Raw genomic sequence first — 115,343 nt, 5'->3', positions numbered from 1 at the left:
CGCGGGCCAGCTCTTCATCGTCAATGATCAGTGCGGTGATTGCCATTCGTTCTGCCAGATCTAAGTATAGGGCTTAGCTGGAGAGGTCAGCAGGGCGAGCTTTGAATGCGCGGGCCGGAGATGGAAGCGACAAATATCGCTTCCATCTCCCCGCCGCTTAGCTGAATATTTCCTTGACCTTGGCAAAGAGGCTGCGCGAGGTTGGGGTGTTCTCCACCGAGAGGCTTTCGCCCAGCTGGCGGAAGAGCTCCTTCTGCACCTTCGAGAGCCGGGTGGGGGTCTGGACCGCCGCCTGGACGATCATGTCGCCGCGCCCGTGGCTGTTGAGATACGGCACACCCTTGCCGCGGAGCCGAAACTCCTTGCCGCTCTGCGTGCCCTCCGGAATCTTCAGGCGCGTCTCGCCCTCAAGCGTGGGAATCGTGATCTCATCGCCCAGTGCCGCCTGGGAAATCGAGATGGGAACGACGCAGTGAAGGTCGTTGCCGTCCCGCTCGAAGAACTCGTGCGGCTTGACCGTGAGCACGATGTAGAGGTCGCCGGAAGGGCCGCCGAAACGGCCTGCATCGCCCTCACTCTGGTAGCGGATGCGCGTGCCTTCCTCAACCCCTGCAGGAATGCTGACCGCGATCGTGTGCTCCCGCTCCTGGCGTCCGTCGCCACGGCAGGTGGTGCACGGGTCGGAGATCACGCTGCCGGTGCCGCCGCAGGCATTGCAGGCGCGGGCCACGGAGAAGAAGCCCTGCTGGTAGCGGACCTGTCCCCTGCCCTGACACTGGGGGCACGTCGCGGGGCCACGGCCGTTTGAGGTGCCGGTGCCGCGGCAGTCGACGCAGGCCTCCATGCGGCGCACGTTAACCTCGATCTCCTTGCCGAAGACCGCATCGGCGAACTCGATCGTCTGGTCGTAGCGCACGTCGCGGCCACGCTGTGCGCGCGAGCCGCGGCGGCCTGCTCCGCCGCCCATGTTGAACATCTCGCCGAAGAAATCGCCGAAGATGTCGCCAAGGTCCTGCATGTTCGAGAACGGGCTGCCGTCCCCGCCGTTGGCCGCGCCGACTCCGGCGTGACCGTAGCGGTCATAGGCGGCGCGCTTCTGCGGGTCGCTGAGAACCTGGTACGCCTCACTGCACTGTTTGAACCGCTCCTCGGCTTCGGCATCGCCGGGGTTGCGGTCGGGATGGAACTTGAGCGCGAGCTTGCGATAAGCGGTCTTCAGCTCCGTGTCGGAGGCTTCGCGGGTAACTTCGAGCACTTCATAATAGTCGGTTTTGCTCACGTTGGCTGTTCTGCTCATGCTTCCTTTTGCTGCGGGTTGCTGGCGACGCGGACAAGCGCCGGGCGCAACATGCGCTCCTTGATGCGGTAGCCGCGACGCACCTCTTCAAACACCTGGTGATCGGGCAGATCCGGCCGCTCGCTCATCTCCAGCGCCTCATGTACGCGCGGATCGAAGGTCACGCCAACCGTCTCAATCGGCTGCACATTCAGAGACCGCAGGGCTTCCTCCATCTGCTTGACGATCAGCTCCACGCCCGTGCGCAGCTGCTCCGCTGAGCCGGTGGACTTGAGCGCCAGCTGGAAATTATCGAGGACCGGCAGAAACTGCTCAATCGCTCCGGCCACGGCGTAATCCCGGAACTCCGAGCGCTCCCGCGATTCACGCTTGCGGGCATTGTCAAACTCGGCCTGCAGGCGCGCCAGCCGGTCAAAGAGGCTGTCCCGCTCCGCCTTGATCCGCTCGTAGTCTTCCTGCGGAATAGATGAGCGAGAGCCGGCAATGGGTTCAGAGGTCGCCGCTGCGCCCTCGACCCCAGTGGTGATGGAGTCGGCAGGGTCAGAAACAGGGTCAGTACCCTGAGCGACTTCCACGTTTGCTTCGGTAGGTGGGTTATCTTCCAAGGTTTTATTGCTCATAAAAATCCGTTTGAAACCTTTCATGATTTATCCGGCACGTGCTTGCGTCCGGCGCAAGTGCGCTGCTATTGCGGCGTCTGGAGGATGCGATCCGAGAGGAGCGCGACGTAGGCGACTGCGTTCATCGTCTCCTGATACTGGATGCGCGTAGGGCCGAGCACGGCAACGGTACCGAAATTTTGTCCGCCGAGGCGGGTGGATGCGCCGATCAGCACCAGATCCCCCATCGCCGGAATTGTGTCTTCCAGTCCAACCACCACACGCACATTCTGCTGGCGCGAATCGACATAGGCATTCAGCAGCTCGATGATGCGCTGCTTCGCCTCAAGCGCTGTAAGCATCTGGCGCAGGCGCTCGCGGTCGAGTTCGGTGGAAAGCAAATTGGCGAAGCCCTCGATAAAGATCGTCTGGCCCGGCGCATCGCTGGCCAGCGCGCCCTTGCGGCAAAGCTCATGCAGGGACAGCATCATGCGGTCGCATTCACTGCGTTCCTGCTCGATGCGGCGGCCAAGCTCGGCGCGAATCCGCTCAACTGACCAGTTGTAGAAGTTCTCGTTGAGAAAGCGCGCAGCCGTCTCGAGTTCAACCGGCGAGAGGTCCTTATCGAGCACCAGCACGCGGTCGAGAACGACCCCGGCCCGCGTGACCAGCACCGCCAGAACGCGTCCGACGCTGAGGCGCGAGAAATGAATATGTTCGAGCAGGTGGGTCTCGGCGATGGAAGCAAAGGCCACCCCGACGCCGCTTGAGATCGACGCCAGCACGTGCGAGGTCCGTTCCAGAAACTGCTGGCTGCTGCTGACGCCGGCAAAGCTCTCTTCAATCTGTTCGCGCCGCTCGGCGCTGAGCTGGCTCAGGCGGGCGGGCGCGCTTAACTGCTCTACATAAAAGCGAAAAGCCAGCGGAGTAGGAATGCGTCCCGCCGAGGTATGCGGCTGATCGAGCAGTCCCGCATCGGCAAGCGATGCCATGATGTTACGGATCGTAGCCGGCCCCATGCCCTCTTTATTGCCCAGGGCCTTCGCGATGGCCTGGGAAGCCACGGGCTCGCCGGTGGCGATGTAATTCTCGAGGATAGTGGTCAGCACCAGTCTTTCGCGGGCGCTGATACGCAGATCGGCTACCATGGGTTTCCCTGCAAGTGCCTGCACCTTGCTCCGACAGCTTCAATTGTGCAGAGCCTTCCTCTTTAATTCTAGGGACGGGATGAGGGTGGGTCAAGAAAGGATGTTCCTCCGCCCGGACCAGTCAAATGTCGCGGCAGGCGCATCGTAGCCTGCATCGTAGCTTGATATGAGCAACACTCTCGCGACTCGCCCTTATGACGCCAGGATAGGCAGGCAGCAGCACCACTATCCTGAAACAGAAAAGCTGCCCGCTTAAAACCCGGCAGCTAGAGACGAACCTCGTGCCGCTACTTTTTCTGCGCCACCGACTTCTGCGCCACTGAGGATGGTGAAACAACAGAGGACGGATTGACCGCAGCCGCCGCGGGCGGCAGGTCATAGACCTCTATCGAGCCTTCGTTGAGAATGGCGAAGCGATTGCCATCCGGAGAGAGCGCGAAGTTCTGCCCTGCGCTGAGAATCGGATTAGCCTTTTTAACCATCTTGAGCTGACCGGTCGCCGTATCGAAAACGCCCACCATCTGGCTGGCGATATCGCTCTCGTTGACCGGATCAAGCGTGCCGATGTCATGGGTGGTCAGCAGCGACCCATAGGCGAACCTGCTGCCGTTCTCCGCCATCGCAAACGTGGGCCAGATGTAATGAGACGACCATGTCTGCTGCCAGAGAAGCTTTCCCTCCATGGAGACGGCGCTCACGACATGGTCTCCCGTCGTGCCGACGCAGCCGCTCACCAGCGTCACATCTACACTCAGCGGCGTCTGGGTAGGCTGGCAGGTGGAAGGCACATTGGTGAGTTGCTTAGGCGTTCCCTCGACCGGCACATATTGGATCAGCCACTGATTGTTCTGCCTTGCCGAGAGCGCCTCCATGTAGCCGTTATCCACAATGGGCATGTCGATCGGCTCGTGCGTGACAGAGGTTGCAATCACCTTCTGTGTAGCAGCGCGGACAAGGTAGATACGTGTAGGGCGAGTGCCGATTTCAGGGACAGGGTCAGCCGCCGTCGGCCCGGGACGGCGCTCGGAGAGTGGCTGCTTGACCTCCACCAGCAGAAGCTTTCCATCGGGGGAAAACTTCAGGGCCTCAATCGGATCAGTGAGACGCAGATAGGGCTTGAGGGCCAGCGTCCTGTCCGTGGTGTAGAGCGTGTCTCGCTGCCGGATCAGGAACCGGCCTCCGCCCATCGGCCACAGATACTGGCCGCGGTCATGCATCCGCCAGTCAACCTGCGTAACAACCTTGCCGGTTGAGATCTGAAGCACCACCGCGCGGATGGTCTGATCTTCGTCGCCGTCCGTGTCCCCGGGCAGCCGCCGCATGAGCGTGTTGAGGTGAAAGGTGAACAGCAGATGGTCACTGTCGATGAAGTTCAGGCTCCCCGAAGAGAGCCGATAGATGAGATAGAAGGTGCTGGGAGGAGCGTAGCCAAGAGGCTCCACCGCAAGGCGAACCGTCGGCTGCGGCCCCGGATCAGTCTTCGCCGGTGCCGCGGCAAAGCCATGGAAGGCCTGCGCACAGACAAGAGCGGCCACCCCGATCCCCATGAATTTCGCCATTCCCCTCATGTCCCTATATTGCTACAAGCCCCGCATAGTTGTTGACAATTGATTGGCTTCCCAGTTTGATAGCTTTCATCCTGCCCGTTTTACTGCTGGAAAATGTACGCATGCCTGAGGCCGAATGAACAAGAAGAAAGCCGCTCTGCCCCTCACCCTGGGTTTAAGCCTGGCGGGGCTCCTGCTCCCGCTCAGCGTCTCTGCACAAACCTCCGCCGCAAAGAATCTGAAGGCCATGGATCCCGCCCTGATGAATACCAGTGTCGACCCATGCGTCGATTTCTACCAGTACTCCTGCGGAGGCTGGCTCAAGAGCAATCCCATTCCCGCCGACGAATCCTCCTATGGACGCGGCACGGAGCTTGAAGAGCAGAACCGGCTGGTGTTGAAATCGATCCTCGACCGGGCCGCTGCAGACAATCCCGGACGCTCCCCCAACGACCAGAAGATCGGCGACTATTACGCCACCTGCATGAATGTGGATGCGATCAATGCCGCCGGGTTGAAGCCCATCGAAGCGGTGCTGGCCCAGATCGACGGGCTCAGATCAAAGGAGGAACTGCCCGGCCTGCTGGCGAAGATGACGCTGAACGGCGAAAACCCTCTCTTCAACTTCGAATCAGACCAGGACTTCAAAGATGCGACGCAGGAGATCGCAGTCTTCGATCAGGCCGACCTCGGACTGCCGGAGAAAGGCTACTACCTCCGCACCGACGCGCAATCCGTCAAGCTGCGGCAGCAGTATCAGGATCACGTAGAGAAGACCTTCGAACTGATCGGCGAATCGAAGGAGCAGGCGGCCAGGGATGCCGCGACCGTCCTCTCCCTCGAAACCGCACTGGCCAAGGCGTCGCTCGACAATGTACAGCGCCGGGACCCGGCCAATCTCTATCACAAGACATCGGTCTCGCAGTTCCAGAGCTCCGTGCCGGGCTTCTCGTTCGCGCGCTACCTGCGCGACGTTGGCTCTCCTGACGTAGCCTCGGCCAACGTGGCGACCCCGGCATTCTTTACCGGTTTGAACCAGACCCTCGGCAGCACTGACATTGATTCCATCAAAACCTATCTGCGCTGGGCCGCCGTGCGGGGAATTCCCTCCACCGCTCTGCCCAGCGCGCTCGATCAGGAGTCCTTTAATTTCTACGGCAGAATCCTGGTCGGTCAGCCCGAGCAGCAGGCGCGGTGGAAGCGCTGCGTGCGTTCCGTAGACGGCGCATTGGGCGAGGCTCTCGGCAAGGCTTATGTGGCGGAGCGCTTCAGCCCGTCGGACAAGGCCCGCACCCTGGCGCTGACGAAGGACATCGAAACCGCGATGGACCACGACATCGACCAGCTCACCTGGATGAGCGCCACGACCAAAGCCAAAGCCAAGGAGAAGCTGCACGGCGTGGCCAACAAAATCGGCTACCCGGATAAGTGGCGCGACTACTCCACGCTCACCGTGGTGCGCGGCGATGCCCTGGGCAACGCGCAGCGCGCCACCGTCTTTGAGGCGAAGCGCGAGATTGCGAAGATAGGCAAGCCCGTCGATCGCGGCGAGTGGGGCATGACTCCACCCACGGTGAACGCCTACTACAACCCGCAGATGAATGACATCAACTTCCCTGCCGGCATCCTCCAGCCGCCCTACTTCGACCCGCGCCAGGACGATGCAGTCAACTACGGCGATGCGGGTGGCGTGATCGGCCATGAGCTGACCCATGGCTTCGATGACGAAGGACGGCAGTTTGACGCGAAAGGCAACTTCGAGGACTGGTGGACACCCGCAGACACGAAGCAGTTCAACGAGCGAGCCGACTGCGTGGTGAAGGAGTATGACAGCTTCGTCGCCGTCGACGGGCTGCACGTAAACGGCAAGCTCACCCTCGGCGAAAACATTGCTGACCTGGGCGGGTTGAAGCTGGCGTTCCTGGCCTACGTGGACCGCGCACAGCGCGCCGGCATCAACCTTGCAACCAAGGGTAGCGCCGAGTACGGCAACCTCACTCCGGAGCAGCAGTTCTTCGTCGCATACGGACAGGGCTGGTGTCAGAACAACCGTCCCCAGGAGCTCAAGCTGCGGGTGCAGGTCGATCCCCACTCGCCGGAAGAAGACCGCGTGAACGGCGTCGTGGTCAATCTGCCGGAGTTCCAGAAGGCCTTCAACTGCAAGACCGGCCAGCCCATGGCGCCGGCCAGGCGGTGCGCTATCTGGTAGAGGAAGAGCATCTGCGTTTAAATCAACGGGGGCTGCTTGCAACTGAAATTGGTTGCGAGTAGCCCCGTTGCCGTTAGGCTGCGAAGAATGTCAAGACACGACAAGCCATCTCCGTCTTTGTCATAGAAGCTCGCTCGTCGTGTGCGAGAGTATTGTTTATGGCTTCGACAGAGATAATCCCGGTGAAACCACCCGCCAATCAGGGGCTGGGGTACGGCGCCTGCGCGCTGGCCGGATGCCTGTGGAGCACTGGATTCTACTTCGGCAAGATCGCCCTCGGCGAGATGTCCGTGGGCCACATGGTGCTTTACCGCTTTCTCTTTGCCACCGCGGCGCTCCTGCCGGTGCTGCGCAAGCCGCGCTTTTCCCGCCACGAGTGGGGATTATTGCTGGTGGCCGCCTTTCTCGGCGTCCCGGTGCAGTTCCTGGTGCAGTTCTATGGGCTGTCTCTGACGACCGTCAGTCAGGCTGCGCTCATGGTCGGAACCATGCCGGTGATCCTTGCCATTGGCGCCACCATCTTCGCCCATGAAAAACTGGACAGGCTGGGCTGGATTGCCCTCTGCGGCTCAACCGCCGGCGTAGGGCTCATTGTCTTCAGCGGGCGCTCGGCGGATGCAGGGCCCCGGCTCACAGGCGACCTTCTGGTGGTCGCGTCGCTGGTGCTCTCGCTTGGCTGGATCCTGCTCAACAAGCGGCTGATGCTGGGCAACTCCCCGCTGAGCGTAACCGCCTGGGGAGTCCTCCTGGGCACGGCGATGCTCACGGTGTGGGTGCTGCTGGTCAACGGGGCGCCACCCGTCCACGGCATCAGCCTGCGGGCCTGGCTGGCGCTCGCCGCCAGCGGCGTGCTGTGCACCGCCTCCACCACGCTGCTCTGGAACTGGGGCATTCACCACGTTCCCGCCTCGCGTGCGGGCGTCTTCCTGAACATCGAGCCGGCCATGGGTTCGGTGCTGGGCATCAAGCTCATGGGCGACCACCTCGGCCCCGGAACCCTCGCCGGGGGAGCGCTGATCCTGGCCGCCGCCGTAACGCTGACCACCAGCGGACGGGCCGAGCCCGAGGGGATGTTGGAGTAAGCGAAGCCCTCTGCCAGAGAAAAACCATCGGAGGCATGCTGCGAACCGTTCAGGCGCTTCTTTTTCCCATTGGCTGGAAGGCTTTGCCGCTTTCCCTGCCGCTCTAGTAGCATCAAAATACACGCCTACGGGCTGATGCAGCCCGGGCCGAAGCGCCTGACTTCCGCCAGCCGGACCACCCTCGCACCTTCCCTCCGAACAGGAAGCAGCCCGGGAGCAATCCGGGAGACTACAAAAGCGGCAGGCAAATCGCAATCGCCACCATGGAGGAACCTCCTTTGTCCGAACCAAGCCGTTTCCTGTTTACCTCGGAGTCAGTTACCGAGGGGCACCCAGATAAAATCGCCGACCAGATCTCCGACGCCATCCTCGACGCCTGCCTGGAGCAGGATCCCTACAGCCGCGTGGCCTGCGAGACCCTGACAGCGACGGGCCTGGTCGTCATCGCTGGCGAAATCACCACCCGTGCCTATGTCGATTTTCAGTCGCTGGTCCGCGGCGTCGTTGCCGCCATCGGATATGACAACGCGCTTTACGGCTTCGATTCCAACACCTGCGCTGTGATCTCGACCATCAACAAGCAGTCCGGCGACATCGCCATGGGCGTGGATACAGGCGGCGCCGGCGATCAGGGCATGATGTTCGGCTACGCCACCAACGAGACTGAAGAGCTGATGCCGATGCCAATCTCGCTCGCCCACAAGCTGACGCGGAGACTGAGCGAGGTTCGCAAGTCGGGCAAGCTGCCCTACCTGCGCCCCGACGGCAAGAGTCAGGTCACCGTCGAGTATGACGCCAACGGCAAGCCAGTCCGCATTGATGCCGTCGTCATCTCCACCCAGCACGCTGAGAACGTCTCGAATGAGCAGCTTCGCAGCGAGATCCTCAAGCACGTCATCCAGGCGGTCCTGCCTGCAGCGCTGCTCGATGAGGACACCAAGTACCACATCAACCCGACCGGGCGTTTCGTCATCGGTGGCCCCATGGGCGACAGCGGCCTGACCGGGCGCAAGATCATCGTCGACACCTACGGCGGCATGGGCCGTCACGGCGGCGGCGCTTTCAGCGGCAAGGACCCGACAAAGGTTGACCGTTCGGCTGCCTACATGGCCCGCTACATCGCGAAGAACATCGTCGCGGCCGGTCTGGCCGAGCGCTGCGAAGTGCAGCTCGCCTACGCCATCGGCGTGGCGGAGCCGGTCAGCGTGCTGGTGGAGACCTTCGGCACCGGCAAGGTCTCGCACGAGAAGCTCGTCGAAGCCATCCGGGCCAACTTCCAGCTGACGCCCAAGGGCATCATCGAAAGCCTCAACCTCCGCCGCCCCATCTACTCGAAGACGGCTGCCTACGGCCACTTCGGCCGGGACGACAAGGACTTCACCTGGGAGGCCACCGACAAGGCTGCAGCGCTTGCGGAGCAGGCCGGGCACAAAGTCGCCGTCACCCGGTAACTCGCAACACTGGTTCCAATCCCAAGCCCCGCTCCGGTTCACCCGGACGGGGCTTTTCTACTTGCGGCGAAAGCGCGCGAGCAGCTGCGCAGGCAACTGTGACCCGGTGAGGCGCAGTGCAATGCCCGCCACGGCGAGCCAGACCAGGGTCGCGAGCAGCAGCAGCAGCAGCTCGCGGATGCGGCCATGCGCGGGAAACACATAAGCCAGCCCGCGGAGCGCGGCAAAGCTGACCACAGCCGCCAGCAGGGCGCGCAGCAGCTCACCATATTCGAGCTCGGCCACGCTGACCATACGGCGTCGATGCAGCAGCACTGCAAGTGTCAGCGTCTGGATCAGGATTCCGATATCGGATGCAGCCGCCAGCCCCACCGGGCCATGCGCGCGATAGAGCGACCAGTAGACTGGCAGCGAGAGTACCGTAACAATGGTGCCCGCGATCATCGGCGTCAGCGTATTGCCGGCCGCATAGAACGCCCGCGCATACAGCGCCTGCGCCGACCATAGGCACAGCGAGATCGAGAAGACCGCGAAGTACACAGCCATGGTGCTGGCGTCTTCGCGATGAAAGACTCCACCCCGGAACACCACGTCCACCGCCGGCTGCGCCATGGCAATCATCCACGCGGAGAGCAGCACCGAAAAGGCGAGGATGCGTGAGACCGAGGAGTCCACGGCACGGCTGAAAGCCGCCACATCGCGGCCCTTGTCTGTGCTGCCATCCTTGCCATAGAGCGAGGCGAGAAACGGCAGCGAAGCAGCCCCCGCTGCCTGCCCCAGCGCGACCGGCGCGGTAAAGAGATTCTTCGCATAGGTCAGCAGAGAGATGGCGCCGCCATTGTGCGAGGCGAAATAGTTGATGATCCAGTTGTCGGCAGTCACCAGGGAGACGCCAAGCATCAGCGGGATCGACATCTTCACCCACTCGTGGAGCCCCGCATTGCCCAGGTCAAGCTTGGGGCGAAACTTCATGCCGAGCCGGTGCGCACCGATAGCGTTGAGCAGAAACGGACCGCAGAACGCGCCCACGACGGTTCCGATGGCGAGCGAGGAGACGCCAATGCTCTTTGCGAGAACCACTCCGCCCAGGATCGTACCCAGGTTATAGATGAGCGGCGAAACCGCCTGCACAGTGAACTGCTTGCGCACCAGCAGCACCGCGCCGAAGACGCCTCCTGAAAAGAAGAACAGCGGAGCCAGCAGCAGGATACGGGTGAGATGAACGCACAGTTCAAGCTTGGCCGGGTCCTTGTCAAAGCCGCTGAGCAGCGCTCGCACATAGACCGGCGCAAAGAACTCCGCCAGCAGAATCGCCCCGCCGAGTACGCAGAGCATCGTCGTCAGAATGACCGACATGGCCTCGCGTCCCTCTTCTTCGCGGCCTGAGTCGCGATAGCGCGTGAGCATCGTCACAAAGGTGATCGATGCCGCTCCGCCGACCAGGAAGTAGGAGATCATGTCCGGAAGCTGGAAGGCCGCGTTGAAGGCATCCGCAGCCGCTCCGCGCCCGAAGAGGTAAGCGATGTACTTCACGCGTACCAGTCCGATCACGCGCGACAGCGTAACGGAAGCCATGAGCAGCAGCGTGGCCGTAAAAGCCGTGTGGCTGCGCGAGGGGCTCAGCAGGTTCATCGCCCTGCGCCACGCTGGCGCGGGAGAGGCGAGCTGTCCGGTTGGGATGGTTTCCGGCATGATGGTATGCAGTGATTCTAATCGGCAGGAGCAAAGGAACAGCCTCGCAATGGAAAACTACCGCCTCAAGGTCTTCCGCACGGTAGCCACGGAGTTGAACTTCCGCAAGGCAGCCGAGTCGCTCCATGTGAGCCAGCCCGCGGTGAGCCAGCACGTACAGGCGCTTGAGGAAGAGCTGGGGCTGCGGCTCTTCGACCGCTCCGGCCAGCGCATTGCCCTTACCCCGGCAGGCAAAACTCTCTTGAAGTTTGCGACCCGCGTCGCGCGCATTCTCGACGAAGCCCGCGTCGCCCTCGCCGCTCTTGAAGGTGAGACTGGCGGCGAGCTCAAGCTGGCCGCCTCCACCACCGTGGCCCAATACATTCTCCCCCGCATCCTGGGAGCCTTCCTCAAGGATCATCCCCGGGTCGCACTCTCCGTCATCAGCGGCAACACCGAGCGCGTTGTCGAGCTGGTGAGCGAAGGCACGGCGCAGCTCGGCCTCATCGAGGGCCCCGCGCGCAGCAAAGAGGTCCACGTTGAAAAATTCCTCTCCGACCGCCTGGTGCTCATCGCGCCGCGCAGCCATGAGTGGAGCGGCGCAGCCAGCATCCCTCTGGCGGCGCTGGCAGGCGCGCCCCTGCTGCTGCGCGAGCAGGGTTCAGGCTCGCGGCGCGTCGTCGAGCAGGCGCTGCACCGGCATGGGCTGCCGCAGGCAAAGCTGAAAGTGGTCATGGATCTGGATTCGACCGAGGCCATCGTCTCCGGCGTCGAAGCAGGCCTCGGCTGCGGCTTTGTCTCCGAGTGGGCCATAGGCAAGGAGCTCCGCCTCGGCACGGTCGCCCTCGTGCCCGTCGATGGCCTGGAGATCGAGCGCGATTTCTCTCTCGTGCGCAGGCTCGGTCCCGAGCCGGGCGGCGCGACCGCGGCTTTCATCCGCTTTGCCAAGGCGCAGCAGCGGTCATAAGCCTGCACGATTCGCAATAAGAAGAGAGTCTTGGACGCGGCGAATCAGCGATGAAAAGCTGATCCTGTCATGCACAAGAATCTCTTCTTTATCGGAATCATCCTGGCAGCGGCGGGCCTGCTTTCCCCACCGCTGGCCCTGGCTGCCGGGCTTGCTTACGGCCTGCTCGTCACCCACCCTTACCACCTGGACAGCAAACGGCTGGCGAAGTTTCTGCTGCAGGCGGCGGTGGTCTGCCTCGGCTTCGGCATGAACCTCAGCGAAGTCATCAAGGTAGGCAGGTCGGGCTTCCTCTACACCGCCATCGGCATCAGCTTCGCCCTGCTCCTCGGCACCCTGCTGGGCAAGCTGCTGCGCGTGCAGCAGACGCAGTCCTTCCTCATCTCTGCGGGCACGGCCATCTGCGGAGGCAGCGCCATCGCCGCACTCGGCCCCGTCACCAATGCTAATGAGGAGGAGATGGCGGTTTCCCTCGGCACCGTCTTCGTGCTGAACTCTGTTGCGCTCTTCCTCTTTCCCTTCATCGGCGCGCGCATGCATCTCTCGCAGACGCAGTTCGGGCTATGGTCTGCGCTCGCAATTCACGACACCAGCTCCGTAGTCGGCGCAGCCGCCAAGTATGGCGCGCTCGCACTCACCATCGGAACAACCGTCAAACTGGCCCGCGCCCTGTGGATTGTGCCGGTTGCGGTGGTTGCCTCGGCGGTAAAGAAGAGCAAGTCCGCGATCCAGCTCCCGTGGTTCATCCTCTTCTTCTGCCTCGCGGCCGTTGCCAACAGCTACTTCCCTGTTCTGCATCCCGCCTATGCCGCAGCCTATCGGCTGGGCAAGCTGGGCCTGGCCGTCACGCTGTTTTTGATCGGCACCGGCATCTCCCGCACGACCCTCAAGGAGGTAGGCGCGCGGCCCATGATCCAGGGCCTCATCCTCTGGATCGTCGTCGCCGGAATCTCCCTCTTCGCCATCGCCCGGGGAATCATTCACCTCTAAGCTCCGCTGTCGCGCAAAAAGCAGAAAGGCCCACACCTCGGCAGGTGTGGGCCTTCGTTTCAGTTGTGAGTATTTACTGGCGCGGTGCTGCGCCGCCCTGCAGCTTCTGGGTAGCGATCTGACCGGCGGCGCCGGTCTTATCCTGGTCCTTGATCTCGGCGTAGAGACGCTTGGCCTCCGCAGGATTGGTGCCCTCGTAGAGCGCTGCCAGCTGCAGCTTCGCGGCTGAGGCAGGCACGGTCACGGCAGGATTCGCAATCAGCTGCTTGTACTCGTCGATCGCCTGCTGCGTGCGGCCCGTCTGCTGATAGAGTCCCGCAAGCGCCATCTTGGCCAGCGCGGCCAGACCGGAATCATGCGCATCGGCAGCCTTCTTCAGCTCGGTTTCCGCCTGCGAATTCTCTCCCATGGTCATGTAAGTCAGTCCGGCAAAGTAGCGGGCATTCGCCCCCTCTTTGAACCAGCTGTAGTTGTCCGCCACCTGCACAAAGATAGGATTGGCGGCGCGAGCACGTTCGGCAGCCGAGGCGTAGGTCTTCTCCCCGGGCTGGGCAGGCTCGTCGGGCTGTGCCAGCGGAGTCTGGTAGATGGACATCGCCTCTCCGAAGGCGGCCTGCGCCTTGGTCTGGCGGTTATTCCATGTAATTAGGCCGGCGAAAAAGAGGCCGACAATGACGACGATGACGATCGATCCGCGAATCACAGCGGTGCGATTCTCTTCCAGCCATCCAATGCCGGAGGTCGTAGCGTTTACAAAATTGTCCTGCTTGAGTGCGTGACGGGTCTGAGTGTCCACTTCGGCTGCCTTCTTAAGAGTGCGTCCTTCCAGGCGGGAACGGATGCGGGCAAGGAATAAGAGAACTTCTGCCTTGAATAAGGCAAGTTTAGCACAGGCCAGCCAGCTCCGCGGCCGGTCCGGCGCGGGCTGCGCTGATCAGATAAAGAGCAGGGGCTGCCTCATGAGCAGCCCCTGCTCCAGTAAGAAAATCCCGGCTATGCAGCTCTCACCGGGTCTTCGATCAGTCCATTCTCGATCTTCTCCTGGCAGGAGATGCAGTAAGGAGTCCACGGCAGCGCCTCGAGCCGCTTCTCGCCGATGGGCTTGCCGCATTGCAGACATTCGCCAAAGCTGCCCTCCTCCATCCGTTCCAGCGCCAGACGCACCAGCGAGAGCTGACTGTGCCCGCTGGTGCCCTGGCTGAAGAGCAGCTCCTTCTGATAAGACGACACCGCCTGATCGGCTACGTCCTGGATATCGTCGATGCCAACATTGCGGCCCTGCTCGACGGCCGTGAGCATGGAACGTTCGAGCGTCTTCTGCTGCTCAATTAGCCGTTCCTGAAAAGCACGAAGTTCTTTGGAGGTATAAGGCACTTGCTAACTCCTTTACACAGTAAGAAAACGAATGTACTGATTCGCAAACATTCATTGGACGCATCCTGGCCCAAAAGATTTGTTTATTTTTTCCACATTCTGTCGAACTCGCCGCCGCCCGCGCAGCGGACTTGATGCGCAGCGCTGCTAACCGTTAGGCTAGGGAGAGCCATGTATGAGGACTTTCGCATAACCGACCGCTGGACCGGCGAAGAGCTGCACTGTCGCTGGAGAGCCAACATCGTTGCTATTGCCACCCGTCACGCCGATGCGGTGGATGTGCGATTCTCCGTCAACGACACGCCGCTCTGGATCGCCATGCCCTGCATGGCCTGGGTCGAGCAGAAGAAGCGCACCGGCCACGTCATCACCGACCAGCTCGCTGCGCAGATCGCTGGCAGATACCTCAAGCAGGCCATCGAAAGCGGCTACGACAACGGTCGCGAGATGTATACGATGAGCGTCGAAGAGGTACTGAGCCATCTCGACGCGGTCCTTAAAGAGGTCGGCCACACCAGCAAACTCCCTCCCCTGGTCCCCAGCAGCGACGCTCAACCCGTCGCCTGACGCCTTGAGCCAGGACCGGACGCAGGCTCGACTTTTCAGAGAGTCGGCAGAGCCCTTTTGCTTTTACTCCCCGCGGGTGGGAGAATATCAGGTTTGCTTCACCCGAGGAGACTCTGCATGGGAGCTGCCACCGCAGCCACTTACTTCCGTATTCTCACGGAAGGCCCGCACGTTCACCGCAATCTTTCCACTCCACAACTAGTCGAGGCTGCTCTCGCCCGCGGCGAAGCCAGTCTCGCCGCCAATGGCGCGCTCGTGGCCTACACCGGCTCCCGCACCGGGCGCTCTCCCCGCGACAAGTTCATCGTCGAGGATGAAGAAACCCGCACCCGCGTAGACTGGGGCAAGGTCAATCAGCCCTTTCCGCCGGAGAAGTTCGAGGCGCTGCTCGAGCGCGTGGTTCGCCACATGGCTGAGCGCGACCTCTACGTCATGGACCTCTTCGCTGGCGCCGATCCCACCTATCGCCTGCCCGTCACGCTGGTCGCCGAATACGCCTGGCACGCCCTGTTTGTGAAGCAGCTCTTTATCCGTCCCGAGATGAGCGAACTCGCCAGCCATGCAGCCGAGTTCACCATCATCGCCGCGCCCGAGTTTGAGGCCGTGCCGGAGCGTGACGGAACCCTGTCGAGCACCTTCATCCTCTCCGACTTCACCCGCAAGATCATCCTGATCGGCGGCACCAAATACGCCGGCGAGATGAAGAAGTCCATCTTCGGCGTCATGAATTACCTGCTCCCCGAGCGCGACGTCTTTCCCATGCACTGCTCGGCCAACATCGGCCCCGAGGGCGATACCGCGCTCTTCTTCGGCCTCTCCGGCACCGGCAAAACCACCCTTTCCGCCGATCCCCTCCGCATGCTCATCGGAGACGACGAGCACGGCTGGGGACCGAAAGGCGTCTTCAACTTCGAGGGCGGCTGCTATGCCAAGTGCGTCGATCTCTCCGAGGAAAAGGAGCCGCAGATCTTCCATGCCATCCGCTTCGGCTCCGTGCTCGAAAATGTAGTCATCAACGCGCGTACCGGCGAGCCGGACTACTCCGACATCCGCCACACCGAAAACACCCGCGCCGCCTATCCCATTGAGTTCATCGAAAACGCCGTTATCCCCGGCATCGGAGGGCACCCGAAGAATGTGCTCTTCCTCGCCGCCGATGCCTTCGGCGTGCTGCCGCCCATCGCCCGCCTCACCCCGGAGCAGGCGATGTATCACTTTCTCTCCGGCTACACCGCCAAGCTGGCCGGCACTGAGGCCGGTCTGGGCAGCGAGCCGGTGCCGGAGTTCTCCACCTGCTTCGCCTCTCCCTTTCTGCCCCTCGCGCCCAGGGTCTACGCCGAGATGCTCGGCGAGCGCCTGCGCCAGCACGGTGCAGACTGCTGGCTGGTCAACACCGGCTGGACCGGAGGAGCCTTCGGCGCCGGCAGGCGGATGAGCCTCAAACACACCCGCGCCATGGTCCACGCCGCCATCGACGGCCGCCTCGCCCAGGCCGAGTTTGTCACCGAACCCGCCTTCGGCCTCTCCATCCCGACCTCCTGTCCTGACGTACCCGCGGAGCTGCTCAACCCGCGCAACGCCTGGCCCGACAAGCACGCCTACGATGCGCAGGCGCGCCTGCTGGCGAAAAAGTTCGAAGCCAACTTCGCCAAATTCGACGCCCTTGAGTCGATTCGCGCCGCTGGCCCCAGGGTCTCACGCTAGCCATGTTTGCGCGGCGGCTCAGCATTCAGCGCATCGACGCCACGGGTGCGGCTCACCCCTGCCCCATCGCGCAGATCGACAACTTCGCCATGCGCAACTTCACCAACGATGCCATCTTCGATGACACCCTTCCCTTGGCCGACGGCGCCCTCGAAGCAGGCTTCCGGGTGCCCCTCGACCGTTTGCATTCGGCGATGGAGGACTGGTTCCGTCGCAAAGGCTATCTGCGGCCGGAGGAGCGGCTGCAGGTAGCCGAAGTAGCCGAGCAAAGCTGACGCGGCGCCTGCAGATACTGGAGCGCAATCGGCCCGCGCTTGTTACACTCTTCCTCTGATGACAGACGGACGACGCCCGGTACGCTACGATGCAGCTCAGGCCTGCGCCGAACTCGCCGCAGCCGACCCGAAACTGGGCGCGCTGATCGAGCGGGCCGGCCCCTTCACCCTGCGGCTCAAGAGCCAGCACTCGCCCTTTGAGGCGCTGCTCGAATCCATCATCTACCAGCAGCTGCACGGCAAGGCTGCAGCCGCCATCCTCAAGCGCCTGCTCACCCTCTTCGGCGAGCTGCACCCCAGCCCCGAACACCTCGCCGAAGCCAGCGACGAGATGCTCCGCTCCGTCGGCCTCTCCGGCAGCAAGGCGCGCGCGCTCCGCGATCTCGCCGCCAGAACCCTCGACGGCACCGTGCCCACCCTCACCGAGATTCGCCGCATGCCCGATGACGAGATCGTGAGCCGCCTCACCGAGGTGCGCGGCATCGGGCCATGGACCGTCGAGATGCTCCTCATCTTCCGGCTCGGCCGCCCCAATGTATTTCCCGTGAGCGATTACGGAGTCCGCAAAGGCTTCGCCCTCACCTTTAACCGCCTGCCCAAACTGAAACCCTTCGACGCCACCATGCTGGCCAAGCCCGACGAGATGAACCGCCGCGCCCGCCGCTGGGAACCCTGGCGGTCCGTGGCCACCTGGTATCTGTGGCGCGCCTGCGATCTGGCGGGTAAACCCTCGCCACCTCCCGAATAGAGCTCTCCCACCCCCGAATAGACCCGAAAGGAAGCTAACTCATTCCTTCCATTCGGCTTAAGCACCACATCCAGGCAAATTTTCCGGGGAGCGCCCCGAAGGCAGCTGTCTCTTTTTCGGAATTTGATAGAAAGTCACTCATGTTTTATGCATCCATCGTGCTACAGTATTCATCAGAAGTACCAAAGGCTGGAGTTCCAGCCACACTTCTTAAGTATTCCGCTGGAGGAAATCAAAATGACCATCACTCGTTGGGATCCGTTCCGGGATGTAATTGCGCTGCAGAACCGCATGAACTCGCTCTTTCAGGACTACACCCGTGGCCAGGGCGAAACGGAAGGAGTCGCCGCGACGGCCTTCGTGCCGCCCGTCGACATCTATGAGGATGAGCACAAGATCGTGCTCAAGCTGGAAGTGCCGGGCATGAAGCAGGAAGACCTCGATATCCGCCTCGAAAACAACACCCTGACCATCCGCGGTGAGCGCAAGTTCGAGAAGGAAGAGAAGGAAGAGAACTTCCATCGCATCGAGCGGCGCTATGGCAGCTTCTACCGCGCCTTTACCGTTCCCAATACGGTGAATACCGAAGGCGTGCAGGCGGCGTATGATGCGGGCGTGCTGAGGATTGAGCTCGCCAAGCGCGCTGAGGCCAAGCCGAAGCAGATCAAGATTGCTGTGAATGGCAGCAAGGAGATCGAATCCAAGCCGGCGGCCTGACCCGCAAGCAGACACACAGACTTTGCGGGAGCCGAGACAATGTATGACTCGGCTCCCGCTTTCTCCATCTGACAACAAACATCTAACCACTCAGGGCAAACAATATGGCGATTCGTTGGGACAAATTTACGGTCAAGTCGCAGGAGGCAGTGCAGAACGCGAGCACGCTGGCGTCAGAGAACGGCAGCCCGGAGCTGTTGCCTCTGCATATGCTCGCTGCGCTGGTTGAGGACAAAGACGGCATCATCGTGCCTGTCCTTGAAAAAGTCGGCGTTCCCTCCTCCCAGCTGCGCGCCAAGGTGACGGAGGCGCTCGGCAAGCTGCCCAAGGTGAGCGGCGCCGGAGCACAGCCCGCCATGTCGCAGGCCATGCAGCGGGTGCTCGACCAGGCCACAAAGGAAGCGCAGGACTTTAAGGACGAGTACATCTCCACCGAACACCTGCTCCTGGCCCTGACCCGCGAAAAGAACGACGGCGCCCAGTTGCTGCTGGCCTCCTTCGGAGCCACCCACGACGCCATCCTCAAAGGTCTGACGGCAATCCGCGGCTCCCAGCGCGTGACGGATCAGAACCCTGAGGCAAAGTATCAGGCGCTTGAAAAATATGCGAAGGACCTGACCGAGCTGGCGCGGCGCGGCAAGCTCGACCCCGTGATTGGCCGCGATGAGGAGATTCGCCGCGTCGTGCAGGTGCTCTCCCGCCGTACCAAGAACAACCCCGTGTTGATCGGCGAACCCGGCGTAGGCAAGACGGCCATCGTCGAGGGGCTGGCGCGGCGCATCGTCCATGGCGATGTTCCTGAGGTGTTGCGCGACAAGCGCGTCATCTCGCTCGACCTCGGCTCCATGCTCGCCGGCGCGAAGTATCGCGGCGAGTTTGAAGATCGTCTGAAGGCGATCCTCAAGGAGATTGAGGAGTCGAACGGGCAGATCATCCTCTTCATCGACGAGCTGCATACGCTGGTCGGAGCCGGTGCGGCCGAGGGCGCCATCGATGCCTCCAACATGCTCAAGCCGGCGCTCGCCCGCGGTGAGCTGCGCGCCATCGGGGCCACCACCCTCAACGAATATCGCAAGTACATTGAGAAGGACGCAGCCCTCGAGCGGCGCTTCCAGATCGTCTATGTGGGCGAGCCGAATGTCGAGGACACGATCGCTATCCTGCGCGGGCTCAAGGAGCGTTATGAGGCGCACCACAACGTGCGCATCAAGGATGCGGCCATCGTCGCTGCAGCAACCCTCTCGCACCGCTATATTTCTGATCGCTTTCTGCCGGACAAGGCAATCGATCTCGTTGACGAGGCAGCGGCATCGCTCGCCATCCAGATCGGTTCAGTCCCGACGGAGATCGATCAGCTCGAGCGCGAAGCCACTTCGCTTGAGATTGAAAAGGCGGCCCTGAAGCGCGAGAGCGACCCCAACTCCAGGGAGCGCCTCCAGATCGTAGAGCGCGAGCTGGCCACGCTGCGCGAAAAGTCCACTGGCCTGCGCGCACGCTGGCAGAAGGAGCGCGAGGCAATTACCCGGCTCGCCGAGTTGAAGAAGCAGGTTGAGTCTCTGCGCTTCGAGGCAGAGGAGCAGACCCGGCTCGGCAACCTGGAGCGTGCAGCGCAAATCCAGTATGGCGATCTGCCGCGCCTTGAGAGTGAACTGAAGCAATTGAACGCCGTGCAGGACGGCGCTGCCGCCGGTCCGCGTATGTTGAAGGAAGAGGTAGACGAGGAAGACATCGCCGGCATCGTGAGCAAGTGGACCGGCATCCCGGTGTCAAAGATGCTCGAGGGCGAGGTGCAGAAGCTCGTCGCCATGGAGCAGCGCCTGCGCGAGCGCGTCATCGGGCAGGATGACGCACTCACCACGGTTGCGAATGCCATCCGCCGTTCGCGTGCAGGCCTGAGCGACCCCAAGCGTCCCATTGGCTCCTTCATCTTTCTCGGCCCCACAGGCGTGGGCAAAACGGAGACAGCCCGAGCGCTCGCGGAGTTTCTCTTTGACGATGAACAGGCGATGGTGCGCATCGACATGTCTGAGTACATGGAGAAGCACGCCGTTTCGCGGCTCATCGGCGCGCCCCCGGGCTACATCGGCTTTGACGAGGGGGGCCAGTTGACCGAGGCCGTACGGCGTCGGCCTTACGCCGTAATTCTCTTCGACGAAATCGAGAAGGCGCACCCGGATGTCTTTAACGTACTGCTGCAGGTGCTCGACGACGGCCGTCTGACAGATTCGAAGGGACGCACCGTCGACTTCAAGAACACGGTGCTCATCATGACTTCCAACCTGGGCGCGCATGCGCTGCAGGGCGAAGCGCTCGACAGTGAGGCGGCCTTCGACCGCGCACGCGAGCAGGTGATGGAGATTCTTAAGCAGAGTTTCCGCCCCGAGTTCCTCAACCGCGTGGACGATATCGTGATCTTCCGTCCGCTTGGCGAGGAGCAACTGTCGCACATCATCGATCTGCGGCTGGAGGATATGCGCAGGCTGCTTGCCGACCGCAAGATCACCTTCGAGTTGACGGATGGCGCACGCCATCAGCTGCTGCTGACCGGCTACGACCGTGCGTACGGAGCGAGACCGCTGAAGCGCGCACTGCAGAAACTCATTCAGGATCCGCTGGCTATCAAGATCCTGGACGGCGAGGTCCTGCACGGCGACCATCTGCTGATCGACGCAGACCCACTCAACAACCGCCTGAAGTTCGAGGTGGCAACGCGGGCAGTAGAGGCGTAAGGAAAGAGCGCTGCTCAGCCTTTAAAGCTGAGCAGCGCCGATCCTGCGCGTTATACCCACTCTCCCTTGCGCATCAATGGCTCAGCCGTTCCGCTGGCCGTCACACCATCAATGTCGATCTTGTCCGAACCGATCATCCAGTCCACATGGATGAGGCTATCGTTCGCGCCGCGCGCCGCCAATTCCTCGGGAGAGAGTTTGTCTCCGTTCTTCACGCAGCTGCTGTAGGCCTGTCCGAGTGCGATGTGGCTCGCCGCGTTTTCGTCGAAGAGAGTGTTGAGAAAGAGCAGCCCGCTGTGCGCGATCGGCGAGGAGTGCGGCACCAGCGCAACCTCACCCAGCCGGCGTGCGCCCTCATCGGTGGCGATGAGCTTCTCAAAAACCTCCAGCCCCTTGGTGGCGTGCGCTTCCACGATGCGCCCCTTTTCAAAGCGCACCGAGATGTTCTCGATCATCGTACCCTGATGCGAGAGCGGCTTGGTGCTGGTCACGGTGCCGTCCACGCGGTCTTTATGCGGCGTTGAGAAGACTTCCTCGGTCGGCATGTTGGGGATACAGTAGAGGCCGTTGCCTGCCGTCGTGCCGCCGCCCATCCACAGATGATCGTCGGCCAGGCCAAGGGTCAGATCGGTGCCGGGGCCGCGATATCGCAACGCTGAATAGCGCTTTTCGTTCAGCATCGCGGCGCGTGCGTGCAGGTTGCCATCGTGCGTCTTCCATGCCGCGACCGGGTCCTCAGCCTCAACCCGTGAAGCGGCAAAGATGGCATCCCACAGCTTCGCCAGTGCAGCGCCGGGCTCATCGCCGGGAAACATCTCCGCTGCCCAGGCCGGTGTGGCGCTGGCGACGATCGTCCAGTTGATTTCATGGCGCGTAATGAACTCCAGCGCCGGGCGATAAGCGCGGGAAACAGCGCGGCTCGCGCGCGATACCTTTTCCGGATCTTCCTTCGACAGCAGCGACGGGTTTGCGCCGGTCACCGCCAGACGTGCCGCACCGCTCTTGAACGCTGCAGCAATACCGTCGTAGAACCATCCGGCCGCGCGGTCAAAGCTGTCGCCCGAGGCGTATCGATAGCGAAGCAGCGTCGATTCGTCGTCGGTGAGAAAGGTCGTCACCAGCGGCGAGCCTGCCCGGTAAGCGTGCTCCGTGATGCGCCGCACCAGCGGCAGAGCGTCGAGCGGCGCCGTCATCATTAGTTCCTGGCCGGGAGCCAGACCAAGCCCGACGCGGATCGCGACTTCGGCCAGCCGGTCAAGCTTCTGTTCATGGGTAAGTTGCGCAGCGGTAGCTATCGAATTCATCGGCATCAATTGTCCCCCTCACATGTTAGACGCTTTTGCGGGCAGGCAACAGTAAGGGCAAAAGCTGCTTCCGATGGCTTGGCAGGTCATTCTCCCCGGACGTCTTATCTTTTGCCAGCAAGAAGGAAAGAACGATGAAAAGCAGGTTCTATACGGGTTTGACGCTATGCCTCCTCTGCCTGGGTGTAGTGGCGTGTGGCAGCAGGCCGCAGCCGGCAACTCATGCCGCCGCAGCTCCGCCTGCGCCTAAGACCAAGGTCGCACCGTCCACTCCGCTCGACAAGAAGGCGGCCGAACTTGGCGGCATCACCTGGGACAAGCAGTGGGACCCGATGATTGAAAAGGCGCTCCCCGCCGAGATGCTCTCGCGAAGAGTGCCTCGCGATGTCCGCCGCTTCTGTCCGCGCTTTTATCAGATGACCAATGTGGACAAGCGCGCCTACTGGGCCTATTTCTTTCAGGCGCTCGCAGCCGCTGAGGCAGGCCTCAACCCCACCACCAACGTGCGTCACGACGAGCCCGCCATCCACAAGATCGACTCCGTGACCGGCGAATACATCCACAGCGAGGGACTGCTGCAGCTCACCTATGAAGATGCGAAGCGCTACGGCTGCGACTTCAACTGGAGCGCCGATCGCAAACTCCCGCCGCATGATCCGCAGCGCACCATCCTGCAGGCAAAAAACAATCTGCTCTGCGGCATCAGGATTCTCTCCAATCAGATCTTGACGCAGCGCAAGCCCATCTACTCACCCACCAGTTACTGGTCGACCCTGCAGCCGGGCACAGAGAGTTTTCGCATCTTCGAGAAGCAGATGACCAACCCGCCACAGGCCTGCGGGCTACACATCAAGGCTGTGCCCGCCAGGACTGCGCAGCCGCAGCCTCTTGAGGCCTCACGCTGACCGGCGCGCGCACGCCACCCGCGGAATACCCTGCAGATCGGGCACAAAGCTCACTTCGCTCCACTCGCGCAACAGCGCCGCGATGGCTGCCTGCTGTCCGTGGCCGATCTCGAGCAGCAGCCAGCCGCCCGGCTTCAGAGCAGCAGCAGCCTGCGGAATAAGCCGCTCGTAAATCTCGAGTCCGGTCTGTCCCGCAAAGAGTGCCGTGTGCGGCTCCCACTCGCTGACCTGCGCCTCCAGCACCTCGCTGTCGGCGATATAGGGAGGATTGGAAACAATGGCGTCGAAGCTCTCCCCCTCCACCGCGGCAAGCAGATCAGACTGTAGAAACCTCATGCGGCCCGCGACGGAATGCGCCTCTGCATTACGCTTTGCAATTTGTAACGCCTGCGGATACAAATCGAGCGCGGTGATTTCTGCCAGCGGCAGCAGATGCGCGAGCGCGACTGCAATAGCACCGGAACCCGTTCCCACGTCGGCAATTTTCAGGGGCAGATCATGCGCTACATGCGCGAGCAGCGCTTCGACCAGGTGCTCCGTCTCCGGGCGCGGAATCAGAACATCGGGCGTCACTTCCATGCGCAGCCCGTAGAACTCCTGCTCGCCCAGGATGTACTGCATCGGCTCGTGGGCAGCGCGGCGCCTCAGGGCAGCATCCAAAGCTTCCTTCTGCGCTGTATCCAGCTTCGCGTCGGGATGCGTCAGCAGGAAGACGCGATCGCAGCCCATCACATGCATCAGCAGCAGCTCGGCATCGCGTCGCGGCTGCTGGCTGCTGCTGCTGAGCTGCTCCGCGCCGTCATCGAGCGCGGAGCGCAGCGTCTCAGGCAACGGATTCCGTCTCGGCCTTCATGCGCTCTGAGTTGAAGTGGGTGACAAGCGCGTCGATCGTCGGCTGCAGCTTGCCTTCCATCACTTCGGCCAGCTGATGATTGGTGAGGCCGATCCGATGGTCTGTCAGCCGGTTCTGCGGAAAGTTGTAGGTGCGGATCTTTTCGCTGCGATCGCCCGACCCTACCTGCTGCTTGCGTTCCTTGGCCTGCAGCTCGTGCTGGCGCTCCATCTCCACCTCGTACAGGCGCGAGCGCAGCACGCGCATCGCCTTCTCACGATTCTTGATCTGCGACTTCTCGTCCTGGCAGCTCACGACCGTGTTGGTCGGCAGATGCGTAATGCGAATCGCGGAGTAGGTCGTGTTGACGGACTGGCCGCCCGGCCCTGACGAGCAGAAGGTGTCGATGCGAAGGTCCTTCGCCTCGATCTTCACGTCCACCTCTTCAGCCTCCGGCAGCACTGCCACGGTGATCGCCGAGGTATGCACGCGGCCCTGCGTCTCGGTCGCCGGCACGCGCTGCACGCGGTGCACGCCGCTCTCATATTTCATCTGCGAAAAGACCCGGTCGCCTTCGATGATGGCGATCACTTCTTTCAATCCGCCCACCGACGACTCAGAGGAAGAGAGCACTTCCACCTTCCAGCGATGCTGCTCGGCAAATCGCGTATACATGCGAAACACTTCGGCGACAAAGAGCGAAGCCTCATCCCCGCCCGTGCCCGCGCGCAGCTCGATGACGACGTTCTTCTCGTCGTTAGGATCCTTCGGCAGCAGCAGCAGCTTCAGGCTGTCTTCAATGGCGGGCAGACGCTCTTCGAGCGTGGCCAGCTCCTCCGCCGCCATGGCGCGAATCTCCGCGTCCGTCTCGTTCATCATGGCCTTCGCATCGGCAATGCCCGTGGTCACCTCGCGATATTCGCGGAACTTGTGGACGACGGCTTCCAGATCGCGATGCTGCTTCGCGGCCTTCTGATACTTCTGCTGGTCTGAGATAATCTCCGGCTGCGCGAGCTGCTGACCCAGCTCTTCGTAGCGTGCTTCGATTTGTTCGAGGCGTTCAAACATTGGTCCTGCTCCCGGCGTTACTCTGCCTAGTTGGTGGGTTCAACCTGAAAAAATGGATGTGCTATGGGCGGCGGGAGCCGCTAGAGAAGAGCGCCAAGAGTGAATAGGCTTTGCACATAATCAGTATACCAAGCTGGCCGCATCTATAGTTGCGTGAGCATGAGCTTCGATGAGTTTGCCCAGGTCTGCGAGCGGCTGGCGGAGACCGGCAAAAAACTGGAGAAACGAGCCTTGATGGCGGAGCTGCTTGCCCGGCTCAACACGGCCGACGCAGCCCTGGCGGCAATCTACCTGGCGGGGCAGCCCTTTGCGGAGACCGATCGCCGCGCGCTCAACGTGGGCGGAGCCCTGCTGACGAAGGCCGTTGCCCAGCTCTCGGGCGCGAGCGACGCAGCTCTGCACGCAGCCTATCGCCGCCATGGCGACCTGGGCTCAGCGGCCTTTGACCTGCTCGCCGCGAAGACAGGCGGCAGCCTCACCCTGGCCGGCGTCGAGGAGTCCTTCAGCGCTCTGGCCACTGCGCGTGGCCCTGCCGCCAAACTGCGCCTGCTGCTCGACCTGCTGCAGCGGGCAACTCCCCTCGCCGCCAAGTACCTCATCAAGCTGATCCTCGGCGACATGCGCACCGGCGTAAAGCAGAGCCTCGTCGAGGAGGCGATTGCCGTCGCCAGCCACGCTGAGGTCGCCGCCGTAAGAAGGGCTCTGATGGTCAACGGCAGCCTGCCCGAGGTGGTGGTCATGGCTCGCGCAGGCACGCTTGCCGATGCCCGGATGCGGCTCTTTCACCCGCTGGGCTTTATGCTGGCCAGTCCCGTAGACAGCGTGGAAGAGGCGCTCGCGCGCTTCAGCGAAGCCATCGCCGAACCGCCGGAGCAGGAGGCGACGCTACGCCACGCGCAGGTCGAGGACAAGTATGACGGCATGCGCGCCCAGCTGCACTGCGGCGATGCCTCGCAACCCGGCCGGGTGGAGATCTTTTCGCGCAACCGTGAGGATATCGGCAGCAGCTTTCCTGAGCTGATTGAGGCTTTCTCCGAGGCCTTCGCCGGGATCGACGAAGCAGTCATCCTCGATGGCGAAATCCTGGCCTGGAGCCCCCGGCAGCAGGCGCTTCCCTTCTCCGCACTGCAGCAGCGCCTCGGTCGCAAGCGTGTCAGCGCGGAGCTGCGCCGCCAGGTCCCCGTCGTCTTCATGGCCTTCGATCTGCTCTACGCCGGGGATGCGCTGCTGCTCGATCAGCCCCTGCATGCGCGGCGGCAGCGTCTTGCCCACATCGTCGCCCGCGCCGCCGCCTCCACCGGCAAACCATCTCCACGCGCACAAGGCATGCTCTTCGCCTCTGCCGAGGAGCCCCACTTCCCGCGCCTGCTTCTCGCGCCCGCTACCCGGCTCGAGAGCAAAGAGCAGCTCGACCGCGCCTATCACGAGGCCCGCGCCCGCGGCAACGAGGGCGTCATGCTCAAGGCGGCCGATAGCCTCTACCAGCCGGGCCGCCGTGGTCTGGCATGGCTCAAACTCAAGCGCCAGCTCGCGACCCTCGATGTCGTGGTCACTGGGGTTGAGTTCGGCCACGGCAGGCGCGCCGGCGTGCTCAGCGACTACACTTTTGCCGTGCGCGACGGCGATGAGTTGAAGAATGTGGGCAAGGCATATTCAGGGCTGACCGACGCGGAGATCAATGACCTGACCCTCTTTTTCAAGCAGCACACGCTCGAGGAGTTTGGCGGCTTCCGCACCGTCGAGCCGCTGCTGGTTCTCGAAGTCGCCTTCAACAACGTCATGCGCTCCAGCCGCCACGCAAGCGGCTTTGCCCTGCGTTTTCCCCGCATCCTGCGCCTTCGGCAGGACAAGCCGGTCAGCGAAATCGACACCCTCGCGCGGGTCGAGGAGATCTACGCCTCCCAGCCCGACAAACCCCAGGAAGAGGCTACTGCGGGGTGATAATGCCGCCTACCGGCGAGCGTGAGGGCAGCTGCCGTTCCAGCTCCGGGGCGGGCGCGGCAAACACGGCGCCGCACCGGGCGCAGGCCGTGGCGCGGATGCTGCTGACAGGCTGGTGGCACCGGGAACAGACGAGAAAGGCGGACGTTTCCATGAAAAGGAGGTTACTCCCCTGCCGATAGAGATGGGAATAAGGACTGCGCCTTGTAAACTGGAAGAACATGATTTCCCAGGCCGATCAGGCTAAGAACCACAAACCAGTCCGGATGATTGCCATCGACATTGATGGCACCTTGCTGCCCTCTAAAGGAACAGCCATCAGTCAACGCAACCGGCAGGCCCTGTTGCAGGCCAAAGCAGCAGGGATCGAGGTGGTGATCGCCACCGGAAGAAGACACGCTTACGCGATGCCCCTGCTGTCACCGCTCGGACTCACCCCTGAGACCGTGCTCATCACATCGAACGGCACCGTCACCCGCACCCTCGAAGGCACCCACATGGATCGCCACTTCCTGCCGCTCCAGGTCGCCCGCGAGCTGTGCGGCGATCTGCGCCAGTTCGGCGGCACCGCGGTCTTCACCTTCGACAAGCTGGGCAAAGGGGAGCTGGTAATTGAGTCGCTCACCCGCCTCAACGAGCGCATTGATCCATGGATCCAGGCGAATATCGCCTTCATTGAAGAGATTGACCCCATCGAGCGCGCCTTCGACGCCGGCGAACCTCCCGTCCAGGGCATGGTCTGCGGCACCGTTCCCGAGATGTACCGCGCCAAGCAGTGGCTTGCCACCAGCAGGCATGCTGGCGCCATTGAGCTCAACCAGACCGCCTATCCCGTGCGCGACCTCTCCATCCTCGACATTCTGCCCCCCGGCTGCTCCAAGGGAGTGGCGCTGGGCAAGCTGGCAGCCGAGCGCGGCATTGCCCGCGAAGAGGTGATGGCCATCGGCGACAACTTCAACGACGTTGAGATGCTGAAGTACGCAGGCCAGCCCGTGCTGATGGCCAATGCCGTTCCGGAGCTGCTATCCATGGGCCGCAGCCGCGGCTGGCAGGTAGCCCTCTCCAATGACGACGATGGCGTGGCCGCGACCATCGAAGCGGTCCTCGATCGCACTTTCGATCGCGCCATGGCGGAGCTGCGCTGATGCGGATCCGCTGCCTCTCCGTCAGCTGTGCCGTGCTCGCCCTGGCAGCGCTCACCGCGCATGCTGCCGAGCGCGTCACCCTGAGGAACGGCTATGACCTGGTCTGCGATCACCGGGCCGCGGACGGCAACAAGGTGCGCCTCTTCCTCGATAGCGGAGATGCAAACTTCATTGAAGTAGACCCATCCGACATCGCGTCCACGCAAGCCTTTCAGCCGCCTGCTCCGCAGACGCCGCTCCAGTCGCCTACACAGACGCCTACACAGACGCCCATACAAACAAAGACCGCTACGCTCAGGCAGCAGGACCTGCGCCAGCTCCTCGCACGCGCCGGCAGCGAACACGACCTTGACGTCGATCTGCTGGCCAGCGTCGTGCGCGCCGAGAGCGGCGGCAATCCCCACGCCGTCAGCCGCACCGGCGCTCGCGGGCTGATGCAGCTCATGCCCGGGACCGCTGCCCGGCTGGGCGTCCGCGACAGCTTCGCCGCAGACCAGAACATCGGCGGCGGCGCCGCCTATCTTGACGCCATGCTCAAGCGTTACCATGACAATCTGGCGCTCGCCCTTGCCGCCTACAATGCAGGACCGGCCGCCGTTGACCGCTGGCACGGCGTCCCTCCTTACCGGGAGACGCGGACCTATGTCGCGCGCGTCATTCATGAATTCAATAAGCGATATGCAGCCCGGCAGCGTGCCGGCACAGCCGCGACGCAGATCGCCAGCACCCGCTGATGCACCTCAGAACTACGGAGACAACTTTCTTGAAGAGCAAACGCTGGATTCTATGGCTTCTGGTGATCGTGGCGCTGGCTGCCCTGGCGTTCTATGCGCACAAGCGGGTCCACTTCGACTGGGCCGTCTTCGCCGACCAGCTCAAGTACATTGACTGGCGCCGTATCGGCGTCGGTGTAGCCATGATCTGGCTCGCCTATGGCCTCCGCGCCGTTCGCTGGGCCGTCTTCCTCAAGCCGACGAAGCGTGTTTCCCCCTTCAGCATCATCGGCACGCAGGTCATCGGCTTCACTGCAGTGGCGCTCTTCGGCCGCCTCGCCGACCTCGTGCGCCCCTATCTGGTCGCGCGTCGCACCAGGATTCCCCTCAGCGCCCAGATAGCCGTCTACACCGTCGAGCGTATGTTCGATGCTGGCACCATGGCCGTCATCTTCGCCAGCGTGCTGCTCTTTGCCCCTGACCGCAATCTGCTGCCCCGCCCGGAACTCATCAGCAAGATCGCCCTCACCGGGCTGCTCGGCGCTCTCGCCCTCGGCCTCTTCGCCGTCTTCGTCCGCGCCTCCGGCAGGATGATCGCCCGCGTCGTCGGTGGCGCGCTCGACTCCGTTTCTCCCCGGCTCGGCGAGCAGGCGCGGGAAAAGATCCTCGCCTTCCGCGACGGCCTCAACACCATCGCCTCTGTCGGCGACCTCCTCATCGCCGTACTGCTCTCGCTGCTCATGTGGGCCATGATCGCCTTCGCTTATCTTGAGACCACCCGCGCCTTCACCGCTGACCCCGTGCTCGGCCGCATGCATCTCGCGCAGTGCATGCTGCTCATGGCGGCGAGCATGCTCAGCTCCGCCATCACCCTTCCCGTCATCGGATGGTTCACCCAGATCGGGCTCACCACCGCAGCCATGCAGGCCTTCTTCCACGTTGCGCCGGAGCCGGCACTGGGCTGCGGCGCGATGCTGCTGCTCGTCACCTTCCTCAGCGTCATTCCCCTGGGGCTGGTCTGGGCGCGCTTCGAACATGTCTCGCTCAAGCGCGTCACCGAAGAGAGCGAACACGCCGGCGAGGCCAGCGAATCGCAGCGCGCAGTCTCCGAGGGCTGATTTCGCTTCGCCCCTTCTCCTGCAGGGATGTAGATTGCAGCCATCGACTTCCTTGCCGCCCCGCACTTCGCCCCTGCGCTGAAGAAGGCGCAGAACGTTGTACAGTGAAGGGCGTGGTGAAAACGATGAACCTGTCCCTCCTCTTTCTCACTCTGTCGATCCTCGCGCCATCGGCGCTGGCTGCAACCGCTCCTTTCGAAGGCGCCGTAAAGGCGACCATGGAAGTGCGCGGGCAGGAGATTCCCGTCCAGTACACCATCAAGGGCCACCGCGTGCGCATCGATATGCGGTTCATGCAGCAAACCAGTACCGTGATCGCCGACGTCGATACCCAGACGCAGACGGTCCTCATCCCCCGGCTGCAGGCTTATGCCATCCACCACGGCGCAGCGCCTTCTAATATGCAGCCGAACGAGACCCCGGCGATTACCGACATGAACAAGACCGAGACCATCGCCGGTCACGTCTGCGAAGACTACGCCATCGACAGCGCGAAATATTCGGGAACCCTCTGCGTCGCCAAAGATATCGGCGGCGACGCGCTGGGCGCGGAGATGAACGGCCCTCTCGGCAGCGCCATGAAGGGCCTCAAGGGAATCAAGGATCCCGGCATGCCACTGCGTCTGGCAATCAAGGCAAAGACCTCCGATGCCGCCGGACAGGATATGACCATGCTCGTCACCCAGGTCTCACCAGGACCGGTCAGCGATACGCAGTTTTCCGTCCCGCCCGGATGGCGGGAAATGCCGTCGATCATGCCCACCCCACGCTAGCCTGGGTGGGGAAATTCAAAAGAGAGCGAGTCCGACAGGATGAACAGATACACCTCCCTGATCATGCTTCTTTGTTTATGTACATGGCCGGCATATGGCCATCAGTCCCCTGGTGCAGCTAAGACCATAGGCTGCGGCTCGGGAAATGTGAAGTTTGATGTGGCCCTGAAACACACCAATGGAACACTCAATGCCGATAGCAACGCCGTCGTGTATGTCATACAGGATGTCCCGAATCTCATCACAGATAGATTTGCGCCCTCAACAAGCAAGATCGGGCTGGATGGCAAATGGGTAGGAGCCAACAAGCGGCGCTCCCACTTCGGATTTGTTGTTACGCCGGGCGAGCATCATTTGTGCATCTCGGGACAATGGAGCGCGATGCAAGAACCCCCATCGACCGTGCTGGACAGCTTTGCTGCGCAGCCAGGCCATTCCTACTATTTCCGTGTTCGCCTTTTAGGCTCATTTCCTGGCCCCCACACCTTCGTTCTCGATCTGCAGCCGGTAGATGCAGACGAAGGTGAATTTCTCCTGAATACTTCGATGACGAGCGAGCCTCACCCGAGATAAACTCATGTCGCGAAAACCAGACCAGGAAACGGTGAAAGTGCGCTTAAAGTTTTTCGGCGGTGGATGTGAACCTCGTTCAATGAAGGAAGCGTTGAGACCGAGTCGCATTGGACGGCAAACAAGCGAGAAAGAGCAGCGGAACGATTGTGCACACTCAATTACAGCCCCCACTCAGGCAAAAACCCTTGAGTGGAACACCCGCCTTCAGATCGCCTACCGCTCCGTGAACGGCACAACCTATTTCGAGCACAAGAACTGGCTGGGAACCGAGCGTCTGCGGACGGACTACACGGGCGCGACCGCGGCTACCTATCAATCGCTTTCTTTTGGCGATGGATATACTCCCAACATTCTTCAGTCAGCCGCCGATCAGGATAACAATCATTTCGCCACTCTTGATCACGACAGCGAAACTGCCACAGAGCATGCTCAGTTCCGCCAATACGCTTCCGCTCAGGGCCTCTGGATGTCCCCAGACCCCTACATGGGCTCCTATGACCTCACCAATCCGCAGAGCTTCAATCGCTATAGCTATGTCGGCAACATGCCTATGGCTTTCACAGACCTACTGGGACTCGATTACGGGTTTGACTGTGGACCCGATTGTGTTGGGGTTGTAGGTACGGGGGGAAGCGGTGGTGGGCTGGTAGGAGGAACTCCCGGAGGGCCAGCCCCTATTTTGTCTGGAACAGAAAGATCTTTCGGGGGATACTGGTTCCCGGCCCCAAATAACCAAAACCGCCTCCACTGTGCCGCCCAATTTGCCAATCAGTTCAGCATCGCCGGGATAACAGGTCTCGACAACTATCATGGTTTTGGTTCCACATTCCTGAATGCAGCGCTTGGTAATACATTTTCGGGATTCGTAGACGCATTCGATGCCGGCACTGGCCAAAACGGCAAGAGCGGGTTCGACCTTTACCCGATGGGAGTTGCCGGTGGTCCACTATTAGGGATTCCCTTACCGGACAGTGCATCGCCAGGCCTCCAGGGTCCACTTAATACGGCACTTGCTCCTGCCATTAATGCGGCAACCACTACCTCTGTGACTACACTGGCAGGTGAAACCGCAATCGGGGACAGCATGGCGTTCCCGCTGGCTGCCGCGAAGTTCGCCTTAGACGGTCTTACGTTTGCAGCGGGGTATATCGGATGTCACCCGTAAATGTGAGCGTGCGCAACGCGTTGGAACTTGTGCACGACGGGTGGTTCTTGCTCATCTGCCTGTGCATTGTTTGTGGCTTGCTGTCGGCGCTCGCTGTGAAGACTCGCGAGAATGGTCAGTGGGAGGCATTAGTCGTGTCTCGGGCATTCCTGTTTCTGTTTGCTGCGTTCTGGATGATCGTTTGCATCCAAGGCTGGAACGATATTCGGAATGCGAGTGCGGTGAATGCTATGTTCTGGCTGAGCCCCTTCGTCCCGATCCTAGTTGCACTGCTGATTGCAGGAGCCACATTCTTTATCAGGCCCTCAACGGATGAGGATGATGAAAGCACCTGAAGCATCGCCCCAAATAACGGTATCAATACGAAGCATCTAGCGTGTGCTGCTGATGCAGCGCATATTCGCTCATCAAGACTATGAACTTCAACGATGCCGGAAGAATGCAAGCCTTCACAAGGCTGAACTCTCTCACCGGTGGAAGTTGGAATAACGCTCGAACAGCGATCAATGAGTTGGAAGGGGCAGCTTCTACAGCTGGAACAGTCGCAAATCTCCTCAATACGGCTTCTGCCGCTTACGACATCTACCAGTGCTACCAGACAAAATGAGAAAACTGATCCGATATTACGCATTCTGGTATGGGTGTTTGGGAACGCTTCTCTCCCTCGCTTGGTATGTTGCGGCCCTCTATAACCGAGCCACAATTCCAAACGATGTTTGGATCGTCGAGACCGTGTTTGCGTTTCACGCAACCGCTGCAATCGCTACGTTCCAAAGAGGGGCGGGTCCGAGGGCTTGGTTACCCATGATCCTTGTGACGCCAGCGAGACTCAAATTAGCAAGGGCTGTGTTCAGCATATCTCTCCTAAACTTCATCTGTTGTTTGGGAGTTTTCATCGTAGGAGTTGGTCTGGGGAATCAACCGCTTGTCGAGAGAATGGTTTCTTTGATTCTGACGAGCTTCTTGCTAATGAACACCATCTACATCTTCATCCACTGGGCTTTTCGACCGCAGAACCTCTTCTCTGGTTCATTCATCCGAGCCATTTCTGATCCGCTTGGGATACTTTCCCATCGTACTGATGACCGATGAAAGCCGTGTTGGGGTGTGAATATTCCTACGACGTCACTCCTCTTCTTGTGGGGGGCGCGAATTGCGTTGCCCCAAATAACCCAAGTGTTTTGAAATGTGCCTCAGATTTTGCCGACCGTACAAGTATTGCTGGAGGTTTGCACGCACTCGGGATAGGTAATAACGGCGGGGTAGGAGGTTTTCTTACAAATGCTCTGGGAGGTAATGCTGTCAGTGGATTGGTGAACTTATTTACAGGTCAAGGATCGACGGCAGATGTTGCTTTCGGGGGAACTCGGGGAGGTTTGCCTGGAGCCGGAGAAGGGCCGGCGGGACGACTCAGCAATGGAATTGCAGGCGTTGTGCAAGATTCGATTGCTATTGGAGCGAACGGTATCCTCAATGCTGGTGGCGAAATCACAACACTTGCAGGGACTGCCACAACGGCAGGTCTTACCGGAGCAGAATACGCAACAGGCGTGGGATGGATAAAGTTTGGATATGACGCTGCATCATATGCGGCGGGGCTTGCAGGTTGTGCTGCTGGCTTAATCAACTAGGTTGGGAGACAAATGGGGCGTAGCGGAGCTTTGACTCTTTGGCAGCAAATCATGCTAGATGTATTCGCGCCGCCGATTATTACGGCCATCTGGTGGCTGTTTTCAGCGGGATGGAGTGGGCTGCTCGGTACATCGGAAAGTGACGTCGTAAAAAGCTGGCGAAGACCCGCAATGTGGACGGTATTGGCGGTCTGCTACATTTTGATGTTTGGCATCACCGCTTATGCATATTTCTTCCGGCACCGTTGATGCCCCAAATAAACCGAGTGTTCTCAATTGTGCTTCTGGCTTCGCGCAGAGGACAAGCCTAGCCGGAGGGTTGAACAACCTCGGAATAGGAAATAACGGCGGTGTAGGCGGATTTCTCACGAACGCTCTCGCTGGAAGCGCTCATGGACTCAATCACCTTCCACCGCTGAAACCGGCGCTCCTCTAAACTATCCCTGACATGAAAAAGTCCCTTCTCAGCGCCCTCGCCCTCTGCCTTGCAACCGTCCTCCATGCGCAGGCCGTTCCGCCCTTGCAGCATGCCTCACTCGGCGACCTGAAGCTCCAGAGTGGCCAGACCATTCACGACTGCACCCTCGCCTACCGCGCTTTCGGCAAGCTCAACGCCGCGAAGAGCAACGTCGTCCTCTATCCCATGTGGTTCACCGGACGCAGTGGCGACGCCAGCGGCAACATCGGCGCCGGCCGTCTCGTCGACGACTCGAAATACTACATCCTCGTCCTTGATCCCCTCGGCGACGGCTTCTCCTGCTCGCCCTCGAACAGCACCACCCAGCATGGCGTCGGCTTCCCCCACTTCACCATCCGCGATATGGTCGATGCCGAACACCGCTTCGTCACGGAGTCCCTTCACCTCACCCACGTCCATGCCGTCATGGGCATCTCCATGGGCGGCATGCAGACCTTTCAGTGGATGGTCAGCTACCCGACCTTCATGGACGCAGCCGTGCCCATCGTCGGCACTCCGCAGCTGACCTCCTATGACGAAATGCTCTGGAACTCCGAGAAGCTCGCGCTCAAATTCGACCCAGCCTGGCAGGGCGGCCGCTACACCACGCAGCCCAAACTCCCCATCGTCGCCCTCATCCATGACATGAACCTGACCACTCCCGAGTTCCGCGTCGATCACACCACCCGCGAAATGTTCCCCGGCTACTTTGAGCGGCTGACCACCGAGGGCCGTCCCTTTGACGCCAACGACTACCTCTACCAGCTCAACGCCATGCTCACCCAGGACATCACCGCCGGCGGCTCGATCTACGACGCAGCGGCCAAGGTCAAGGCCCGTACCCTCATCATCAACGCCAGCCAGGACCACATGGTCAACCCCATCCCGGCCCTTGCCTTCGCGAAGCTCATCCACGCCCAGACCGTCGTCCTCGACTCCGACTGCGGCCACTCCTCGCCGGGCTGCGATATGGGCAAACTCAGCCCCATCATCGACAGCTTTCTCGCCGCAAAATAACCCGCAAAACCACGACCGGGCGATAATGATTATCAGGTGATAGTAATTATCGCTCGGGGGTGTCTTTGGCATGCAACGTGCGCAAAATCGCCTCATTTGCGCGCCGTAAATCATCTTCCGTATCCACGCCGATCGTCTCGAAATTCGTAGGGGAAACGTAGATATCGATGCCGTTTTCGAGAAACCGCAACTGCTCCAGCTTCTCGATTTCTTCAAGACGGCTCGCCGCTAAATCAGGAAAGCGCAGCAGCATTTCACGCCGGTACGCATAGAGCCCGAGATGTTTGCGATAGCCCGCAAACCCGCTCCGGTCGCGGTCATGAGGGATCGTGGCCCGTGAAAAATAGAGCGCTCTTCCATCCCTCGCCGTCACCACTTTCACCGCGTTAGGATTGTCCACATCCACCGCCGCGCATGGTGTGGAGAGCGTAGTTACGCCCACCTCCGCGCGGCTGAAGGGAGCCAGCAGCGCCTCAATATGCTCCGGCCGCAACAGCGGCTCATCCCCCTGAATATTGACGTAAATCCCCGCAAAAACTGACTGCGCGACCACATGCAGACGATCGGTCCCACTCGCGCAGTCCACTGGCGTGAGCATCGCAGCGAAGCCCCGTGACTGCGCAAACTCCATCACGTCCGCAGAGTCGGTTGCGATCAATACATCATCCAGCAGGGGGCATTGCTGCGCCGCGCGATACACCCACGCCAGCATGGGCTCGCCCGCGATCTCGCGCAATACCTTGCGCGGCAGCCGCGAAGACGCAAGCCGCGCCGGAATCACTGCAATCACGCGCTGCGAAGAAGGAGCAGAATCGGTGGACATAAGCACCCAGTCTATCTTGTACGCTAAGCGCAAAAGACCAAAAAAAGGGCCCCTCGAGTGAGGGGCCAATCTGCCTTGGTTCTCTCGTTGTGTGAGAGCTTGGTAGGGATACTTATCTCGTTATTGTTGTATCCACTAAATTTTTATTGCCTCGAACCGCTGGTTGCGACGCAGCACCCTGGGGGGAGGGCTGCTGGGGGAGACTGCTGCGTCGCGCCAATCGGCGAACCGCCATTCAATAGATGACTAGTTCAAGGCCGCTAAACTGTTTTGCATCATCACTACACGGACCACGCTGCCCGATTTGGATGACACGCCGGTTGAATCTGAGAGTGGTGCGTTGCCCATCGCGACCTGATGAATGCGATAGACGGGAACCTGGTGCTGCTCGACAAGGTAGCGAACTACCGAATCGGCCATGTGCTGCGAGTTCTGAATGCCAGCCTGACCGCGACTGTGGGAATATCCCTCGATCTCTACGACATAGCCTTTCTGCCCTTTCAGCTGCGTTGCGAGCTGATCGAGTGCGTCCTTCGCCTTGGTGTTCAACACGGTCTGGCCTGGACGAAACGCGATTTCGGTTTCATTCACTTTTTGGTACTGATCGAGGTTCGAGACTGTTGAGCTCAGCTTGCTTGTCTGTGCAGTTGCCTGCTGCGCCGTCTGCTGCGCCTGAGAAGCAGTGCCGCTCGCGGTGGTAGCAAGCTGGTTTGCCTGATCGGCTGCGGACTGCGCCTTATTGATTCCTGCCTGAGCGCGTGAATCTACATCCTTAATGTCGTTGGCATTCTTCGCCTGAAGCTCATCAAGTTCGTTCAGGCGGCCCTTGACGGGATCCAACTGACGATTGACCCACTTCTTGCGAGCCAGCGGATTCATGTGGCCCCAGAAGCCTTCCTTGGACTTCGTCTCAAGTGGCTTGCCAGTCGCAGTTGTAGAATCGGTCTGGGAATTCTGGGAAGCGCTTGCGCTGCTCGCTCCATTCGCAGAAGCGCCCGTTTGCACCTGTGCAGAGCCCGATTGCGCATAAGCCTGTACTCCAAGGCTCGCTGCCAAAAGCAGCGCAGTTACCGCTCCAGGGATCAAGTGAGTTTTCTTTGCCGTTTTCATCTTCCTTATCCTTCTTCCTTGGCTTGGAACACACACCGGCGGCTGCGCAGCTACCTGTATGCACTGTGATAGAGCACATGGGTGGCCAAAGTGTGTCCCAGACTCTTGGGATTGGTTCATCGCCTTCAAACCAATAGCTTTAGATGCTAAATCCCAGGAGCGCGCAGTCTTATTTCTTTGCTCGGTAATAGGCCGGGCCGAGAAGTTTTCACTCGCCCTGCAGGAAAAAAGTGCGCTGTGAGTAGTTTCTGCGCGGCACGGCTGCGGACTGACCAGCTACTGCACAATGAGCGTGACAGCGGCATCGCGCCTGATGCCGGGCAGGGCCCCGCTGAGGGTGAGCGTGTAAGTCCCGGAGGTGGTCGAGCCAGCGGCGCTGCCCGGCGGGGGGACGGATGAACCTCCCGAGGAGCTCACTCCGCAGGCCGTGGGCAGGAGCGTCAGCACGGCTGCGGCCACTGCGATCAGTCCCAGGCGGCGGCGACGCGGCAGAAGCCCCAGGGGCAGCAGGCAAGCGAGCGCGAGCGCGGTCCTTGCGCGGGACCACGGCGTAGACCAAGGGCCTGCAGGTTCAGGAGCTGCCGCGACGGCTGCAGTTGTGACGGTCATGGTCACCGTGCCCGTGACTCCACTTTGCAGGGTGAGGCTGGTGGGATTAACGGTGCAGAGAGTATTGGCAGGCGCGCCCGAGCAGGTGAAGTTGACAGTTCCGCTGGAGCCGGGTTGGGGAGAAAGCCGAAACTGCCAGCTGGCCGTCTGGCCGCTTGTGATGACGATGGTGGGGTTGCCAAGGAAGTTGAGGTTGAAGTCCGCTCCCGCTCCGCTTAGCTGTGCCGTAAGCGGGGCCGACAGGTTGCCACCGCTGACGATCAGGGCGCCAGTCTGGGGACCGGTCTGGGCGGGATCGAATACGAGACCGATGCTGCAGGTTGCGCCGACAGCGAGGCTGCTTCCGCAGGCATTCGCGGCACTCTGCAGGGAAAAGCTACCCGAGACGGCATAAGCGAGGCTGGTGAGTGGAACCGCTCCATTGTTGACCAGCGTCACTACCTGAGGAGCACTGACGGAACCGACTCCCTGGCTGCCGAAGCTGACCTGTTGCGGGGAGGCAGAGACCACACCGAGCGGGGCAACGCCGACGCCGCTGAGCGCGATGGTCTGCTGATGAAGAATGTCAGTGATCGTAAGGGTTCCCGCGGCCGCTCCGATGCTGCGCGGTATGTAGCTCACGGTGACGGCGCAGGTGAGCCCGGCAGACAGGATCGGGCCGCAGTTGTTCACCGCCGAGAAGTCGCCTGTAGTGCGGACAGCGATCTCGGTAAGCGCCGTGCCGCCGCTGTTGGTGATTGTCACCGACTGAGGCGCACTCACAGCGCCCACGGTCAGGGGCGCGAAGACAAGCGCCTGTGTCGAGAGCGTGTCCGTAGCTGGCGACAGGCCTGTGCCGGAGAGCTGCGCCGTCTGGGTGCCTGCTCCGTCAGTGACAGAGAGAACGCCGCTGCGGGCGCCGGAGACCGACGGGGTGAAAGTAATGCCGACGGTGCAGCCGTAGTTCGGCTGGAGCGAGGCGCCACAGGTGTTCGCGCTGAGAGCGAAATCGCCGGTGATCTTCGGCGTCTGCAGCGTGGCGGTCGCTCCTCCGGTGTTCGAGATGGTCATGTACTGGACAGGCGAGGTGACTCCGTTGAGGACGCTGCCGAAGTTAAGCGCGGACGGAGTGAGCACAATGGCAGGCGCGGCGGCGCCCGTGCCGGTGAGCGACGCCGTGAGCTGGCCTCCGGGGATATTTGCAAAGACAGTGAGGGTGCCGGTACGCGAACCCAGAGCAGACGGCGTGAAGGTGACCTGAATGGCGCAGCTGCCGCCCGGCGCGATTGCGCTCCCGGTGCAGTTGTCCTGCTCGGCAAAGTCGCCGCTGACGGCGATCTGGCTGATGCTGAGCGGAACCTGCCCGGTGTCGCTGAGGGTGAGCGTCTGCGGTGGGCTGGAGCTCTGGAGCGGCTGGCCGCTGAAGGTCAGCGTCTGAGCTCCGCTGAACGCAGCTGTTGACTGCTGCTGACCGGCGGTGAGCAGGGGAATCTGCCAGAGGCCGCGGCCATAAGTGGCTGCCTGGAGCAGCGAGGAATTGCCTTGCTGGAAGACACGAAGAGCGGTCACCGGCGATTTGGGGAGCGACGTGCCGAAGGGCGTCCAGCAGTTGAGGGTTGGATCAGAACAGGAACTGACATTGCGGGTGACGTAGACGCCCGTATCGAGCGCGACGTAAACCGTGCCTGCGTCGTTGGGATCGACGACGACGCTGTTAGCCGGAGCGTTGGGCAGGTCGCCGCCGTTGATGCTGAGCCAGTGCGCGCCTCCGTCAATGGAGCGATAGATGGCCGGGCCGCCGCGGCCGTTGTTGTCAAAGCCCTCGACGGTGACGTAGACCGTCTGCCCGGTGGGATCATGCGGATCGACAGCAATGCTTGAAATATCAAATCCGCCGGGGTTAAAGAGTCCTGCGCCACCAGCCAGGTTAGTTACGGGATGACGGTAGAGATCGGACCAGTTGACAGGAAGGTGCATCTGGCCGGTGAGCGGGGCGACGTAGATGTGGCCCGGCGCGCCACCACCCGCGCCATTGAACGGGGCACCGCCATCAAGCGCACCGGCCATGCCCACATAGACGAGCTCGGGTACGCCGGGAGCATCGGAAGGGGTGCCGCTGGCCGCCAGCGACCTGATCTGCGCGTTGCCGTTGCAGTAAGGCTGCTGGTCGCCGTCGAGCATTGGACTAAGCGAGTCCAGGGATGCTCCGCCAGTGCCGGGACCGCGCCAGACGCGGCATGTGCCCACGATGACGTTGGCGGGGTTCTGCGGGTCGAGCATCCACGTGGCGGGCAACAGTAGCTGATCGCCGTCACTACCGACCTGCGTGCTCTGAATGAGGGGCGTGCTGAAGTTCTGGGCTGTGCAGGCGGCTCCGTCGACGCAGAGGTTGATGGCGACGCCCGGGCCGGAGCTGGCATACCAGTTCTGCGAACTCGCCGGATCTACGGCAGTGTGAGCCCCCTCCCCGTCGAGCACCTGTGTCCACGCTGGCTGGCCAGAGGCGGAGCTGGCGGTGCCCAGCGCGCCGAGTGCCACCAGCAGGGTTCCGGCATCGGTGGGGTCGCCGGAGAAGCTGCTCACCTCCGCCAGCGAGCCGAGGTTGGCATTGAGATTCTGATAGTGGGCCGCATCATCGGAGGAGCACGCAGGCTGGGTCTGGTTCACGTCATCGGTGGTGCGCCAGAGACCGCCGTCGTTGCCGAAGTAGATCAGCCCGATGGGGCCGAAGGTGCCATCGATGGCGTGGTTGGACGGTGCGACATAAGCGGCGGCACAGGTGTTGACGTTGGTCGTGTTGCGCCAGGTGAAGCTGTTCGCCATGCTGGCGCGGTAGACGTCTCCGGTTCCGGCAAAGAGCAGCGTGTCCTGCTGCGAAGGCACGGCGGCGAGCGTCAGGTTGTAGTCTCCCTGCGGAATGGTGATGTCGCCATTGCCTGCCTCAAGGGCCACCGAGTCGATCTTCTGCTGGAAGCGGACGGCGGGCGACGAGCAGGCGCTGCCGACCGCCGTGCAGACATCGCGATAAAGGCCCTGATCCTGGTTGTTGAGGTCGACCGTCCAGGTGAAAAGATCACCCGTAACCGGCTGCACGGCGATAGAGCCGCGGTAGATCGGGCAGGAGGTCGAGGCGGGCAGGCGAGGATTCGTGGGGCAGAGTTGCTGCGTAAGGGTGGGGCCGGGCTGATTTGCCAGTCGCGTCCAGGTAATGCCGTCGGGCGAATCGTAATAGCCGTGGAAGCGGACGGCGGCGTAGAAGCGCTTGCGGACGGGGTTCCAGACGACCGAGGTTGCCGGGTTGCCGCCGCTGAAGAGCTCATAGTCAGGCGATTGGATGATCTGGCCGTTGGCGTCCTCAATGGTGGCCATGTACCAGGTCTGCCCGGAATCCGTGGAGTAGTAGAGGCCGGTGGTACTGTAGCCGTCGACCGGCGCGTTGACGACGGCGCCTTCGATGGCGTCGGAGACAGCAGCGACTACGGTGCCGGGACTGGTCGTGCTCCACGCAAAGCCGGAGAAGGCTAGCCCAAGGAAGGAGCTGTTGCGGTAGCCGCCGTTGAAAGCGTCGCTGGTACTGGAGATCAGATCCCAGGTGTTGCCGCCGTTATCAGAGCGAAGAATCCCGCCGCCATAGTAGGAATCGAGCGCGTCGTTAGGGTCTCCGGTTCCGGCAAGAACCACGCCCGTCCCTCCGGGCTGCACGGTGAGCGCGCCCACGCTCAGCGAGAGGGTGCTGACGGTGGTGTACGCAGGAATGGCGTCGGTGAGCGGCGAGAAGCTGACTGAGCCGGGAGCGGCGGCGGCGTTGGTCGACTTCCACACGCCGCCGCCGGTCGTGCCTACGTAAACAGTGTTGCCGGTGGCGTCATGAGGATCGACGGCAATGCTGGTGACGCGGCCGGTAACAAGCCCGTAGGCGGCGGTGAGAACCTGCTGCGGACCGATGGGCGTCCACGGTGCGGCGGCAGCATCCGCCTGTTGGCGAGGTTGCTGCGTGCCCTGCCGCCGGTTGCCGGAAGCGGCCGCGGCATGCGGATCGATGCGACGCCGGGAGACGGCCCGCGCGGCTCGGGGAATACGATGGAGCGCGGTCTGCTGCGCCTTCATGGGGGATAAGCAGGATGTGCAGGCGAGTACTGCCGCGACTGCGGTCATTTTTCGCATACCTGCGATCACGCGTGACCCCAAAGCTGCCAGAACAAGGCAGAACTCCAGCTCAATAACGCACAGTCACGCGCGCAAAAGAGGAAGGACAGGTGGATTTGTGAGCTAAGTATGAAGGAGAGGGGTGGATCGACCAATATTACTTTTGTTTGGCGATTACCAGATGGGCGGACTCGACAGCGGCGGCAAGGGTGGCGGCGGAGGAACCTCAAGTGCAACGGGAGGCGCGTCGTTGGGAGGATCGAGTCTGCGGCCCAGCTCCAGATAGCGAGGCGCGTAGAAGTAAAGGGCGTAGGACTGCTTGAAGACTCCGATGACTCCGTAGACAGAGACAGCGGCACAGAGGTAAACGCCGAGCACGAGCAGCGGAAGCACGACTGCGGCCGCCATGAAAACAGCCCGTGCGACGATGCCGTGGGTCCAGAGCAGATGGAAGAGCAGAACCCCCAGCAGGCCGCAGGCCACGGCCAACAACCCCACCACGACAGCAGCTGCAAGCATCAGCACGGCGCTCAGGCCGATGCCCAGCACCAGACGCAGCAGGAGATAGAGAAGAGTCTGGCCAGGATACGCGGCGAAGAGATTTTTGAAGCGGCCAAAAGCACCCTCGATCGGTGCGTCCTCAAGGGCGATCGGTGGCAGCAGGAAATCCTGCGCAATCGCATCGAAGATCGAATAGAGCAGGCTGAGCGCGAACAACACGACAAAGATCGGCAGCAGCGCTCCCAGCAGCGCGAAGGGGTTTGCACTCCCCCCATGGCGGGCGAGAACGACAGAGGTGTGCGCCAGGTGGAGAAAGGCTGGGCCGGCGAAGACGGCTGCCAGCAGAAGAAACACCATCATCCCCAGGAAGAGGACGCCAAAGTAGCGCCAGGCCTGACGGCGATACTTACGCCACGGCACGCCTACCGCTCCCTCGCGGTAGAGCACCAGGTCAAAAAGGACGAAGCGGAAACGGCAAAATAAATAAGTAGCGCTCACCCAGAGGACGAGCATGATGAGGGCGATGACGGCAAAGATAGCGAGGCCCGCAACCGCCAGTCCGCTGCCGCCGCTGAACTGCTGCACGGCATGGCGGTGCTGCATGGCATTGTTCAGCGCCAGTTGTGCGCCCTGCAGCGGATAAGTAAAGACAGCGGAAAAAAATGCAGGCTGGGTAAGCGCGGCAACCAGAGCCAGCTTCAAAAAGATGCCCGTGCGCCCGGGCCCTATCAGGATCGAACGGGTACGGGCAAAGGCTGGCCCTATGGCGTCTGTTGCCGAAAGAAGCTCCATTGATCGTGAAGCTTACGGCAAGATCCGCCAGCGGGCAACAGGAAACTTAGCGCAGGCGCGCAGCAGCGAGCAGGCTGGCGTGGACTCTCCGGTGACGCGAGGAACGATGGACTCTATGGATGGACGCACGCACGACGCGGGGCCGTGCAGCCGGAGCCTGGGGAGCGCTGGCTACCTCCACGGGAGGCCGCGACATCAGGGGCATCGGCGCATAGCTGTCATAAACCGTGATGTGAAAGCAGGCCTGGTGGAACTCCTCTTCCACGTCGATCTTGCCCGCACTCTGCAGGGGAAGCAGATAGGCGCGCATCCAGGCAATCTCAGACATGGTGAGACCGTGCTTGCCTATGTCAATGGTTGCGCCGGTAAGGTGGGGTGAAGCGACATCGCCATCAGCCGGCGCGGCGTTGCCGTTGATCGCCATAAGGCGACGCTGGTACTGCACCGTACGCACCGCCGAGTTGACCTGCAGTGAGCGATGAAAACGCTCATAGTGAACGCGGCCAAGATCGGCAAGAAACCGGGCCGTCCAGGGACGGCAGTAGCGGCGATTCTGCGGCATCTCCGGGTTCACATGGAGGCCGTCTGTGACGGGCAGTGAGACCAGCAGCTTCTCTTCGCGAAGCTGATCCAGCTGCTCATCGTTTTCGATACGCTGAAGGCCCTCAGCCTGATTACGTTCGTTCTGGCGTACCAGCGACTCATAGGTGCCCTTGAGCGGCGGCAGGCTGGCAACGTGGCGCAGCGGAACGTCCGGGATAGTGGCATGAGCCGTAGTGCGGCCCGTCTGCATATGGCGGGCAACGCGGCGCATGTGCGCAACGGTGTGGTGATGACGGCGATGAACCGCCGCCTGCGAGGGCATGACCGAGGCGAGCAAAACCGCAGCGAGCAGAAGGGGTGATGCCGAGGCAGGCACAAAGCGCGATAACGATGAAAGATGCATGAAAAAGGAGCCGCGGAGACCAGTGAGCCTTTTCAGGCTATCGCGAACTAGGGTCTGGAACAAGTGCTGACCGTGGTTCCGATTTCTGTTGCGTCCCGAATCGGGCGCGGTACAATCGCGGCGTGCTGCGAACCCTTTTTTTTATGTGAGGCCTGCCATGTCCGACCTGAGCCCTGCTTTGAACGCTGAACCGCTCTCCCAAGTAGAACGCGTGGTGGATACATTCACTGCCCCCTCGAAGACCTTCCACGACATTCTGCGCAATGCAAGCTGGTGGCTTCCCTTTCTGATCAGCGTATTGGTTGCGCTGATCTTCTGCGGCACGATCCAGAAGAAGGTCGGCTGGGAGCGAGTCTATGAGAACATCCTGAATCAGAGTCCCAAGGCGCAGCAGCGCTTCGAGGGCATGGCTCCGCAGCAGGCGGCACAGGCCAAGGCGATAGCATCGAAGTTCACCGCCGTCTCCTCCTACATGTATCCGGTCTTCGGTCTGATCGCGGCCGCGCTCGCGGCTGCTGTGCTCATGGCCACGCTCAATTTTGGTCTTGGCGGCCATGCAAAGTTCAGCCAGCTCTTTGCTGTGTGGATGTACGCCTATCTGCCCGCGGCGTTGAAAGCACTGCTGGCAGTGCTCGCCCTTTTTGCGGGCGTCGGCGCGGATTCCTTCCTGATCCAGAATCCGCTGGGCAGCAACATTGGCTATTACCTTGGGAGCGATGTTCCGCTCTGGCTGCGAAGCCTGGGAACATCGATTGATCTTTTCACTATCTGGACGCTGGCCCTGCTGATTCTCGGCTGCTCGATTGTGGCGCGGGTCAAGCGAGGCTCAGCGGCTGCTGCCGTGATCGGCTGGTGGTTGATCATCACAATTGTCGGGGTAGGGTATGCGGCGATCGCCGCATGAAGCACAGTCACCAGTTCAGGCTGCGGGCTTGAACTGGTGACTCAAACTACTCCCAGCGCTTGAAGATGAGGGACCCATTGGTGCCGCCGAAGCCAAAGGAGTTGGACAGGGCAATATTGACTGTCGCCGCCTGCGGCTTGTTCGGAATGTAGTTGAGCCGGCAGTCTACATCCGGCTCCACGAGATTCGTCGTCGGAGGAACCAGCTGGTTCTGCAGCGCCATGATGGTGATGCCTGCTTCGAGTCCGCCAGCGCCCCCCAGGAGATGGCCGGTCATGGACTTGGTCGAGCTGACCAGCAGCTTGTGGCTGGTGGCGTGCTCGCCGAAGAGCTTGGTCATCGCTGCCGTCTCAGCCGCATCGCCAAGCGGAGTCGAGGTGGCGTGTGCATTGACGTACTCGATCTGCTCCGGACGAAGATGCGCGCTGTCGAGCGCATTCTTCATGGCACGGAAACAGCCCTCACCCTCCGGCGCCATGCCGGTCATATGGTAGGCATCCGCGCTCATACCGTAGCCGATAATCTCGGCCATGATATTTGCGCCTCGCGCCTTGGCGAACTCCAGATCCTCAAGGATCAGGATTCCGGCGCCCTCGCCGACCACGAATCCGTCGCGGTCCTTATCAAAAGGACGGCAGGCGTGCTCGGGGTCGTCATTGCGGGTGGAAAGCGCCCGCATGGCAGCGAAGCCGCCAACGCCCATGGGGGTAATGGCCGCCTCTGCGCCGCCAGCAATCATCACATCCGCGTCGCCGCGCTGGATGGTGCGATAAGCGTCGCCGATGGCGTGCGCACTGGTGGTGCAGGCGGTCGCGGTAGCCTCGTTCGGACCCTTGGCGCCGTAGCGGATGCTGACCTGACCGGCGGCCAGGTTAACGATCGCTGCGGGAATGAAAAAGGGCGAAATCTTACGCGGGCCCCCGGCGAGCATGGCCGAGTGCTCGCGCTCGATCACATCGAAGCCGCCAATCCCTGAACCGATATGGACACCGACGCGCGTCTCGTTCTCAGGAGTGATCTTGAGCCCGGAGGACTGCATCGCCTCGGCCGAGGCAGCCAGCGCGAAGTGAATGAAGCGCCCCATTTTGCGCGCTTCCTTCTTATCGATGAACTTGAGCGGGTCGAAGTTCTTCACCTCAGCCGCAAAGGTGACGGAGAAGCCCGTCGGATCGAAGCCTGTGATCGGCGACATGCCGCTTCGGCCTTCCAGCAGCCCCTGCCAGACCTCGGGCGCGGTGTGGCCCACACCACAGATGAGCCCGATCCCCGTGACTACGACTCGCCGCTGCAAGGTTACTTGCCGCCTTTCGCGTTTTTCTCGATGTACTCGGTGGCATCCTTTACGGTCTTGATCTTCTCGGCGTCTTCATCGGGAATCTCAATGTCGAAGGCCTCTTCAAACTGCATGACCAGCTCAACAACGTCGAGCGAGTCGGCACCCAGGTCTTCCTGGAACGATGCGCTGGGGGTGACCTCAGCTTCATCCACCTGAAGCTGCTCGACAATAATCTGCTTTACCTTCTCTTCCACTGCTGCGGCCATGCTCATCTCCTAAAGATTCTTTAACTGAAGTTTTTGATTCGGAAACTGCTCCGGCGGCGAGCGCACAACAGGCACAGATATGCCCGTGTCCACCTCCGCTCCGAAATTCCAAGTCTACTGAGCGCCCCGCACCATGTAAAGGAGCGATGCGCCGGATTCGCATTCGGGCTGCTCCGGTGGCAGTATAACGTTAATGCTCTCGATCCTTGTTGTCGCTATTTTCGCCCTGGCCGCGGGCCTTGCGCTCGGCTTTCTTCTCACCCGCGGGCGCGCGGCCGAAGCAGCTCGCGAGCTGGACAGCCTGCGGGCCCGGGAGTCGGCCGCCGCGGCGCAGCTGGCGGCCAGCCAGGCATCCGCGCAGGCGGAACAGCGGCGGGCGGCCGAGATCCAGGCGGCGCTCGACCAGGCGGCTGCGCGGCAGATGCAGCTCCAGGGAGAGGTGACGGCGCTGAGCGGGCAACTGGCCGAGGCCACGGCTAAACTGGCAGGCGAGCGGGAGAAATCCGCCGAAAAGCTGGCCCTGCTCGCCGATGCCCGTGAGCAGTTGTCAAACCAGTTCAAGGCGCTGGCCAGCGACATCCTGGAGGAAAAATCCAAGCGCTTCACGGAGCAGAACCAGGCGAACCTGGGCGCGCTGCTGACGCCGCTCAAGGAAAAATTCGGAGAGTTCCAGCAGAAGGTGGAGTCGCTTGAAAAAGACAGCATCACCGGCCGCTCCGAGCTGCGCGTGCAGATCGACCAGCTCAAAACCCTGAACCAGCAGCTTTCACAGGATGCCTCGAACCTGGTGAGCGCGCTGAAGGGCTCGTCAAAGACGCAGGGCGACTGGGGCGAGTTCATCCTGGAGCAACTACTCGAGAAGGCTGGCCTGCGCAAGGACCACGAGTACACCGTGCAGGAGACGGTGACGCGCGAGGACCGCAGCCGGGCGCGGCTGGACGTGCTGCTGCGGCTGCCGGGCAACCGGCACATCATCATCGACTCCAAGGTCTCGCTGAACGCCTATAGCGACTGCTGCAGCGCGGACGAAGAGTCGCTGCGCGAGACGGCGTTGACGCGGCATATCCAGTCGATGCGCGGACACATCCGCGAGCTGTCGCAGCGGAACTACCAGACGCTCTACAATCTGCCGTCACTCGACTTCGTGGTGATGTTTGTACCGATCGAGCCGGCCTTCATGCTGGCGATCGCGCGCGACGGCGCGCTGTGGCAGGAGGCCTGGGACAAGAGCGTGCTGCTGGTGAGCCCCAGCACCCTGCTCTTTGTCGTGCGCACCGTGGCGCAACTCTGGCGTCAGGAGCAGCAAACCAGGAACGTGCAGGATATCGTCAAGCGCGGCGGCGAACTCTATGACAAGCTGGCCGCCTTTGCGAAGGACCTGATCGAAGTGGGCCGCGACCTGGACTCAGCCAAGCAGAGCTATGACGATGCGATCAAGAAACTCTCTACGGGCCGCGGCAATGCAATTCGCCAGGCGGAGATGCTGCGCTCGCTCGGAGTAAAGCCGACCAAGCCGCTGCCAACTGAACTGCTGACAAGCGCAGAAGAAGAAAGCGAGCCATTAAGTATCGCGGCCAGCGCGGCGGAGCAGGATAACTTCTGAAGTAGCTGCAACCAGGATTTGTAACTACCAGCCACGCTAACTTAACCGGCAGAGCAGCCAGTTAAGGCGTATGATCTAAGAAGAAGTAATGTTTTTCTTCTCGCCTTCAGCTGCAGTTCACTCGCTCCAGACGACCACCCTCCAAAGTAACGGAACCACGGGAGCTAGTATGAGCCTGATCAAGAAGCACGATCTTAAGAGCTATTTCTCCGCACAGAAAAATAGAAATCGCCATGCAGCAACGCCAGCTACCCAGCCCGACGCAACGGGAGATTCCAGTGCGGCAACTATCGAAAACACACCGAGCACACACAAGCCGCTGGGAGCTGTAATCGCGACAACACCGCAGGTCTAAGCTCTCGCCAGTCACTACGTGAACTCACCGGGAGAGGCATTCCCTATGCCTCTCTTATGTCTGGCGAATCCTGCAATTTCCCTTCCCCCTCAAGCGAGCAGGACTTGCAATAATCAATTGCGTGGAACCAGCCAAAGCAACCAGCTAACTACTAAACAGTAGTTGAGCAATACAGCTCAGCTAGAGAGCGTGTAGCTATGCGAGGCTAAACGGGTAGAGCCCGTCTAGGCTCCTGTGATGGCCATCACATTCTGTAACTTAGCGGACGTAGTACTATCTGTATGTCTTATCTGTGACATAGCGTCTGACTGGCGCTGTGAGCTATACGCGGTCAGCATCTACAGCTTCACAAAACCACATATTAGCTACCGGAACATTAAGGACTCGTCATGTTAAAAATAGCCCGGACGATACCACTTCTCTTAGTTCTCCTTGTTGCCGGAGATGCCTATGCAGTTCCTAGCTTCGCGCGTCAGACTGGACTCTCCTGTAATGTATGCCACAGTAATCCTCCGGAGTTGACAGCCTTCGGACGAAACTTCAAACTGCATGGCTATGTACTTACAGACATGACGCCGAGAGACAAGGTCGGTAACTCCAAAGATTTGCTGCTCACAAGGTATATTCCGCTGTCGGCGATGATACTTGTCTCCGATAGTGTCGATCAGGCGACCCAGCCGAGTTCGCAGAACGGAAGCGCCGGGTTTCCTCAGCAGTTGAGTATCTTTCTGGCGGGAGCCTTTGCTCCTCACTTCGGAGGAATGGCGCAGGTCACCTACACGCACTCCGACGATCACTTCGGCATGGATAATACCGATCTGCGTTATGCCAATCAGACAAAGCTGGGGAATCACGACCTGCTCTATGGGATCACGCTGAATAACAATCCAACCGTGGAAGATGTATGGAACAGCACGCCAGCGTGGGGCTTTCCGTGGATCTCCTCCAGCTCTGCAGTTGGTCCGATCGCCTCACCTGTCATCAGCGGCGGCCTGGCGCAGGACGTTGCAGGCCTCGGCGCTTACAGCCTGTACGCCAATCATCTCTACACAGACGTTACCCTTTATCGCTCAGAGCATGGCGGCGCCAGCACACCTGTGACAGGCACCGGCTACCAGTACAACATCAGCGGAGCGGCGCCTTACTGGCGAGCTGCATGGCAGCAGACCTGGGGCAGCAACTATCTTGAAGTTGGCACCTACGGCATCTACATGAACTCCTTTCCGGGCGCAGTTACAGGTCCCGAAGACAGATATGTAGATCCATCCTTCGACTTCCAATATGAACGGCCCTTCGGCGCGAACCTGCTGGACGCGCACGGAACGTATATCCACGAAAAATCAGACCTTGGTGCGACCTTCGCTGCAGGTGGAGCGAGCACAAAGTCTAACTACCTGAACACCTTCAAGCTTGACAGCACCTACCACTGGACGAATAAATACAGTGCAACAGGCGCGCTGTTCTCAACTACCGGAAATGCCGATGCACTGCTCTACGCGCAGGCTCCATTAACCGGGAGCAATAATGGACATCCCAACACGAGCGGCTTTATCGCACAGTTCGGTTACTGGCCCGTGCAAAACATTGATCTAAGTGCGGCCTACACCGGATATTTCAAGTTCAACGGCGCCAGCAATAACTACGATGGTGCAAATCGCAATGCTTCCGACAATAATTCGCTGTACTTAGCCTTATGGGTGAACTTCTAGGAGACCGCATGGAACCTGTCAGCAGTGGGAATGAAAAAGAAAGTAGTAAAGACGTAATAGTTATTAACCGGCGGTCTTTTTTTGGAACACTCCTGGGCATCGGCACAGCAGGGATGGGCGCCCTGCTGGCCGTGCCTGTGCTTCGCTATGTACTTTATCCGCTCTATGCCAAGTCTCAGCAGAGTGGATGGTCAGTAGTTGCCCCGGTGGAGGAGCTAGCCAATCTATCGCAGCCGGTGATGAAGACGATTGAGTTCCGACAGCTGGATGGATGGCGCGAAGTAGTCTCATCGCAGTCGGTCTATGTCAGCCGGAATGCAGATGGGCAGTTGAAGGTACTGTCTGCGATCTGCCCTCATCTGGGCTGCAGCGTCTCCTGGCAGAAGGCCCAGAATGAATTTGTGTGCCCATGTCACGGCGGCCGGTTCGCGCCTAGTGGAAGGCACGTCTTCGGGCCGCCCCCACGCGCAATGGATGCGCTTCCCCACAAGGTTGAAAACGGAAAACTGATGGTTCATTTCGAGTACTTCCGATCGAATGTACCGAACCAGGAAATATTGAGCTAGGTGCGATAGTGGGAGATCCAGTGAAGGAAGATAAACCGCAAGAGAAAAAGACTCCAGGCCGTCTCTATGGCTGGCTCGATAAGCGCACCGGCTTGACCGGTTTGATGCATGCTTCACTGGACGAACCAATTCCGGGGGGTGCCCGCCTTGCTTATGTATTTGGCTCGGGGCTGCTCTTTATTTTCATCTCCCAGATCATCACCGGGCTGTGCCTGGCGCTCTACTATGTCCCTTCGGCAGAGACAGCGCACACCAGCGTCGCCTACATCACCAAGCAGGTTGCGGCGGGCGCGTTCCTGCGCAGCCTGCACTATTACGGCTCGAGCGCGATGATCATCGTGCTGGCACTCCACTTTCTGCAGACCTTCCTCTACGGCTCATTCAAAGGGCGCAGAGAGCTGCTCTGGATGTCGGGCGCGTTGCTCTCTCTCCTTGTGCTGGCCATGGGATTCACCGGCTATCTGCTGCCGTGGGACCAGAAGGCCTACTTCGCGACCGCGGTAGGAACGAACATTGTCGGCGAGGTGCCCTTCATCGGAGAGTGGCTGACCAAGCTGCTGCGCGGCGGGGACACACTTGGAACCCTCACCTTGTCGCGCTTCTATCTGGCGCATGTCTTCCTGATTCCGGGCGCGATCTTTCTCTTTATCGGCGCACACATTGTGCTCTTCAGAAAAGCAGGTCCAGCCGGGCCGATCAACGAAGACCCCGTCAATCCAAAGCTTCCGCCCGAGGGCTTCTATCCCCGCCAGGTGCTCATGGACATGGCCTTCGCGCTGCTCCTGATGATCGGGCTCGGAGTGCTGGCCTACTTCCATCCTGTGGAACTGGGACCAGTTGCCAATCCTGCGGATACGCAGTTCCTGCCTCGGCCCGAGTGGTACTACCTGCCGATGTTCGAGTGGCTCAAGTTCTGGGAAGGGCCCAAGGTAGTCTTTGCCATCGTTGTCGTGCCGGGCATCCTCGCGCTGCTGTTCTTTCTGTTGCCGTTTCTCGATCGCAAGCTGGAACGCAGACCCTGGCGCAGGCCCATTCCACTGCTCGGAGTTGCCATCGTGCTGGTAGGCGCAGTCTTCCTCGGCATGAAGAGCCATCTTGACGATGCCCACGATCCCACGATCGCGGCACAGATCGCGCTGCAGGATCAGCAGGCAAAGGAATACAGCAAGGCCCCCTTTCAACCCTATGTCGAGTCTCCGGGAGGAAGCGTGGCCGGACTCGCCAGTTCCGGTCCGGTCAATCCGCTGATCTCCCAGGGCAAGGGAGTTTTTGAGGCAAATGGATGCTCCGGCTGCCATGGAGCAAATGGCACAGGAACTCCGGCCGCTCCGAGCCTGGTAGGTATCACCAGCAAGTTTCCTGCAGCGCAGCTCACGGCTCTGCTGCACAATCCCAACGCAAAGATGCGCGCCGGAAACATGCCTGCGGTAGACCTCTCCGCAAGCGACATGTCAGCGCTGCTCAGCTACCTCGGCGCGCTTGGCACAAGCGCTGCCAACGTGCCCGCGACACACAAAGTGGCCCAACTGGGACCGGTTCCGCCGACAAAAGAGTCGGCTGTGATGGGCGGCGGCACTTCGCATGAAGCGGAAGCAGGCGGAGGAGCGGCATCGGCAGAGGTTGCCGCCGGACAACAGATGTTTCAGGCGCATGCCTGCTTCGCCTGTCATGGGCAGGCGGGCGCAGGAACAGCGCGCGTGCCGCCGATGGGAGGCCTGATCGCAAAAGCCTCTGATCAGCAACTGGTTGCCCTGCTTCACAACCCGAACGCAAAAATGCGTGCCGGTGGCATGTCTCCGCTGGCAGCAACGCCCCAGGAGGTCAGCTCGCTGATCGCGTATCTGCGCACTTTGGGCACGGCATCGGCTGCTCCGAAGCAGAACGAGCCAGCCACCGCGGCGACGCCCGAGCAGAGCACAACGGACGAGTCGAATGCCACCGCCGCGGCAGCCCCACCCGCTGCAGCGCCTTCGAGCGCTCCTGCCGCTGCTGCAATGCAAAGCCACGCGGCGGCAAACACGCCCGCATCCGGGGGCCGCGCGATCTTCGTGGCCAATGGCTGCGCGGCGTGCCACGGCGTGAATGCGCAAGGCACACACTTTGCGCCCAGCCTGATCGGGATATCGCAGAAGTTTCCGCCAGCTCAGCTCACGGCCCTGCTGCGCCATCCCACCAAGAAGATGCGTGACGGCGGCATGCCTACAGTCGCAATCAACGATGCGCAGATGCAGCAACTGATCGCCTATCTCTCCAGCCTGGGCACTGCCGCTCCTGCAGCCTCGGCGCAGGCAGCGTCCTCCAGTCATGGCGCGCCGTCGACTGCCGCCGGTGCTGCGCCTGCGGCTAAGGCAGCGCGGCCGATAAGTGCGGCGCCCCTCTCGGCAGACGCACTGCGTGGCAAGACGCTCTTTCAGCATTACTCCTGTGAGAGCTGCCACGGAGTAGGCGGCTTGCAGGGAACGGTAGCCGCTCCCGGACTGGCTGGAACGGCGTCGATTCTTCCCGCACCCATGCTTGAGAACCTGCTGCGGCATCACAGCAAGCAAATGCAAAAGGGCGGCATGCCCCTCACGAACCTGAACGCGCAGGACATGAAGGCAATCGTGGCCTACATTCGGTCAATGCCCAGCACCGGCGCAGAACAGTAGAGAGGAAGAGCGCGGCTCGCGCAGGCAGGAGCCGAAGGCGTGATAGGAAGCCGGCGACGATGGCGCAACGTGCAAAGACGTTGCGCCATCGTCTCGCAGACCTATCTTGCGGACGCATTGAAAAATGCTGGAAGAGAGCTAAACCGTCACGGCTACGCTTTTCGTAGCATTGCGAGTGTTAGGATCTTGGATCAACGTCTGCAGTTTTTGCCCAGTTATCAGAATGAAGAGATGTCGGTAGCGGACTTGTGTCGCGCGTATGGCCGCCTCGACTTCTTTGCTCGTGATGACTCGCTTCGCAACACCGCCCTGATTTGTGATTCCGGCCAGCAGATATCCTCGACGCCGGAGCTCCCGCAGGCGGTCTGCAACTCCATCGAACAGCCGAACCCGATCGGCCCGAGGGTAAATGGTCGCATACGTATCGCGAAGCGTCCCGTCCAAATCGAAAAGTGCAATTGGTCTTTTGATTGCCCATTTCATGTCTTGAGGTTCTGGTTCTGAATGGGTGGCGTGTGAGCGTCTTCAGCAATCAGCCAGAAACAGCTTTCTCCAGAGTCGAAGAGAATAGGTGAACCGTATGCGTTCAAGTACCAGATGCTGCAGACATCAAGGTCGCTTCTCTTGTCCATCACAATATCGGGATTGTCATCGAAAATCTTGAACCAGACGGGCTCGTTCTCTCCAGCAAATCCGTTTTCCAGGTGGACCCTGGGTTCGAAGGCAAACCGCCGCAGGAGCCTGCCCATGGCGTCCCATCCGCGTTCCGCCACCCGGTCGCGACTGCCATCCGTCGGCGGACCATACAAAAGTGGAAAGCAAAGAACTCTTTCCACTTTCCCATGCCGCCTACTACTGCGAGGGGCAGATATCTACCTCTCCCGCCGCGCTACACTAACAATCTCGTCGGTTCAAATTACCGGGCAGGCCACTCCGATTATTGAACTGACGCGGGCAACCAACCTACATTGTCTGGTCCCCATGTGATCCCTTGCACATACCATACGCCGCCACTCACGCCTGGATGCCCGCGACATTTCAGAACTGTCGCGGACCAGTGGGCTATGGTCAGGTATGCAGTAGCGAAATACCATACTGACTCGATGGAAAGGAAGTTGAATTATGAAAATTAGCGTGCTCGCAATACTTCTCACTTGCAGTGCGACACTCTGGTCTCAAGCAGCTTCGTCTATTCCATCGTTTACGATAGATGCGAGCGTAAGTCGCACCAGCGATGGAACTGTATCCGTTACTGCCAATAATATCCGCCCACTATGGCAGACCCTTGCAAGCGTGAGAAGGCAATATGGTTGGACTGTTGACTACGAAGACCCTTTGTACCCATCTGGCTCTGACCAGATTACCTCAGATGCAGTTCATGGCCTCTATCTAAAGGGCGGCAAATTTGTGTCACATTTCAGCGAACCCAAGAATAGCTCATCTGCTGAGGAAAACCGTGTCTTGCAAGCAATCGTAGACCAGTACAACGCTCAATTTCTAACCAAGTATCGTGTATTGAAAGTATCGGATTATCGCTTTGATGTTGCGCCAGCTCAATCTCTTCTCGACCGTCCTGTCAAAATCGACAGTGATACGAGGTCGCTTCGTGCGGAAGTCGATCAAATCATGGTGTCTCTGGCAAACGCTACTGGGGTCAGGGCAGAACAGGGCGGATTGATCGATAACGTTATGGAGCAAACCCAAGTCGCACTCAGGCATACAGGTGCCGTTCCTGCCCGCCAGCTTCTTAATGAAGTTCTCGATCATGCTCCAGTCCAGAAGGTGTGGGTATTTACCTTTAATCCTAATGGCGGGAGCTGCGCTATCGGTATTCAAACAACGCAACAATGGATACCGAATGCAAACGGTAAGGTCTCGGTGAAGACTCTATCGAATCCACATTTTGCCCTTGCACAAAAGAAGTGATGCTTTTCTATGCAAGAAAAAATCTAAAGGTTTCGCTTTTCCTCCCATCATGCCCCGCCATAATTGGCGGGGTTTCGGCGTCTTGGGTGGCAGGCCCAGCATGGCGCAACCGCCCACAGGTCGACGAAGCGAATGCTTGGAGGTGGAGGAGCTGCTTGACCTGCCCCTCAAGACGAAATAGCCACTCTCCGGGCCGGGGCATGATGGGGAATTTCTACAATCTCATGGACGCGGCCCTGCCGCTCCAAACCCTGGATGGCTTCGCGCATCTCGTCCCCGCGCAATCTGTTCGACCACCTGTTTCAGCTCCGGGCTTTTCTGGCGGACAACCTCTTCGAGCTTCACCGCTTTCATGCCCGCGTCCTGAAGCTGCGGGAAGGACGTCCCGCTTCGACCGCTTCATATTGCCGCCGATCGCCAACCAGCAACACGCGGTCATTGGGATGCAGACGACTCACAAACTCGTGCATCTGTCGGGTGGACGCAAGTGAGGATTCATCGAGCACGTACAGGCGGCGCTCTCCGGTGTCCGGCTTGGCCCCAAGTGCAAGATGCTTTTGCAGTGTGGATGTTTCCATACCAGCATCGGTCAGCTTTTGCGCCGCGCGGGACGTGGGTGCGAAACCTTCATTAGTAACCAGATGGAGGCAGCCGGAAGTTGCGTCGAATGGCACTTGCACAATGAATGCCGTGCCTGCATAGCGAAGTGAATCAGTGTCGCGGCTAACGAAGCCCACGCTCTTGATTATCTCGTCGGCAATTCTCATCTACTCAAGCATAGGCGTTCTGAACGTGCAGGACTGAAGGATTCGAAATGAACACTCTGGAAAGCACCATCGCAGCGATTCCTTCAGAGCTGGAAAACACCACAAAAGAAATGTACGCATGAAGAGACCAACAGCCATCAGAACAGCCACCAAACAATTTTGACCTCTCGCTTTCGAGAGGTCAATTTCGCATAACCCTCTTATTAATTTGGTGCCCGGAGGGGGACTTGAACCCCCACGGCCTTGCGGCCTGCGGATTTTAAGTCCGCTGCGTCTGCCGATTTCGCCATCCGGGCCTGGCGGCTTTGCGCTTCCCTTATCGTAAATGACGCGCGGCCTTTTGCTTCAGCGCAACTGCACGCGATGCGTGCCACTCATCCATCTGCTGCTGTTCGCGCCTTGCCTGTTCCAGTTCGCGCGCCTGCCGCTGCGCTTGCAAAACCGTTTCTACCTGGCGGCGCTCGCGGCGCTTTTCGAGGTAAGCCTGCTCCGCCGCGTCAACCCGCTGACGCTGACGCTCGAGCAGCGGCTTTAGCTGCTTGACCTGCCAGCGGCCGATCTCGCCCGTTGCCTCCGCCATCAGCCAGGGAGGTGTCTCCGCTGCGAGCAGTGCGTCAAATCCAGCAACCCGCGCGGCGGCGATGCCTGTCTCATGGCTTTGCAGCGCGGTTTCGATCTGCCGCGCCCTGCTCGCCTCGCTTTGCAGGGTTGCCCTGCTGACATCTTCAAGCAACGAACGCAGGCGCAGCAGCCGGGCGAGCGACGACATGCTAAATCTCCGCTGCCAAATGCGCGAGCTGGTCGATGGAATGACGGAATGTGACCTCTTCCTCTGCATCCTGCTCCAGAAAGGAGCGGATCGCCGCCCGGGAGCGCAGCGCACGATCGAGTTCGGCATCAGAACCCGGCTTGTAGGCGCCGATGCGCACCAGATCCTCCGAGCGCGCGTAGACGGAGAGCATCTTGCGTAGAAGAGCCGCATTGGTGCGATGCTCCTTCTCCGTGACCGCAGGCATAAGACGGCTGATGGAGTCCAGCACCTGGATGGGTGGATACCAGCCCTCCGCCGCCAGACTGCGCGACAGAACAATATGGCCATCGAGCAGTGAGCGGACTGCATCGACCAGCACATCCTGCTGATCATCGCCCTCCATCAGGACCGTATAGAAGGCCGTGATGCTGCCGTTGGGATATTGCCCGGCTCGCTCCACCAGCTTCGCCAGCCGGTGGAAGACGGAAGGGGTGTAGCCTTTGGCGGTGGGCGGCTCGCCGGCTGCGAGGCCAACCTCCCGCGCGGCCATCGCGAAGCGAGTGAGCGAGTCCAGCACGAGCAGCACGTGCTTGCCTTGCGCAGCGAAATATTCTGCTACGGAGGTGGCCGAGAGCGCCGCGCGCATCCGCATCAGCGGCGACTGGTCTGAGGTGGAGACCAGCACCACCGACCGCTTGCGACCCTCCGGGCCCAGGCTGTCCTCTAGAAACTCCCCCACCTCGCGTCCGCGCTCGCCCACAAGGCCTACGACAATCACATCGGCTTCGCTGTTGCGAGTCATCATGCCGATCAGCGTGCTCTTGCCGACGCCGGAGCCACCGAAGATGCCGAGGCGCTGGCCACGACCGGCCGTGAGCAGGGCGTCAATGGCGCGAATGCCTGTGCCGAGAGAGGTTTTGATGGGCACGCGCTCGAGCGGATGCGGCACTCTGCCGTCAAGCGGAACAATGTGTTGCAGCGAGGGCCGGCGCGCGTCGTCGAGCGGGTTGCCGAGCGCGTCGAAGACCCGGCCAATCAGCGCGTCGCCAACCTCAAGATGCGGCATGACGCCGAGGCCCGACACCTTATCGCCATAGCGGATTCCGTCCGGGCTCTCGAGCGGCATCGATAGAACATGATTGCCGCGAAATCCTATAACCTCGCCGAGGTGTCGTTGCCCTTCGCTGTCGATGATCTCGCAGCACTCCCCCACCGAACAGAGCGGGCCGGCCGATTCGATGGTCTGGCCGATGGCCTCAAGTACGTGACCCTGCCAGCGCCACGAGGGACGCTGCCGCAGGCGCGAGAAGTAGGTGCCGAGCAGGCTCATGCTTCCGGCCCGGCGCCGGCACGCTTCTTGCCCGTCAGCTGCTGCCTCCGGTCGAGCAGGTCAAAGAAGCCTCTCTCGATCTCCCCGAGCTGCGCTTTCACTCCAAGGTCGATTGAGCCCATCTTCGTCTCGATCTCGCATTCGCCCGTCTCGAGAGAGCCGTCGGCGACCAGTTGCGGATGGAGAGGCAGATTGGGAATGTGCCGCAGCATCTCCGTCCAGAGACTCAGATCAGCGGCCGGCACGCGCAGCGTAACGTCGGTCGATTCAGAAAGCTGCCCGAGGGCAACCCGCACGGCGCCGGAGAGCAACAGCGGATCGATCTGCGACTCGCGGTGGAGCACCCGCGAAGCGATGCTCAGGGCGAGCCTTACTACTTCATGCTCCACCTGCGCGAAGTAGCTCTCGCACTGAGCCTCGAAGCGCTGGACCGCGCCAGTAACCTGGTTGGCGATGCGGGTCTGCAGTGCGTGAGTCTCGCTCTGCTGTGCCTCTTGTGCCTGGCGCAGCGCGGTGGTCTTCGCCTCCGCGATCTGGCGTGCGGCCAGCTCCTCGCGCTCAGCCAGCTGCCTTTCGAGTTCGCGGATACGCTCATTGATGCGCTCGACCGAAAGCTCATTGACCGGGTCGCGCGGACGCTCTGCCACGAGGCCTTCCTGCGGCGGCGGCAGAGGGATGGCGCCCTCTTCAGTGGTCTGCCAGGGGGCGTACTGCAACGGCTCAATCTTGTAGTTCGGAGTGGCTGGCATTGTGTCCTCACACCATCAGGTCGTCGCCCTGCTCGATCTTGAGGATGACCTTGCCATCCGCTTCGAGCTTGCGCGCCAGGAGCAAAATCTCATTCTGCGCTGCGGCAACTTCACGGGTGCGGACCGGCCCCAGCACCTCCATGTCTTCCTTCAGCATCTCAACTGCGCGTGAAGACATGGCGCGGAAGACACTCACGCGCAGGTCTTCCCGCGCGCCCTTGAGCGCCAGCGCCAGCTGCCGCTTGTCCGTCTCCGCCACGATCTCGCGCATGCTCGCAGGGGGAATGGTCACCAGATCTTCAAAGGTGAACATCAGATTCCGGATATTCAGCGCCACCTCGGGATCTCCCTCCTCGACTTCTTCGAGGATCTTCTTCGCCTTGTCCGCATCGATACGGTTGAGCAGATCAGCCACCGCTTTGAAGCCGGAGTAGGACTGCCGGCTCGTATCTCCACCAACCGTCTCCAGGCGGCGATGCAGGATCACGGCCACCTTCTGCGCCATCTCAGGCGAGAACTGGCGCATCTCCGCAAGCCGCCGGACGGCTGCGACTTTCTGGGTCTCGCCGAGATTTTCAAGCACCTGAGAGGCGCGCTTGGGATCAAGGTGCGCGAGCACCAACGCTGCCGTCTGCGGATGTTCGCTGTCGAGGAATTTGCCGAGCTGTTGCGGATCAACCTTCTGCAGCATGGCCAGATTGCCCTGGCTCTCCTCCTGCGCCCGCTTGACCAGCGCCAGCAGATCCTCCGCGCGCTGCTTGCCAAAGGTCTCAACCAGCAGCTTGGTTGCGTAGTCGATGCCGCCGTGCATCATGTACTGCTGCGTGGCGAGCATCTCGTGAAATTCTTCGAGCACCTCAACTGAAAGCGCGGGGGGAATGTTCTTCAATTCAGAAAGCTCGGTCGTGAGCCTCTGCAGGTCTCCCTCCGGCAGATGCTGCAGAATCTTCTTGCCCAGCTCATCGCCCATGGCGACGACCAGGATCGCGGCCTTGCGGATGCCCGACAGTTTGCGGTCGGAGCTCCTGCGCTCCGGCGCAGGCATCAGGGAAACCGGGGCGCTCTCGGGGATTGCGGGTTGCGTGGCCATGGTGCTCTCCGTTACTCGGTGTGGATCCAGCTCTGCAGCAGCCGGGTGGTCTGCTGCGGTTCCTTCCGCAGCTGCTCGGCAACCGTGTCAAAGACAAGCTGCGCGTGCTGCTTCTGCCTTGCGAACTCGGTCTGCTCAGAAGTTGGGGCATTCTCCTGCGTCGCCTCCGGCAACAGAGACTCGTCCGCTGTCGCGGAGAACTGCGGCTGGGGCGCGGCAGTCACGCTGCGCGCCAGCGGCCGCAGTACCAGGAGCACCAGTGCGAGCATGCCGATCAGGATAGAGAGGTATTTGAGCGGCACCTGCCAGTCGTTCGCCGTGCGTCTCACCCGCTCCGCAAAGCCCTCCTGCAGCTTCCCGGCATCACTGTCAAAGCCGATATTCTCGACACTCACCTGGTCGCCGCGCGCCTGGTCATAGCCGACGGCGGCCTCGGCCAGCTCCGAAAGCTGCTTCATCTCAGCCGGCGTGCGCTGCTGCCAGCCGATCTTCCTGCCATTCACCGTCATGCGGTCATTGATCAACACGGCAGCAGTGATGCGGCGAATCTTGCCCGAACCCTGGGTCATGTGCCGCGTACGCTTGGATGCGCCGTAGTTGCTGCTCTCCTGCTTGGCGCTCTGCTGTCCGCTGTTCTGCGTGGGAAAGAGCGGCGGCTTCACATTGGGCGCGTTGCTCGCGGTGCCGGGAACGCCTGCGGCGACCGGCTGCGTGCCCGAGGTCTGCTCGCTGCGCTGCATGGCCAGAGTTACAACACTGTTCGGGTCATAGGTCTCATCGACTTCATCGGCAGTCGAGGTGTCGTACTCTACATTGACCGAAGCGCGCACATTCCCCGCACCTGCTACCGGCTCCAGTGTCTCGATCAGTTTGTCGGCGAGCAGCTGTTCATGCGCCGCGGTCTCCGCATCGCCGGACTTCTTGCCCAGCGAGCGACCTTCGGAGTCAACCAGGGCAACGTTCTCCGGCTTCAGGTCATCGACGGCGCTCGCCACCAGGTTGCGGATGGAATCCGCTTCATCATTGCTTAGGGAGCTGTGCCGCAGCCGCAGGACAACCGAGGCCTTCGAATCGCGCTGCTGATCGGTGAAGAGCGAGTCGTGCGGCATCACCACATGCACCCGCGCCGACTCAACTGCAGAGAGCGTGTCGATGGTGTGCTCGAGTTCACCCTCCAGTGCGCGCTGATAGTTCACCTTCTCGTCAAAATCGGAGCCGATCCAGTTCGGCTTGTCGAAGAGTTCAAAGCCCATCCGCCCACTCTTCGGGCCGCCCTTGGCCGTGGTGGCCAGGCGCGCCTTATCGAGGTTGGGCTCGGGCACACGCAGGGTCGCGCCATCCGGCGAGACATCGAAAGGAATGTTCGCGGCCGTCAACTCGGCAGCAATCTCCCTCGCGTCGCTCGATTCGAGCCCGGCATAGAGCACGCGCCAGTCGGTCCGCGTCGCATACCACGTAAGCGCGGCCAGGCAGGCCAGGGCGCAGCCCATCGCCGCGTATAGCCGCCGGCGCTGCTCCGGGGCCATCTGCTCCAGGCGGCCGGCGAGGGTGGTCCAGAAGGAACGCACCTGGTCCAGCCCCTTCTTTCCCTCCGCTCCAACCACCGCGGGCCCTCGCTGCTGCGGATTTTCTTCTAGTGCCATTGCTCTCTGCCGTCTTTCGAATAAGGAAGCGTTTTAACGAACAGCTAGAACTGCATGTTCATCATCGCCTGGTAGGCCGAAACAGCTTTGCTGCGCACCGAGAGCGCCAGCTCAAAGGCCATGTCAGACTTCTCGGTCGCGATCATGGCTGTATGGACATCGACGCCTGATCCGCTCAACAGCCCCTCGACCGTGGACGAGGCCTTGGACTCAAGCTGCTGGACATTGTTGACCGCCTCCCGGAAGAGGCCGGAAAAGGGCTGCTGGCTCGATGCCGGCTGACTGGCGAAGGCTCCGGCAACGGAGGAGGCGGCGAGTGGGTTGATCTGCATTGCTTCCTGTCCTTTCGGGCAAAAGATGAACTACTTCAGAATGTCGAGCGACGAGGTAATCATGCTCTTCGTCGCCTGGATCGCCGAACTGTTCAATCCATAGGCGCGGGTCGCGCCCATCAGGTCGACCATCTCGGTCAGCGGATTGATGTCCGGATAATTGACATAGCCATTCTTGTCAGCGTCGGGATGCTGCGGGTCATAGCGGCGCAGAGGCGGCCCCTGATCGGCAACCACCGCGGACACCTCAACCCCGCCCACTGCGCCTCCATCTGCAACATTGGCCGAGCCGGGCCCCATGAGCTCCGGGCTAAGCGAACCAACCGGACCGAGCATGTGGCTGGCAAAGCCTGGCTGGGCTGCGGCCTCCGCCTGAAAGACCACATGCTGACGCCGGTAAGGTGTACCGTCGGCAGTGCGCGTGGTTTCGGCGTTTGCCATGTTGGCGGCCACGACTTCTGCGCGGATGCGCTCCGCCTTGAGCGCCGAGCCGCTTACTTCAAGTACTCCAAAGAGGTTCATCGATCTCTCCCTTCTTTCAGGCCCTTGGTTGCCTGCTGCTGTTCCGGGCTGTGGCTGCTAATTTGCGCGGATTGCATTCAGTTTGCGTGGATGGCATCCATGACCCGCGTGTTTTCGCGCCTGAGCAACTCGATCCCTGTCCTGAACTGCAGCTGCGCCTCCGCCATGTTCAATCCCTCGCGGTCCATCGACACGTTGTTGCCATCCGGCCGCTCAAGAAGTCCATCTACCTGGCCGATAGGAACTTCAGACGCGGCAAGCGTGCTGCCGCTGCGAGCGCCGAGCGCATCGCTCATCGCATGCTTCATGGCGTCGGTGAAGTCGAACCCTACCGTGCGATAGCCGGGGGTGTCGATGTTCGCCATGTTCTGCCCTGTCAGCTTCAGCTGGGTGCTCGACAGGTCGAGATACTTCGTCAGCTCGTCGCTTATCGGCGTCGTGACATTCATCGTGCTCTATCTCCTTTTGCCCGAAAGGGGCAGTTCCGCTTACCTTCGGTAATCAGCAGCAGGCCGGCCACTCACCAGCAGACAAGATTAGAAAGCTCTAATGCGCGTGGGCGCTTTCGCCGAACTCGACATCTCCCGCATCGATCTGGCTACGCTCTTCAGCGAGGATCCACGCACGTTCGAGCGTATGTTCCAGTTCGCGGACGTTCCCCGGCCACGCATGCTCCTTGAGCCGCTGCATGGCGCTGCCGGAGATCGACTTTGCCGGGCTACCGCTTGCCATCCGCTCCATGAAGTGCTCGACCATCTGGGGAATGTCCTCAGGATGCTCGGAGAGCGGAGGCGTGCGGATGAGAAAGACGGCCAGCCTGTAGTAGAGATCGGCGCGGAACGCTGAGCGTGCTGCCAGCTCATGCAGACGCCGGTGGGTGGCGGCCACGATGCGCACATCCACGCGCACCGGTTCATTTTCGCCCACCCGCTGCAGCTCGCCCGACTCCAGAAAGCGCAGCATCTTTGCCTGCAGCGGCAGCGGCATCTCCCCGATCTCGTCCAGAAACAGCGTGCCGCCATCGGCCGCCTCGATGCGTCCAACTCTGCCCTGAACCGCGCCGGTGAAGGCGCCGCGCGTGTGACCGAAGAGCTCCGCCTCAAGGAGGGCTTCAGGAATCGCCGCACAGTTAAGCGCTACGAAGGACCGCCCGGCCCTGGGACTCAGCCGATGCAGGGCACGCGCCACCAGCTCTTTGCCTGTGCCGGTCGGCCCCTCGATCAGGACCGCCGTCGAGCGCGCCGCCACGAGCCGCACGCGGCGACTCACCTCGAGCATCGCCGGGTTGGCCCCGATGAGCTCCGGCAGCCGCAGGGAGGGCTGCGCTGTCTTCTGCGGCGTGCGCACCTTCGCCTTGCCTGCCTCGCTCAGCAGCGGAGCCGTGTTCCAGATCGCCCCATCGGTTGCAGCGGGCTTCTCTGCCTCACGTGCGCTGCTGATGGGCTCGAAGTCCCATAGCGGCCCGTCTGCATCCTGCACCCGCCGCAGCGCATAAAGAATCTCGTTGCGTCGCGGGCTGCGCGCGGGAGTATTCGATACGGAAACGCCGTCGGCAGATACCAGGTCTACCCCCGGATGCAGCCGCTCGAACTCGGTGATGAATTCACGTATCTCAAGATCAGGCAGCCAGGAATCGAGGATCACCGTCTCTGCCGGCGAGGCATCGAGGCAGGCAAGGGCTTCAGCTCCGCCTGCTGCTTCCCGCACCTGCCAGCGCAGTCCGGTGAGCGCCTCGCGAACACGCTCGCGGAACGAGGCGTCGGCGCTGGCGAGAATTGCGGTCCTTGCACCGATCGCGTGAAGCGGCCGGACGCTGGACATTGGAGTGGGTGTTGGTGTGGGTGTCGCCATCTTCAATCATTCCTTTTTTCAAGAGTTTGGTACCGCTGTTTGGTAGTCTTCAGGCCTCTGCCGGAGCAGCGCCGATACGATAGCCCTGCCCGCGCACTGTCTGAATGAACTGGCCCTGACCATCGCCTGGGCCATGATCATCAAGCTTGCGGCGAAGATAGTTGATGTAGACATCAACCACATTTGTCCCCGCCGAGGTGCCCATGCTCCACACCTGCTCAAGCAGCGAGGCGCGCGACACGCACCGCCCGCGATTGAGCATCAGCCGCTCGAGCAGAGCAAACTCCTTGTTCGTCAGCATCACGGGAATTCCTGCCCGCAAGACAGATCGCTCCACGCGATTCATTTCCACGTTGCCGTAGCGCAGCGTCAGCAGCGCCTCGCGTCTGCGCCGCAACAGGGCACGGCAGCGCGCGCGCAGCTCCTGCAGCGAAAACGGCTTGAGCATGCAGTCATCCGCGCCGAGGTCGAGGCAGCGCACCTTCGTCTCCGGCTCGGCGCGCGCCGTGAGAATCAGGATCGGCAACTCGCTGTCGATCGTCCGCAAAAAGCTGAGTACCTCCGCGCCATCTTTGCGCGGCAGGTTGAGATCGAGAATCGTCAGGTCGGGCATCTCCGCCAGAAATCTATCCACAGCCATCTGGCCGTCGGAGACAAGACAGACTTCATGCCCATCTGCCTCGAGCCCGCGCTGCAGAAACTTGCCAAGTGCGCGATCGTCTTCTGCCACCAATAACCGCATCGTGTTCTTTGACCCCGTGATTGCTGCAAGACAACCATCTCGCGTCCGTCGCGGGGAAACAATCGAAAGGTGAGGAGAAGTTAAGGAGGATTGCTGGAATGGGAAGCGTGCTTCCGGCCCTTCCCAAAATGGAAGCAAGCGCACAACTCTGAGGGTCTGCTCATTGACATAGTCATCCTGGCCGCCTATCCAGACTGGAGCAGCGGGCCTTTTATCACTTCGTGCCCGCGCAGAGAACGCGAGCAGGAAAAGTGGCACTCGCCGGTTCGCCTTTTATTCGCTACAATACGCGCATGGCACTTACCCGGCGGCAAAAAGAAGTCCTCGACTACATCTCCAGCTTCGTCCAGCACAACGGCTACTCGCCTTCGTTTGAGGAGATCGCACGCGGTCTCGACCTGAAGTCGCTGGCAACCGTCCACAAACACATCTCCAACCTGCAGACGAAGGGCTTCCTGGAGCGCGCACACAACCGCAGTCGCTCCATCGACGTGCTGCCGCCACGCACCCGTCAGCGGAGCGCGGAGAGACTGCCCCTGATGGGCCGCATCGCCGCAGGCTATCCGGTCGAAGCGATGGAGACGACAGAGAGCATTTCGCTGAGCGACATCACCGGCAACAAGGAAGTTTTCGCCCTTGAGGTACGCGGCGACTCCATGCGCGACGAGCATATCGTCAACGGCGATTATGTGCTGGTGGAGCGCACGCAGAAGGCACGCGAGGGGGAGATCGTGGTGGCGCTGGTGCGCGGCGCAGAGACGACCCTGAAGCGTTATTACATCGAGGGCAATCTCATCCGTCTGCAGCCGTCGAACACTGAGATGGACCCAATCTTTGTTCCCGCTACCGAGGTTTCCATTCAGGGCCGCGTTCTGGGCATGCTGCGTAAGTACAGCTGAGACAACGCAAGCCCCATTGCAGGAATGGGGCTTGCCTTTTCGTTCTTTAGGATTTTCAGTTCTTTGAGGAAAACGGTGAGGCGGGCAGCCCTGCCTTGTTGAACAGGTTGCACTGCGGGTTTGAGGCCCAGCCATAGCGTACATACATGGGCTGTGCGACCGACGCGCTCTTTGCAATTACGTCTTCACCGCTGATTGCCGCAGTTGCAGTTACAAATTTCCCATCCGGGCCCGCGACCTCAAAGCCCTGCAGTTCCCCACCCTTGGCCATGAGCCCGCTGGCCGCATGATCGAACCAGATGTGCATCGCGCCATTCTCCGGAACCGCCTGCCGAAAGAGCGGGCCTGAATCCTCAACATGCGCACCATAGGAGAGATCTTCGGCCCACAGCGCAAGCCTGTGCCCTACTGACTGCTTATCCTGCGGGTGTACGTTGTCCGGGTTGCCGATGTCGATGGTCACAGCCATACCGGTATTTGCGAGCGCAAGCGTCTTCCGCTGTCCTTCGCGCACGGTCGCCCATTCGTCCGGCGAGATGAAGTTGGCGATCTGCACATAGAGAAACGGGAAGTCGCCCTGCGCCCACTGGGCGCGCCAGTCGCGGATCATTGTCTCAAAGAGGTGCCCGTAGATCGGCGCCCGCATGGCATCGGTATTACTCTCGCCCTGGTACCAGATCACACCGCGAATCGGCAGCGGAGTAATCGGGGCAATCATGCCATTGAAGAGCGCCGCCGGAGCCCACGGATTCGGGTCCGGGTGCCAGGGGAAGACGGGCGGAGTTTTGCCTGCAGCCTTCGCGTCGGCGACCTCCTTCGTCTCAACCTTCTGCTTCAGGAGTGTCTCTGCCTGAGGGTCCATCATGCCGGCACGCGCGGCGAAGACCGGCATCAGCGAACTGTCGGCGCTCAGGGCCTTCAGGCTGGTCCACGCCTCGGCGGGAGTGCCGCCCCAGTTTGCTTCAATAATTCCGATCGGCACCTGTTCCTTCTCCAGGAGATCACGGCCAAAAAAGTAGCCAACTGCGGAGAACGTCAGCACGCTCGCAGGAGTCGCCGGCGTCCAGGTTGTGGCCTTCACGTCGTCCATCGGATAATCCGCAAAAGTGTTTTCGACATGGAAGAGCCGAAGCCTGGGATGGTTCGCGGCTGCAATCTCCTGCTGCGCGTGGAATGGTCCATGACTCCACATGGTGGGGTCCATGGGAAACTCCATATTCGACTGGCCTGAGGCCACCCACACATCGCCCACCAGAACGTCATTGAGGGTGATGGTGTTCTTGCCCTGCACCGTCAGGGTAAAGGGGCCGCCAGCTGCGCCTGGAGGCAGATAGAGGCTCCAGCGGCCTATCTCGCTGGCCGTGGTGCTGGCGTGGTTACCGCGAAAGGTGACTGTGACCTGCTCCCCGGCATCCGCCGCGCCCCATACATGCACGGGCTTGTCGCGCTGTATCACCATGTGGTCGGCAAGCACACTGGGTAGTTTCACCTCAGCACGGGCTGCATTTGTAACCGTGGCAAGTGCAAATAGAAAACAGCAGTTGAGAAGCCGGCTGTACATGGGATGTCTCCTGGTCGCGAAACTAGAATCTTACATCTGAAAGCGTAGTTTCACTGATTGCGTATTATTAGTTTCGCAGCTGCACGCCCGATGCAACTCGCCCTGAGTGCTTTCTTTGCACCTGACAGTGCGTCCAAGCCTATGACAAGGGCCGGGGCCGCACCTCTGCACAGGCTGAAGCTGGAAGCGATCAGAGCGCGAAATCGGGGTACGAAGTGGATACACCTGGATCTTCGATAAGAGGCGTGCGCGGAAATCTTTTGACAATGCGCACGCAGGGCCCTAAGTTCGGTAGTAGAACTCACGAATCAGCTGATAAAAACTTATGTTTGATAACACCTTTTTGAAGAGGCTCTCATACTTTCTTTTGCTTTTGCCGTTTGCGCTGACGACGATGAACGCGTCTGCCGCGCAACCCACAAGCTCCGCTCCGGCCAATCGCTGGCTTTTCGACGTTGGAGCCGGCGGCGCGATACCGGCCGGAGGCACAAGCAGCTACGTTCACCCAGGCTTCAACATTACGGCAGGCGGCGGTTACCGGCTGAGTGGCAGTCTCAGTGTGTGGTTGGACGTTGGGCTGGCAATCAACGGCATGACGCAGATCGTGCTCCAACGCGAACAGCAACCGCTGGGCCACTTCTTCTTCCCGACCTTTGCCGTGGACCCTACTTACAGCTTCGCGCCGCACGGGCGCTGGCGGTCCTATGTCTCGGGAGGTGCGGGTATGTCGGTCAAGGAAGTGGCCTTTTCGCAGCCTTCTTCGCCCTACCACTACACCTTTGGCGACCACGCTCTGGTGCAGGCCTCCAAGTCCAGCCTGCAACCCATGGTGGACTTCGGCGGCGGCATCGGCTATCACCTTCACTCGCAGGGTCGCACCAGCATGTTTCTCGAGTCGCGCTATATGCGGCTGTTCACACCTGCGGGGCAATTTCCGGGGTTTGAAGTATCGGGCACAAACCTGATCCCGTTGACGCTGGGAGTGCGCTGGTAAGGTACTCCAGGAAATAGAAAACGGCCTCACTGCTCCATGGCAGTGAGGCCGTTTTTAGTAGTTTCGGACGCCCTGTGCGGCCTCCTCAGTCGTAGCGCTCAAAAACAATCTGTTTGCGCTGCCAGCCCAGGCTCATCAACTTATCGCGATTGGCTGAGACCATCTCGTTCAGGCCGCAGATATAGGCGTGGATGTCGAAGCCGCCCTCTTCAGAAGCGGAAGCCACGGCGCCGCTGTGGGGGTGCTGGGCGCGGGTGGTGACCACCTGCGCCACATGCTCCTGAACATAGCCGCGCAGCCCTTCCCATCCCTCGTGCGGACGGCTCAGGCTGGCCAGGTAGTGGAAGTTGTGATGCTCCGCGGCGAGCTTCTCAAAGTACTTCTGGTAATAGATCTCCGTTTCATGGCGGGTTCCATAAACAAGCCAGAAATGTCTGCCTTCGCTGCGATCTTCGCCACTCTCGGGGAAGAGCCACTCGGCAAAACCGCGCATAGGCGCAATGCCGGTGCCGGTCGCGATGAAGATACCATCCGTCATCGGCTTCTTGAGCAGGAACAATCCGTGCGGTCCGTGGAACTGCACCGTGCTGCCCGGCTCCAGATCGCACAGCAGGTTGGAGAAGAAGCCACCCTCGACACGGTTGACGCATAGGTCAAAGGTATTTTCCTCAGGGGCGGAAGCGATGGAGTAAGCCCGTGTCTGCTGCTTACCGCTCAAGGCATCGTCAGCGACCATGGAGACAAACTGTCCCGGGGCGAAGTCGAAGCGCTCCGCGTCGACAACGGAAAACTCCAGGTGGAAGCACTGCGCAGGCTCTGAGAGGAGCAGTTTGCGCTCAAGGCGGGCCGTAAGAAGCTGTCTTGCCAATGGTTTCGCTCGCTTACTTTGAGATAAGAACAGTCTACGGGAAACGAGCGGCGGCTCCAATCGCGGAGCTGTTTTTCATTGTTGCTTACACTACTGTTATCCCAGTCGAGAGGTTGACTCCGGTCGAACGCAGATCCAAGATGTCCCATGCCTTGCAGAAGGGCCGGCGAATGCAGCTGGTGCCACTCATCGCCGCCACTTATTTCATGGTCTCCGGCGGCCCGTATGGGATAGAAGACATTCTCGGCGGCGCCGGATATCTGAAGGCGCTGCTGATTCTGCTCCTGGTACCGCTCTTCTGGACGCTACCCACCACGCTCATGATCGGAGAACTGGCCAGCTCGATTCCGGCCGAAGGCGGCTTTTATGTGTGGGTCAGGCGCGCGCTTGGGCCCTTCTGGGGCTATCAGGAGGCGTGGCTCTCGCTCACGGCCAGTGTCTTTGACATGGCCATCTACCCTACGATCTTTGTGCTCTATCTGGGCAGGTTCTTCCCAGCCTGGACGGCCGGGCACCGCGGCGTCCTGTGGGAACTCCTGCTGGTCGTCGCCTGCTGCCTGTGGAACCTGCGCGGGGCGCGCGCTGTAGGCGAAGGGTCGGTGTGGCTTTTCGTCACGCTGCTGCTCCCTTTCGCGGTGCTGGTGGTCGCCGGCGTCTGGCACGGCCTGCATCTTCCGGCGCAGGCACGCTTCCCTGCCGCGCACCCTGAGGGAGGGCTGAGCACCGCGATCCTGGTGGCCATGTGGAACTACATGGGCTGGGATAACGCCTCCACCGTGGCGCAGGAGGTGCAGGATCCCCGCCGCAACTATCCGCGCGCGATGCTGCTCACCGCCGGGCTGGTTGCGCTGACTTACATCCTGCCGCTGGCGGCGATTGCCTTTGCCGGGTTGCCGCTGAACGAGTTTTCAACCGGCTCCTGGACCGATGCCGCTCACATTCTCGCGGGTCCGTTGCTGGCGGGGGCTATCGTGCTGGGCGGCACGATCAATGGCTTCGGCATGTTCAACGCGCTGATGCTCTCCTATACCCGCCTGCCCATGGTGCTCGCCGAGGACGGCATGCTGCCGCGCTGGCTGGCCCTGCGCAACAGGAAGGGCGTGCCATGGGCAGCGGTGCTGGTCTGCGGCATGGCGTGGGCAATGGCGCTCCACTTCAGCTTTGAACGGCTGATCTCGATCGACCTGATCCTCTATGGCAGCAGCCTGGTGCTTGAGTTTATTGCCCTGGCCGTGCTTCGCATCAAGGAGCCACAACTCGAGCGCCCCTTTCGCGCAGGAAACTTTGCGATGGCGTGCATCCTGGGAATTGCACCCACGCTGCTGATCGGGTATGCGATGTTCTCCGCCCGCGACGAGAGAATGGCGCATATTCCGGCGCTTGCCTTCGGCGCCATCGTCGCCGCGTTCGGGCCGCTCTTTTACATGATCGGGAAGGCTTCAGAACGACGAAAAGGAGAATAGTTCTCTCTTGATAACCGTTATCGCCCGAGAACTATTCTCCTCTAGGTCATTCAGGCTGTGCACTGAAGGCTGTTCCGCATGTAAAGTTATGTCAAGGCTGCACTTTTTGTTCATGCATCGTTACCGGTTACTAACACTGCTGGCATTGCTTCTTGGTATCGCTCCCAATGTCTTTGGCGACATTCCGCGGGGAGGACGGGGACACAGCGGCGCTGCGCATGGAAACGTTCCCGCGTCTTCCACGGTAAACGCTCCGCGCTCCGATATGGCTCATGTCCTGATTCCACATCTGAATGCAGATCCGAAACTGAGTGACTTTCTGAGCCAGCCCCTAGGGTCAGCCACTGCACGGCGGATGCTGCGGATCACCAAGTTCACTGACCGTTATCCCGAGGACGGCCAGCCAGTCACCGAGCCTACGACAGCCTACATGGGCTATACGCACGAGTATCTGTACATCGCTTTTGTCTGCCGCGACGATCATCCGGGGCTGTTGCGCGCCCATATGCTGCAGCGCGACTCGCTCAGCGACGACGATTACGTAGAGGTCATGCTGGATACGTTCCACGATGAGCGGAGGGCGTTTCTCTTCAAAACGAATGCCCTGGGCGTCGAGGCCGATGCCCTCTACACCGAGCAGACCGGCGCGGACTATTCCTTCGACACGGTATGGGACACATGGGGCAGGCGGACGCCGAATGGCTATGCCGTGATGATGCGGATTCCCTTTGCCAGCCTGCGCTTTGAGGACGTCCCACAAGGCGATCTGCGCACCTGGGGAATCCTGCTGCAGCGCGGCATCACCCGCAAGAACGAGAGCGCCTGGTGGCCACAGGTGCGGCACAATGTAGCCGGCAGGCTGACGCAGGAGATTTCCATCGACGGCTTTGCCAATGTGGAGCGCGGCAAGAACCGGCAACTGGAACCCTATGGACTGCTGCATAGCATCCGACAGCTGAATACCGTCAACCCGGTCAACCCTTACTTCAACAACAAGCACCTGCAGGGCTATACGGGGCTGGACGGCAAGTTTGTGCTGCACAACAGCCTGGTGCTCGACCTGACGTTCAATCCTGACTTCAGCCAGATCGGCATTGACAATCCCGCGCCGCCGAACCAGCGCTTTCAGTACTACTACCCGGAGCTGCGCCCGTTTTTCATCGAGAACAGCAGCTACTTTGCCACACCGCTCAGCCTGTATTACACGCCGAATATCGTAATGCCGCAGTTTGGCCAGCGGCTCACGGGCAAAATCGGCCCCTGGGCTGTGGGGCTGCTGAATATCGACGATCGCAATCCGGGGCTGCAGGTGCCGCAGGGCACTCCCGATTATGGCTCACGGGCCCACTTCTACGTCGGGCGTGTGAACAGGGACATCGGCGCCCAGTCTAACGCCGGGGTTATCTACGCAGAAAGGGACTACCTCGGCTCATTCAACAGGAACGGCGGCGCCGACTATCGGGTGCGCGTGGACCGGCGCTGGACCCTTTCAGGGCAGGCGGTGACTTCAGAAACAGAACATCGCGATGGCTCGTGGCAGAGCGGCCAGGCGTACGTGCAGAGCGTGAGCTACTCCGATCTGCACAAGAGCTTCTATTTCAACTACAACGACATCGCCGCTGGATACCTTACGGAGACGGGATTCTTTACCCGACCCGATGTTCGCGAACCGGACGGAAGCGTGAACTATACCTTCCGCCCGAAGAGCGGTCCGCTGCTCTCGCACGGGCCAAGCATCTACTCGGAACGCATCTGGGATCACACCGGGTTGCCGCTCGATTTCTACTTCGACCCTTCGTACTCGTTCAACTTCAAGCACCGGACTTCGCTCTCGGCATTCCTGGACATGGGGCAGGACCAGCTTCGGCCCATTGACTACTCCACGCTCAAGAGCAATGTCGAGTACCACAGCCATGTCGAGGGAGCGAATTTCTACACATCGCCGAAGCCGCAGTTTGCCCTCGGCGGAACGGCTTATGTAGGCACAGTCATCAACTATTACCCGCCAGCCGGGCAGGGGCCTTACCCGGTGAACGTGGACTCCGGACACACCAATGTCGAAGTGAAGCCGATCCAGGAGCTGGACCTGCTGAACACTTATGAATTTGACCGCTTCACCGATCCCACGTCCGGCGCGGTGGCCTATGACAGCCATCAACTGGTGACCCGCTGGAACCTGCAGATGAACAAGGCCTGGTCGCTGAACTTCATCGGCGAGTACCTGGCAACGCTGCCCAATGCTGAATTTACCGATCTGACCAACAGCAAGGACATCTTCGGCGATGTGCTGCTCACCTATCTGCCTCACCCGGGAACAGCCTTTTACGTCGGCTATACGACCGACTATCAGAATCTGGACAGCAACTTATGCACCCGAGGCGTCGACGGCACCTGTAATACAAATTTCCCAATTCTTCCGCACACCGGCTCCTCATTTCTCAACGATCAGCAGGTGATCTACATGAAGCTCAACTATCTGCTCCGCTTTTAACCCTGGATCAAGGATCCGGCCGGGCACGATACCGCCCTGATGGTTGAGCGAAGGTCAGCAGCCGAATTGCCGCAGATGGTGGTCGGTGTGACGATAGCCCCAGATCATCCACTCCTCAAACGTCATGGGACCGAAGATCGGGTGCTCTGCGAGCAGTTCCTGAGGCGTTGCGGCGGAGAAGCGCACGAGCAGCGCGACGAGCTCATTTCTTTTATCCTCGAAGCCGACGTCCGGGACCCCTGTGCGCTTCATGTCCAGGGCGGGCAGCGTGGGATATCCGTGAGCCCAGGGCAGCGGCGAGCGCAAAGCAAGGTAGCGCCCTGCGGCATTGCGAAGCAGGCTGCGGCGGCGACTGGTGGGACGCTCTTTCAGCACGAGGCGAAAGGCTTCAGTGAGATGGCAGAGCATCTCCAGGGAGTTCATCCGGCCCCAGCGCGCAGGAGTAACGGGGGTTACGACTGCTACCCGGGCAGCGATCTGCTGCTGCTGCGCCGGGTGGCTGAGGCTGGGGTGCGGTGGCATAGCTGCTTGTCGGCCTACCTGCGAGCGGCTGCTTCGACCTGCTTCTTCTGCTTGTTATCCACGAAGTTCTTTGCTGCTACGGTGACGCGGTCGCGCGCGTAGGCTGCATCGTGCCAGCCGTGAACCTCGACCCGCTTTCCCTCCAGATCCTTATAGATCGAAAAGAAGTGGGTGATCTCCTTGAGCATGTGGGGGTAGATTTCCGAGTAGTTCCAGACATCGCTGTAGCGGGGGTTGTTTTTGCCGACCGCGAGAACCTTCTCATCGAGCACGCCCTGGTCAAGCATTTCAAGGAGGCCGATGGGACGAACCTGCATGACGCAGCCCGGGAAGCTCGGCGCGTCGACCAGGACCAGAACATCAAGCGGGTCCCCGTCATCGCTCAATGTGGACGGGATAAAGCCGTAATCGCCAGGATAGTGAACCGGGGAGTAGAGATTGCGGTCGAGCCGGAATACGTGAAGCTGCTTGTCGTATTCGTACTTATTGATGCCCTCGAGGGGAATCTCGATGACGGCGTTCACAACCTCCGGCGTCTTGTCGCCGATCGGCAATTCCAGATAATTGACCATTCGCTTCCTGTCTTGAAATAAGGCTCCGATCCGCCAACCGCACGGTTACGGGCGCATAACATTTATAATCGGGCACGATGAAGGCCCATGTCTACGTTACTTTAAAATCCACGGTGCTCGACCCTCAAGGGCAGACCATCGGCAACGCTCTGCGCAAGAACCAATACCACGGCGTGACCGACGTGCGCCAGGGCAAGTACTTTGTCCTGACCTTGCAGGACTCGCTCGACGCCGCCGACGCGGCTGCCGAGGTCGAGCGCATCGCCCGCGACATCCTGACTAACCCTGTGATCGAGGAATTCACCTATCGCTTGGAAGACTGACGGCGCGAAAGCGTTGCCACTCCCCCGGGAGGGAGGGTGGAATGCCTGGAGTCTTCGACGCCTGTGGAAGTTAATGCCGCCAATCCCGGCCCTGCCCTTACAATGTAGGGACTATGTGCGGAATTGTAGGCTATGTGGGCACGAAGCCGGTTTTGCCGGTGATCCTTGAAGGACTGCGGCGGCTGGAATATCGCGGTTATGATTCGGCGGGTATTGCAGTAGGCGGCGCCGGCAACGGACTGGAACTGCGCCGGGCGCCCGGCAAACTGCGCAACCTTGAAGAAGTCATTCGCCAAAGCCCAATTCACGGCACGTTCGGCATTGGCCATACGCGCTGGGCGACGCATGGCCGCCCCACAGAGGAAAATGCTCATCCCCACCGCGACTGCACCGGCCGCATCGTGGTGGTGCATAACGGCATTGTCGAGAACTATCTCGAACTGAAGCGCGAGCTTGCCGCTGAAGGCCACAAATTTGTAACCGAAACAGATACAGAAGTGATCGCTCACCTGATCGAGCAGGAGCTGAAGTCAGCTGCCGACTCAGGCAAAACGATGCTGCTCGAAGATGCGGTGCGCCGCGCGGTGCGCAGGCTGACCGGCGCCTTCGCGATCGGCGTCATCTCCGCCGACGAGCCGGACAAGATTGTCGCGGCCCGGAATGGACCGCCGGCGGTGATAGGACTGGGCGACGGAGAATATTTTGTCGCCTCGGATGTGCCGGGCATTCTGCACCACACGCGCAATCTCTACTTCCTCGCTGATGGAGACATGGCGATCCTGACCAAGTCCGGCGTAGTGCTGACGGACTTCGACGGCAACCACATCGAACGTCCTGTCCAGCGTATCCAGTGGGACCCGATCCAGGCTGAGAAGGGCGGCTACAAGCACTTCATGCTCAAGGAAATTTTTGAGCAGCCGCGAGCGATTCGCGACACGACGCTGGGGCGCATCTCGCTCGACACCGGTAAAGTCTTTCTGGACGAGATGAAGATCTCGGACGCGGAATTCCGCGCTGCAACGAAGATCAACATCGCCGCCTGCGGCACGAGCTGGCACGCAGCGACGGCAGGCAAGTTCATGATCGAGCGCCTTGCGCGCGTGCCGGTCGAGGTGGACTATGCAAGCGAGTTCCGCTACCGCGACCCGATCATCGATCCGGCATCGCTGGGGGTGCTGATTACACAGTCCGGCGAGACGGCGGATACGCTTGCGGCGCAGCGCGAGATGATATCGAAAGGGTCAAAGACGGTCGCGATCTGCAATGTGGTTGGCGCAATGATCGCGCGCGAAGCGCACGGCACGATCTACACGCACGCGGGGCCCGAGATTGGCGTGGCATCGACCAAAGCCTTTACCGCGCAGCTGACCGCGCTGTTTCTCTTCGCGATGCACCTGGCGCAGGTGCGAGGAACGGTCACCGAAGAGGAAAGCCGCACGCTGATTGAGCAGTTGAGCCTGATTCCCGGCAAGCTGCGCGACGCGCTGCGCACCAGCGACAAGGAGTGCGAGGCGCTGGCCCGGCTTTACTCCAATGCGCGGGACTTCCTTTTTCTGGGCCGTGGCATTCACTATCCCATAGCGCTCGAAGGCGCGCTGAAGCTGAAGGAAATCTCCTATATCCACGCCGAGGGCTACCCTGCAGGCGAGATGAAGCATGGGCCGAATGCGCTGATCGATGAGACGCTGCCCTGCGTGGTGCTCGCGACGCGCGATAGCACCAATCGCGACTCACGGCTGCGCTATGAGAAGACTCTCTCGAACATCCAGGAAGTCACGGCGCGCTCAGGCAAGGTCATCGCTGTAGCAACAGAAGGAGATGACCAGATTGGGCAGCTTATCGACCACGTGCTGTATGTGCCGGACGCGACGGAACTGCTGTCGCCGGTGCTCGAAGTAGTGCCGCTGCAGCTGCTGGCGTATCACATCGCGGTGCGTCGCGGCTGCGACGTAGACCAGCCGCGAAACCTGGCGAAGTCAGTCACGGTGGAGTAAAGGAGTTCGGCAACTGCTGCCTGGCGGGGCTGCCGAACCTTCTACTAATCAATCGTCCGCTTTCATGACAAGCCCTTGCGTGGTTTGAGCGGAGATCAGGCTGACTTAGCTCTTCTCTTCCTAAGCACCCAGGTGGTCATGCAGCGGTAATCCTGGACGATGGTAGTCTTCAGCGGATCGACCAGGACCGCGTCCATCTCCTCCGTCAGATCCAGCAGCATCTCTTCATCGACCAGGAACCACTGGGAGCCATCGCCGACCACAAAGATATTCGCCCGCACTCGCTCGAAGTCCATTCCAATGCGCGAACCCAGGCGGCAGAAGAGCATGCCGCCTGGCTTGAGCACCCGCCAGAGCTCCGCGAGCATTGCACGGAAGTGATCTTCGTCGCGAGCAAAGTGGAGCACCGAATTGCAAAGCACCACATCCGCAAACTCGCTCCGAAACGGCATCTGCTCGATTGGCCCGACCTGGAAGTTCGCCGGGGGAAGTCCTGTTTGCAGCGATGCGGATAACTGGCGAACATGCTCAACGCCCTCAGGGTTTGCATCGAGTGCGAAGACCTCACACCCTTCGCGCAGAAGGTGAACCAGGTTTCGTCCGTAACCGCAACCCGCATCGAGCACGCGCATGCCAGCCGCAATGTTTCCTCGCAGAATCTGATCGAATACATAAATATCGATCTGCCCGAATTGTTCCTGAACACTTAACTTCAACCTGGCCCCCTGACGCTTCCGCACTTGCTCCCCAACTGCAGACGGACGCAGTGAGAGGAAGCTCTCTCTCTGGAAGTTGTATCAGGCTTTCAACCCGGCCGCTCCGACGGAGGCAAATCGGCATCCCCTCGAATTTTGGTTGCCAGGAGTAGGCGCGCGGTGAGAGCTTAGTGCTGCGACGCCGCAACCCGGCAAGATGCGCCGCAGGAGCAAGGATGGCAAGCGTCCCTCCTATCACGCATGCGATGGCCAGCTTCACGGCTGCGCACACACTTTGCGACAGGCAGGTCAGCAGTCTGCCGGCAGGCGAGAGATGTGTGGTGGACGAATCGCACGAAGCAGCCTCGATCAATTGTCATGAGTGTCGCGCCTGCCTGCGAGATAGAGTTCTATCCATCGCTGACTATGAGCCAAGATCAACGCTGGTCGTCCCGGAGCATCGGCTGACTCGCGCACGCTATCCATTCGTAGATGTCCACAGCCATCAGTCCGCAATGATGTCTGACGAAGCACTCAATCAGCTCGTTAGCGAAATGGACCTGCTCAATATGCGCGTGATGGTTAACCTCAGCGGCAGCTATGGAAGCACGTTGCAGAGCAGGATTCAGAACCTGGAAGGTCGCTACCCCAGCCGGTTTCTGACCTTTGCCAATATCGACTTTTCGGATGTGGACTCGCCCGACTACTCACGGCGCGCTGCAGATCAACTTACTGAAGATGTTCGCAACGGTGCGAGGGGTCTCAAGATTTTCAAGAACCTGGGAATGGATCTTGTCGATCGGCAGCGCCGGAGGATTCATGTCGATGATCCTCGATTCGACCCTGTCTTCGAAGTTTGTTCCGCCGCTCACATTCCCGTACTAATCCATAGCGCGGAGCCGAAGCCGTTCTTCGATCCAGTTGATAGATATAACGAGCGCTGGCTGGAGCTGACTATGTTTCCTGCGCGGGCTCGATCGCCGGTTCACTACCCGCCCTGGAGGACGATTCTCGATGAACAGCACCGACTGTTCGCGAAGCACCCGAACGTCCTCTTCATCAACGCTCATTTAGGCTGGCTGGGCGGTGACCTCGAAGAGCTGGGGCGCCTGATGGATGCGCTGCCCAACATGTACACAGAGATAGGCGCGGTACTAGCAGAGCTGGGGCGGCAGCCTCGCGAGGCCCGCAGGTGGATGATTCGCTATCAGGATCGTGTTCTTTTTGGAAAGGATCATTGGAACCCCGAGGAGTACCACACCTATTTTCGCGTGCTCGAAACCGACGACGAATATTTCGACTACTTCCGCAAAACGCATGGCTCATGGAAGCTGTATGGATTGGAGCTACCGGATGGAGTATTGAGGAAGCTTTATTACGAGAATGCGCTGCACGTGCTTCCAGGCATCCACAGCGCGCTCTTCCCGCGTACCTGAGTGCAGACACATCTCCACCCCGAGGAGGGTTAACTCATGAAGTGCGGCAGCAGGTTGCAGAGACGGCCCGGAGCTTCACGCATCCACAGGCGACGGCAGCCAAGACGAAGGCGATCATAGCCGAAGTACATGGGAATGAGCCCCGGCACGAGAGCACGCACGACGGAGACTCCACACGCCTGCATTGACGGCGGCGTAAGGTCGCAGGTGTAAATACGAAGGCCGCGTGCGCAGAGGCGCGCTGAAACCTCCTGCAAAGCGTCGGATGCTGCCATCTTTTCCATAGCTTTGTTGTCTGAATCATGGCTGCGGCTCGGGCGTGCACGTACTGCGTCCTCGAGAGTGTCGCGGATGAGGCTGTGAAACGGACCATCATCGTAGAGCGCGTGGTGATCGGCCGGATCCGTCACCCGCTGGAGTGTCATCCATGGACGCGGGGCCGGAAAGGAAATCTGCCAGCGCAATAGATTCCCCAACTCCCGCGCGGAGTGCTCCAGCGCAAGCTTCAACGACGGGTGGCATCCAGCACCATACGCAACCCTGTTCCCTTTCAAGGCGAAGGAGAGAACACAGGGGATGGCAAGATCATAGTCGAGACGGCACACAACAATGACAAAGCCCATCCTGCGCATCGCATCGAGGTCACCTGCCGCATCGGGAGACAGCTCCACATCCACCTGCAGGACTCCTGTTCCGGGCCTGCGATGCCAGAACAGGAGGATGCTGTCGCGCTCGACAAGTTCACAGATGGCCGCAAGCTGCGCAGCTGCAAGAGAGGTGTGAGCAGCGGTCCCGCTTGAGGTTTCAGCTACCAGTTTTTTTCGCTGTAAGGGAATGCGTGGGTAAACAAACTCAACAGGCACATAACTGCGCTGACGGTTGCATAGATCCTCAACCGCAATCCACTCAAGCGCATGATCTTCAGAGTATGGCGAGAAAGGAAAGCCAGGCTTCGCATACTGCGCATCCGCATAGAGGCCCATAGCATGAGGAGAAATTTTCTCATCGCCCAGCGAAGCTCCCGTAGCGACCTGCAGTTGCGACGGCGCAGTGCAGAACTGACTGAAGCGTTCGGCACCTTCCATAATTGCCCGGCATCGCGCCTCGTCAGGCGTTCGCCCGACGCCGAAGCCCTCAACGCTGCCTGCACTCGATGGGACTTGTGCGCAGTAAGCATGCCTGGACAACGCGAGAGGCCAGTCGTCTGCGGGCTCTTCGCGAACCTCCATAGCCAGCCCGTTTGCGGTGTCGCAGAGGAGGCGATCAGCAGCATAGGCCGTCACGCCAATTTCCTTGCGTGCCAGCGACCGACGATGAAGGCTCCCGCCCTTGCTGCTTCTTCAAGTGCAAAACCGCCGCGGCTCACGCGCTGCAGAGCTGTGGCGTCCCAGTCCCCGGGCAGAAGCGGCGGCGCATCTTCAGGCACCTGGAAGTTGCGCAGCAGAGACTGCTGTGAGCAGGCCTCTTCGCTGCGCAAAACTTCAAATCCACTGCGTCTCAGATAGTTGCTCATCATTGCCGGCGAGATGAGGTCAGGCACGGAGCAGAACTGGCAGATTGGTTCGATATAGCGATCTGCCTCAGCCTGCGTCAGGCCGTTGGACTGCATCCAGTCGAGCCCCAGAAACTCTCCCCCAATGCGCAGCACCCGCGCACACTCCCGGCAGAAAGCGGCTTTGTCCGGCATGTGGCAACCCGCTTCGAACACATAGATGCGGTCAAAGGAATCGTCTGCGAATGGAAGGTGCATGCCGTCGCCCACGCGAAAGCTGACCCTGTCCTGCATCTTTCGCGCAAGAGCTCGCTCGGATGCGATCCGCACATGATGTTCGCATAAGTCAACGCCGGTGATCGAAACACCGGAATATGCGGCAATGTTGAGGGCCGGACCGCCTAGCCCGCAGCCTACATCGAGGACATCCATGCCAGGACGAAAGCGGCCTTCATCGGCGATCATGTGCTCGGTGGCAGCGAGGGCGTCGGTGCGGGATTCACGATCGCGAAATAGTGCGAAGTGATAGCAGTCGCCCCAGAAGTGCCGGTACACAGAGGTGATGCACTCGTAGTAGCGGCGCACCATCGGCCGGTACTGCTGCACGCGCAGCGGTGGATCAGCTGTGACGATTGCATGTTCAAGATCATCCATGCGCGGCCTCTCCTCGTCTCCCGATCGCGATGGCATAAACGATTGCCTCGCAGGGGTAGTGAAGTCCGGCGGCACGAGATAGAGGCTCATCGTCAAAGCCGCACAACGGCAGAGTGTCGCGGCCAGCGGCTGTTGCCGCAAGCAGAAGACATTGCGCGATGTGCCCCGCCTCAAGCAGCGCCAGCCGATAACTTTTCAACCCATATTTCGAAAGCCCCACCCTCATGAAGTCAAGGTAAAGAAGCACGAAGAAAGATGCGCCATCGACTGGCTGGTTGGAAAAAAGCCGTTTCATTTCAAAGTCAGATTGCGCAGGTGCCGCTGGAACGAGGCGATGCGCGAGCGCCTGATAGTAGTAAAAGGCCGGGGGCAGGTCCGCTATCGTTGCCGGATAAATCAGCATCTCTACCGGATAGAGGCCGCCGCCGGATGGATACGGGCGACAGGACGGGGGCGCGCCCGGCGTCATCGGTGCAGCGGATGGAGTTGCTCCTGCCATAGCGGCCATCCCGAGGATGCCGCCCAGTTGCTCAATCGAATCGGTAGCTGGGAGGAAGTGGCGGCAGGTGTGCCGCCGGCTCAAGGCATGGCTGAGAGTAGCATCAGTCACTCGCGGATAAGGCAGCGAAATGCCGCCACGACCACCATTCTCGCGAAGCATTCGACGCGTCTCGAAGACAGGCGAAAGCACAGGACATTCACTCGGCGCCACGGTGGCTTGATGCAATTGCATAAGGTCTGCGCCTAGTTCCCACACGAGCAGGACCTGCGCGTTGATCAGCTCCGCAAGCACGGATGCAACATGCAAAGCTGAGGCGTGCTGGGCCAGCTCTACCTCCAGGGAAGATGTTTGCCGGACGGTCGTCAACAGATCACGCAGCCTGGTAACGACCATCGCGCCAGAGGGCAGGAAGAGATCGCAGTGCGCGCCGCGCACGGTGGCGTCCTCGCCACTGATGCTGACCTCGGCATCTTCCGCCCACCTGACCCACATATCAGCAATTCCGCTCGATGGAGTAGAGGGCGAGTGCGCCCATGGCATCGCGCTCCGGAGTAGGACGCAATCTTCCAAGCGCAGCGAGCGCGTTTTCAACAAAACGCTTTTCGACGCGGCGAGTTCTCTCCAGCGCACCTTCCTGCTCCAGCAGTGCGACGAGCTGGTCGCGACTGGCACACTGCTGCTGCATCTCGTCGTAACGGATCACCGCCGCGGGACTGCCATGTTTTTCGAGATAAATGATTGGAAGAAGTGGGCGCCCCGCCGCAATGGAATTGCCAGCAGGCTTGCCGAGCAGAACAGAGTCACCGGTGATATCGAGTTCGTCGTCGCGGATCTGAAAGGCGATCCCAGTATTGACGGCGAAGCTGCGCAGGGCTTTCAATTCATCGAAGCTCGCGCGACCGAGGGTTGCGCCAAGACTTACGGCGGCCACGAACTGTGAGGCTGTCTTCTCGCGGACGATGGCATAGTATTGCTGCTCAGATGAATCGGGCGCGGGCTCAAGCTCCCGTATCTGCCCCTTGCAGCACTCCTGTGCATGATAAGTGAGCAGGCCAAGAGCGCGCATCACACACTCGGGATCTGCTCCCTCGGTGGGCTGCGCAAGGGTATCCATGGAGCGGAGAATCAGGTAGTCCCCAACGATGAGCGCAACGGCTTCACCCATTGTCTTGTGCAGGGTGGTGAGACCTCGGCGTTCGTCCGCACCATCGACAATGTCATCGTGAATCAGCGCAGCCACGTGAAGCATCTCCAGCGCGGCAGCCGCATGAATGGCCGCGGATGCGCGTCCGCCCACGGCTGCAGTTGCAAGAAAGATCAGCAGCGGGCGGACCATCTTGCCCCGCTCAAAGTATCTGAGCAGCCTATCTGCGGCAGGCGCATCAGCCAGTTCACGACCAATGTCCTGGCGGCATGCCTGCAGCAAGGGATAGTACCCGTGCGCAATCTGCTCAAGACCGGACGGTAAAGGGCTGGTTAGGACCACTGCGGGATCACTCATAAGTCACCTTGCTCAACTCAACTTGATACTGCAGCACCGAGAACTCCTGCCTTGCAATCAGCGCCTTCAGACAAAATGCGGTAGTGGCGCTGGCACTCCCGTGGGTCACCATTCCGTCGGCTGTCGGGAAACAGATCCACGGACAGGAAGGCCACCAACCCTCTGTACCCTGTGAATGAACGAGGTAGTCCACGCCTCGCGCGATGACCTCCTCCACCGGAGCCATTGCGCTGCTGCAGAGAGACAACAAGGCCAGGGCCGTGGAGAGAGGGTCGGATGCATGCTCGCCCCATCCGCCGTTCGGTCGCTGACTCGCGAAGAGGAACCGCCTGGCATGCATCAGAGAAGCGCTCGCAGGCGCGAGGCGACTCAGCACAGAGATTACGCGCCATGTGCCGTAATAAGGCCCTGCATACCACTTGCTGTGCCATGAGCCCTCTGCTGACTGAGTGCCTTCAAGATAGTGCACCGCGCGATGGAGCGCATGCCTGTAGCGCTGTGGATCGTACAAAAGCAATCCATAAAGCAGATTGGCAACTACCTCGACATGCACCCCTGAGCCACCCATAACCGGCAGATAGTCGCGAATCTTCTGGTCCGCGAACGAGTTGCCGCAGGGATCGAGGATCCATGTGTCGAAGCCTCCATCGTCGTTGGCGCCGTCGAGCACCAGGCGAATGGCTTCATCGCAGATGGATGCGAGATCCTGCCCTCCGTAGCGCACGAGCACCTGAAGCACCTGGCCTAAATCATCTGCATCGGGAGGAAGCTCCGGAGCCTGCTGAATATAGCTCCAGCCTCCGCGCACATCTGGATGCTTGCACTGCAGAATGGTCATCGCATCTCTTGCCAGCAGTGATTGAGAAACCCGAAAGCCAGCGTCCACGCCATCGAGCAACGCGTCGAAGATTACAGCCCTGTGAGACAGAATGGACGGACAAGTTTCATAGCGAACTCGTCCATCGACCAGGCGTGGGAAATGGAGGTAGTGAGTGGCCTCTTCATAGCCGTGATCGTGCTGCTGCATAAGATAACGCAGAGCGAGTTCTGAAGATCGTGCTGCAGCATCGCCCAAGTGGTGGACATGCCGTGGTGCGGCGTGCGTCTCTCGCCAGCCAGTCCATCCTGCGAGCAGAAGCCATGCGAATATCTTGACTTCCTGTGGTGAACCGGAAAGCTGGTCATTGCCTGTTGCAATTGCATGCTGCCCGAGTTCTGCGAGGCTGGCAATCTCTTCTGCGCAGGCCTCTACTTCGTCGTAGATGTCCGTGTCACTCGCGTACGCACGCTTCTCACGGTCGAGGCGATCGGCGATCGGCAGCAGCAGTGCATTGGGTGAACCCGATCGCCAATCTTTCAGGAGATCTACAATGTCATCAATGCGCCAGAAGAGTTTGCCGATCCGCTCTGCGGTTGCCCGCAAAGCGCCGTCGACTTCACTCTCTGAAGGCGCGTGCGCCAGGCACGCAATGTGCATGCAGGCGAGAGATGGCAGCGCCGATTTTGTCTCCACGCTCGGGAGCATCCGCCGCATCTCTGACGGGCTCGCCCACGAAGCTGCCGCAAGCTCACGCTCTGACTGAAGCAGGAGCAGGATGACGCCGCCCAGGTTTTTCCACGCCTCGTTGTTCCCTGTCAGAGCAAGGAGATTTTCTCCATACGAGCAGCAGAGCGCGATCAGGCTGAGCAGAAACTGCTCAGCCAAGGTCTGACTTTCGCGAGCCATCAATTGCAGCTGCACGGCGGCTTTGCCTGGAGATGCGAAGATGCCCTTAATGACCGACTCATTCAGGACACGGAAGATACTCTCGCCAGCACCGCGCTCATCGATGCAGTGATCCACGAGCGTGATGACGAGATTGAAAGCCCCCCCCAGAATCGCGGCTTGCCTCTCCAGGTCGGAATGCGACAGGTGGGGACAGGAGCTTATCGACTGAAAGAGCGCCGTCTGCCGGTAGCCAAGCCCGGCGATCAGCGGGACACGTCGCCACAGATCCGGTTCCAGATCTTCGAGGCGATCGAAGGAGTGCCCTCCGGGGATATCTGCGATGATCTCTCTGCGCAGAGTGAGCCCCAGCTCCCACTGCGCTGCGGACTGTGCCGCGAAGTACGCTGGCTCAAACTCCAACCCGCGTGCGGCGAGCGCTACCCGCACTGCCGCACGAAGGTGGGAATCGGACATCTGGCCTTGGTAGGTGAACATAGCATCACAGTCAGCGGCAATTCCGCAGTCAATACTTCAACGGCTTCCAGAGCTAGCTCCAGCAGCTGCAGTTGGGTGGCGGTTGCGGTGGCGCAGGGCAGAGACTCGCGTACATACTGCCGTAGCTGTCAGTGTTCCCGCATACCGTCGTATAGCCGGGCGCACCTACGCAAAAGTTATACCCGGCTCCGATATACATGTAGTAGTAGCCATTCCCGTTGTTGTAGGCAGCGACGGTAAAGGTGGCGTTAGTGATGTGCACTCCGGTTTTACAGTTATAGACGACGATCCACATGATCCTCTCCTGTCCTCGAGTCCAGTACTCGCACTGCTGGTCTTGGTGTCCTACTTAACTCCGCCAACTCCGGGAGTCTGCTTTCCGAAGCTGGCAGTCTTGAATATCTCTTCGACATTCATATGAGGCGGGGAGATATGTTCAGGCTTGACTGCGGTTGCCTCCATCAACTTGATGCTGTGTTCGAGCGGTGGTGTTTTCAGCGCTGCTGTCGCGGGCGGCATACTCTTCGACAGATCCGCCATCTTGGCGAGCAGATCGGCCTCAGAGTGTATCGGGAAGTAGTACGCAGGGATGACATTGCGCGCGTCGGCCATGGTCAGCGTGCGTCCACGGAAAGTGATCGATGCGTGCTCGCCGCCCATTGTCTTCGCAAGTTCGTCGAAGTTATCGATCGGGTACTTGCCCTTGGCATTCACCTGTTTGACCACGGCAATCGTATCCTGCAGGTCGGGGTGCGCCTGCATGAGACGATTGACCAGTGCCAGGTCTTCATTTTTCAACGGTTCGAATGGCATTGTGTTCTCCTTCTTTCTTCTGGGTTGGCTCCGGTCGTCCGCGCTGAACTGTACTTAGATCGGCGGAGTCGTGGGTTCGTTTTGAAAACTCGTTCAGCCTCAGCTGCGTCTGATGGCCTTCGGCGTACAGCCCCTCCTGGGTGACGCCCTTGAAGTAATGCTTCTGCCACGTTTCCGTGGAAGACGATGTGCCCAACTCTTCCAGAAACTGCCTCCGGCTCTCTGACCACGATCGAAAGCCGTGAGCAATGTCCGGATCTGCATCCAGCGGACGCACCTCCGGATCGAAGCTCTCAAGCTCCCCGCGACGCTGCGGGAGGATCATGCAAACGGGCTCATCCTTCTCAAACGTGACGGTGATGCCGGGCCGCGTCAGTTTCCAGTTCATGGTGAAACTGCTGACAGCCCAATCCGCTTCGACGCTTCCCTCAAGAGGACATGCTCCGTCCTTCGGCCAGTTCGCGGGACCGCGCACCAGCAGGTTGTATCCGGGGGGCGTGCGAAACAGATAGGGCACGCTCCAGGTGACGATGCCGTGGCCGAAATGGCTCGACACCGGAAAGGGGGCCCAGCCGTCCGGAAATTCAATCTTGATGCTGCTACAAGCTTCTCCCCCATCCCAGGTGATGCGAACCAGATGACTGCTGAGAAGATGCCAGCCGGATTGATTCGCCATGAGGAGCGGCAGACATCGCCTGGCAAATCTTGCGGAGGTCTCATCCATCCAGGCCCGCGAAACAGGTGCAGGCACGATCCGCATCGCGGGAAAGGCATGCGTCTGATATGCAATCAGGCGCAACTGCGGCCCGCCCAATCTCTCTGCAGCGGCTGTGCTCATACACTTGCCGCGACCGCAAGGTGCGGACTCTCACGGGGAAGAATCTCATGCAGGCAGTCGCAGATCTCCGAGACCGCTTCAATCTCTCCACGATCCACAGCCGCGAGCAGATAGACCAGCATCACGCGCAGCGCTATCTCCGCCTGCGGGTCAAATCTTTTCTCCCACAGGGCAGCGCGCCAGATTTCGAGCGCCCGCGCATGGCGCGTAAAGGCCAGAGCATGATGCACCACATCAATCGCCTCGACGATGGGCTTGTCGATCTTAGGCCCGCTGCGTGAGGCTTCTACGCGCTGCCGGATGCTCTGCACTACGTTGTCGATATGGGCTGATCGCGATGACTGTAGCATGGCGAGTCCTTTCCGATTGCGGTATACGCTCGCGTAGATCTGCAGGAGTGAATCCTCAGGTGGAGGGCTGCACAGCGGGAAAGAGTCCGCGGGCAATCATCAGCTCTACGCCCTTCTGCAGCATGTCTTCCTCAGACAGAACGGGGAAGAAAAACTCCGGCATGAGGTCTGCTGCGAAGTGAGGATCATAGGCAACGTTGCGAAACATCACGGGCTCGCCACGCGATGTCATCTGCTCGATAAACTCACTCTTGGTGGGGATGGGAAACTGCAACTTTCTCTCCCTGAGAAGCTGCTCCACCTCGGGATACTGCGCTAGGTAAAAACGCGGATAAGTTGCCATGATCCCTCGCTCGCGACGAGTAGCGAAAACACTGATTGTCACAGACGTCACGACTTTTATTGAACTGCTACATCCATTGACTACGCGTGCTGTTCAATCACGATGGTTACGTCGTCTGTAGTTGCGCCAGAGATGCCGCCCGTTGCTATTCGGTTTGGCTGGCGCCCCGGCAAGTAGTAGACATCCGTTATGGGCCCAAGCAGATCGGTAAGGGTCAGCGCCTGATTTACCTGGTCCTGCAGAGATTGCAGTCCATCTCTAACTTCAGGCATCAGTTCGTCCGCTATCTTGCCGGACTTGGCTCCCCCCTCAACCCAGTAGGCCCAGCGTGCGCCCCAGGCCCGAAGATGATGGTCCCCGGTGACGTAGAGGTAGATGTGATACGTCATCGATGCGGCATAGTCCGGCCAGTACCACGGCATGGTGATGTGCAATGGCTGGTAGATCTTAAGATAGGCAAGATTCGGATCGAGATAGGAAACGTTGGCCGGGAACATCTCCCATGTCAGCGTGGGATCACCCTGGCGGCTGGCCTTCTTTCCCTGAAGCTTCGCATCGAGAAAGCTCGTCCACTTGTCGTGGAACTGATCGTGGAAGCTGATGCGGTGCTCGCTGGTTCCCTTCTTGTTTCCTGCAATGAGCAGGGCACTTCCGATATGTCCCCAGCAACTCCACCAGACGTCTCCTGCCGATTGGGCGTCACTGACCTGGGCGAATGGTCCGGAATAGTCATCATTCTTCAGCAGCACCAGATTGCCATCTGCCTCGGAGGTGGTTATCAACTCCACCGAATGGATGTTGGCATAGAGTCCGCTACTGGTCAGTTGCGCTGCGCTGATGTGGTTGTAGCGATCCGTGTGGCCAACCCCCACCAACATGGACTGGCCGGTCCGGTTGTCGCCCGAGTAGAGAAAGCCTGCAAATTCAAGAGACATATCATTGCCCTCCCTGAACCACGCGCCGCAGGACATCTTTCGTCAAAGCCTTTCGTACAGCTGCGGTTCCTTCAGCGCTGCGCCCCAGTTCATTGAGCACGGCCTGGGCTTCCTGGAGGGAGCGGGCACTGGGGCTCGCTTTAACGCGGTCAATGACCTTCTGGATCAATTCATCCGGCTTGCCCTTCGCATCAATGTGTTCTCGCACCCATGCCGGCAACCAGAAGTTGGGATCGACCTGGTAATGACGCACCCGCGCCGCCTGCGTCCTGGTGAAAGCAGTCATCGCGGCGGGAGGAGTCTTGGCAGAGTGGCCGGCAGCCAGCTCAGCTTTGAGCGGGAGTAGTTGCTCTCCGGCAGCCGCGAAGGGGACGCTTCGATGGATCGAACCCGCGCCCTTTATCCCGATTTCATCACCCTTCGGGGGGGCCGTGAGATGTGCGAAATTGCTCCAGGGCATAGATCCTCCTAATCCTGACGGCGGAGGTCGGGAGCGTTCTCCAGGGGAGCGAAACCAGGGAAAGAGAACGGCAGCAGACATTGCGAAACAGCTAGTCAATCTCAACGTGAGCGAGTCTTGAAGCCGGATTCGCGAAGGAACCGATCGTGCTGGCTCCCAAATTCGATCCTGACTTTATTCTGAGCTTGAGAAATATGTCAAGAAGAAAATGATGCCAGGATGAAGAAAATGTCATAGAGGAAAAGTGGGGCGAGAAAGGACGGGAAGGCGCGTTCCAGATTCTGATTCAGAAAGTATCAGGACCGCTGACAGGCCAGAGGACATATCTAAAAACAGGCTGGGCCTCTACCGGAGAAGCTAATTAGCCGCCATGGTGATAAATGGCCCAGAGAAAAAAGCCCACGATGCCGAAGGCTCCGGTGATGACCGCAAGCAGGAAACCTCCGATGAGGAGGCTTGCAAGCCGCTGCTGCTCGGGCCTCGGGCGGGTGATGCCGAAGGTGGAGATAAAGGATTCCGTAAGAAAATCAAGCAGCTTCACGCAACAAGGATAGCGCGAATTGACCAGGGACTGGGTGCATCCTTTACTCTAAGAGAAAGGATTCCCTCCATGCTGATTACGCCCCTGGATCTCGAGCGCGAGCCGCTTGAGTTTAATCTGACATTCGAGCCTGGGAGCATCGATTATGGTGGTGAAATCCACCAGATCGGACCGATGTTGACCTCAGGCACAGCTGACCTCATCAAGGAACATCGCGGTCCCCGGGAGATCATTGCCGATATCCGGCTGCGGGGCAACTGCAGCGGGAAATTCGAGGTACCCTGTGCGCGCTGTCTGGACACGGTCGAGCATGAGGTCAACAGCGAATTTGACCTGCTGTTTCGGCCCGTCGGCGTCGATCATGACTCGTCAGAGCACGCAGTCACCACCTCGGAGACGGAAATCGGTTATTATCTTAAGGATGGTCTGGTGCTCGAAGATGTGCTTCGTGAACAGGTGCTGCTAGCCCTGCCGGCGCGCTCTCTCTGTGGCCCTGACTGTAAAGGACTTTGTCCGCACTGCGGAAGCAATCTGAATACAGACGCATGCAACTGCGATGCGGCCCCGGCCGATCCGCGGTGGTCAGCCCTGTCGGATCTGCGCAGCCGGATCAAGACGTAACACGCACGGAACAGGGACGCGTATCGCGACTGCTCCGCTCGAAAGGAAACTGCAATGCCGAATCCGAAGCGGCGCCACTCCAAGGCCCGCACCTCCAAGCGCCGCGCGCATGATGCGCTGACTGCAACCGGTCTGTCCGAATGCCCCAACTGCCATGAGCGTAAGCTGTCGCATCGCGCATGCCCCAAGTGCGGCACCTATAAGGGCCGTGATGTTCTTGAAGTGAAGGAAGCCAGCTAACTCCAGCCGATGCTGACCGATATCGCTCTCGACGCAATGGGTTCCGACAAGGCGCCCGAGCCGGAGATACGAGGCGCGATCCTGGCTTGCAGGCACCTGCCGGTACGCATTCACCTTATCGGGAGGCAGGAAGAGCTGCGTCCGCTCCTCTCTGACGCTCTGCGGGGCGAGCGCCTGCCCATCCACATCGTGCATGCCAGTGAACGCGTAGGCATGGACGAGAAGGTCGCCTCGGCTGTTCGCACCAAGCGCGACAGCTCGATGCGCGTGGGCCTCCGCATGGTTCGCGAGAAGAAAGCCGCCGGCTTCTTCACGGCAGGAAATACCGGTGCCGCCATGGCTATCGCCAAGATGGTGCTCGGCGCATTGCCGGGAGTGGATCGCCCGGCCCTGGCCGCGGTTTTGCCTACCTCCAGCGGCTCGCCTTGTGTCCTGGTCGACGTGGGAGCGAATGTCGACTGCAAGCCTTCTAACCTGGAGCAGTTTGCTCTCATGGGCGATATTTATGCCCGATGCGTGCTCAAAATATCCCGTCCGCGTGTCGGGCTGCTCTCCATCGGCGAAGAAGAAGGCAAAGGGAATGATCTTACCCGCGAAGCATTTTCTCTTCTGCGGGATCTCCCGATCCAGTTCATCGGCAACGTAGAGGGGCGCGACATCTACAATGGCAACGCCCATGTCGTGGTCTGCGACGGCTTCGTGGGTAATGTGGCGCTCAAGACCTCAGAGAGCCTGACCCGGCTGGTTCGCGACATGCTCAAGGAATCGCTGACCAAAACTGTCACGGCACAGGTGGGGGCGCTGCTTTCCCGTAAGGCATTCAATGCCTTCAAGAAGCGAGTTGACCCGTCGGAGTATGGCGGCGCGCCCCTGCTGGGACTGCGCGGTGGCTGCATCATTGGCCATGGTTCGTCCAATGATCGGGCAATTTTTAATGGAATCAGAGTGACCGCCGAGTTTGCACAAACCGGCGTGAGCGCGCAGATCGAGCGCGAGTTTGCTGCACGGCCCGTTGCCGCCTCGCCCGAGGGCACGGAAGTGCCGCTCCCGTAGCGATTCCGGATCAAACCCAATCTTAAGTGGTCAAGCTGGTAGCGTGCGGCGCCTCAGGAACGCAGCGCGGAGCGCATCTGCGCCAGCTTCATAGCAGTTTCAGGCTCGCTCTGCATACGAAGCATGGCCTGCCGCAGAAATGCCCAGAGACATCCCATCACAAACCCCAGGAAGGTGAGGCCAGCCAGGATCAGAAGGCGATGTGGCCCTGACTTCTTATCTGGAGGAACGGCCCGGTCAACGACCTGCAGAATGGGAGCAGATTTTGCTTCATCAATTCTCGCAGCCTCATACTGTCGCGACAGAAGATCGTAGAGCGTCTCGTGGTACTTCAGGTCACGCACCTTGCTGGCAAATTCGAGCCCAGCCTGTGGAACCCTGCCGGCAGGTAGCGCGATATCGCCCGGAGCGAGCTTGGCCTGGCTGCTCTCAAGCTGGGCCAACTCCCGCTGACGGGTAGCTATCTCCTGCTGGATGCGGACAGCGTCAGGATTCTGGTCGGTAGCAAACGTGCGTGTCGCCTGCAACTCTACTTCAAGACTTGAAATCTGTGCCCGTGCCTGCGCGATGCTGCTGATGATCGCCTGGGCCTGCCCATTGAGCTGAATCAGTCCGGTTTTCTCTTCTGTCTGCTTAAGTGCGTCCTCTGCTTTGAGCAGCGCGGACTTCTCCTCCGCAAGCTGCTCATCGAAGAAGACCCGGCGCTGGGCCGCCTCGGTGATGGCTAAAGTCGAGTTCATGCGGTAGAGCGCATCGAGATAGCCGTTCGTGAGATCACTGGCTCGTTGCGGATCATGGTCTTCAACTGAAATGTGGATGAGACCGTCTTTTCCCGCTTCGAAAGTGGTGTTCTTTTTGAGATCATCCCTGGTGGCGGCCATGGTTTTTTCTTTATAGAGCGCCTTCAGGTGAAATTTTGCAATGAGTTCATCAGCGATGGTCCGGCTCTCAAGAATGCCGACGTACATGTCCGCAGGATTTTTGAGTAACCCTCCACCGCCACCTCCCCCCAGACTGGCCAGCGCGCCGAGCTGACCTGCCAGAGCAGAGGAGATGGAATGCTCCTGCTGAGGGGGCAGGATGAGAGCGCTGCCTTTATAAGTGGGTCGCAGGACGAGCGATAGTATGACGCCAAGAATTAACCCGATGCAGGAAAGCAGCGCAATTCTACGCCAGCCTTGCGCCAGCACCACCAGAATATCCAGGACGTCAATCGAATCGTCCGGCTCGACTTCGATTCTTTGCCCTGCCCCGGCTGCCAGCTGGTGATTCTGTCCCTGATCCACTTGAGGTTCGACCGTGCCGGTGTTAGTCATGCTGTTCAAATATGTTAACGCAAGCGCGCGCGGGAATGTCCGGGATTAGCTGCACTCCCCGGAACCGCTAGTATGCGCCGCGGCGACAGATTACCGAGCGAGGAGTGCGGAGCAGGATACTGACATCTCTCAACAGGCTCCAGTTGCGAACATAGTGTTCGTCCAGGCGTACACGCGTCGCGTAGGAGACGTCACAACGTCCGGACACCTGCCAGAGGCCCGTGACGCCAGGAACAGCGGCCGTATAGTAGGCAAAGCGGCCCGCATACCGGGAGCATTCAGCATGGACGATAGGCCGTGGACCAACCAGCGTCATCTCGCCCCGCAGGACATTAAAGATCTGGGGCAGCTCATCCAGGCTGGTCTTGCGAAGGAACCTGCCGATGGTCGTGATACGGGGATCATTTCTGAGCTTGTGCGTCTGTTGCCATTCGCGCCGGGCTTCCGGGCTGGCCTTGAGGCACTCGCCAAGGACCTGCTCCGCATCGCGCTTCATCGTCCTGAACTTGATAATTTCGAAAACCTTACCGTGCTGCCCAATGCGCCGCTGGCGGTAAAAGACCGGAGCCCCGGAAGTCAGGGCGATTGCAGTGGCCAGAGATGCCAACAGGGGAAGGATAATGGGAGCAGTCAGAAGGGTGAGGGTAAGGTCAAAAATCCGCTTGCCGATCCGGTAGCTACTATTCTGGGTCGGCAGACCAAGAATCGTGGTGCGAGCAGGGAAAAACGTGACCCGGCCATCGCGCAGATCAAGCTCGATGGGATCTCCCAAAGCATCAGGCTCTTCTTCGAAACCAGTGCTGGCAGCCTCCGCTTCGAGCGCAATGCTGTTAGATTCCCAGCCAAACTCCTGGGAGTTCTCCTCTTGGAGAGATACAGCTTGCGGATTAGCCCAGGAAGCGTCCCCCTCTTGAGAGTCAGGGTGACTGCGAGTGGTCCAGATTGATAAAGCCAAACGAATGACTCCTGATTTCTAACTGAGACTGAGTGATCGGGGGGAAAGTGGGCTTACTCCAGCACGAAATCAGATTTTACGAATCTTGTACTTTCCCAAGGTGAATGCCGCGTGACTCATCTGTTTCTCTCTGACGTTGGATGCTGTTTTTACTAAAGTAATTCCTAGTAAACCTGTCATTAACCAGTATGTTTATCACTGCACCAAGTCTTTGGGCAACGGTTTTCGAGAATTATTCACCTTCCGTTATCCTTTCAGGACTACACAGGAGTAATGGTAACTCTCTAACAATCTTTATAGTGCAAATTAAGAGCCTCTGCGGGCATCCAAATATTAAGAAAAGTTAATAATAGCAGCGGCGAATGCGGATTTCCCTATTGCTGCGAGGAGAAACTCTTACGCTACGGGAAGTTCTGCCTCGCTCCAGAATTTGCCGTCAGCATCCTTCGATGAAAGCACCGGGGTGGCGCTTCCAGGCCAAAGAATGTTCACTTCGGGGTCATCCCAACGCAAGGTCCGCTCTGCCCTTGAGTCATAAGGCTTAGTTACCTTGTAGAGTACATCGGCGGTCTTCGACAGTACCTTAAATCCATGAGCGAAGTCCTCGGGAATCCATAAGATATGCCGATTCTCCGACGAAAGTTCAAAGCCAGCCCATTGCCCCCGGGTGGGCGAACCGGGCCTGAGGTCAACGACCGCATCGTAGATCGTCCCGCTGAGTACGCGGACCAGCTTGCCCTGGGGCGCGCCGAGCTGGTAGTGCATTCCGCGGAGTACACCTTCAGTCGAATGGGACTGATTGTCCTGGATAAAGTGGCTGGGCAGCCCTGCTTCGGCAAACACCCTTTCGTTATAAAACTCCGCGAACCAGCCGCGGCTATCGGTGAAGAGTCGCGGCTCGAGGAGCAGAACGCCGGGCAACGATGTTTCAGTGACTTTCAAACAATTCTCCTGGGTTCGATTACGGGATCAGGAAGGTCGAGAACGCTACGCCAGTGGCGAGCTGAGAGAAGATCTGCGAGTAATCGATGAAGGTCCGCAGCGCGGTCGGTTTGAAGGTCTTCTCCGGCACGACGATCGTATCGCCGGGGTGCATCCGAGTCGCCTCGAAAGTATTGCCCCAGACGCCGCTGGTTGCCTCGCGACTGATGACCGATCCATCTGCGCGGATGATGAAGGTGTGCTTCCGGTCCGCGTCTCGATTCGGGCCACCGGCCTGGTGGAGAAAATCGCCTATACGTCCGCCCTTGCCAAAGAAGAAGGAGTTCTGGTCGTAGACCGCTCCCACTACGTTAACGGTTGCGGGCGTGGACGGAACAACGAACTTGTCGCCATCCTCTAACGGGAGGTTGGGCAAAGCAGCGATGCCCTTCGCATTGGGGTCTATCTGGAGAACGACACGCCCGGTGGCGCGAATCTGCTGCAGCCTGCTGATAAGCTCACGCTCATTCGCCATGGCAGCGGCATTGACACCGGTCAGGTCCTGGGAGGAGCCGGTCGCGGCAGCCGCGGTGGCAATGCCGCCTCGTTCGATCTGCAGCTCCAGGCCCTGAACGTACTCGTCGATACGAGCCTGCTGCAGGACGCGGGTTGACTGGCGGGTGAACTCGGAACCGAAGAGATAGGCATTGGGAGTCAGCCCACCGGCGCGCGCCACCAGCTCACGTAGGGTCTCACCGGGCTTGACACTGTAGATACCGGCAGCCTTGAACTCGCCTTCCAGCCTGACGAACTTCGTCTGCTCTGCGGTAGGAACGCGGATATCTGCCTGGGACAGAATACTGACTACATCTCCGGGTTCAAGCTCGAGGTTCTGGCTCTGATCATGAGCCATGACCAGCTTGCCGAGGTTAAAGGGAATGAGAGAGGTCTTGAGCGTCTGAGGATCGAGGCGTTCAATGACGGCATAATCCCAGTCAATTTCCGGAGCGGGAATACGGACATCGGTTCGGGTAGATGCTCCTGCGGTGTTCTGCGTGATCACTTCAGACTGCGAGGCTCCGAGGGCAGAACTCGCGGCCGAGTTCTGCTGCGCCTGCTGGCCCGAACTCCCATAGGGAGAATTGGTCTGCACAGAGGGCTGGATGGGCGCTTTACCATCCTGCTGCTGCTGGACGCCATAGTAGACACCCTGGGGATAGGACTGATCCTGCGGCATCTGCGCGCCCTGGAGCGGTTGCTGCTGATAGCTGTAGGCATCGTAGGGTGCAGGAACAGGCGCCATCGGCCGCTGCTGCTGTTGCTGCTGCTGCCCACTGGCGTTCGGCTGGCTTGAGCCGCCGCTCTCTGCACCCGCAGAGTAGCGATTGGCGTAGCTCATCTGCGTCTCGTTGCGCCACTCCTGCTGCCGGTGGAGCGTATCCATATTCACAGGATGACTGGGCTGATACTCCAGCGGACCGGTTACGAACGGTTCGAACTCCGGTGTGGGAAGTCCGAGACGGGAACGGCGCCACCAGTAATTTCGGGTCAGCAGCGACTCGCGATCGGGGATCAGCTCACTCAGACGCATTCCCTTGTGCCAAGCAAAGTTACCCGGGTTGGCGGTGTTTCCCCGCAATGTGACCGTCTTCTGAAAGGCCGGGACAACGGAGAGCACGCGAAGAATGTCGCCATCCTTCAGGGTCGTGGCAAGACCTGTACTGTCAAAGCCTACTTCCATCGCCTGGCGTCCGCTGTTGCCCTGCAGCCGCTCGATGGAGATGCGGGAGCTGGCGGCCACGTTCGACGCGCCTCCTGCGTAGGAGAGCAGCTGCGCGACGGTAGTGTCCTCACGAAGCTCGAAGATGGCCGGGTGGCGCACGCTGCCAGCAAGGGCTACCTGAGGGCCGACTGGTTGAATGTAGATGACATCGCCGGAGAGCAGCGACACATCCTTCGACTTGTCTCCATTGACCAGGAAATCATAGAAATCAAAATCCGTGACCGTCTGCCCGTTGCGCTTGAGCAGGATATGCCGGAGCGATCCCGAAACGGATGGTCCTCCCGTGGCGAAGAGCGCATTGACCAGGGTGCTGAGGGAGCTGACGGTATAGCTGCCGGGACGGCGAGCCTGGCCCACCATAAATATCTGGATGGAGCGCAGCTGGCCGACATTGACCGTCAGATTGAAATTGCGAAAGATGCGGCTGATATCAGCACGCAGATGAGGAGCGACCTCAGAGAACTGAAGTCCGGCAACGTGTACAGCGCCCACTTGCGGTAGATAGATCTCTCCTGAGCGGTCAACGCGCACGTCGGCATTGAAGTTGACCTGCCCCCAGACCCGCACGCGCAGTTCGTCTCCCGGCCCGATCACATAGTTGGCGGTCACCGGAACCTGCTCAACTGGCGAAAAAGTTGAAGGGGTGTTCTGAAAGAGGCTGGCGCCGTAGATGGGCAGAACTTCGCCAGTGCTGCCGGCAACAAAGCGCTGAAACTCGGTCAGCGGCTCTGGCGGCCCGGCAAAGAACCCCCGCTGATAGCGCGACATCTGGCCCTGGTTCAGCAATCCGCCATTGTCGATGTAGGTGCGGTTGTTGATGGAAGAGGCAGTTGGCTGTGCCAGTCCCGTCTGGCTGGTCTGGCCGTAGCTCTGCGCGCCCGTAGCCTGGGAGCCATAGCCCTGCTGCTGCCCGCCCTGCATCGTGCTCGTCTGTCCGGGCTGAGCACAGCCCTCTGAGAGAGAGTTCATGGGGTCAGAACAGTCGACCTGAGAGGAGCTGCCGGTACTGTACGGATCAGCCGTGTTCTGAGAATGCGCCGCCGGTACGGCCGCGAGGAGGCAGACAGCGGTGAGGAACGCAAGTTGCTTACGCATAGCTAAAGACGGCGACAGCGTAAACGCGGTCAGCCGCGATGGGTGGCTCCTTCGATAATCGGCGGCGAACAGCAGTGAGCGCCTGAACTTGAGTGTAGAACCTTTATTGCCGTTACTCGACTACATGAACCACAAAGTGCATTGACCTGTGCCCCGTACCGCAGAAACGGGAGCACTGTCCCTTGAAATCGCCGATCGTATCAGGGGTGACTGTTATCTTGACCAATCGACCCTTGGGCATATCTGCGTGGATTCCCAACTCTTTCACTGAAAGCCCATGCGCCACATCTTCGGATATCAGATCCAGCGTGACCGTTTCGCCCTTCTTGAGGGTGATTTCCGAAGGGATGAAGGCGTACTTCTTCGCATGGATGGTAATAACACGCGGATGCTCCGCATGAGACTCTGCCGGCAGAAAAAGAAAACACGGCAGGAGAAGCAGGAGCAGAACGCGGCAGGGGAAGTTCATAAAAGTTCGGGCCACTCTCCGCATTTTAGCTGAAAGCCGCTGTCGTCTGCCCTACTTGCCGGTGACTCCGATCACTCTGATTTCAGGATATTGCTGATTCCAGTCGTCAGCGACGTGATCGAAGATGAGCCGGAACTCACGGTGGTCCCCCGGCTTGAGCGGAGCAGCACTCACCGACTGGGTGTCCACATAGGGCTCATGGGTGCGGATGAGCATGAGCGGCATCGTTTCCTTCTGCGATATTTCGTTGAGGGCATTCCGAAAGGCGATTTGAACCGTCACCCCTTCTACAGTCTTGCTGCCATGGTTCGCGATCTGCCCGTCAATATAGGTGACCTTGCCTCCGGCAAGATTGCTTGACTCGCTCATCGCAATGTTGCTGATCGGAAGGCTGACGGCGTAGGCGTCCGGCGGCGCCAGTCCGGCTCCCCCGGGATTGGCTGCCTGCTGCTTGTGACGACCGGTAACAACCAGAACTGCCACGATAATCACGACGGCTGCCCCGGCAATGATCCAGGGGATCCATGAGCGCGGCTCTTTCGCCACAGACTGGTTCCCGCTCAGGAAGCCGGAGGGTTCGTGATTTCCATTCTGCGCCATTCACGAAATTTTATAACGCGGAGGTTAGCTTTTCGGTTACCAATGGTGAAGAATCTTTTGTCGTAATTCGCATCCTTGTCGGGAAATTCGCGTCAAATCGGGTGAAAGATTTTCAGGAAACCACTAGAGCTTTCCAGGCGTATTCCATATTGACCAACGTTTTTGCAGGGTTTCAAGCGAGGTTCCATGACACACGAATACGATCTCAGCCCCGGCCCCGGCCTGCTGCAGCAGCGCCGCAAGGTGAACGCCAACCGCGTTTATCAGGCTGCGACACTGGCGGCAGCGATTCTCATGCTGCTTACAGCAGCCGCTTAACCTACGCGAACCGCGCCCGCCCGGCGGTCCTGCGGTAGTCTTCGCCCTGCATCTCTACCGTTACGCACATCTCGGCGAGCCGGGACCGCATACGCTCCCCGATCCTGTCGCCGAGAGTCTCCTCGCGTTTGGCGGCGCCTGCGCCAGGCCGCTCATCGGCGTAATTCGTCGTAATGATGGTTGTGCGCTTGTCGTTGTAGCGCGTGTTCAGGATGTGGGCGACGGTGTCCCAGACCCAATCCGTCGGCTTGGCTGCGCCCAGTTCGTCAATCACAAGCACCTCTGCCTCAAAGACTGGCGCGAGCACTTCGAGTTCGGTCGCGGCCACCTGCGGATTGTAGGAGTTCTGCACCTGCTTGAGCAGTTCGCGATAGTCGCAGAAGAGGCCGTGGACGCCCTTTTCCATGATCAACGCCTTGAGAATCCCGGTCGCAAGATGAGTTTTACCAATGCCGATCGAGCCGGTAAAGAGCAGGCCGGATTCTTTGGTGAGCGCCGGATAGCCGTCTAGAAATTTGTCAGCCGCCTTCCACGCCAGAAAGAGCGACTGGTCGCGCCCTTGATAACTGTAGTTTTCAAGGGTGCAGTGCTCGTAGCGCTTAGGAATGCGGGCGCGTTCAATCAGCCGGTTGACACGCAACTGATGGCGGCAGTCGCAGACCTCGGCTTTTCGAGTGCCATCCGGAAGCACGAGCACCTGCATGCCCATGCCATCACATTTAGGGCAGGTTTGTTCCATGGCGATGAGGTTAGTATCGCAGGTGCAGCAATGTGAATGCGATCTAGACCCGATATTCACGAACAGAACTTTTAGGCTGTCTGCACAGCAATCATGCCAAATTATGTGGTAGTGGGAATTCAGCGAAGTTGCTTTGCATGCGGTTCAGAGCTGAGATTCCTGGTCGGGCGCAAACGTCGAGTTTCCACGAGCAGAGTTGAGACAATTCAGGTTTAGCCCTGAGCATAGACGAAACTAGAAGATTCAGAATGAAATCGCTTGTGATTATTCGCAGTCAAAACGGCTTGTACAGGTTACGGTTAGCGATCTATTTGTACACTCCACTACCCACTTTTGCAGCGACTGCCGTAACTTCATGATGCCACTCGTGACTCGCCCAAAGCCGATACTCTTTCCTTGATATGTAGAAAATATGATTCGTATGTATAGAAAGATGCAGCCGCTAGTAGAGGGCTGAGTGTGAAAGCTATGGAAATTAGAGCAAGATACTGCAGGCCATGACTACTATGAGGAAGATAGCGATTTACGATCCGAATATATACCGGGCGGAACAACATGTGATACACGTATAAGCCATAGCTGATCTTCCCAAACCAGCGAAGGATGCGATTACTAAATAGGCGCTGTAGTGGCCCGGGATGCAAACAATAGTAGATCAGGCATACTGCGAGACAGCTTAGCGCCGTGAGACCGATGGATATCATTGGAGCAGTTCGGTCTTCAGTGCCAGCCCAGAAAATAACGCCTGATAAAGCAAGGATGGAAGCTCCGGCGATATAGGGTGCAACGTTTGAGATCATCCTAGTCAGCGCATCTCCTTGTCGCAATGCGAGCGCTAAGAACCCTCCGGCGCACAGTTCTCCAATCCGCAACGGAGAGAAGCTGAAATAGACAATCATGGGGCAATGAAGGGCGACACACGCAATCCTCGCCATAAAGGACAACATAAAAACAATCGCACAAAGCTGCAGCGCTCTTGAACGCCGCCATGCTAGGAAGAGTGGAATTGGCCAGATTAAATAGAATTGCTCTTCAACTGCCAGACTCCACAAGTGGACAGTGGAGAGGTAAGAGGGAAACTCACTCAGACGATGATAGAGAGACGGGAGATTCTGTAAATACAGTGCATAGATCCACAGCGTCTGCCCGGCAGCTTTCATGCGTCCAACGCCCACATCGGCAGCTAGAATTAGTGCCAACGTAAGGTAGTAGAGTGGGAAGATTCTAAATGAGCGTTTTAGATAGAACTTTCGCCACCAATTGGCCTTGCTAAATGAGTCATGAAGAATGCCCGTAATCAGGAAACCTGAAAGAGCAAAAAACAAGGGCACGCCCATCCACCCTAACCCCATGATCCAAGTTATAAGATTTAGCCAGGCGTGGTTAAAATGATGACCAGTCTTATAATGAAAAAAAACGACGCCAATAGCAGCAAAACCACGCATTCCATCTAAGGCTGGGATGTGCCGCCTCAGATTTGGCAGGATTGGTGCCGAGGCCTGCGTGGAGACTCCGTCCACAGATATAACGCTACCTCTCTCGGCGGCTGCCACCCTTTACTCCTTTGGCTAAATCATCTCTACTGTTGAATTTGGTTACAGCTAGTATGACATTTCTCTGTCGATGATCAATCATTTCTCGATGAAGAACGAACTAGGACCAAGCTGCCTTCCCGTTCTAGCAGCTACGAAAAAGGCCCGGCTTTCGCCGGGCCTTTCTGTAGCTGCCGGAGTGTTACTCCGCGGCCATTTCTTCGGCTTCGCCTTCCTGGCGCATGAGCTCCAGTTCGCGCTCGGCTTCCTCGTAGGCCTGGGTGACTTCCTGCTGGACCTTGGCTGCCGCCTCTTCGAGCTCTGGTGAGAGCTGAATGTTGCGGTAGTACTCCATACCGGTTCCAGCCGGGATCAGACGGCCGACGATGACGTTCTCCTTGAGGCCGCGCAGGTTGTCGATGGCACCGTTGATGGACGCCTCCGTCAGCACTCGCGTGGTCTCCTGGAAGCTGGCGGCCGAGATGAAGCTATCGGTCGAGAGCGACGCCTTGGTGATGCCGAGCAGCAGCGGACGGCCGATTGCCGGACGGCCCCCTTCAGAGATCGCGCGGTCATTCTCGATCTTGAAGCGGAACTTGTCGATCTGCTGTTCGAGCAGGAAGTTGGTGTCGCCCACGTCCTCGATCTTCACCCAGCGGAGCATCTGCCGGACGATAGTCTCGATGTGCTTGTCAGAGATAGTCACGCCCTGGAGACGGTAGACTTCCTGGATTTCGTTCACCAGGTAAGCCTGCAGTTCCTTCTCACCGAGCACGGCGAGAATGTCGTGCGGGTTGAGCGGACCATCCATCAGCGGCTCGCCGGCGCGCAGGCGTTCTCCCTCCTGCACGTTTACGTGAATGCCGCGCGGCACCGAGTATTCCTTCTCCTCGCCGTTGTCCGCGGTGACGTAGATCTTGCGCTGACCCTTGGAGACTTCGCCGAACTTCACGACACCGTCGATCTCAGAGATGATGGCGGTTTCGCGGGGCTTGCGGGCCTCGAAGAGTTCCACGACGCGGGGCAGACCGCCGGTGATGTCCTTGGTGCGCGTGGTTTCGCGCGGGATCTTGGCAAGGATATCGCCGGGGAAGACCTCGTCGCCGTCCTGAATCATCAGGTGAGCGCGGGAAGGCATGAGATAGCGCTTGTTACCCTTGGCTCCCTTAACGAGCAGTGCCGGCTGGCGCTTTTCGTCGGCTGCATCGGCAACGACCAGACGGGAGAGGCCGGTAACTTCATCGACTTCCTCGTTGAGCGTAATGCCTTCCTGCAGATCCTTGAACTGCACCGTGCCGCCAATTTCAGTCAGGATGGCGAAGGTGTAGGGGTCCCACTCGGCCAGTGCCTGTCCGAGCTCAACCTGTGCGCCCTCTTCAACCTTGAGCTTGGCGCCGTAGACAATCTGGTAGCGCTCCTTCTCACGACCACGATCATCCACCACGGCAACCGAGCCGGAACGATTCATCGCGACCATGTCTCCCTGCTTCGACCGCACAGTGACAAGGTTGATGAAGCGGACCGTACCGGGGTTCTTGGCATCGAGACGCGACTGCTCTGAAACGCGCGATGCCGTGCCGCCGATGTGGAAGGTACGCATGGTAAGCTGCGTGCCCGGCTCGCCGATGGACTGCGCGGCGATGACGCCGACAGCCTCACCGAGCTCGACCAGACGGCCGGAGGCAAGGTTGCGGCCATAGCAGCGGATGCAGACGCCGCGCTTGGACTCGCAGGTGAGCACGGAGCGGATCTTGACTCGCTCGATGCCCGCAGCCTGAATCGCGGAGGCCAGATCTTCGGTGATCTCCTGGTTGACTTCGACGATGACGCTGCCTTCGTAGTCCTTGATCTTTTCGAGAGAGACGCGGCCAATGATACGGTCGCGCAACGGCTCGATGATTTCGCCGGACTCGACGATCGGCATGACATAGATACCCTCAACCGTACCGCAGTCGAACTCGCTGACAATGACGTCCTGGGCCACGTCGACGAGTCGGCGGGTCAGATAGCCTGAGTCAGCGGTCTTGAGAGCGGTATCGGCAAGACCCTTACGCGCGCCGTGGGTCGAGATGAAGTACTCGAGCACGGTGAGACCTTCGCGGAAGTTCGCCTTGATCGGGGTTTCGATGATTTCGCCCGACGGCTTGGCCATCAGACCGCGCATACCGGAGAGCTGACGGATCTGCTGTTTCGATCCGCGGGCGCCGGAGTCGGCCATGATGTAAACCGGGTTCATGGAGCCGGCCTTGTCGGCCTTCTTCATGTTGTCGAACATCTCATCGGCGACCTTTTCCGTAACTGCGGACCAGATCTGGATGACCTTGTTGTTGCGCTCGCCGTTGGTGATGGCGCCATCGAGATATTGCTGCTGCACTGCCACGGCCTGCTTTTCAGCCTCGCGCACCGTCGGCCCCTTGGACTCAGGAATGACCATGTCATCGAGACCAACGGAGAGACCGCTGCGGGTGGCGTACTGGAAGCCGAGGTCCTTGATGCGGTCGAGCGTCTTGACCGTAACTTCAAGGCCGAGATTCAGGTAGCAGTAGTTGACGAGCTGCCCGATTCCCTTCTTCTTGAGCAGGCCATTGACATACGGCATGCCCTCGGGAAGGGAGTCGTTGAGGATCGCGCGGCCAACCGTGGTCGAGATGTACTGCTTGTCGTACTGCACAGGCTCGGTGTGCGTCAGGTCCTGATCGTCATAAGCGGTCGTCATGTCGAGCACGGGGCCGGTATAACGCAGGCGGATCGGAGTCAGGGTTTCAACTTCCTTGGCTTCGAGCGCCATCAGAACTTCTTCGATATTCGCGAAGACGCGTCCCTCGCCCTTGGCACCCTTGTGTGCTTTGGTCAGGTAGTAGAGACCGAGCACCAGATCCTGCGTAGGAACGGTGATTGGCTGACCGGATGCAGGCGACAGAATATTGTGCGATGCCAGCATGAGAACGCTGGCCTCGACCTGCGCCTCAGGAGACAGCGGGATGTGAACCGCCATCTGATCGCCGTCGAAGTCGGCGTTAAAAGCGGTGCAGACGAGCGGGTGGATCTTGATGGCCTTACCTTCCACCAGCACCGGCTCAAAGGCCTGAATGCCGAGACGGTGAAGGGTTGGGGCGCGGTTCAGCAGGACCGGGTGATCCTTGATGACTTCCTCAAGAATGTCCCAGACGATCGGATCCTGCAGCTCAACCATCTCCTTGGCCTGCTTGATGGTGGTGCAGTGGCCGGTCTGCTCAAGGCGGTGATAGATGAAGGGCTTGAAGAGCTCGAGCGCCATCTTCTTCGGCAGACCGCACTGGTGCAGCTTGAGCTCTGGACCAACCACAATGACCGAACGGCCTGAGTAGTCGACGCGCTTACCGAGCAGGTTCTGACGGAAGCGGCCCTGCTTGCCCTTGAGCGTATCGGAGAGCGACTTGAGCGGACGGTTGTTCGCACCGCGCAGCACCCGGCCGCGGCGGCCGTTGTCGAAGAGCGCATCGACGGCTTCCTGCAGCATGCGCTTTTCGTTCCGCACGATCACCTCAGGCGCATGGAGGTCCATGAGCTTCTTGAGACGGTTGTTGCGGTTGATGACACGGCGATACAGATCGTTGAGGTCAGAGGTCGCGAAACGTCCGCCATCGAGCGGCACCAGCGGGCGCAGCTCAGGAGGAATGACCGGAATGACATCGAGGATCATCCACTGCGGCTTGTTGCCTGACTTGCGAAAGGCCTCGACCACCTTGAGGCGCTTGGAATACTTGAGGCGCTTCTGGAGCGAGGTTTCGACCTTCATGCGCTCGCGCAGCTCAACCGAAAGCTCATCGATAGCAACGCGCTTGAGCAGCTCCTTGATGGCTTCTGCACCCATCATCCCCTTGAAGCCGGTGGGACGGAACTGCTGATCGAGCTCGCGGAACTTGGCTTCATCCTTGATGATTTCGCGCTCGCGAGTCGGGGAGTCGCCTGGATCGACGACGACATAGCTCTCGAAGTAGAGAACGCTCTCAAGATCGCGCAGGGAGATATCGAGCAGGTGGCCGATGCGCGAGGGCAGGCCCTTGAAGAACCAGACATGCGAGCAGGGCGAGGCCAGCTCGATGTGGCCGAGGCGCTCACGGCGGACCTTCGACAGGGTGACTTCAACGCCGCACTTGTCGCAGATGACTCCGCGATGCTTCATGCGCTTGTATTTGCCGCAGAGACACTCCCAGTCAGTGACGGGGCCAAAGATGCGGGCGCAGAAAAGCCCGTCCCGCTCCGGCTTGAAGGTGCGGTAGTTGATGGTTTCGGGCTTGGTGACTTCGCCGTGCGACCAGCTGCGGATTTTTTCCGGTGAAGCGAGCTGGATGCGAATCGCGTCGAAATCAGTGATCGGACTGGTTAGTTCAAACGGGCTGGAACGGTACAAGGTGACCCTCCTGTGCAGCTAGCTGTTTGGCGCAATGGCCTTCTGAGCTCTTAGCTGCCGTTGCTTCATTTCTGTTCATGCAGCGGAAGAAAACTGCGCTGCTAAATCTTTTCAATCTTCCCCACCGCCGCTCTCAGAGAAAGCGGCGGTGGAGGATCGATCGCTAATCGGCCGCGGCCAGTTCCGGCACGGGCTGCTTCTTCGGATCAGGCATCGTCTGCTTGATGAGTTCCACATCCAGGCAGAGCGACTGCAGCTCGCGGATCAACACGTTGAACGACTCGGGAACGCCCGGCTCGATCGCCGCCTCGCCCTTGACGATGGCCTCGTAAATCTTCGTACGGCCATAGACGTCATCAGACTTGGCAGTGAGGAGCTCCTGCAGAATGTAGGCAGCGCCATAAGCTTCGAGCGCCCACACTTCCATTTCGCCGAATCGCTGTCCACCGAACTGCGCCTTGCCGCCCAGCGGCTGCTGCGTGATAAGCGAGTACGGTCCGATGGAGCGCGCGTGGATCTTGTCGTCGACCAGGTGCGACAGCTTAAGCATGTAGATCATTCCGACCGTAGCCGGCTGCTCGAAGCGATCACCCGTCATGCCGTCGAAGAGATGCGTCTTGCCCGAGGTCGGCAACCCAGCCGCTGCAAGCAGCGCCTTGATCTCCTCCTCGCGCGCACCGTCGAAGACCGCCGTGCCGAACCAGATGCCGCGCTGCATTCCAGCGCCGACACGCAGGATCTGCTCGTCGTCGAGTTCCATCAGCTGACGAAGAGCCGCAGTGCCCTTGAAGCGCTCCTCCATCATCTTGCGCACTTCGTTCGCATCCTGGCTGCGCTGCACCAGCTCGGCTACCTGCTTGCCCAGCTCATGCGCCGCCCATCCCAGGTGCGTTTCGAGGATCTGTCCGACGTTCATACGCGAAGGCACACCCAGCGGATTGAGCACAATCTCCACCGGCGTACCGTCGGGCAGATACGGCATATCTTCCTCAGGAAGAATGCGCGAGATGACACCCTTGTTGCCGTGACGGCCGGCCATCTTGTCACCGACGGAAAGCTTGCGCTTCATGGCGATGTAAATCTTGACGAGCTTGATGACGCCCGGCGAGAGTTCGTCGCCCTTCTGCTGCTTCGCGATCTTTTCGTTGGTGATCTTGCGCAGCACATCGATCTGACGCGAGGTCATTTCCTCGATCTCGTCGATCTGCTCGTTCACCCGCGGATCCTTGTCGTTGTAGCGGATGCGCTTGAGGTTCTTGGTCGAGATGCGCTCGATGGCATCGCGATCCAGGATGGCGCCCTTGACCAGCAGACGCTTGTTGGTGCGCTCGTCGTGCAGATCGGCCTGAACCTCTTTGCCGCCGAGGATAGCTTCGAGGCGCTTGAGCCGCTCGTCGGTGAGAATACGAATCTCATCGGCCAGGTTCCGCTCCAGCTTCGCTACCTGATCGGCTTCAATCAGCTTCGCGCGCTCGTCCTTCTCCTGCCCCTTGCGGGAGAAGATGCGGACGTCGACAACAGTTCCTTCGATTCCCGGAGGGCAGGTCAGCGATGCATCGCGAACGTCGCCGGCCTTTTCACCGAAGATGGCGCGGAGCAGCTTCTCTTCCGGAGTGAGCTGCGTCTCGCCCTTCGGCGTGACCTTACCCACGAGGATGTCATTGTGCTTTACCTTGGCGCCGATGCGGATTACGCCGCTCTCGTCAAGGTCGCGCAGCGCATGCTCGCTGACGTTGGGAATATCGCGGGTGATCTCTTCCGGTCCAAGCTTGGTGTCGCGCGCTTCGATCTCGAACTCCTCGATGTGAATCGAGGTGTAGTAATCTTCGCGCACAACTTTCTCGGAGATCAGGATCGCGTCTTCAAAGTTGTAGCCGCGCCAGGGAATGAAGGCGACGAGCACATTGCGTCCCAGTCCCAGCTCGCCCTGCTCCGTGCAGGGACCATCGGCGATCACCTGCCCCTTCACCACCCGGTCACCGTGACGAACAATCGGCTTCTGGTTGATGCAGGTGTTCTGGTTGGAACGCTTGAACTTGGTGAGCTGATAAATATCCGAGCCGACTTCGCGCGACAGCTGCGTGGGGTGATGCTCGCCTTCGACACGCACGATGATGCGCTCAGAGTCGACCGAATCGACGAAGCCGTTACGGCGTGCAAGGATCACGGCGCCGGAATCGCGCGCGGTGACACCTTCCATACCGGTTCCGACCAGCGGCGCTTCAGCAACAAGCAGCGGCACAGACTGGCGCTGCATGTTCGCGCCCATCAGTGCGCGGTTTGCGTCGTCATGCTCAAGGAACGGCACCAGCGAAGCGGCCACGGAGACCAACTGCTTCGGACTGACGTCGACGTAGTCTACATCGCCACGGTTGACGAGGACGAAATTACCCTGACGACGGGCGTTCACCAGCTCTTCTGTGATCCGGCCCTCTGCGTCCAGGTCGATGTTCGCCTGCGCAATAGTGTGACGGTCTTCCTCCCACGCGGAGAGATAGAACGAGAACGGCTCAAACTCGATGGCCCGCTTCTTATCCTTCTTGAGCTGGTCGTTGAGCTTGAATGCCTCGGACTTCTCAAGGTGATCGCCGACACGCAGACCGCTTTCGCCTGCATTGGTGACCTGCACGTAGTCGAGTACGCGGCTGTCGCGAACACGGCGATAAGGCGACTCGATGAAGCCATACTCATTGATGCGGGCAAAGCACGACAGCGAGCTGATCAGGCCGATGTTCGGACCTTCCGGCGTCTCAATCGGGCAGATACGGCCATAGTGGGTCGGATGGACGTCGCGAACCTCAAAGCCGGCACGCTCACGCGAAAGACCGCCCGGCCCAAGGGCCGAGAGACGGCGCTTGTGGGTGATCTCCGACAGCGGGTTGGTCTGATCCATGAACTGCGACAGCTGCGAGGAGCCGAAGAACTCACGGATGGCGGCCATCACCGGCTTAGCGTTGATGAGATCGTGCGGCATCGCCGTCGACATCTCCTGGTAGACGCTCATCTTTTCCTTGATGGCGCGCTCCATGCGGACGAGGCCGATGCGGAACTGGTTCTCCATCAACTCACCAACCGCGCGGACGCGGCGGTTGCCAAGGTGATCGATGTCGTCCACGAGACCGATGTTCTTACGCAGCTTCAGCAGGTAACGGATGGTCCCGTAGAAGTCCTCCGGAGTCAGCGTGCGACGGTCGAGCTGGGTCGCATCCTGATCTTCGTAGAGCTTAATGTTGAACTTCAACCGGCCCACACGCGAGAAGTCATACTTGCGCGGATCGAAGAACATTCCCTCAAAAAGCGCGGTGGCGGTATCGAGGGTCGGCGGATCGCCCGGACGCAGCTTGCGGTAGATCTCGATCAGAGCCTCTTCCGGCTTGCGAACGGAGTCGCGGCGCAGAGTGTTGGTGATGATGTTGCCAACGTCATCGCGCTCAGGGAAGAAGACTTCGAAAGATGTCACGCCGCTCTCAAGAATCTTGTGCAGCTTGTCTGCCGTCAGCTCCTGATTCGCTTCGAGGAAGATCTCGCCCGTCGTCGTATCGATCACATCAGCAGCAGTAACCGCGTTGTCCAGCTCGGAGGCTTCAATCTCTACTTCGGAGACCTTCGCAGCGCGGAGCGCCTTGAGGATGGACGGAGTGACCTTGCGGCCCGAGTGAGCGATCTCATCGCCATTCGCATGGACGGCGTGCGCCGGCTTGGCGCCGAGCAGATGGGTCGGCTTCTCCGTATTCTCGTCGATCGTCCAATAAAGCTTGCCGTCCTTCGCTGCAATCTTGTCGATCGTGTAGAAGGTCTTGAGAATATCCTCATCCGACTTCAGACCGAGAGCGCGCAGGAAGATGGTTCCCAGGAACTTGCGCTTGCGATCGATACGGACATAGAGCGTGTTCTTCTGGTCATACTCAAACTCAACCCAGGAACCGCGGTAAGGAATGATCTTGCCGAGGAAGTAGGTGCGATTGTTCGCCGTCTCGAAAAAGACGCCGGGCGAGCGATGCAACTGGGAAACGATGACGCGCTCAGTGCCGTTAACAATAAAGGTGCCATTCTGCGACATGAGCGGAATATCGCCGAAGAAGACTTCCTGCTCCTTGATATCGCGAATCGACTTGGCGCCCGTCTCCGGATCCTTGTCATAGATCGTCAGCCGAACCGTGACCTTGAGAGGAGCCGAGTAGGTCATGCCGCGCTCTTCGCACTCTGCCTGGTCATACTTCAACTGCAGACCGACCGGGTCGCCGCACTTGTTGCAGAAGTCAGGCGTGTTGTTGTTATAGGTGCCGCACTTGTGGCAGAGCACGTCGCCCGGCTGGAACGGATCGGTAATGACCATCGCGCCGCAATGAACGCAGGTAGTGCGGAGGTGATGCAGCCCCTTCAGGTGGCCGCACTTGCACTCCCAGTTGCCGATCGAGTAGTCAACAAAGTCGAGCTGCGAAATATTACGAAAATCGGTGATCGGGAAAACGGAGGTAAAGACGGACTGAAGCCCGTTATCTTCGCGCTCGGAAGGCAGTTTATCCATCTGCAGAAACCGCTCATAGGAACGGCGCTGCACCTCGATCAGGTTCGGGATCTGGATGGCGGTTGGGATCTTGGAAAAATCGAGACGGCTACGGATGGCGCGGTGCTCGTTCGGCATGCTTAACTCCTCAGGACTCGGAAACCCGGGGCTGGTGCTGAAACCGCTCTGCTCGAGTAGCGCAGAAGGTTCTGTTTTCTTGCGCGCCTGTCAGCCCGGAAAGACCCCGTTCCCCCGGACATAGCGCACTACTCACTTACAGCCGGGCCGCACACGCAGAATGGCGCCGACAGCCCGAAATGCAGCTAATGAAAGGCAGCACAGGAGCGGCCCTGCGCATTTCCTTCTTGCATATTCAAGCAACCTCGCGATACAACAAGCACGTCAGAGGCGAGGTGGAGGTAAAAGGACGGGGAGACCGGGAGAAGTTGCGCAGAGGACGCGGACACAAACGCGGAAAGCCCGTCGAGACAGGATGTCCCGCGAGCGTCACAACCGGATTGCGCACTTGTTCTGAACAGTATGTCTGATTCTCGCGTAAACGCCGCCCTACAGCCGTACTTTAGCGATACCTGCAATCCGCCGCCGCCTTGCAGATACCCCTGGCATCCCATGCCAGACTTGAAATAATCGCCTGCCCGCCACTCTAGGTCGCCGTAGAGGACGGAACAGAATTACCGCGAAAGACAGCCTCGCGGAACGCACTCTTAGGATAGCGCGTTCCGCTTTGGCATGCAACTTGCCCTGAACGGGGCTCCGATTTACTTGACTTCGACTGTTGCGACGCCGTCGAACTTCTTGCGGATCGCCTCAGCATCTTCCTTGCTGATGTTCTCCTTCAACGGCTTCGGCGCGCCGTCGACCAGGTCCTTGGCTTCCTTCAGACCCAGCGCGGTGACTTCGCGTACGGCCTTGATGGTATTGATCTTGTTCGCGCCCGCATCCTTGAGGATCACGGTGAACTCGGTCTTCTCTTCAACTGCAGGAGCTGCCGCACCCGCACCCGCGCCTGCCACCATCACCGGGGCTGCCGCAGCCGCTGACACACCAAGACGCTCTTCGAGCTTCTTCACAAGGGCTGCTGCATCCAACAGGCTCAGCCCGACAATCTGCTCTTCCAACTGCTGTAAATCCGCCATAACTCTCTCCGCTTTGAAACAAAATTATTTTCGGTGCTACTGCCCAGGACACCTGCCCTGGATGCCCCATCTCCGCCCCGAAGTTTCCGATGTGCCCAGACCGGCACCCTCCGCAACCAAGGATGAGGCGAAACCTGATTAGCTCGCGGCTGCTTCGCCGGCGAACTTGTTCTGCTCGACCGCCTGGTTGATAACTACGGCCAGATCGCGACCCGTTGCGTTGATAACCGTTGCCAGCCGCTGCGCCGGAGCATTGATGAGGAAGAGCAGCTTCGAGAACATCTCTTCCTTGCCCGGCATGGTCGCCAGCTGCTTGATCTCTTCAATGGAAATTACGCGTCCATCGACGATACCCAGCTTGAAGCTGAACTCTGCATTCTCGGCCACCCAGGTCGAGAGCGCCTTGGCCAGAGCCACCGGATCGCCGCTCGTATAGGCTACCGACGAAACGCCCTTCAACCCCTGAAGCGCTGCTTCAATCTGGGAACCCTGCGCCGCACGTCCAGCCAGCTTGTTCTTCAATACGCGATACTTGCCGCCCGCACCGCGAACCGCCTTACGCAGCTCAAAATCCTGCGCTACCGTCAACTTGGCGAATGTACCGATAATGGCGCTGGTAGACCCTTCGAGCTCTTTCGCGAGCCCGGCTACCTTCTCCACCTTTTTTGCCCTAGTCAATGCCATATGTAGCCTCTAGCTTTTAGCTACTAGCCGTTAGCTAAAATCCTGAATTCTTTTTCTCCACGCAGGGAGCATTCGTCAATCGCAAAGCTCGCTAGCGGCTAGCAGCGAGTAGCTGAGATCCGCCTACGCCTTGGCTGCCGCCTCGGCAACCGAGTTGTCGAGCGGGATACCAGGGCCCATGGTCGAGCTGAGAGTGATCCCCTTGATGTACTTACCCTTCGCAGCCGAAGGCTTCGCACGCACGACACTGGTAATCACCGTCATCGCGTTTTCAATAAGCTTCTCAGGAGTAAAGGAGAGCTTGCCCACCGGGACATGCACCAGGGCCGTCTTGTCCGTGCGGAACTCGATCTTGCCAGCCTTGATTTCCTTCACAGCTGCGGCAACATCGGTCGTCACCGTTCCGGTCTTTGGGTTCGGCATCAGGCCGCGGGGACCAAGCACCTTGCCGAGACGTCCTACCGACTTCATCATGTCGGGGGTCGCGATCAAGGCATCGAAATCGGTCCAGCCTTCCTTCTGAATACGCTCCACCATCTCCTCGCCGCCAATAAAGTCGGCGCCGGCAGCTTCGGCATCGCGCAGACGCTCGCCGGAGGCGATTACAGCTACGCGCTTCGTCTTGCCCAGGCCATGCGGCAGAACGACCGTGCCGCGGACCATCTGGTCCGCATGACGCGGATCCACGCCCAGGCGGAGGGTAAGATCAACGGTCTCGTCAAATTTTGCGAATTTAACTTTTTGCAGAAGCGGAACTGCTTCCTGGATTGCGTAGGGGCGGTCTTCTACGGCCGCGCGCGCCTTCGCCACATTCTTGCCTACTTTAGTCGACATATTACCTTCCGTCTCCCACCGCGCGGCGCTGCTGCATGCCGGCCGTGGTCAAGGTGCCTTAACGGCACAGTCTTTAATTATGCTTGAAACTACTCCGCGGCGCAACGCTTAGGCGGTAATTTCAATTCCCATCGAACGCGCTGTTCCCTTGATGCTCTTGATCGCCGACTCTACCGAGGCTGCGTTCAGATCGGGCATCTTCTGGGTAGCAATCTCACGCACCTGAGCTTCGCTTACCGTCCCGACTTTATTCTTATTCGGCGTGCCGGAACCCTTGGCGAGATTGGCTGCCTTCTTGAGCAGGATCGCCGCCGGGGGCGTCTTGGTGATAAAGGTGAAGGTGCGGTCCACGTAAACCGTGATGACGACCGGGATAATCAGGCCGGCCATCTCCTTGTTCTGCGTACGCGCATTGAACTGCTTGCAGAACTCCATAATGTTCACCTGCGCCTGACCGAGCGCGGGGCCGACTGGCGGCGCTGGCGTGGCCTTACCGGCTTCAATCTGGAGCTTGACCTGTGTCTGTACTTTCTTTGTCGGAGGCATTGGTGATTCCCTTTTCTATTCTCAGCTCCGCACGGGCGGACTGACTGACTTAAACTGCTTTTTCTACTTTTCCAAACTCAAGCTCAACCGGAGTGGAGCGACCAAAAATCGTCACCATAACCTTGAGCGTCTCGCGATCTTCGTTGACCTCGTCCACGATTCCATTGAAGTTCGCAAACGGACCCTCTGTAATGCGCACAGACTCGTTCTTCTCGAACTTGACCTTGAGCCGGGGCTTCTCCTTGGAAACATCGCTGCGGAAGAGAATGGAGCTAACCTCCGCCTCACTCAACGCAACCGGCTTATCTCCGGTGCCCAGGAAACCCGTCACGCGCGGCGTGTTCTTGATGACATGCCAGAGGTCATTATCGAGATCCATTTCGACAAGCACATAGCCCGGCAGAAAGACCTTCTCCGTTGTCCGCTTCTTGCCGTTGACGATCTCCGTCACCGGCTCCGTGGGAATCATCACGCGGCCAATCTTGTTCTGAAGACCGAAGGCCTGAACCCGCCCCTCGAGCGACTCGCGAACCTTCCGCTCAAACCCCGAGTAAGCGTGGATGATATACCACTTGAAGTTCTCATTGGCCGGGGGGCCGAGCTGCTCCGGGGTCGCTTCGCCCGTGTTGCCGTCTTGAATCTCGTCTGCCATCCAGATCCTCGTTCTGCCCTTTACTGCGCGCCGCCCAGCCAGTGCAGCAGATGCTGAAGCGCCTGACCAAGTACGGTGTCTACTGCATAAAAGAATCCCGCAAAGGCGAAGACGGTCACGATCACAATCGCGGTCGTGGACTGCACCTCGGCACGCGACGGGGTGACAACTTTCCGCATCTCGCTGCGAACATCCTTCAGGAAATCCGTGGTGCGGGTCAGCAATCCGGCTGCGCGGTTCGGCTCTCCGACTTCATTAGGCAGTGCTGCTGCTTTCGCCATGGCCTTATTTTTCTCGACTACGGGCATAGAGCCCACTCCTGCGGCACTTCTACTAAAGACCGCGCTTCACTTATTGTTGGCAGGGGCGCTCGGATTCGAACCGAGAAGTTCGGTTTTGGAGACCGACAGTTTAACCGTTGAGCTTACGCCCCTGTGATTCGAGAATCTGCCGTCACACTAACGCGGAGACTGCAAACCCTACTTGGTTTCCTTGTGATCCGTATGCTTGCGGCAGCGATTGCAGAACTTCGAGAACTCAAGGCGGCCCGTGGTCGTCTTCTTGTTCTTCGTCGTCGAGTAATTGCGCTCCTTGCAAACGGGGCACTGCAATGTCACGATTTCACGCATCTGTTTATCCTAACCGATTGCGGGCATTGATGCCCGCCGCATCTTTCCGATATTGGCGGAGCAGAAACTGCTTCCCGCCCCGCCAACATCCAAGCCCTGACTACTTAATGATTTCAGTGATGGTGCCGGCGCCTACGGTGCGACCGCCTTCGCGGATTGCAAACCTCAGCCCCTTCTCCATCGCCACCGGGGTGTG

Annotated in this window: 106 protein-coding genes, 2 tRNA genes and 2 pseudogenes (1 of these 110 running past the window's edge); 41 read left to right on the top strand and 69 right to left on the bottom strand. The window is 59.9% G+C overall.

Going from position 1 to position 115,343, the window contains the following annotated elements; genetic code table 11:
* The 5 genes from C7378_RS00545 to C7378_RS00525 all read right to left on the bottom strand — a co-directional run.
* Positions 1 to 46, bottom strand: the start of a protein-coding gene (locus C7378_RS00545) for a LytR/AlgR family response regulator transcription factor (RefSeq protein ID WP_131990665.1). Its footprint begins 755 nt before the window's first position; 46 of the gene's 801 nt are visible here — the first part of the coding sequence; the start codon lies at positions 44 to 46; its stop codon lies off the left edge, out of view.
* Between the two features lie 111 nt (positions 47 to 157).
* A complete protein-coding gene (gene dnaJ, locus C7378_RS00540) occupies positions 158 to 1,297 on the bottom strand; it encodes a molecular chaperone DnaJ (protein ID WP_131990663.1) in 1,140 nt (379 codons plus the stop codon).
* Positions 1,294 to 1,917: a nucleotide exchange factor GrpE gene (locus tag C7378_RS00535; protein ID WP_131990661.1), complete on the bottom strand. Its 624-nt coding sequence runs from the start codon at positions 1,915 to 1,917 to the stop codon at positions 1,294 to 1,296. The genes dnaJ and C7378_RS00535 overlap by 4 nt, the downstream gene beginning before the upstream one ends.
* A 65-nt stretch (positions 1,918 to 1,982) precedes the next feature.
* Positions 1,983 to 3,044, bottom strand: coding sequence for a heat-inducible transcriptional repressor HrcA (hrcA, locus tag C7378_RS00530; RefSeq protein ID WP_131990659.1), 1,062 nt, complete (start codon positions 3,042 to 3,044; stop codon positions 1,983 to 1,985).
* 287 nt (positions 3,045 to 3,331) lie between these two features.
* On the bottom strand, positions 3,332 to 4,603 hold the full coding sequence (locus C7378_RS00525) for a hypothetical protein (RefSeq protein WP_131990657.1): 1,272 nt from the start codon (positions 4,601 to 4,603) through the stop codon (positions 3,332 to 3,334).
* A 124-nt stretch (positions 4,604 to 4,727) separates the two neighbouring features.
* On the opposite strand from C7378_RS00525, the gene C7378_RS00520 reads away from it, so the two are divergent.
* The 3 genes from C7378_RS00520 (at position 4,728) to metK (ending at position 9,333) form a co-directional block, all read left to right on the top strand.
* Positions 4,728 to 6,800, top strand: a complete 2,073-nt coding sequence (locus C7378_RS00520) for a M13 family metallopeptidase (RefSeq protein ID WP_131990655.1) — start codon at positions 4,728 to 4,730, stop codon at positions 6,798 to 6,800.
* 158 nt (positions 6,801 to 6,958) lie between these two features.
* Positions 6,959 to 7,882 carry a DMT family transporter gene (locus C7378_RS00515; RefSeq protein WP_131990653.1) on the top strand — a complete coding sequence of 308 codons (924 nt, stop codon included), beginning with the start codon at positions 6,959 to 6,961 and terminating at the stop codon, positions 7,880 to 7,882.
* Positions 7,883 to 8,160: 278 nt separating this feature from the next.
* On the top strand, positions 8,161 to 9,333 hold the full coding sequence (metK, locus tag C7378_RS00510) for a methionine adenosyltransferase (protein WP_279388560.1): 1,173 nt from the start codon (positions 8,161 to 8,163) through the stop codon (positions 9,331 to 9,333).
* A gap of 57 nt (positions 9,334 to 9,390) precedes the next feature.
* On the opposite strand, the gene murJ is transcribed toward metK, so the two are convergent.
* The gene (murJ, locus tag C7378_RS00505; RefSeq protein ID WP_243647962.1) at positions 9,391 to 11,025 is read right to left on the bottom strand and encodes a murein biosynthesis integral membrane protein MurJ; all 1,635 of its coding nucleotides are present in this window, start codon (positions 11,023 to 11,025) and stop codon (positions 9,391 to 9,393) included.
* 49 nt (positions 11,026 to 11,074) lie between these two features.
* Between murJ and C7378_RS00500 the strand changes: the two genes are divergently transcribed.
* Together C7378_RS00500 and C7378_RS00495 are read left to right on the top strand one after the other, a co-directional pair.
* Positions 11,075 to 11,971 carry a LysR substrate-binding domain-containing protein gene (locus C7378_RS00500; RefSeq protein WP_165876568.1) on the top strand — a complete coding sequence of 299 codons (897 nt, stop codon included), beginning with the start codon at positions 11,075 to 11,077 and terminating at the stop codon, positions 11,969 to 11,971.
* Positions 11,972 to 12,040: 69 nt separating this feature from the next.
* Positions 12,041 to 12,961 carry a YeiH family protein gene (locus C7378_RS00495; RefSeq protein WP_131990645.1) on the top strand — a complete coding sequence of 307 codons (921 nt, stop codon included), beginning with the start codon at positions 12,041 to 12,043 and terminating at the stop codon, positions 12,959 to 12,961.
* A gap of 73 nt (positions 12,962 to 13,034) precedes the next feature.
* Here C7378_RS00495 and C7378_RS00490 read toward each other — a convergent pair whose 3' ends face one another.
* The gene (locus tag C7378_RS00490) at positions 13,035 to 13,757 is read right to left on the bottom strand and encodes a tetratricopeptide repeat protein (protein ID WP_131990643.1); all 723 of its coding nucleotides are present in this window, start codon (positions 13,755 to 13,757) and stop codon (positions 13,035 to 13,037) included.
* Between the two features lie 197 nt (positions 13,758 to 13,954).
* Positions 13,955 to 14,335, bottom strand: a complete 381-nt coding sequence (locus tag C7378_RS00485) for a TraR/DksA family transcriptional regulator (protein ID WP_243647961.1) — start codon at positions 14,333 to 14,335, stop codon at positions 13,955 to 13,957.
* Between the two features lie 171 nt (positions 14,336 to 14,506).
* On the opposite strand from C7378_RS00485, the gene C7378_RS00480 reads away from it, so the two are divergent.
* The 6 genes from C7378_RS00480 (at position 14,507) to clpB (ending at position 21,075) form a co-directional block, all read left to right on the top strand.
* Positions 14,507 to 14,902 carry a hypothetical protein gene (locus C7378_RS00480; protein WP_131990641.1) on the top strand — a complete coding sequence of 132 codons (396 nt, stop codon included), beginning with the start codon at positions 14,507 to 14,509 and terminating at the stop codon, positions 14,900 to 14,902.
* Between the two features lie 117 nt (positions 14,903 to 15,019).
* A complete protein-coding gene (gene pckA, locus C7378_RS00475; protein ID WP_131990639.1) occupies positions 15,020 to 16,606 on the top strand; it encodes a phosphoenolpyruvate carboxykinase (ATP) in 1,587 nt (528 codons plus the stop codon).
* 2 nt (positions 16,607 to 16,608) lie between these two features.
* Positions 16,609 to 16,881, top strand: coding sequence for a hypothetical protein (locus tag C7378_RS00470; protein ID WP_131990637.1), 273 nt, complete (start codon positions 16,609 to 16,611; stop codon positions 16,879 to 16,881).
* A gap of 58 nt (positions 16,882 to 16,939) precedes the next feature.
* On the top strand, positions 16,940 to 17,629 hold the full coding sequence (locus C7378_RS00465) for a DNA-3-methyladenine glycosylase family protein (protein ID WP_131990635.1): 690 nt from the start codon (positions 16,940 to 16,942) through the stop codon (positions 17,627 to 17,629).
* 237 nt (positions 17,630 to 17,866) lie between these two features.
* Entirely contained in the window at positions 17,867 to 18,346 is a 480-nt protein-coding gene (locus tag C7378_RS00460) for an Hsp20/alpha crystallin family protein (protein ID WP_131990633.1), read from the top strand.
* A gap of 104 nt (positions 18,347 to 18,450) precedes the next feature.
* Entirely contained in the window at positions 18,451 to 21,075 is a 2,625-nt protein-coding gene (gene clpB, locus C7378_RS00455) for an ATP-dependent chaperone ClpB (RefSeq protein WP_131990631.1), read from the top strand.
* Between the two features lie 50 nt (positions 21,076 to 21,125).
* On the opposite strand, the gene C7378_RS00450 is transcribed toward clpB, so the two are convergent.
* A complete protein-coding gene (locus C7378_RS00450; protein WP_131992595.1) occupies positions 21,126 to 22,379 on the bottom strand; it encodes an aminopeptidase in 1,254 nt (417 codons plus the stop codon).
* Positions 22,380 to 22,513: 134 nt separating this feature from the next.
* Here C7378_RS00450 and C7378_RS00445 point away from each other — a divergent pair, with 134 nt between their 5' ends.
* Positions 22,514 to 23,284 carry a hypothetical protein gene (locus C7378_RS00445; protein WP_131990629.1) on the top strand — a complete coding sequence of 257 codons (771 nt, stop codon included), beginning with the start codon at positions 22,514 to 22,516 and terminating at the stop codon, positions 23,282 to 23,284.
* Here C7378_RS00445 and prmC read toward each other — a convergent pair.
* Positions 23,276 to 24,115 (bottom strand): peptide chain release factor N(5)-glutamine methyltransferase, encoded by an 840-nt coding sequence (gene prmC, locus C7378_RS00440; RefSeq protein WP_165876567.1) that lies wholly within the window; start codon positions 24,113 to 24,115, stop codon positions 23,276 to 23,278. The two genes, C7378_RS00445 and prmC, sit on opposite strands and share 9 nt — an antisense overlap.
* Positions 24,108 to 25,184, bottom strand: a complete 1,077-nt coding sequence (prfA, locus tag C7378_RS00435; protein WP_131990627.1) for a peptide chain release factor 1 — start codon at positions 25,182 to 25,184, stop codon at positions 24,108 to 24,110. Before prfA ends, prmC begins: the two co-directional genes overlap by 8 nt.
* Before the next feature lie 159 nt (positions 25,185 to 25,343).
* Between prfA and C7378_RS00430 the strand changes: the two genes are divergently transcribed.
* From C7378_RS00430 to C7378_RS00380, 11 genes are all read left to right on the top strand, one after another.
* A complete protein-coding gene (locus C7378_RS00430) occupies positions 25,344 to 27,125 on the top strand; it encodes an ATP-dependent DNA ligase (protein ID WP_131990625.1) in 1,782 nt (593 codons plus the stop codon).
* Positions 27,126 to 27,346: 221 nt separating this feature from the next.
* Positions 27,347 to 28,270, top strand: coding sequence for a Cof-type HAD-IIB family hydrolase (locus tag C7378_RS00425; protein WP_131990623.1), 924 nt, complete (start codon positions 27,347 to 27,349; stop codon positions 28,268 to 28,270).
* Entirely contained in the window at positions 28,270 to 29,004 is a 735-nt protein-coding gene (locus C7378_RS00420; RefSeq protein ID WP_131990621.1) for a lytic transglycosylase domain-containing protein, read from the top strand. The genes C7378_RS00425 and C7378_RS00420 overlap by 1 nt, the downstream gene beginning before the upstream one ends.
* 29 nt (positions 29,005 to 29,033) lie before the next feature.
* A complete protein-coding gene (locus tag C7378_RS00415; protein WP_165876566.1) occupies positions 29,034 to 30,101 on the top strand; it encodes a lysylphosphatidylglycerol synthase transmembrane domain-containing protein in 1,068 nt (355 codons plus the stop codon).
* A gap of 125 nt (positions 30,102 to 30,226) precedes the next feature.
* Positions 30,227 to 30,874 carry a DUF4412 domain-containing protein gene (locus C7378_RS00410; RefSeq protein ID WP_131990617.1) on the top strand — a complete coding sequence of 216 codons (648 nt, stop codon included), beginning with the start codon at positions 30,227 to 30,229 and terminating at the stop codon, positions 30,872 to 30,874.
* A gap of 159 nt (positions 30,875 to 31,033) precedes the next feature.
* Positions 31,034 to 31,447 (top strand): hypothetical protein, encoded by a 414-nt coding sequence (locus C7378_RS00405; RefSeq protein ID WP_131990615.1) that lies wholly within the window; start codon positions 31,034 to 31,036, stop codon positions 31,445 to 31,447.
* A gap of 91 nt (positions 31,448 to 31,538) precedes the next feature.
* On the top strand, positions 31,539 to 32,612 hold the full coding sequence (locus C7378_RS00400) for an RHS repeat-associated core domain-containing protein (protein WP_165876565.1): 1,074 nt from the start codon (positions 31,539 to 31,541) through the stop codon (positions 32,610 to 32,612).
* Positions 32,613 to 32,614: 2 nt separating this feature from the next.
* Positions 32,615 to 32,947 carry a hypothetical protein gene (locus C7378_RS00395; RefSeq protein WP_131990611.1) on the top strand — a complete coding sequence of 111 codons (333 nt, stop codon included), beginning with the start codon at positions 32,615 to 32,617 and terminating at the stop codon, positions 32,945 to 32,947.
* A gap of 753 nt (positions 32,948 to 33,700) precedes the next feature.
* On the top strand, positions 33,701 to 34,243 hold the full coding sequence (locus tag C7378_RS00390; RefSeq protein ID WP_131990609.1) for a hypothetical protein: 543 nt from the start codon (positions 33,701 to 33,703) through the stop codon (positions 34,241 to 34,243).
* Positions 34,244 to 34,294: 51 nt separating this feature from the next.
* The gene (locus tag C7378_RS00385) at positions 34,295 to 34,492 is read left to right on the top strand and encodes a hypothetical protein (RefSeq protein ID WP_207901278.1); all 198 of its coding nucleotides are present in this window, start codon (positions 34,295 to 34,297) and stop codon (positions 34,490 to 34,492) included.
* 199 nt (positions 34,493 to 34,691) lie between these two features.
* Positions 34,692 to 35,717 carry an alpha/beta fold hydrolase gene (locus C7378_RS00380; protein WP_131990605.1) on the top strand — a complete coding sequence of 342 codons (1,026 nt, stop codon included), beginning with the start codon at positions 34,692 to 34,694 and terminating at the stop codon, positions 35,715 to 35,717.
* A 46-nt stretch (positions 35,718 to 35,763) separates the two neighbouring features.
* Here the strand turns inward: C7378_RS00380 and kdsB are convergent, their stop codons facing one another.
* From kdsB to C7378_RS00355, 5 genes are all read right to left on the bottom strand, one after another.
* Positions 35,764 to 36,540 (bottom strand): 3-deoxy-manno-octulosonate cytidylyltransferase, encoded by a 777-nt coding sequence (gene kdsB / locus C7378_RS00375; protein WP_131990603.1) that lies wholly within the window; start codon positions 36,538 to 36,540, stop codon positions 35,764 to 35,766.
* Positions 36,541 to 36,786: 246 nt separating this feature from the next.
* Positions 36,787 to 37,650: an OmpA family protein gene (locus C7378_RS00370; RefSeq protein WP_131990601.1), complete on the bottom strand. Its 864-nt coding sequence runs from the start codon at positions 37,648 to 37,650 to the stop codon at positions 36,787 to 36,789.
* Positions 37,651 to 37,926: 276 nt separating this feature from the next.
* The gene (locus tag C7378_RS00365; RefSeq protein WP_243647960.1) at positions 37,927 to 42,393 is read right to left on the bottom strand and encodes a choice-of-anchor D domain-containing protein; all 4,467 of its coding nucleotides are present in this window, start codon (positions 42,391 to 42,393) and stop codon (positions 37,927 to 37,929) included.
* A 165-nt stretch (positions 42,394 to 42,558) separates the two neighbouring features.
* On the bottom strand, positions 42,559 to 43,677 hold the full coding sequence (locus tag C7378_RS00360; protein WP_131990599.1) for a DUF7544 domain-containing protein: 1,119 nt from the start codon (positions 43,675 to 43,677) through the stop codon (positions 42,559 to 42,561).
* A 46-nt stretch (positions 43,678 to 43,723) separates the two neighbouring features.
* Entirely contained in the window at positions 43,724 to 44,623 is a 900-nt protein-coding gene (locus C7378_RS00355) for a DUF5715 family protein (protein WP_131990597.1), read from the bottom strand.
* A gap of 157 nt (positions 44,624 to 44,780) precedes the next feature.
* Here C7378_RS00355 and C7378_RS00350 point away from each other — a divergent pair, with 157 nt between their 5' ends.
* Positions 44,781 to 45,527 (top strand): YIP1 family protein, encoded by a 747-nt coding sequence (locus C7378_RS00350; RefSeq protein ID WP_131990595.1) that lies wholly within the window; start codon positions 44,781 to 44,783, stop codon positions 45,525 to 45,527.
* 46 nt (positions 45,528 to 45,573) lie between these two features.
* On the opposite strand, the gene fabF is transcribed toward C7378_RS00350, so the two are convergent.
* Together fabF and C7378_RS00340 are read right to left on the bottom strand one after the other, a co-directional pair.
* Positions 45,574 to 46,818, bottom strand: coding sequence for a beta-ketoacyl-ACP synthase II (fabF, locus tag C7378_RS00345; RefSeq protein WP_131990593.1), 1,245 nt, complete (start codon positions 46,816 to 46,818; stop codon positions 45,574 to 45,576).
* 2 nt (positions 46,819 to 46,820) lie between these two features.
* Positions 46,821 to 47,069: an acyl carrier protein gene (locus tag C7378_RS00340; protein WP_131990591.1), complete on the bottom strand. Its 249-nt coding sequence runs from the start codon at positions 47,067 to 47,069 to the stop codon at positions 46,821 to 46,823.
* A gap of 193 nt (positions 47,070 to 47,262) precedes the next feature.
* Here C7378_RS00340 and C7378_RS00335 point away from each other — a divergent pair, with 193 nt between their 5' ends.
* The 5 genes from C7378_RS00335 to C7378_RS00315 all read left to right on the top strand — a co-directional run bounded on the left by C7378_RS00335 (position 47,263) and on the right by C7378_RS00315 (position 53,950).
* Positions 47,263 to 48,672, top strand: a complete 1,410-nt coding sequence (locus tag C7378_RS00335) for a DNA recombination protein RmuC (RefSeq protein WP_131990589.1) — start codon at positions 47,263 to 47,265, stop codon at positions 48,670 to 48,672.
* 169 nt (positions 48,673 to 48,841) lie between these two features.
* On the top strand, positions 48,842 to 49,027 hold the full coding sequence (locus C7378_RS00330) for a hypothetical protein (RefSeq protein ID WP_131990587.1): 186 nt from the start codon (positions 48,842 to 48,844) through the stop codon (positions 49,025 to 49,027).
* Between the two features lie 518 nt (positions 49,028 to 49,545).
* Positions 49,546 to 50,736 (top strand): cytochrome C, encoded by a 1,191-nt coding sequence (locus C7378_RS00325; protein ID WP_131990585.1) that lies wholly within the window; start codon positions 49,546 to 49,548, stop codon positions 50,734 to 50,736.
* 8 nt (positions 50,737 to 50,744) lie between these two features.
* A complete protein-coding gene (locus C7378_RS00320; RefSeq protein ID WP_165876563.1) occupies positions 50,745 to 51,302 on the top strand; it encodes a Rieske (2Fe-2S) protein in 558 nt (185 codons plus the stop codon).
* 20 nt (positions 51,303 to 51,322) lie between these two features.
* The gene (locus tag C7378_RS00315) at positions 51,323 to 53,950 is read left to right on the top strand and encodes a c-type cytochrome (protein ID WP_131990581.1); all 2,628 of its coding nucleotides are present in this window, start codon (positions 51,323 to 51,325) and stop codon (positions 53,948 to 53,950) included.
* Positions 53,951 to 54,226: 276 nt separating this feature from the next.
* On the opposite strand, the pseudogene C7378_RS18110 reads toward C7378_RS00315, so the two are convergent.
* Positions 54,227 to 54,433 (bottom strand): annotated as a pseudogene (locus tag C7378_RS18110) (hypothetical protein); the annotation flags it as partial.
* Positions 54,430 to 54,786, bottom strand: a complete 357-nt coding sequence (locus tag C7378_RS00305; protein ID WP_131990577.1) for a hypothetical protein — start codon at positions 54,784 to 54,786, stop codon at positions 54,430 to 54,432. The pseudogene C7378_RS18110 and the gene C7378_RS00305, both read right to left, overlap by 4 nt.
* 286 nt (positions 54,787 to 55,072) lie before the next feature.
* Between C7378_RS00305 and C7378_RS00300 the strand changes: the two genes are divergently transcribed.
* A complete protein-coding gene (locus tag C7378_RS00300) occupies positions 55,073 to 55,876 on the top strand; it encodes a hypothetical protein (protein WP_131990575.1) in 804 nt (267 codons plus the stop codon).
* A 222-nt stretch (positions 55,877 to 56,098) separates the two neighbouring features.
* Here C7378_RS00300 and C7378_RS00295 read toward each other — a convergent pair.
* From C7378_RS00295 to C7378_RS00240, 12 genes and pseudogenes are all read right to left on the bottom strand, one after another.
* Positions 56,099 to 56,643, bottom strand: a pseudogene (locus tag C7378_RS00295) (AAA family ATPase).
* Positions 56,644 to 56,852: 209 nt separating this feature from the next.
* Positions 56,853 to 56,939: transfer RNA gene (locus C7378_RS00290), tRNA-Leu, on the bottom strand.
* 20 nt (positions 56,940 to 56,959) lie between these two features.
* Entirely contained in the window at positions 56,960 to 57,412 is a 453-nt protein-coding gene (locus C7378_RS00285; protein WP_165876562.1) for a flagellar FliJ family protein, read from the bottom strand.
* A 1-nt stretch (position 57,413) separates the two neighbouring features.
* A complete protein-coding gene (locus C7378_RS00280; RefSeq protein WP_131990571.1) occupies positions 57,414 to 58,724 on the bottom strand; it encodes a FliI/YscN family ATPase in 1,311 nt (436 codons plus the stop codon).
* On the bottom strand, positions 58,721 to 59,473 hold the full coding sequence (locus C7378_RS00275) for a FliH/SctL family protein (RefSeq protein ID WP_131990569.1): 753 nt from the start codon (positions 59,471 to 59,473) through the stop codon (positions 58,721 to 58,723). Before C7378_RS00275 ends, C7378_RS00280 begins: the two co-directional genes overlap by 4 nt.
* Before the next feature lie 7 nt (positions 59,474 to 59,480).
* A complete protein-coding gene (fliG, locus tag C7378_RS00270) occupies positions 59,481 to 60,563 on the bottom strand; it encodes a flagellar motor switch protein FliG (RefSeq protein ID WP_131990567.1) in 1,083 nt (360 codons plus the stop codon).
* 11 nt (positions 60,564 to 60,574) lie between these two features.
* Positions 60,575 to 62,206, bottom strand: a complete 1,632-nt coding sequence (gene fliF / locus C7378_RS00265; protein WP_131990565.1) for a flagellar basal-body MS-ring/collar protein FliF — start codon at positions 62,204 to 62,206, stop codon at positions 60,575 to 60,577.
* A gap of 44 nt (positions 62,207 to 62,250) precedes the next feature.
* Positions 62,251 to 62,538, bottom strand: a complete 288-nt coding sequence (fliE, locus tag C7378_RS00260) for a flagellar hook-basal body complex protein FliE (RefSeq protein WP_131990563.1) — start codon at positions 62,536 to 62,538, stop codon at positions 62,251 to 62,253.
* A 30-nt stretch (positions 62,539 to 62,568) separates the two neighbouring features.
* A complete protein-coding gene (gene flgC, locus C7378_RS00255) occupies positions 62,569 to 63,060 on the bottom strand; it encodes a flagellar basal body rod protein FlgC (protein ID WP_131990561.1) in 492 nt (163 codons plus the stop codon).
* A 77-nt stretch (positions 63,061 to 63,137) separates the two neighbouring features.
* Entirely contained in the window at positions 63,138 to 63,509 is a 372-nt protein-coding gene (locus tag C7378_RS00250) for a flagellar basal body rod protein FlgB (protein WP_131990559.1), read from the bottom strand.
* A gap of 97 nt (positions 63,510 to 63,606) precedes the next feature.
* Positions 63,607 to 64,911, bottom strand: a complete 1,305-nt coding sequence (locus C7378_RS00245) for a sigma-54 interaction domain-containing protein (protein WP_243647958.1) — start codon at positions 64,909 to 64,911, stop codon at positions 63,607 to 63,609.
* Positions 64,912 to 64,960: 49 nt separating this feature from the next.
* Entirely contained in the window at positions 64,961 to 65,653 is a 693-nt protein-coding gene (locus tag C7378_RS00240; RefSeq protein ID WP_131990557.1) for a response regulator transcription factor, read from the bottom strand.
* 251 nt (positions 65,654 to 65,904) lie between these two features.
* Here C7378_RS00240 and lexA point away from each other — a divergent pair, with 251 nt between their 5' ends.
* On the top strand, positions 65,905 to 66,552 hold the full coding sequence (gene lexA, locus C7378_RS00235) for a transcriptional repressor LexA (RefSeq protein ID WP_243647957.1): 648 nt from the start codon (positions 65,905 to 65,907) through the stop codon (positions 66,550 to 66,552).
* Positions 66,553 to 66,607: 55 nt separating this feature from the next.
* Here lexA and C7378_RS00230 read toward each other — a convergent pair whose 3' ends face one another.
* Positions 66,608 to 68,113, bottom strand: a complete 1,506-nt coding sequence (locus C7378_RS00230) for a sialate O-acetylesterase (protein WP_131990555.1) — start codon at positions 68,111 to 68,113, stop codon at positions 66,608 to 66,610.
* A 343-nt stretch (positions 68,114 to 68,456) separates the two neighbouring features.
* On the opposite strand from C7378_RS00230, the gene C7378_RS00225 reads away from it, so the two are divergent.
* Positions 68,457 to 69,107, top strand: coding sequence for an outer membrane beta-barrel protein (locus tag C7378_RS00225; protein WP_165876561.1), 651 nt, complete (start codon positions 68,457 to 68,459; stop codon positions 69,105 to 69,107).
* 85 nt (positions 69,108 to 69,192) lie between these two features.
* Here the strand turns inward: C7378_RS00225 and C7378_RS00220 are convergent, their stop codons facing one another.
* Positions 69,193 to 69,975, bottom strand: a complete 783-nt coding sequence (locus C7378_RS00220; protein ID WP_131990551.1) for a ferredoxin--NADP reductase — start codon at positions 69,973 to 69,975, stop codon at positions 69,193 to 69,195.
* Between the two features lie 170 nt (positions 69,976 to 70,145).
* Here C7378_RS00220 and C7378_RS00215 point away from each other — a divergent pair, with 170 nt between their 5' ends.
* Both C7378_RS00215 and C7378_RS00210 read left to right on the top strand, forming a co-directional pair.
* The gene (locus C7378_RS00215; RefSeq protein WP_131990549.1) at positions 70,146 to 71,438 is read left to right on the top strand and encodes an APC family permease; all 1,293 of its coding nucleotides are present in this window, start codon (positions 70,146 to 70,148) and stop codon (positions 71,436 to 71,438) included.
* 112 nt (positions 71,439 to 71,550) lie between these two features.
* Positions 71,551 to 73,929, top strand: coding sequence for a carbohydrate binding family 9 domain-containing protein (locus C7378_RS00210; RefSeq protein WP_131990547.1), 2,379 nt, complete (start codon positions 71,551 to 71,553; stop codon positions 73,927 to 73,929).
* A 54-nt stretch (positions 73,930 to 73,983) separates the two neighbouring features.
* Here the strand turns inward: C7378_RS00210 and C7378_RS00205 are convergent, their stop codons facing one another.
* Together C7378_RS00205 and C7378_RS00200 are read right to left on the bottom strand one after the other, a co-directional pair.
* Positions 73,984 to 74,451: a hypothetical protein gene (locus C7378_RS00205; RefSeq protein WP_131990545.1), complete on the bottom strand. Its 468-nt coding sequence runs from the start codon at positions 74,449 to 74,451 to the stop codon at positions 73,984 to 73,986.
* A 14-nt stretch (positions 74,452 to 74,465) separates the two neighbouring features.
* A complete protein-coding gene (locus tag C7378_RS00200) occupies positions 74,466 to 75,023 on the bottom strand; it encodes an inorganic diphosphatase (protein ID WP_131990543.1) in 558 nt (185 codons plus the stop codon).
* A gap of 77 nt (positions 75,024 to 75,100) precedes the next feature.
* Between C7378_RS00200 and purS the strand changes: the two genes are divergently transcribed.
* Entirely contained in the window at positions 75,101 to 75,346 is a 246-nt protein-coding gene (gene purS, locus C7378_RS00195) for a phosphoribosylformylglycinamidine synthase subunit PurS (protein ID WP_131990541.1), read from the top strand.
* A 113-nt stretch (positions 75,347 to 75,459) separates the two neighbouring features.
* Positions 75,460 to 77,340, top strand: a complete 1,881-nt coding sequence (gene glmS / locus C7378_RS00190) for a glutamine--fructose-6-phosphate transaminase (isomerizing) (protein WP_131990539.1) — start codon at positions 75,460 to 75,462, stop codon at positions 77,338 to 77,340.
* Between the two features lie 95 nt (positions 77,341 to 77,435).
* Here glmS and C7378_RS00185 read toward each other — a convergent pair whose 3' ends face one another.
* On the bottom strand, positions 77,436 to 78,056 hold the full coding sequence (locus C7378_RS00185) for a class I SAM-dependent methyltransferase (protein ID WP_243647956.1): 621 nt from the start codon (positions 78,054 to 78,056) through the stop codon (positions 77,436 to 77,438).
* A 215-nt stretch (positions 78,057 to 78,271) separates the two neighbouring features.
* Between C7378_RS00185 and C7378_RS00180 the strand changes: the two genes are divergently transcribed.
* Positions 78,272 to 79,471, top strand: coding sequence for an amidohydrolase family protein (locus tag C7378_RS00180; RefSeq protein WP_207901276.1), 1,200 nt, complete (start codon positions 78,272 to 78,274; stop codon positions 79,469 to 79,471).
* 29 nt (positions 79,472 to 79,500) lie between these two features.
* Here C7378_RS00180 and C7378_RS00175 read toward each other — a convergent pair whose 3' ends face one another.
* From C7378_RS00175 to C7378_RS00115, 13 genes are all read right to left on the bottom strand, one after another.
* A complete protein-coding gene (locus C7378_RS00175) occupies positions 79,501 to 80,754 on the bottom strand; it encodes a YcaO-like family protein (RefSeq protein WP_131990537.1) in 1,254 nt (417 codons plus the stop codon).
* Positions 80,751 to 81,617 (bottom strand): class I SAM-dependent methyltransferase, encoded by an 867-nt coding sequence (locus tag C7378_RS00170; protein ID WP_165876560.1) that lies wholly within the window; start codon positions 81,615 to 81,617, stop codon positions 80,751 to 80,753. The genes C7378_RS00175 and C7378_RS00170 overlap by 4 nt, the downstream gene beginning before the upstream one ends.
* On the bottom strand, positions 81,610 to 82,611 hold the full coding sequence (locus tag C7378_RS00165; protein WP_165876559.1) for a SagB/ThcOx family dehydrogenase: 1,002 nt from the start codon (positions 82,609 to 82,611) through the stop codon (positions 81,610 to 81,612). Before C7378_RS00165 ends, C7378_RS00170 begins: the two co-directional genes overlap by 8 nt.
* A 1-nt stretch (position 82,612) precedes the next feature.
* Positions 82,613 to 83,620, bottom strand: a complete 1,008-nt coding sequence (locus C7378_RS00160; protein WP_131990531.1) for a polyprenyl synthetase family protein — start codon at positions 83,618 to 83,620, stop codon at positions 82,613 to 82,615.
* The gene (locus tag C7378_RS00155) at positions 83,613 to 85,823 is read right to left on the bottom strand and encodes a prenyltransferase/squalene oxidase repeat-containing protein (RefSeq protein ID WP_131990529.1); all 2,211 of its coding nucleotides are present in this window, start codon (positions 85,821 to 85,823) and stop codon (positions 83,613 to 83,615) included. The genes C7378_RS00160 and C7378_RS00155 overlap by 8 nt, the downstream gene beginning before the upstream one ends.
* Before the next feature lie 52 nt (positions 85,824 to 85,875).
* Positions 85,876 to 86,118: a hypothetical protein gene (locus C7378_RS00150; protein ID WP_131990527.1), complete on the bottom strand. Its 243-nt coding sequence runs from the start codon at positions 86,116 to 86,118 to the stop codon at positions 85,876 to 85,878.
* A 50-nt stretch (positions 86,119 to 86,168) separates the two neighbouring features.
* Positions 86,169 to 86,636, bottom strand: coding sequence for a hypothetical protein (locus C7378_RS00145; protein WP_131990525.1), 468 nt, complete (start codon positions 86,634 to 86,636; stop codon positions 86,169 to 86,171).
* The gene (locus C7378_RS00140; protein WP_207901274.1) at positions 86,611 to 87,474 is read right to left on the bottom strand and encodes a DUF6065 family protein; all 864 of its coding nucleotides are present in this window, start codon (positions 87,472 to 87,474) and stop codon (positions 86,611 to 86,613) included. The genes C7378_RS00145 and C7378_RS00140 overlap by 26 nt, the downstream gene beginning before the upstream one ends.
* Positions 87,471 to 87,824: a hypothetical protein gene (locus tag C7378_RS00135; RefSeq protein ID WP_131990523.1), complete on the bottom strand. Its 354-nt coding sequence runs from the start codon at positions 87,822 to 87,824 to the stop codon at positions 87,471 to 87,473. Before C7378_RS00135 ends, C7378_RS00140 begins: the two co-directional genes overlap by 4 nt.
* Before the next feature lie 55 nt (positions 87,825 to 87,879).
* Positions 87,880 to 88,167, bottom strand: a complete 288-nt coding sequence (locus tag C7378_RS00130; RefSeq protein WP_131990521.1) for a hypothetical protein — start codon at positions 88,165 to 88,167, stop codon at positions 87,880 to 87,882.
* Between the two features lie 80 nt (positions 88,168 to 88,247).
* Entirely contained in the window at positions 88,248 to 89,102 is an 855-nt protein-coding gene (locus C7378_RS00125) for a hypothetical protein (RefSeq protein WP_131990519.1), read from the bottom strand.
* 1 nt (position 89,103) lies between these two features.
* Positions 89,104 to 89,562: a hypothetical protein gene (locus tag C7378_RS00120; RefSeq protein WP_131990517.1), complete on the bottom strand. Its 459-nt coding sequence runs from the start codon at positions 89,560 to 89,562 to the stop codon at positions 89,104 to 89,106.
* A 361-nt stretch (positions 89,563 to 89,923) separates the two neighbouring features.
* The gene (locus C7378_RS00115; protein ID WP_131990515.1) at positions 89,924 to 90,103 is read right to left on the bottom strand and encodes a hypothetical protein; all 180 of its coding nucleotides are present in this window, start codon (positions 90,101 to 90,103) and stop codon (positions 89,924 to 89,926) included.
* A 69-nt stretch (positions 90,104 to 90,172) separates the two neighbouring features.
* On the opposite strand from C7378_RS00115, the gene C7378_RS00110 reads away from it, so the two are divergent.
* Genes C7378_RS00110 through plsX form a run of 3 tightly spaced genes read left to right on the top strand, consistent with a single transcriptional unit; the run spans position 90,173 to position 92,017 of the window.
* On the top strand, positions 90,173 to 90,724 hold the full coding sequence (locus C7378_RS00110) for a YceD family protein (protein WP_131990513.1): 552 nt from the start codon (positions 90,173 to 90,175) through the stop codon (positions 90,722 to 90,724).
* A 54-nt stretch (positions 90,725 to 90,778) separates the two neighbouring features.
* Positions 90,779 to 90,964, top strand: coding sequence for a 50S ribosomal protein L32 (rpmF, locus tag C7378_RS00105; protein WP_131990511.1), 186 nt, complete (start codon positions 90,779 to 90,781; stop codon positions 90,962 to 90,964).
* A 9-nt stretch (positions 90,965 to 90,973) separates the two neighbouring features.
* Positions 90,974 to 92,017 (top strand): phosphate acyltransferase PlsX, encoded by a 1,044-nt coding sequence (gene plsX, locus C7378_RS00100; protein WP_131990509.1) that lies wholly within the window; start codon positions 90,974 to 90,976, stop codon positions 92,015 to 92,017.
* A gap of 53 nt (positions 92,018 to 92,070) precedes the next feature.
* On the opposite strand, the gene C7378_RS00095 is transcribed toward plsX, so the two are convergent.
* From C7378_RS00095 to C7378_RS00070, 6 genes are all read right to left on the bottom strand, one after another.
* Positions 92,071 to 93,333, bottom strand: a complete 1,263-nt coding sequence (locus C7378_RS00095; protein ID WP_131990507.1) for a GumC family protein — start codon at positions 93,331 to 93,333, stop codon at positions 92,071 to 92,073.
* A 67-nt stretch (positions 93,334 to 93,400) separates the two neighbouring features.
* Positions 93,401 to 94,288, bottom strand: coding sequence for a sugar transferase (locus C7378_RS00090; protein WP_165876558.1), 888 nt, complete (start codon positions 94,286 to 94,288; stop codon positions 93,401 to 93,403).
* Positions 94,289 to 94,684: 396 nt separating this feature from the next.
* Positions 94,685 to 95,230 (bottom strand): dTDP-4-dehydrorhamnose 3,5-epimerase, encoded by a 546-nt coding sequence (rfbC, locus tag C7378_RS00085; protein ID WP_131990503.1) that lies wholly within the window; start codon positions 95,228 to 95,230, stop codon positions 94,685 to 94,687.
* A gap of 19 nt (positions 95,231 to 95,249) precedes the next feature.
* On the bottom strand, positions 95,250 to 98,087 hold the full coding sequence (locus C7378_RS00080; RefSeq protein ID WP_131990501.1) for an SLBB domain-containing protein: 2,838 nt from the start codon (positions 98,085 to 98,087) through the stop codon (positions 95,250 to 95,252).
* 112 nt (positions 98,088 to 98,199) lie between these two features.
* A complete protein-coding gene (locus C7378_RS00075) occupies positions 98,200 to 98,556 on the bottom strand; it encodes a cupredoxin domain-containing protein (protein ID WP_131990499.1) in 357 nt (118 codons plus the stop codon).
* A 51-nt stretch (positions 98,557 to 98,607) separates the two neighbouring features.
* Positions 98,608 to 99,156 (bottom strand): DUF2393 family protein, encoded by a 549-nt coding sequence (locus C7378_RS00070; RefSeq protein WP_131990497.1) that lies wholly within the window; start codon positions 99,154 to 99,156, stop codon positions 98,608 to 98,610.
* A gap of 186 nt (positions 99,157 to 99,342) precedes the next feature.
* Between C7378_RS00070 and C7378_RS18020 the strand changes: the two genes are divergently transcribed.
* On the top strand, positions 99,343 to 99,474 hold the full coding sequence (locus tag C7378_RS18020; protein WP_279388556.1) for a hypothetical protein: 132 nt from the start codon (positions 99,343 to 99,345) through the stop codon (positions 99,472 to 99,474).
* A gap of 1 nt (position 99,475) precedes the next feature.
* Here C7378_RS18020 and C7378_RS00065 read toward each other — a convergent pair whose 3' ends face one another.
* The 13 genes from C7378_RS00065 to C7378_RS00005 form a co-directional block, all read right to left on the bottom strand.
* Positions 99,476 to 100,177 carry an ATP-binding protein gene (locus tag C7378_RS00065; protein ID WP_243647955.1) on the bottom strand — a complete coding sequence of 234 codons (702 nt, stop codon included), beginning with the start codon at positions 100,175 to 100,177 and terminating at the stop codon, positions 99,476 to 99,478.
* Between the two features lie 389 nt (positions 100,178 to 100,566).
* Positions 100,567 to 101,766, bottom strand: a complete 1,200-nt coding sequence (locus tag C7378_RS00060) for an acyltransferase family protein (RefSeq protein WP_131990493.1) — start codon at positions 101,764 to 101,766, stop codon at positions 100,567 to 100,569.
* Between the two features lie 181 nt (positions 101,767 to 101,947).
* On the bottom strand, positions 101,948 to 106,138 hold the full coding sequence (gene rpoC, locus C7378_RS00055) for a DNA-directed RNA polymerase subunit beta' (protein ID WP_131990491.1): 4,191 nt from the start codon (positions 106,136 to 106,138) through the stop codon (positions 101,948 to 101,950).
* A 163-nt stretch (positions 106,139 to 106,301) separates the two neighbouring features.
* Entirely contained in the window at positions 106,302 to 110,783 is a 4,482-nt protein-coding gene (gene rpoB / locus C7378_RS00050; RefSeq protein ID WP_131990489.1) for a DNA-directed RNA polymerase subunit beta, read from the bottom strand.
* Between the two features lie 641 nt (positions 110,784 to 111,424).
* A complete protein-coding gene (rplL, locus tag C7378_RS00045) occupies positions 111,425 to 111,802 on the bottom strand; it encodes a 50S ribosomal protein L7/L12 (RefSeq protein ID WP_131990487.1) in 378 nt (125 codons plus the stop codon).
* A gap of 138 nt (positions 111,803 to 111,940) precedes the next feature.
* Positions 111,941 to 112,486, bottom strand: a complete 546-nt coding sequence (rplJ, locus tag C7378_RS00040) for a 50S ribosomal protein L10 (RefSeq protein WP_131990485.1) — start codon at positions 112,484 to 112,486, stop codon at positions 111,941 to 111,943.
* A 123-nt stretch (positions 112,487 to 112,609) separates the two neighbouring features.
* Positions 112,610 to 113,320, bottom strand: coding sequence for a 50S ribosomal protein L1 (gene rplA, locus C7378_RS00035; RefSeq protein WP_131990483.1), 711 nt, complete (start codon positions 113,318 to 113,320; stop codon positions 112,610 to 112,612).
* A 108-nt stretch (positions 113,321 to 113,428) separates the two neighbouring features.
* Entirely contained in the window at positions 113,429 to 113,866 is a 438-nt protein-coding gene (rplK, locus tag C7378_RS00030) for a 50S ribosomal protein L11 (protein ID WP_131990481.1), read from the bottom strand.
* Positions 113,867 to 113,915: 49 nt separating this feature from the next.
* Positions 113,916 to 114,518, bottom strand: a complete 603-nt coding sequence (nusG, locus tag C7378_RS00025) for a transcription termination/antitermination protein NusG (RefSeq protein ID WP_131990479.1) — start codon at positions 114,516 to 114,518, stop codon at positions 113,916 to 113,918.
* A gap of 20 nt (positions 114,519 to 114,538) precedes the next feature.
* Positions 114,539 to 114,799, bottom strand: a complete 261-nt coding sequence (gene secE, locus C7378_RS00020; RefSeq protein ID WP_131990477.1) for a preprotein translocase subunit SecE — start codon at positions 114,797 to 114,799, stop codon at positions 114,539 to 114,541.
* 77 nt (positions 114,800 to 114,876) lie between these two features.
* A tRNA-Trp gene (locus C7378_RS00015) sits at positions 114,877 to 114,952 on the bottom strand.
* Between the two features lie 45 nt (positions 114,953 to 114,997).
* A complete protein-coding gene (gene rpmG, locus C7378_RS00010; RefSeq protein WP_050060842.1) occupies positions 114,998 to 115,147 on the bottom strand; it encodes a 50S ribosomal protein L33 in 150 nt (49 codons plus the stop codon).
* Positions 115,148 to 115,247: 100 nt separating this feature from the next.
* On the bottom strand, positions 115,248 to 115,343 hold a 96-nt coding region (locus tag C7378_RS00005), incomplete at its 5' end, for an EF-Tu C-terminal domain-related protein (protein ID WP_131990475.1).

The sequence above is a fragment of the Acidipila rosea genome, assembly GCF_004339725.1.
In the GTDB taxonomy this organism is placed as follows: Bacteria; Acidobacteriota; Terriglobia; order Terriglobales; family Acidobacteriaceae; genus Acidipila; species Acidipila rosea.
The sequence above is the reverse complement of the archived record's forward strand: the minus strand, read 5'-3'. Positions and strand labels throughout refer to the sequence as shown.

Bases quoted from the DNA above. Each gene is read 5' to 3' on its own strand.
- dnaJ (WP_131990663.1), bottom strand. From the start codon at position 1,297: ATGAGCAGAACAGCCAACGTGAGCAAAACCGACTATTATGAAGTGCTC.
- C7378_RS00535 (WP_131990661.1), bottom strand. From the start codon at position 1,917: ATGAGCAATAAAACCTTGGAAGATAACCCACCTACCGAAGCAAACGTG.
- hrcA (WP_131990659.1), bottom strand. From the start codon at position 3,044: ATGGTAGCCGATCTGCGTATCAGCGCCCGCGAAAGACTGGTGCTGACC.
- C7378_RS00525 (WP_131990657.1), bottom strand. From the start codon at position 4,603: ATGGCGAAATTCATGGGGATCGGGGTGGCCGCTCTTGTCTGTGCGCAG.
- C7378_RS00520 (WP_131990655.1), top strand. From the start codon at position 4,728: ATGAACAAGAAGAAAGCCGCTCTGCCCCTCACCCTGGGTTTAAGCCTG.
- C7378_RS00515 (WP_131990653.1), top strand. From the start codon at position 6,959: ATGGCTTCGACAGAGATAATCCCGGTGAAACCACCCGCCAATCAGGGG.
- murJ (WP_243647962.1), bottom strand. From the start codon at position 11,025: ATGCCGGAAACCATCCCAACCGGACAGCTCGCCTCTCCCGCGCCAGCG.
- C7378_RS00500 (WP_165876568.1), top strand. From the start codon at position 11,075: ATGGAAAACTACCGCCTCAAGGTCTTCCGCACGGTAGCCACGGAGTTG.
- C7378_RS00495 (WP_131990645.1), top strand. From the start codon at position 12,041: ATGCACAAGAATCTCTTCTTTATCGGAATCATCCTGGCAGCGGCGGGC.
- C7378_RS00480 (WP_131990641.1), top strand. From the start codon at position 14,507: ATGTATGAGGACTTTCGCATAACCGACCGCTGGACCGGCGAAGAGCTG.
- pckA (WP_131990639.1), top strand. From the start codon at position 15,020: ATGGGAGCTGCCACCGCAGCCACTTACTTCCGTATTCTCACGGAAGGC.
- C7378_RS00470 (WP_131990637.1), top strand. From the start codon at position 16,609: ATGTTTGCGCGGCGGCTCAGCATTCAGCGCATCGACGCCACGGGTGCG.
- C7378_RS00465 (WP_131990635.1), top strand. From the start codon at position 16,940: ATGACAGACGGACGACGCCCGGTACGCTACGATGCAGCTCAGGCCTGC.
- C7378_RS00460 (WP_131990633.1), top strand. From the start codon at position 17,867: ATGACCATCACTCGTTGGGATCCGTTCCGGGATGTAATTGCGCTGCAG.
- clpB (WP_131990631.1), top strand. From the start codon at position 18,451: ATGGCGATTCGTTGGGACAAATTTACGGTCAAGTCGCAGGAGGCAGTG.
- C7378_RS00450 (WP_131992595.1), bottom strand. From the start codon at position 22,379: ATGAATTCGATAGCTACCGCTGCGCAACTTACCCATGAACAGAAGCTT.
- C7378_RS00445 (WP_131990629.1), top strand. From the start codon at position 22,514: ATGAAAAGCAGGTTCTATACGGGTTTGACGCTATGCCTCCTCTGCCTG.
- prfA (WP_131990627.1), bottom strand. From the start codon at position 25,184: ATGTTTGAACGCCTCGAACAAATCGAAGCACGCTACGAAGAGCTGGGT.
- C7378_RS00430 (WP_131990625.1), top strand. From the start codon at position 25,344: ATGAGCTTCGATGAGTTTGCCCAGGTCTGCGAGCGGCTGGCGGAGACC.
- C7378_RS00425 (WP_131990623.1), top strand. From the start codon at position 27,347: ATGATTTCCCAGGCCGATCAGGCTAAGAACCACAAACCAGTCCGGATG.
- C7378_RS00420 (WP_131990621.1), top strand. From the start codon at position 28,270: ATGCGGATCCGCTGCCTCTCCGTCAGCTGTGCCGTGCTCGCCCTGGCA.
- C7378_RS00410 (WP_131990617.1), top strand. From the start codon at position 30,227: ATGAACCTGTCCCTCCTCTTTCTCACTCTGTCGATCCTCGCGCCATCG.
- C7378_RS00390 (WP_131990609.1), top strand. From the start codon at position 33,701: ATGAAAGCCGTGTTGGGGTGTGAATATTCCTACGACGTCACTCCTCTT.
- C7378_RS00385 (WP_207901278.1), top strand. From the start codon at position 34,295: ATGCTAGATGTATTCGCGCCGCCGATTATTACGGCCATCTGGTGGCTG.
- C7378_RS00380 (WP_131990605.1), top strand. From the start codon at position 34,692: ATGAAAAAGTCCCTTCTCAGCGCCCTCGCCCTCTGCCTTGCAACCGTC.
- kdsB (WP_131990603.1), bottom strand. From the start codon at position 36,540: ATGTCCACCGATTCTGCTCCTTCTTCGCAGCGCGTGATTGCAGTGATT.
- C7378_RS00370 (WP_131990601.1), bottom strand. From the start codon at position 37,650: ATGAAAACGGCAAAGAAAACTCACTTGATCCCTGGAGCGGTAACTGCG.
- C7378_RS00365 (WP_243647960.1), bottom strand. From the start codon at position 42,393: ATGACCGCAGTCGCGGCAGTACTCGCCTGCACATCCTGCTTATCCCCC.
- C7378_RS00360 (WP_131990599.1), bottom strand. From the start codon at position 43,677: ATGGAGCTTCTTTCGGCAACAGACGCCATAGGGCCAGCCTTTGCCCGT.
- C7378_RS00355 (WP_131990597.1), bottom strand. From the start codon at position 44,623: ATGCATCTTTCATCGTTATCGCGCTTTGTGCCTGCCTCGGCATCACCC.
- C7378_RS00350 (WP_131990595.1), top strand. From the start codon at position 44,781: ATGTCCGACCTGAGCCCTGCTTTGAACGCTGAACCGCTCTCCCAAGTA.
- C7378_RS00340 (WP_131990591.1), bottom strand. From the start codon at position 47,069: ATGGCCGCAGCAGTGGAAGAGAAGGTAAAGCAGATTATTGTCGAGCAG.
- C7378_RS00335 (WP_131990589.1), top strand. From the start codon at position 47,263: ATGCTCTCGATCCTTGTTGTCGCTATTTTCGCCCTGGCCGCGGGCCTT.
- C7378_RS00330 (WP_131990587.1), top strand. From the start codon at position 48,842: ATGAGCCTGATCAAGAAGCACGATCTTAAGAGCTATTTCTCCGCACAG.
- C7378_RS00320 (WP_165876563.1), top strand. From the start codon at position 50,745: ATGGAACCTGTCAGCAGTGGGAATGAAAAAGAAAGTAGTAAAGACGTA.
- C7378_RS00300 (WP_131990575.1), top strand. From the start codon at position 55,073: ATGAAAATTAGCGTGCTCGCAATACTTCTCACTTGCAGTGCGACACTC.
- C7378_RS00285 (WP_165876562.1), bottom strand. From the start codon at position 57,412: ATGTCGTCGCTCGCCCGGCTGCTGCGCCTGCGTTCGTTGCTTGAAGAT.
- C7378_RS00280 (WP_131990571.1), bottom strand. From the start codon at position 58,724: ATGAGCCTGCTCGGCACCTACTTCTCGCGCCTGCGGCAGCGTCCCTCG.
- C7378_RS00275 (WP_131990569.1), bottom strand. From the start codon at position 59,473: ATGCCAGCCACTCCGAACTACAAGATTGAGCCGTTGCAGTACGCCCCC.
- fliG (WP_131990567.1), bottom strand. From the start codon at position 60,563: ATGGCCACGCAACCCGCAATCCCCGAGAGCGCCCCGGTTTCCCTGATG.
- fliF (WP_131990565.1), bottom strand. From the start codon at position 62,206: ATGGCACTAGAAGAAAATCCGCAGCAGCGAGGGCCCGCGGTGGTTGGA.
- fliE (WP_131990563.1), bottom strand. From the start codon at position 62,538: ATGCAGATCAACCCACTCGCCGCCTCCTCCGTTGCCGGAGCCTTCGCC.
- flgC (WP_131990561.1), bottom strand. From the start codon at position 63,060: ATGAACCTCTTTGGAGTACTTGAAGTAAGCGGCTCGGCGCTCAAGGCG.
- C7378_RS00250 (WP_131990559.1), bottom strand. From the start codon at position 63,509: ATGAATGTCACGACGCCGATAAGCGACGAGCTGACGAAGTATCTCGAC.
- C7378_RS00245 (WP_243647958.1), bottom strand. From the start codon at position 64,911: ATGGCGACACCCACACCAACACCCACTCCAATGTCCAGCGTCCGGCCG.
- C7378_RS00240 (WP_131990557.1), bottom strand. From the start codon at position 65,653: ATGCGGTTATTGGTGGCAGAAGACGATCGCGCACTTGGCAAGTTTCTG.
- C7378_RS00230 (WP_131990555.1), bottom strand. From the start codon at position 68,113: ATGTACAGCCGGCTTCTCAACTGCTGTTTTCTATTTGCACTTGCCACG.
- C7378_RS00215 (WP_131990549.1), top strand. From the start codon at position 70,146: ATGCAGCTGGTGCCACTCATCGCCGCCACTTATTTCATGGTCTCCGGC.
- C7378_RS00210 (WP_131990547.1), top strand. From the start codon at position 71,551: ATGCATCGTTACCGGTTACTAACACTGCTGGCATTGCTTCTTGGTATC.
- C7378_RS00205 (WP_131990545.1), bottom strand. From the start codon at position 74,451: ATGCCACCGCACCCCAGCCTCAGCCACCCGGCGCAGCAGCAGCAGATC.
- C7378_RS00200 (WP_131990543.1), bottom strand. From the start codon at position 75,023: ATGGTCAATTATCTGGAATTGCCGATCGGCGACAAGACGCCGGAGGTT.
- purS (WP_131990541.1), top strand. From the start codon at position 75,101: ATGAAGGCCCATGTCTACGTTACTTTAAAATCCACGGTGCTCGACCCT.
- glmS (WP_131990539.1), top strand. From the start codon at position 75,460: ATGTGCGGAATTGTAGGCTATGTGGGCACGAAGCCGGTTTTGCCGGTG.
- C7378_RS00180 (WP_207901276.1), top strand. From the start codon at position 78,272: ATGGCAAGCGTCCCTCCTATCACGCATGCGATGGCCAGCTTCACGGCT.
- C7378_RS00170 (WP_165876560.1), bottom strand. From the start codon at position 81,617: ATGGATGATCTTGAACATGCAATCGTCACAGCTGATCCACCGCTGCGC.
- C7378_RS00165 (WP_165876559.1), bottom strand. From the start codon at position 82,611: ATGTGGGTCAGGTGGGCGGAAGATGCCGAGGTCAGCATCAGTGGCGAG.
- C7378_RS00160 (WP_131990531.1), bottom strand. From the start codon at position 83,620: ATGAGTGATCCCGCAGTGGTCCTAACCAGCCCTTTACCGTCCGGTCTT.
- C7378_RS00155 (WP_131990529.1), bottom strand. From the start codon at position 85,823: ATGTTCACCTACCAAGGCCAGATGTCCGATTCCCACCTTCGTGCGGCA.
- C7378_RS00150 (WP_131990527.1), bottom strand. From the start codon at position 86,118: ATGTGGATCGTCGTCTATAACTGTAAAACCGGAGTGCACATCACTAAC.
- C7378_RS00145 (WP_131990525.1), bottom strand. From the start codon at position 86,636: ATGCCATTCGAACCGTTGAAAAATGAAGACCTGGCACTGGTCAATCGT.
- C7378_RS00140 (WP_207901274.1), bottom strand. From the start codon at position 87,474: ATGAGCACAGCCGCTGCAGAGAGATTGGGCGGGCCGCAGTTGCGCCTG.
- C7378_RS00135 (WP_131990523.1), bottom strand. From the start codon at position 87,824: ATGCTACAGTCATCGCGATCAGCCCATATCGACAACGTAGTGCAGAGC.
- C7378_RS00130 (WP_131990521.1), bottom strand. From the start codon at position 88,167: ATGGCAACTTATCCGCGTTTTTACCTAGCGCAGTATCCCGAGGTGGAG.
- C7378_RS00125 (WP_131990519.1), bottom strand. From the start codon at position 89,102: ATGTCTCTTGAATTTGCAGGCTTTCTCTACTCGGGCGACAACCGGACC.
- C7378_RS00120 (WP_131990517.1), bottom strand. From the start codon at position 89,562: ATGCCCTGGAGCAATTTCGCACATCTCACGGCCCCCCCGAAGGGTGAT.
- C7378_RS00110 (WP_131990513.1), top strand. From the start codon at position 90,173: ATGCTGATTACGCCCCTGGATCTCGAGCGCGAGCCGCTTGAGTTTAAT.
- rpmF (WP_131990511.1), top strand. From the start codon at position 90,779: ATGCCGAATCCGAAGCGGCGCCACTCCAAGGCCCGCACCTCCAAGCGC.
- plsX (WP_131990509.1), top strand. From the start codon at position 90,974: ATGCTGACCGATATCGCTCTCGACGCAATGGGTTCCGACAAGGCGCCC.
- C7378_RS00095 (WP_131990507.1), bottom strand. From the start codon at position 93,333: ATGACTAACACCGGCACGGTCGAACCTCAAGTGGATCAGGGACAGAAT.
- C7378_RS00080 (WP_131990501.1), bottom strand. From the start codon at position 98,087: ATGCGTAAGCAACTTGCGTTCCTCACCGCTGTCTGCCTCCTCGCGGCC.
- C7378_RS00075 (WP_131990499.1), bottom strand. From the start codon at position 98,556: ATGAACTTCCCCTGCCGCGTTCTGCTCCTGCTTCTCCTGCCGTGTTTT.
- C7378_RS00070 (WP_131990497.1), bottom strand. From the start codon at position 99,156: ATGGCGCAGAATGGAAATCACGAACCCTCCGGCTTCCTGAGCGGGAAC.
- C7378_RS18020 (WP_279388556.1), top strand. From the start codon at position 99,343: ATGACACACGAATACGATCTCAGCCCCGGCCCCGGCCTGCTGCAGCAG.
- C7378_RS00065 (WP_243647955.1), bottom strand. From the start codon at position 100,177: ATGCAGGTGCTCGTGCTTCCGGATGGCACTCGAAAAGCCGAGGTCTGC.
- rpoB (WP_131990489.1), bottom strand. From the start codon at position 110,783: ATGCCGAACGAGCACCGCGCCATCCGTAGCCGTCTCGATTTTTCCAAG.
- rplL (WP_131990487.1), bottom strand. From the start codon at position 111,802: ATGGCGGATTTACAGCAGTTGGAAGAGCAGATTGTCGGGCTGAGCCTG.
- rplJ (WP_131990485.1), bottom strand. From the start codon at position 112,486: ATGGCATTGACTAGGGCAAAAAAGGTGGAGAAGGTAGCCGGGCTCGCG.
- rplA (WP_131990483.1), bottom strand. From the start codon at position 113,320: ATGTCGACTAAAGTAGGCAAGAATGTGGCGAAGGCGCGCGCGGCCGTA.
- rplK (WP_131990481.1), bottom strand. From the start codon at position 113,866: ATGCCTCCGACAAAGAAAGTACAGACACAGGTCAAGCTCCAGATTGAA.
- nusG (WP_131990479.1), bottom strand. From the start codon at position 114,518: ATGGCAGACGAGATTCAAGACGGCAACACGGGCGAAGCGACCCCGGAG.
- secE (WP_131990477.1), bottom strand. From the start codon at position 114,799: ATGGCGAAAGCAGCAGCACTGCCTAATGAAGTCGGAGAGCCGAACCGC.
- rpmG (WP_050060842.1), bottom strand. From the start codon at position 115,147: ATGCGTGAAATCGTGACATTGCAGTGCCCCGTTTGCAAGGAGCGCAAT.